Consider the following 115,343-nt stretch of genomic DNA (forward strand, 5'->3'; position numbering starts at 1 on the left):
GGTAGACATTCGTCTACCCAAACAAACAGATCGACGATATGATGTTTTTGTAAAGCACTCATGTTTGTTTCCTCTTTTAGCTAGCACTTCAAGAGTAGCAAAACGGGTGCTTTATGTGTTGGGGGTTTCGTGATTCACGGAATCAGCAGTTTACAATATTAATTATTTATTGTAAAAGAAATATCACACAGTACAACCACTTGCTGCCGGTGGTTAGCGAAAAATCTAGTTGTCAATGAAAAGTTCATGAGTATAAAACTGCCCTAGCAAAAGGCAGGAAAATTTTGGATTGTAAGGAGTTCGTGACTCTCGCGTGAGGTGATGTCCGTGTGGACACCCAAGCAGTTGTGCGAGGGTGTCCACTGGACCGGTCTACATCAGGTGTCGAGCTATCCTGCCGCTGTCTTTGCAAGCACAGCTTCTTCGTAGTCGTAGGTGCACTCCAGGGACGCATCGAGCATCCGCCAGGCGTTCTCGAAGTGCTCTCGGACGATTGCATCGCACACTGCGAAGATCTCGTCGCTCACATGGATTTTGTCGAGCAGGCGCTCGTGGCTTTCTTCGATCTCCAGATGGGTGGTACCGAAGTATCGGAGGTTGAGTCCACTGTGTGCCTGGTAGTCTTTCAGGGCAGGGTGATACCCCGAGATCATGGCGTAACTCGAGCCTTCGATGGCTTCTAGGAAGCACACCAGCAGCACAGGGTTGTCCATGACGCGGAAGCAGATCTGCATCATCTCGTAGGCGTAGGTCCGCATGAAAAGGTGCTCTTTGGCGAAGAGCACTTGCTCTACGTCGTCCAGCATGATGCTGTCGATCTTCATTCGTTCTTTGTAGTCGGAAATCAGCAGCCGGAAGTGGTGCATGTCGTCCTTGGCATGTTCCACGATGGCAGCACTCAGGTCATCCGGGTTTGATCCATACTGCCGTGCGATCAGGTCCATCATGTCCGAAAAGATCACGCTAAATACGACAAATTTGTTCAGTTGACTGAAACGCCGCTCTAGTGGCAGTCTGATTCCATCTCGGATGTATGTGAAGATGTCGTGCGCCCTGTGACGATCAGCCAGCTCCATGATAAGCCGGTGCAGCCGATCATTGTTGATTCCGCCCGTGGCCATTTGCATTCCCTCGCTCAGGCAACGATATTCTCGCCGCTGCTGTCGTAGAAAGACACGAACTCCTTATAGAGGTTACTCACAGACAAGCTGTAAGCCGTTCTATTATGCCGCTAGAGTGAATAAAGTCAAGATGCAGATCTACATTTTGCGCAGACAAAGCTACTAAAGGCTTGGTATACATCCCACGCTTCGAACCCCATCATTGCTGACTTTCTTCTTGTTGCGCGTAAGCTAGAGCAGCTTGGCTCCGTTTACCATAAAGACAAGGTCACTGTCATTGAAAGGCTAGAGGCGTAAAATGCCCAGCTCAAAATTGCGGGCTCTCGCCGCTCAAAAGCGCAAAACCCTTTTTCATCACAGTGAGCTCCGGATCGTTGGCTTCGCGACCGGCAGTAAACATAGATTCCAATTCGTTTTCAGCGATCCAGGCGTAGCTCGAATGATCTTCAGGAACCAGCTCAATGCTTTCATTGCCGTCCTCAAACTGGGCAAAGTAGATAATCTCAACCGAGTGCGTGCCTTTAATCTCATTCATATAGTCAAAGGTGGCGAATGGATCGCCAACAGTTACTTTCTTACCAAATTCCTCTTGAATCTCGCGCTTCAATGCGGTCACCAAATCTTCGCCATAGTCCACATGACCCCCTGGCACATTGTAGACGTTCGGCAGAAACTTTTTGGTCGCGGCCCTTTTTGGCAGAAAAACTTTAGTTACGCCATCAAATGTATGGTGGATAAAAGCACAAACTGTGATTACTTGTTGGCCATGCGCAGGTGTCTCGCTATCATGGGAAATTTTACTCATAATCTAACTATATCAAAGACTAGGTTCCAGAATCATACATATGGCCGTCATAAGGGATTCGAACCCCATTCTACAGAGGTGAGCTATGGCAAAATAAAAAGTGCTCTGAATTGTGGAGCACGTTCACCTCTGTTATCAAATCTGGCTGGGGATGAGGGATTCGACCTTGCCACGCAAAACAAATGTTTTGCTCATAGCAATTTTTGAACACAGTTCAAAAACCAAGGGCGGGCGACAGCCACAGGCTGTCCCCGTTCGAATCCCGCCTCGCTCAGCAGACTAAAAAAGCCAGACACATGGTCTGACTTCCTTAGTCTGGCTGGGAATAGTGAACTTATTCCAAACCTTTTATATCATGATTTGTGGAGTCTGCTATGGTCGAAATTAGCAACGAAATGTATGAGCGGCTCCGGCAGATTTTGGAAAAGCAAAACGGAAAAACATACACATTTGAAGAGGTAAAAGAAATTGGTGATGGGTTACTAGATCTCTACACTCTACTCATAAGTATATATACCGAGGCAGAAGAGCCTATGCTCGAGGACGGCATGACTAATGCTAAGTCTGGGACATTATGACTTCGGCTAGCTCCCAATGAGTATGACCACTAAAAACTAGCGAGTTGTTGCCCTTTGCCGGTTGCTTATTTCATTTATGCGCACATACTGCTTATGGTTGTTCCTGATTATCTGTTGAAGGTCTATACGGCCATCATCGTCACCGATATCTTCGATGGATATTACTACCGCAAATGGCTGCATAAAACTGTCGTCATCCGCATCGCCACGAGTTTGAAGCGTTAAACGTAACTCCCATTCACCACCGTCATACGATCTTGAGGAGTAGGTCCGCTCGAGGCATTTTATCGTATACCACTTTGGTTTATAGCTGTAGTCGGAGTCATCTGCTTTGCCAGAATTCCTCAACTTTTTCCGAGAGTTCACCTTGTAAAGCGTCATTGTAACGTCGCTCTGGGCCGTATCTACTTCGTCGTTCGGATCAATCGGCGCAGTGTATGCAAGTGTAGCACGTACATTCAACTGCCTTTTTAGATTTTTAAGTTCATCTGGAATGGTAAAACTAATTTTGCGTACAGCTTCACGAGTTTTGGATCGTGGTGGTACGCCACCAATTTCGCCGCTAATTACATAAACCACTCTAGTCTTATCGGCAAATAGCACGTTCTTAACATCAGGAACGCCATGGCCGACAATCTTATCTAGATCCGTCGAGTTGATTAGTGATGTTTCATTTGGGATATAACTCGCCGAGTGGATAGTTAGCGCTTTGGCAAGATCCACGGCATTATCGTAACCGGACTCTTCGACGACTGTTAGTGCTTGCGCAAGTTCGCCACTTACAACTGGAGTGGCAAAGCTTGTGCCAACATTCTCATACAATTCATTCTCCACTACGCTTAAGCCTTTCACGCCTTGATCGCGCCAAACTCCTGTTGCTCGCGCATTGCCGCCATAATGGACGAGATCTGGTTTTCGTATGCCATCAAAGCCTGTTCTTGTGAATGGAGACGGCTCATTAACTTGTGCCAAAGAGTCTTTGTTTGCCTTGTCTGCAAGCGCACCTACGGATATGCCGTTGATCGAGTCTCCCGGTGAGTTCAGTGAAGAGTCCGGTTCCGATAGTACGTCTGGATATTGCCGTGTATGAAAATCGTCACGGTTTCCTGCCGACACCACAAACACTACACCATAGTTATGCTGAAGGGCGTCAAGCTCGCGCGTTAGATATGACTTCTTATTATGTGCGCAAAGGTCTGTCATGCCTAGAGACATGCTGTATTCCTTAACATCTGGGAACGTCTTTATTGCGTCTTCAAGGTAGCCAATCAATTCGACTGGCGTGGGGCCGTCCTCGCCTTCCATGACCTTGACATCGACAACTTTGGCGTTAGCGGCTAGCTTGTTGTTATCAAATAACTGATCTTCAATGTCATTACCGAAGATAGTTCTGCTTGCCGCAAGTGTAGCATGATATTTATCGCTATCTGGGTCAGTGGTGTAGTCCTTGCGGTCTACAACTAGATCTTCAAGAACATCTAGCTCGGCAATGCCGCCGTCAACGATGCCTACGATTGTTTTAGCGTTGCTGAGGTCTATATCAGCTTTCGTGATAGGGTATGTGGTGTTGATACTTTTGGTCACCACCCCGATGTGATGCATAACCTCGAACTTGGCGAATGGGTTTTCGTAATCGTCATTTGTAATAAGATCGACATCATCCGCAGAAAATTCACCAGTTAAAATTTTGGCTCCTGACGGTGACACCATATATTCTGCTTTTATACCACGCGTTTTGATAAGTTCGTCGGCAATCTTTTTTGCGTTCAGTGCTGATATTGATTTATAGAAATACGCTACGCCAAGATTCTCTTCCTCGACTATTCCATCTAATTTTTGCTCTTTGCTGACTCGTGAGATCTTAGTGATTGCTGAGAGCAGCGCCGGTCCCTTGTTCTTAAAGTTACCGTCATCGTTTAATTGTGGAACGTACTCGAAATCCGCCAATGCCTGTTCAAATTTTTCCAGCGCCTCATCCGTACCTGAGATTACCAGCTCATTAGTATCAAGCCGCTTGTTCACGTCAAGCCCATAATCGTCAAATAACTCAACTGGTATGCTGCTTTTCGCTGTTGCTTTAGGGTCAAGCTCGATATCCAGAAACGAAAGCTGTTCAGGGTTTGATATCTTCGGCTTTTCAGCCTTAGCCTCACGAGTAACTTCTTGCAGATCCTTAATACGCTGCTGCTTATGCTCATTGAAGTTGATTGGGTCACCAAAAAATGTGTAGCCCTTGCCACCGCCCTTGGTGGCCTTTGCACTTTGCGTGCTTGGTATTACAAATGGTAAGTTCTCATTCATTTCGTTCCCCTCTTAGATACCAAGTAGTGAATGGTTGCGTGAGGTATGCCGGTCATACTTTCAAGCATTTCGTAAGTAAAGTACTTCTTATTGACAGCCCAGAGCGCCTTTACTACTTTTTTAAGTTCATTTACATCAGTAGTGTCCTTCGAGTTAAAACGTTTTTTACGGTATTTGGTTTCGGTCAGCTGCTTGAAGATCTGTTCTTCAAATGTAAGCTTGTCGAGGCTCAAGACTGAACGCCTCATAGTTTTTGTATAAATGCGCTGGATGTCGTGACCGGTAAATTCAGTGGCCAGTTCGCCTAGAGTATCAATTGCATCATCCTCTATATTCTTATGATCTTTGAGGTACAGATTAAACATCTTTCTTCGCGAGGCAAGATCGATATCATCCATATCAAGCTCATAGGTAAAACGCCTACGTATTGCTGAGTCAATCATTTCAATATGATTGGTGGCAGCTATTAGGAGTACATCATCATTTAGCGTGTCTATGTTTTGAAGGATGGCAGTTACGATACGCTTAGCCTCGCCAATGTCCATTTCATCGGCCCGGTTTTTTGCAAGCGACTCAAACTCATCCAGAAATAAAATTTGCTGCTCTTTACCGACAAACAGCTCACTAACATTTTTACCGGTTTCGCCCATGAATGAAGATATGAGCTTGCTCACATCTACATCTACTATCGGTAGGCCCAGGGTGCCGGCAAGCGCACTGGCTAAGTAAGTTTTACCGGTACCAGGTAAACCGTAAAATATTACCTTAGTACCATGGGATAGCCCTGCCGCCTTAAGCTTTTTACGGCTATTCCAAGTTTGGATTATTTCATCCACCACAAGTTGGTTGCGTTTCGATAACACCACATCATCAAGAGTTACGTCAGCCGACGTATCCATTGCGAAGGTAGGAGCCGCCGGCACCTGCTTAAGTGATGACTGCGTGACCTTTCTGTACATTTCATTGGGCTTAGAGTAAATATCACGCAAAGCCTTTGCTACACCTTTTTTGCCCTTTTGTTCGCTACTACGTACTAGCTTTTGAATTGTTTTATCAAAGAGCTCATCGCTACCCGACTTGTGCGCTTTTATTAGTTCAACTATTTCGGCTGTAGAAAACATAATCTTATTCTATCCAAAAAACGCGGATAATGAAAGTTTTGGATATAACAGATAAGAGATTATACGAATGATTGATTTTACGAGATAAGGGATTCGAACTTTTCCAAACTTTTCCAAGGTGTAACCATTGTCCGCTAAACAAAAAGATGCCCAAATTCGGACATCTTTCTTAATTGAATAATCTCATGGCTGGGGCGGCAGGGTGAAACGCACGCCTGCACCCGTCCTCGGAGCAAGCTCCTGTGGGCGGGCTTGCCGACCGAACCTGCGAATTGCGGCCTGCTGAAGCAGTCTGCTTCGCAGAACCGGACCCTACGATCAAGCAGTAAAAAAGCACCGACCAAGGCCGATGCTTTTTTACTGGCTGGGGATGAGGGATTCGAACCCCCGATCGCGGAACCAGAATCCGCTGCCTTACCACTTGGCCAATCCCCAGTATTATTTTATTTTACCCTATAACGGGTTCGAATTATTAATTTATAGGGATTCGACTCACCTTCGGCGACCACATTCTGCGGTCCCGACACTGACATTATTTGAAGCAAGCTTCAAATCAGTCAGGTGTCCTTGCGATGAGCCTTGGGACTTATCTCACCCGAAACTTCTGCCTTGGCACGTTCCGCGCCCCCGAACTTTTTATACTACAAACAAGTTTGTAATCTAAAAAGCTTCCTTGCGAACAGCCACAGGCTGTTCTCACACTTGGCCAATCCACAGTAACTTACTCTATTTTACCCTAGAGCAGGGCTTAGGCTACTAATGCGCGCGTCCGATGCCTATTAACTTCGGTGATTATACTAGAAACATGCCAGCATTTCCAGGAGGCAGCGTTGCGCGGGTATATTTTGTTATGGCATGGTGCTTACGTTGTTGTGCTTTTTTCAAACAACTTGTACAAGCGGGTCATGCGGAGTACTGTAAGGTTGTTACGGCAATTGGTCCGTAGCGTTTATTTTTTTAGCAAATATTATAAGCGGTATTTTGTCTTCCAGCGATGCTGGGAACATAGAAGACAAATGCCGTTTTTATTTTTTGCAAACGGGCATGCTAATAAGAGAGGGGATTACGATGAGTGTTATTGAAATCGAGCCTTTTGCCGCTGGCGATATGGAAGGCTTTGGCGGGATAGACCGTACTGAGGAGATTGAACTAGCTGGCTTTACAGCAGGATCTGTTGCGGAACACGCAGCCACTCTGGCCCGGGCGGTACTCGAGGCCGTCGCATCTACCAAGACAGTCAGATTGCCAGGCAACGAGACGCCAGTGGTTTACTGCACGCAGGAAGACGGATCGCTCGTCGCAGATGGCTAACGCATGAGAAAAGAGGCTGATTCTTATAAGAAAACAGTTCTGATTGCCTCGCATTCAGGAGATAACAATTGGCGCCCAGTGACAAATGAGCTTCGAGACCGCGGTTATAAGGTAGTGGTATACGAGGCTGATAGAGTTGCAAAAGGGACAAGTTCTTTGCGTATAGGCATTAACCTGCAGGATGGACTGCGCATAGAATACATGGGTCGTCAGCTTGAGCCTCATGATATAGCTGCTGCTTGGTACCGCAAGCCATTCGTCCACGGAAACAGCGCGACTTCTAGATCATCGCTTGAACAGCAGCAAAAACATATACAATATTCTCTCTGGCACGCCATCCCAGAAAAGGCCTGGCTTAATCCGCCGGGCCGTATTTTGCATGCCGAGCATAAGCTCACACAACTACTAGCAGCCAGGCAGATCGGGTTTACCATTCCAGAGACTGTGGTTGCAAATCAGTGGGAGCCAATTCAGCACAGTCTGCCACATTCGGTGATCTTCAAGCTTCCACGTGCCATGGTAGAAGTGGATGGCCGTGAGCAGATAGTGCCCACTACACCGTTTATAAATAGCCCGTCTAGCTTACCAAAGAACAGTAATCCTTTTCCTGGGCTCTGGCAGCCGCGGCTTATCAAGAAACGTGAATGGCGGGTAGTGGTTGTGGGCGATCGTTTATTTGCTGGCGCCATCTACACCAAAGCAGCTGCTAAAGAAGATTGGCGTATACACTTTTTTACAGATGCCGTGAAAATTCGCAAAGCTTCGTTTCCGGCCGACCAACAAGCCCTGTGTTTTTCATACTTAGAGAAACTGGGGCTCAAGTTCGGGGTGTTTGATTTTATAGAAGACACGGACGGAAAGATTATCTTTTTAGAATGCAACCATAATGGCGAATATGGCGAATTAGCGAACGACTTGAGGCTGCCAATTACTGAGGCAATTGTTGACGAGTTGGATCGTATTGCTACTGCGTAAGCCGAGGTTGGTCTAATTATGCAGGACGGTCTGCGAGAAGATAACCCAGCAAGCGGCCACGAACAGCAAGAAGCCAATGAGCAGAATCATATTGCTGACATGTCGCTTTTTCATACTCACGCAGTATACTATGCATGTGCCTCCGTTATTGTGAGGAAAATAACATCATACCTGTACATATTTATGAGTAATAAACAGACAGCTTTGCGGGGGGTTGGGATAGCCGGCGCATGCCTGAGCGTGCTGCTGTATGCCAGGCAGCCCAGTTTTCCTACGCCCGACAAATTGCTAGTTTTTCTGACGTTTGTGTTTATGGCCTTTGGCCAAGGCTGGCAGTTTTTTAAGCGACTGGCTCCATTTGTGTTGCTGCTGTTGGTGTATGAGTCTTTTCGTGGACTGGTGCCGTCACTGAACAGCAACGTTAACTACACCTTTATGGTGCATGCGGATCGTTTCCTGGGCTTTGGCATGTTGCCCACCCAAGCGCTGCAGGCCTGGCTATGGCATGGCTCTGTGCAGTGGTATGACTTCTATATCTACTTGGTTTACATGTTGCACTTTGTGTTGCCGTTTGGGTTGGCGCTGCTGATATGGAAATATCGCCCCAGGGTATATTGGAACTATATCAGCGCTTTTGTCACGCTGTCTTTTGCTGGCTTTTTGACCTTTCTGGCTTTTCCGGCAGCCCCACCATGGATGGCCAGCCAGCAGCAAATAATTCCACCGGTCACCCGGGTGTCCAGCCATGTGTGGGCGGCGCTAGGTATCCACGACTTTCCGTCGCTCTATAACCGGATATCGCCCAACCCGGTAGCTGCCATGCCGTCGCTGCATGCAGCCTACGCCACGCTGCTTGCCTTGTTTGTGTATAAGCTCTTTGGTAAAAGGTGGGGATTGGCCGCCAGCATATATCCGCTGACTATTTACTTTGGAACGGTCTATCAGGGCGAGCACTACCTAATAGACGCTGTTGTGGGTGCCTTGTATGCTGGCACGGCTTTTGCGTTGGCACCGGCTGTGCTGCGCAGCATGCAGCGTTTGTGGGAAAACATTTTGTTAGAGGAGTGGGTGGTCATACATACGGCTGAAGAACTTGCACTGCAAAATGCATATGCTACTATAGAAGACATTAACAATTAAAAGATATACAGAAGTAGCGAGAGTTCTAGCTTTACGACCTGCTAGCAACCTGTCCATAAGGATAAGGTGCTCCATCTAGACCCGGTTTCCGGGAAAGATATCGTTGCTCTAGCACGTCCTTTCTCTGGGAGACCAAGAAAGGATTTTTTAATGCCCAAAAGCATTCATATCAGAGACCGCATTCAACGGAAGCCCAGCCTGGTGGCACGCTGCGTCAGTTTTGCGCGTCGTCGTATCCTACAGATACGCCTCCTTGCAAGAACTAACACATCGCACTCACCAGTGCTGGCTTCCGCTCTCGAAAGGGGTCTCTAACATGAACGCTCCTAAGGGTGCAACACTATTTACCAGCGAGTCCGTCTGCGCCGGACATCCGGATAAGATCTGCGACGCTATTAGTGATGCTATCGTGGACGCGGCACTTGCACAGGACCCTCACTCACATACGGGCATAGAAACGGTAGCCGGGGCCAATCAAATATGTTTGTTTGGCGAGATCAAGACCAAGGCCAAGCTAGACTATGAAAAAATTGTCCGTGATGTCGTAAAGAAGCACGGCTACACCGAACCGGCCTGGGGCTTTAGCCAAGAGTCGAGCTTTAGCAATGATATACACGAGCAGTCTCCAGAGATTGCCTTGGGCGTAGACCAAGACGGCGCCGGCGACCAAGGTATGATGTTCGGCTATGCGTGTGACGAAACGCCAGAACTGATGCCGCTGCCTATTGCCATAGCTCATGCACTGACTCGTCGGATAGATGAAGTCCGCGAGAAAGGTATCCTGAAATGGCTGCGCCCAGATGGCAAGGCGCAGGTAACCGTTCGTTACGAAGACGGTGTGCCGGTGGCTATAGAAAAACTGGTGGCAGCTGTAGCGCATCATGAAAAAACGACAGCCGTACAAGTTCGCGCAGATATTATCGAGCATGTGTTCGAGCCTGTCCTGAAACAGTACAAGTTCAAGCTGCCAAAAGACACTGACATTGTGGTGAACGGCACTGGTCTGTGGCATATCCCAGGACCCGAGAGCGACGCCGGACTAACGGGTCGCAAAATAGTGGTGGATACGTATGGCGGCTACGCCCGTGTTGGTGGTGGTGCTTTTAGCGGCAAAGATCCCAGCAAGGTAGACCGCTCAGGCGCCTATGCAGCGCGCTACATTGCCAAGAACATTGTGGCTGCCGGATTGGCTCGTCGCTGTGAGGTTGGTCTGGCTTACGTCATTGGCAAACAAAAGCCCCTCATGCAGACCATAGACACTTTTGGCACAGCGACCGTGACAGAAGAAAAACTGTACGAATTCAAAGACAAGCTGATAGACACGTCGGTAAAGGGAATTATCGAAACCCTGGACCTGGCCCGTCCTATCTATAGCCAAACCAGCGCCTACGGTCACTTTGGCAAAGCTGGCCTGCCATGGGAGAAGGTCGTCTAGCTGACGACAGGGGCTGCGGTAGAGGAAGTGCCTGGCGGCCATGTGCTATTTAGGCCGCCAGGCTTTGACGATGGCCCGGTCTGGGCGCTGGATCTTAGCTGGCTGATGCTACACAACTTTTTCGGAACATCAGGCAGAAACTATAGCATTTTAATTTTTCTGTAATTATTCTCTCAAGATAGGCATAAGCGAGATGATAGAGTAGCTGATGTTACGAATTCTACGCGTAACATCCTAATTACTAAATCATACTATCAAGAGTGGGGTTCTATGGCGCAGGGTGAGCAGTTTGGCAACGAGGCAAATCAAGTATGGACAGCAGAGATAGGACAGGATGAATTACGGCACGAAGCCACGGCCGCCCGGCAGGCAAAATTTTTGCTAGAAGTTATAGCGACAGAGATAGAGCCAGAGCGCTTGCTGCAGGACTACAAGTCGATCCTTGTACAGAATGAAATGCGGGGCGTGTCACATTCTGGTGGTCTGTGCGCGCTCTCGTTGACGCACCGTCCCGAGGCTGACGAGCCGCTGTATGACGGAAACAACTCACAGTACAGCACACAAAACAATTCTCTGCGCGACGTCCAGACTCATCAGAAACGCTTCTATGAAAGAGATTTCTCTTTGTTCAACCCAAAGTTCGAGGGCACTGTTTTTCATGAAGTGTACGAGCGCATGCCATTTCGGATTGGCCGCATGCAGCTGAATGTGATTTCGCCACTGACTGTGTTTAGGATGCATGTAGATTCGACACCCACGGCCGACCTGGTGGTTAGTGCAGACCCTAACTGCTATATGATGTCGGCTGACACCGGAGCGTACCCATTACGCGCAGATGGCAACGTGTACGTCTTTGACACACAGCAGCCACATACTGCCGTTAACGCTTCGACGGCAGAGCTAGTGGAAGTTACTTTTACTCTGGCAGACCATGAGGTAGACCCCGCGCCCCGGCGTGAGCTGGTTTCCTCAAAGTAGCGTGAAGTCTTTGAGCTCGTCTGGCAGAAAGCCATTGCCGGGTTTGAAGTCGGCCTGCCATTTGTAGTCTTTGTTGTAGCCCAAATCTTTCATGAGTTTGGTGGGGGCATTACGCAGGTGTAGTGGCACGGGCAAGTCCGGATACTCACGGGCGGTGGCCAGTGCGCCGGCCATGGCATCTGCTACCACCCGAGATTTTTCGGTTTTTGCCAAGACGGCGGCGCAATGGAATAGGTTGTACTGACACTCTGGCATGCCGATGCGCTCTACAGCCAAAAAGGTCGAGATGGCCAGGTTAAGCGCAGCCGGAGCTGCCAACCCAACGTCTTCGCTGGCGAAAATGACCAAGCGCCGAGCCACAAACTTGGGGTCTTCACCTGCTTGCAGCATTCGTGCCAGATAATACAGGGTGGCTGTGGCGTCACTGCCACGCATGCTTTTTATAAAGGCGCTGATAATGTTGTAGTGCTGCTCGCCGGCTTTGTCGTAGCCGGGTACACGCTTTTGGGCTGCGGTTTTGACTATTTCTGGCGTAATCTTGCCTTTGCCCAACTGGCGGGCTAATTCTAGGTTGCCCAGGGCTACCCGGGCATCGCCACCAGACAGCTCGGCAAGCAGGTCGATACTCTTGGCGGGCAGTTGTTTGGCGCTGAGCTTTTCTGCCTTGGCTGCTTTTTTGATGATCTTGACGATATCGTTCTTGCTCAGAGATTCCAATACCAACACTCTGCTACGGCTGAGCAGCGGTGTAATGACTTCAAAGCTCGGGTTCTCTGTGGTGGCACCGATGAGTATGATGGTGCCATCTTCTACATGTGGCAAGAAAGCGTCTTGCTGGGCCTTGTTGAACCGATGGATCTCATCCACGAATAAAATGGTCTGCATGCCCAAGCGCTGATTGACTTCGGCATGCTCTATAACCTTCATGACATCAGCTTTGCCTGATTTGACCGCGCTCAGTTCGACAAACTCGGCCCCGGTCTCTCGGGCAATAATACGAGCCAAGGTGGTCTTGCCACTGCCAGGCGGACCCCACAGGATAAGACTGGTGGGTTGCTTTTGTCCTATGATTTCCCGAATGATCTTGCCGGATGCTATCAGGTGCTCTTGGCCAATGACGTCACTAAGAGTCTGGGGGCGCATGCGTTCGGCTAGGGGTGTTTCTGGCATGCTCCCAGTATAACCCCCCCTATGCCAACAGTTGGTGTTTGCCTGGGCTAGTAGCGGAAGTGGCGATTGCACACTGCCCAGGGCTTGCCTGTCTCGGCATTGTAGCAGTCGAGAGTTATCTTTGCCCAGGTTTTGTTATAGTTGCCAGCTTCTACTTTTCCGGTCACAGGCACCGCGGGATAGTTAGGTAGTCGTGTGGCTTGATAGACTTGCGTGACGGCCTCGGTATGCTGGCCAAATATGCCGTCTATGCTCATATTAACCCCGTACTTGTCGTGGTAAAAACCTTGGAGTGCTGCCACGCAGCCATCCTGGTTTCGTACGCCTTTGTATAAATATGGGCTAAACTTCTGGCATTCGAGTATAGACGGCGATTGTCTCAGGGCAAACGTTCTGCGCAAGCTGTACGTGCCGATGCCTGTCACCACCAATATTATGACCATCGCTATGGACATTTGTTTCATGTTTGGATAGCGGGAGAGTTTTTTTAATTTCTTTTTGGCGGGTTTATTTTTTGTAGAGGAGGTCTTGGCTGGCATGTTAAATCCTTATGCTTATGTGCCTATGGTAATTTCAACAACCAGTGGATGTCAATAGACATTAAAGAAGATGGCTAAAGAAACAACCCCAGCATGTGCTGGGGTTGTTTGCGTCCTGCGCTACGAGTGGCTATGTAATGCTACATGTGCGCGTCACGTCGTTGCGGTGTCGGGCTAAGCCGATCCAGGCGCATAGTTGCAGAAGTAGGCTGTGTTTGCAGTTGGGTTGGCATTGCAAATCCAGAATATAGCTTCCCATGTTCGTGTTCCCACTATTCCATCAGGGGATAGTTGGGGGACGTTAGTCTGAAAGCGCTTTATTGCAGTATCGGTAGCGGGTCCAATATTACCGTCCACGGCCAGGCCTGGACTGCCGCCAACACCCTTGAGGAAGGTCTGCAATGGCTTGACGCACTCGCCCGTATTTTCCCCGGGTCGCTTGGAGAGCTGTGGTCGCTTGCCTGGCGCTGCGCACCAATTAGCGCTGAGCTTCATTGCAGCCGATGCCTGTTGGGGTGCCGCAAAAGTTGCAACCGATGCCACAACAAATGCTAACGCAGCAAAAACCCCTACTATTCGTTTCGTTTTTGTCATTTCTACTCCTGATTATGTCGTCTGACCCACCTGCACTAAGGGCTAAAAAAATAACACTCTACTTTCCATAGAGCAGGGAGGTCACACGTATTTATATGTTTGTGCTCGAGCTTGTATATTTTTACGCAGCTGGCTCAGATTTCCTGTGATTTTTCTAATATTAAACGCTTATGTTTTTTGCATTGAACTTTAATTTGCCGTAATGCATGGCATGAAGTTCTGGTGAATCCAAAAACTAACCCCGACAATGCCGGGGTTAGAATACTACCTACATCCAAAGTTGCTGATCTCTAGAAGTAAGCCCAGCGGCTCGAGCACACATCCTCGTGGTTCCAGAACCAGAACGAATTGCAGTCAGCTTCGATCCGAGCCCATGTTTGTGGACCAATAATACCATCGGCAGGAAGACTGTTGGCCGCTTGGTAGAATGTCACAACATCTTTTGTCTGTTGGCCAAAAGTACCATCTATGCGTAGCCAGTTGATGTTATAAGCCTTTGGATCTTTAATGATTTATTCATATTTACCTGCAATATTTCTAACAATCTTCATATTTTCATGTATTCAGTGGCAATGGACTCCGCACTTTGATTTTGAGGAAGTACACGATAAGATGAGGCAGTATGATTAAAGCTCAAAACCTATCAAAGAAGTACCGCAAGAAAGTTGCGGTAGACGACATTTCATTCACCGTAGAAACTGGCAAGGTAACCGGCTTTTTAGGGCCAAACGGAGCAGGCAAGTCCACGACCATGCGGCTCATGCTGGGCCTGGACAATGGCGGTGGCAACACTACCTTTGACGGCAAACACCTTTCTGAATACCAGCAGCCCTCGAAGATCGTTGGCATTTTGCTAGAGGCCAAGGCCTTCCACCCCACCCGTTCGGCCCGCAGCCACCTAAAAGTACTGGCTGACGCCGGGGGTGTTCCGCACAAACGTGTAGACGAAGTGTTGGACATAGTGGGCTTGCACGACGTTGGTCGCAAAAAGCCTGGCAAATTCTCTTTGGGCATGAGCCAGCGCTTGGGTGTCGCCGCAGCATTACTGGGCGAGCCAAAATATCTTATTCTAGACGAACCAGCCAACGGCCTGGACCCAGAGGGTATTGCCTGGCTACGTGACTTTCTGAAGGACTATGCTGACGCCGGTAACGCGGTGTTTGTGTCTAGCCACCTACTGAGCGAAATGGCTCTGATGGCTGACAACGTAGTAGTTATAGGCAAGGGCAAGCTGATTGCTGACTCATCCATGAAAGACCTGGTGGCCGGCAATGGTCACTCTAGCGTGTTTGTACGCAGTAACAAGCAAAAAGTGCTAGAGACTAGCCTGACAAAAGCCGGCTGGACCACACAGCTATCTGATGGCGGCATAACTGTGCATGGTGCCAAGACCGATGATATTGGCAAGCTGGCCTTTAAAGAAGGTATTACTATATTAGAACTTGCGCCCCACATGGCTTCGCTAGAAGACACCTTCCTCGAGCTAACTGCCAACGCCCAAGAATATCAAACACAGAAAGGGGACAAATAATGCTGTCTTCGTTCAAGAGTGAGCTCCGCAAAATCCTGAGTATTCGCTCTACTTACATTATCCTTTTGTTCGCCGTGGCCATGAATCTGCTGTTTGCTTTTTATGTAACAGGGTGGCATACCGCACCAGAGGCTCTGGCAGATCCAAAGTTTTTGAGCGTTCAGGTTATATCTGCTATAAGTGCTCTGGGTTTGTTTGGTGGCTTGGTGGCAATATTGCTGGTTACGCACGAATACCGGTATAACACCATTGTCTTTACTCTGACGGCCAACAAAAGCCGTAGCCAAGTATTCCTGAGTAAGCTACTAACTATCACGTTATTTGCCGTAGTCTTTACTGCTGTTTTTGGAGCTTTGTCTCCGCTGCTGTCCCTGCTGGCCATTCATATTCGCGGTCTGGACATGGGGCATCAGACCATACAGGTGTGGCATCTTGTGTGGCATAGCCTGCTAGCGGGAATTGCCTATGTGGTTTATGCCTTTATCATTGCCATGATCATTCGTGTGCAGGTGGGCGCGATTGCGGCTATCTTCCTGATCCCGGCAACCATAGAACCCTTGCTGGGTCTAGTACTCAAGAAAAATGTGGCATATTTGCCATTCAACGCACTCAATATGTCACTTGGAACCGGCCCTCCTGATGCTATGGCTATTTCAGATAATCGTGCAGCACTAGTAGTGGTGACGTATATGGTGGTTGGATTGCTGGTTGCCTGGGTGTTGTTCCTTCGGCGAGACGCAAATTAGAGTCGCTTCTCCGGTATTGTAAAAAAGGGCTAATAATTGTATAATTATGCAGTTCTATTGGGGATTTCCCAGTAGCTCTTTCACATTTTGGCTGAATTTTTTAGTTATTTGTAGCAGCTTTGCATGTGGCAGAGACCAAGCAAGTGCATACCCGACCTCACGACCACACCTTAGGAGGTGTACCCGTGAAGCGATTCCTGAGCGTCAGCGTCCTGCTGGCGATCATGGCGGTGCTGGGCTTGCCCGGCGTTGCCAACGCCCAAGAGGGTTCCGAGTTCTGTCGAAGCATCTTCAACAACGTCGACGACACCGACGAGGGCAACATGGCCAGCGCCATGAACGACCTCGCCGGCCTCGGCGCCGAAGTCCACGTCGTCCTCATCGATGACATGGGCGTCGACGACGAAGGTCACAACATCAGCGACGCCCAGGCCTTCCAGACCGAGGTTTTGAAGCCCAACTGTCCCGAGCTCTTCCGTCCCGACGGAGAGGTCAAGGACGACCTGTTGCTGCTGTTGGCCGCCGATACCGTGGACGGCACGTCCGACCTCTACTACGGCATGATCTTCGGCCAGGACTGGATGTCGTACTTCGACGCCGATCGTCAGGCGCAGGTCAGCGAAGACCTGTACTTCGACCGTCACTACGTCGATGGCACGATCGCCTTCCTGGAGGACATCTACCAGCGCGACACCGGCGGTAGCCCCGAGCTGCCCAGTACTGGTGGCGGAGGCGCGACCCCGTCCAGCGACGACAACGATTCCTCGAGCGGCACCGCCGTCTTCGTGGTGTTCGGCGTCATCGTGGGAATCGTCCTGCTGGGCGGACTCATCTGGTTCGTCGTGATCAAGCTGGGTGCTTCCAAGCGTCGCAAGAACAGCCAGGCCAACCAGGCCAAGCGCTTTGGTGACGTGGAGAATGCCTACGTGGCTCTCGACAGCGGTCAGAAGGCGCTCCTCACGGATGTGGACTTCTGGATGCTCCAGCTGACCGCGTCCGACGAGGCCAAGCTGTCCGCGTTGCGGAAGCAGCTGGTTGGCGCCATGAACAGCATCTCCCAGACGCTTGCGCCCGATGGCCAGCTGGAGACAGACGTCAACCTCGAAGGCACGGACGAGTTCCGCACCGATGTCGAGGAGCGTCTGGTCGTGTTGGAGGCTCACGTCGCCGTGGCCAAGCAGACCAGCGATGAGTTGGCTGCCGAGTGTCGCAAGCTGGAAGAGCAGCGTGACAACTTCGACTCCAACAGGGCGAAGGCCGCTGGCCTGCTGCAGGATCTGCCCACCCAGGTGCAGGCCCAGCAGACGGCCGGCTTCAAGGTGGACACCTACAGCTCCCAGGTTTCGGGCTTTCAGAAGGCACTTACTGATGCCGACGAGGCCTACGCCAAGAGCGAGTTCGTGACCGCCCACAACCGTGCCCAGTCCGTCATCGACGGCTGTCAGCAAGCGGCGACCGAGCTGGCCGAACTGCCCAAGCGGGCAGCCAGGATCCGCGAGGAAGCCGCCACACAGACCAAGCTGGTCGGCGACACTCGAGCTGCGGCGAACAAGGCAGGGACAATCCTGCAGACGCTTCGCAGCGGTTTTGCCAGGACCAATTGGCAGGACATCGAGACCTGTGTCACCGATGCCTCAGCAGCCCTCCAGGCCGCCGAGGCGCACATCACCGCAGCCGGCACCGCAGCGCAGGATCAGGAGTTCGGCACCGCCGAGCAGCACCTGACCAACGCTGGTGAGCAGTTGCGGACGGCACAGGAGGCCACTGCGCGCGTCCAAGCTCGTCAGACGGAACTGGAGCGCTTGCGCACCAGCCTGCCGGCTGACGTGTCGGCACTCGTCACCAAGGCGACCAACCTGGTCAGCGCCATCGCTGGCTACGGCAACGACGTCCAATCGCCGACCCGCGGCCAGGCCACCGCCTGTGTCACCAAGGCCGGAGACATCCAGACCGCCCTGCGTGCAAGCCAGCCGGAACTCCTGGCCATCTCGCTTCAGGTGGGCTTGGTCGACAAGGAACTGGACGATGTGGCTCAGGCCGCAAAAGACCAGGCCGTCGAGGCCCGTACCCCCACCCCTACCTACACCACCGACTACGGCGGTAGTAGCTACAACGATGGCTACGGCGACTCCGGTCGTTCGCGTCGTCGCGGTGGTGGCTTCCTGCCGCGCATCCCGGGTGGGTTCGGTAGCACACCGTCGCGCTCGTCCTCACGGTCCAGCACGCCTTCGCGTTCCAGCAGCTCCTCCCGGAGTTCCTCGTCGCGTCGTTCAGGCGGAAGTGCCGGTGGTACCCGTGCAAGCCGTTCGAGCAGCAGTCGTCGTTCGGGTGGCAGTGCCGGCGGCACGCGACGGAAGCGGTAGCTTCAACATCTAGAAATTCAGCCAACGCGGCACCCGGCAATTACTATGCAACCAGCATAGTTTATTGACCGGGTGTCGCATTGGATCCAGGAATAGCAAAAAATCCTGCTGATGAGTCGTAAACGACGAAATCCAAGCGTAAGTTTGATACAATAGTTAGCATGTTAACTATCAATGATGATGAATTCGAGAAACTCATAGGCGAGGCCATGGACACCCTCCCAGAAAAATATGTCAAAGGGCTCAATAACGTCCTGGTAACCTACGAGGACGAACCTAGCCCAGAACAACGCGCCCAGCTAAAACTGCACTGCAACCAAACCCTTTTTGGCCTGTACCAGGGTATCCCGCGTACCCAGCGAAACAGTGCCTATAACCTGGTTGTCCCTGACAAAATAACTGTTTTTAAGCACCCCATTTTATATTCGGTAAGCACACTGGACGAACTCAAGGAACAGATCCGCCACACTTTGTGGCACGAGATAGCTCACCATTATGGCCTAGACCACGACCGTATCCACGCTCTCGAGTAAGAATGGCAAGTTGTAAATTTTATTGTATAATAAAAACTAGTTTCACTGTTTCTATACAAAGTGACACTGCGAACCTTAGTCCGCACCACACGCCCGCATTCCCGCCTCCAGGCAAGGAGTACTTGTGACCGCACGGAGTATAACCAACTACTATCAGCTGCTGTGCGTTGCGCCAACCGCTTCTGCCCAACAGATCCAGGGCGCTTACGATGTGCTGCTGCAGTTGAACAGCCTCAGTAGCCTGCTGGGTGGTACCACTCGGGAGGAGTTCGACCGTGTTACTCACGCTTACAACGTGCTGAGTGATCCACGGCAACGCCAGAGGTATGACCGCCTGAGTGGAGGCCTGCGTCTCGCACCACCAGGAGCACTGAGCCAGCACGTACGACAGAACTGCGCACTTGAACGCAAGCGAGCAGTTGCGCAGGGTTGGCTGCTGGGTGCACTAGGTATTGCCGTCATGGTGATTATCGGTGCTGGAATGGCCTTGATCCAGATAGGAACACCGTGAAGATCTGGCACAGCCAGATCATGGAGGGGTAGGGCCTGGCGCTGGCTATATGCCAAAACCTTGCCTACCCCTCCGTACTCGACTTCCATAGATGTGTATTGGGCAACTACAAAGTCTATGCTGATGAGTCCAAAAGGACGAAAAATCGATATAGTATAAAGCTATGCACCCTGATCTTACAGATAGTCTCCGCGCTGCCCGCAGTCTGTTGGGCTATGAGCTAGTGCATCAGACGCCAGAAAGTGTAACGGCGGGTATTATTGTCGAGACCGAGGCCTATGACATGCACGATCCGGCTAGCCACTCTTTTGGCGGCGTGCGCCGTCGCAACGCGCCCATGTACCAAGCAGCCGGTACTGTCTATGTCTATTTGATATATGGCATACATTACTGCGTGAACATTGTGACTGGCCCCGAGGGGCATGGTCAGGCCGTGCTGATTCGTGCACTGCAGCCTACCCAGGGGATCCCCCTCATGCAGGTGCGGCGACGGGCGCAGACTGCCCAAAATCTCACCAATGGTCCAGCCAAAGCAGCCCAGGCCCTAGGCATCACTGCAGCGTTAAACGGCAGTACGCTTGGCGGCGGCCCGCTTTCTATCCGACCGGGTGTGGCTGTGGATGAAATAGTTGAAACCACTCGTGTTGGTATTTCTAGAGCGGTTGATAAGCCATGGCGATTTTACATCAGAGACAACCCTTACGTTTCAAGATTTTAGAGCTATACTGTAGCTGATGTCTCAAACAAAAAAGTCTGCTTTTCCGTACAAGCCACTTGTGGTGGGATTGTCGGCGGCAGCCTTTTTGATACTGTGTGGCGTAGCCCTGCAAAGTGCTACCATGGGCCCCCTAGAGAAGTCTATCTTTACCACCCTCTACGACGCCTCGGATCAATTAGGCATATTTGCCCTGCTTATTACGCAGCTGGGTAACGCCTGGGTGCTGATCGCTATAGTAGGGCTGCTGTTTGTGTTGAAGTGGCGCCCCGAACCGGCCCTAACGGTGCTGCGTGCTGGGTTGCTGTCGTACATCTTGGCCACCGTAGCCAAAGTACTGGTTGGTCGACCGCGACCGCCATTGTTGTTAGAAGAGGTCATATCGCGCGAGATAGTCGTACGGGGGTTTGGGTTTCCGTCCGGACATGTCGCGTTGGCTACGGCTGTCAGCTTGGCCCTCTTGCCGTACCTGCCCAAGCGGTTGTGGTGGCTGCCAGTGCCGTGGATTATCTTGGTGGCATGGTCTCGGCTGTACCTTGGCGTTCATACGCCACTAGATGTATTGGCTGGTTTTTGTCTGGGTGTTTTCGTGGCTGCTGCCAGCACCTACATACCTGTGGAAAAGTTCGCCAAAAGATAGTGCTTATGCTCTTGTCAAAGGACAGAGCTGGGCGTACGCTAAATGAGGAAGTGTGAGGCTTCCACAGACCCTAGGCAGACGCCTGGGGTCTTATGAATTTAAGGAAGGGAAACCCAGGCCTGAAAGGCCTCCAGGGATTTCCCTTCCTTAGACTCGCTTCACTCGTGATCCATCCCTTCCATTGGGACACTATCTTAGGCGAGTAAATCGCCAAAGATAGTGAATAGTTGATTAATTGTCATCCTGATGGCAGGTAGGGCAGAGGCCGCGAAGTTCAAGGCTGTGGCTGGTCAGGCTAAAGCCAACTGTTTCTGCCAACTTATGTATATCGTTTTCTAGTTCCGGGCTTTCCTCGAAAGCAACCACTTTGCCGCACTGCATGCAGCTGGCATGGTGATGGTGCCCGGCAAAGATTTCGCTGAGTTCTAGTTTGTACTTCCAGCCAATCTGCAGCCGATTGACTATGCCAATTTTCTCGAACAGGTCGACCGTGCGATACACGCTAGCCCGGTCCATTTTGTGCTGCAGTTTGCGGATCAGCTGGTTCATGCTGAGGGCGTCGCTATCAGTCAGGGCGTTAAATACCAGCTGACGGGTTTTAGTCAGGCTGTACCCCTGTTGCTTCAGGGTGGTGGCCAAGGTTGGCAATTCGGCGTTCATGACCCAATTTTATCAAAAATTGCAACATATTTGCAGTATGCATTAAATTTGGCAATACTGGGATCATAAAATAGGAATACAAAATGAGTACTTATGTAGACGTTATCTTCTTCTCGCTTATCGGTGGCGTGTTTTCGCTGATAGGCGGAATACTATTACTCAGTCGAAAGAAAACCGCCACGGCATTAGCCCACTACGCTACGCCTTTTGCCGCCGGAGCACTGCTTGCAGCCGTGTTTTTGGACCTGATCAAAGAAGGGGTCGAGCAAGCTCCACCTGTCACCGTGCTAGAAGCCACACTGGCGGGAATTGTCGTGTTTTTCTTTGCCGAGCGCTTTCTGCGCTGGTTTCACCACCATCACGAGCACGAAAAAATTGGCAAGGACCCAGCACGCAGCCTGATTATCGTTGGTGATACTATTCACAATGCCATGGATGGTGTCGCTATTGCGGCCGCTTTTCTGATCAGCCCCTCAACCGGCATAGTTACCACCCTGGCCGTTGCTGCGCACGAGATCCCGCAAGAAATAGGCGATTTTGGCTTGTTGCTGAAGCGTGGTATGTCACGAAAAAATGTACTGCTCGTTAATATTGGCAGCGCCTTAGCCACGACAGCCGCGGCGGTACTGACGTTTGCACTAGGTAGTGCCGAAGCGCTGCCTACGGGCGTCCTGCTGGGTGTCAGCGCGGGCTTTCTACTATACATTGCCATGAGTGACGTTATTCCCGAGATTCACGAGAAGTCACCCAAGCGGTTATTCGACCTGCAACCACTGTTATTGGTCCTAGGAGTTGTGGTAGTGGGGCTAGCCATAAATATCTCGCATAGTTTCATAGAAGACGGCCGCAAACACACTCCCGGAGAAGTCATTGACGTACAAGAGTACGAGCCCTCGTATCACGACGACCTAGACGTGGAATAACCTGTTACAATAAGCGGGATGCAGATAGTATTAGTTTTACTGGGGGTACTAAATCTCGGCGCGCTGGCGTATCTGCTAACGCGCAAAAGTGGCGCCGGGTTAGACGGCCCTCTGCGCGATGAGTTTGCCCGTAACCGCAAAGAATTCTCTGACGCCAACAAAGACTTACGCCTAGAACTGACCGGACAGCTAGAGCGCTTGCGTGACAAGAATGACGAAAAACTAGAACATATTCGCAAAACTGTAGAGGTCCGTCTGGAATCTTTGCAAAAAGACAACGCCGACAAGCTCGAGAAAATGCGCGAAACAGTAGACGAAAAACTGCAAAGCACCCTAGAGAAGCGGCTGGGACAAAGCTTTAAAATTGTTAGCGAGCGCCTAGAGCTGGTGCACAAAGGCCTGGGCGAGATGCAAGGCCTGGCTACGGATGTTAGCGACTTCAAGCGAGTGCTTACCAATGTAAAGACTCGTGGTACGTGGGGTGAGGTGCAGCTAGAAAACCTCCTAGAGCAAATCTTTGTACGTGACCACTACGAAAAGCAGGTCATGCTAAAGGCCGGCAGCCAAGACCAGGTAGATTTTTGTATTAAGCTGCCAGACAAAAGTTCCAAGGACGGGTTTATCTTTCTACCCATTGACGCCAAGTTCCCGCTAGAAGACTACCAACGCTTGGCAGCCGCCCAAGAAAAGGGTGACGTAGCGGCGGTAGCACTGGCTACCAAGGGTCTGGTAACTCGGGTCAAGCTAGAGGCCAAATCCATAAAAGAAAAATACATACAACCGCCCAAGACAACCGACTTCGCAATCTTGTACGTACCCATAGAGGGCATGTACGCCGAGGTGCTTCGACAACCCGGCTTATTCGAGCATCTGCAGCATCACTATCGAGTGACCGTAGCCGGGCCGACTACCATCGCAGCCATCCTGAACAGCTACCAGCTAGGATTCCGTACGCTGGCCATTGCCGAACAGACCAGCCAGGTGTGGGAGCTGCTGACCACCATCAAGGGCGAGTTTGGCAAGTTTGGAGACCTCTTGGACAAGACCAGGGACAAGCTGGTACAAGCCACCAAAACCATAGACTCCGCCAGCACAAAAAGCCGCACAATAGAACGCAAATTAGGCACCGTACAAAAGCTGGCCGACAAAGCCACAGAAACTGCCGAAAACACTAAACTCATAGATGTCGCCGACGAATAAAATAGACGCCTAGCTTTTCAGCAGGTCAATTGTCAGAGCAGCCGTCCAGCCAAAGTTCTCGGCGCCGGCTGGTGAACCGTCTACCGGGCTGAAGTATTCCCAAAATCCAGCATTATGGACCATTTCTAGGGTAGCTTCTTTTAGCGCTTCGGCATGGTCGTTATAACCGTATCGCTTCAGTCCATCTATGATCAGCCAGTTGGTGTTTACCCAAGTGGGGCCTTGCCAGTAGCGGTGCGGGTTAAACCACTCACTGTTTAGGGGTGCCGTTGGGATGGGGTAATGAGCACCAAACAGATGCTCGTTCTCTATCATTTTGACCAGCTGCTTGGCTCGTTCCTTCGTAACGGTGCCGGCATACAGGGGCATGAGCGTGCCGATACTCGGTACTTTGAGCAGCCGATGTGACACAAACTCCCTGGAATAGTACTGCAATGAATATGGGTCCCACAGCGATTCCAGCGACTTCTCGGTCTTACGCATGTGGACCACCAGCTCTTCTGGCAGCTCTTTGCGAATATATTTAGCAATGGCTTCTAGGTTTTGGTTGGCACGTATCAAAATAGAATTAAAGGTTACATCCTCTATGGTGAACATAGAATGGGCCAGGATGCGCTTGGTATCATAATTTTTACGACGCAGCCGACGTTGTGTGCTGTACAAAGCCAGGGCATCAATGGTGCCGATACGCTGAGCAGCGTGAATAAAGTGCGTGTCGCGCCGTAGCAGATTTATGAGCGGCACCAGGTGCAGCTTGTCTATGGCTGTAATCCAAAAGGCCAGTTGGTGATCATGCAGTTCGGCCATCCAGGGCGGGGTGTTGTCTAGGCCGGTCTCCCAGGGGTGTACCAGCAGGGCCAGGCCTTCGCCGTGTGGATCACGGTCTGCATAAATCCATTCGTGGTAGGCCAACAACGCCGGAAAGACGGATTGATACCAACTGCGTTTCTCGGCCTTGGGGAGTTTCTGGCCTATACGCACCACAGCCTCGGCGACCATGGGGGGTTGGGTGATACCGCTAGTGCTGACGTCGTCCGGAGCATTGGGGTTGAGCCAGCTGCGCCAGATATTGCCGTCGCGGCCATGACGCCCTTGGCTATGAATAATGTTTGGGATCATGCCGTTAGCCCACTGTCCGCCAAGCAGGCTCAGTATTTCAGTCTGGGCACGCTCGACGTTGTAGTGGCTCAGCCCAATTGCAATAAAACAGCTGTCCCATAGCCACTGATGGGGGTACATACCACCACCGACCGGCACCGTGTGTGTCCCGTGATCGTTATGAGCCAACACAGTCTGAGCTGCCTCAAGAAAGTTTTCGCCGGTGGGCTGGTCGGAATTTGCCTGGCCCTGTTTTTCGTCCATTGCTATCAGTATAGCGCAGCCCGGTTATGCTTGCCCAGTAGTCCGCCCCAGAACCTATCCCAGATCTCCAATTCCGTCCCGGGAACTCACCCACTCCGGCGACAATCCGTCCCAGTTTCCGAGCCGTAACTACGGTTACGCCTCAAAAACTGGAACGAATTCTCACTCGAAATGGATCGATTTTGGGCTCGAAAGCGAGATCTGGGGTGGGTTCTAACGATAATTGGTGAAGTTTAGTGGAAAGTCGAATTCTTTGCCCTGTATGATCTGCATGACTGACTGCAAGTCGTCCTTGCTGCCACTGGTCACGCGGACTGCGTCACCTTGGATCTGAGATTTGACCTTGGGATATTCGTCGCGGATCAGCTTGGTGATCTGCTTGGCCTTGTCCTGGTCTAGGCCCTGTTTAAATGGCACCTCTTTGGTAGTTTTCAGGTTAGCCACCACTGCTTCTCGGGTGGTGTCCAGAACTTTCTGGCTTTGGCTACGGGCGGCCAGCTTTTTACGCACGATGTCTAGGATGGCGTCTATTTGCCAGTCACTGGTGCCGGTTACTTTAAATCCTGTTTTATCCCCATTCAGCCACTCGAGTTGTGCCGGCGTGCCCTTGAAGTCATAGCGGCCCGCAATCTCGCGCTGGGTTTGGTCAAAGACGTTGTTCATCTCGGCCTTGTCGTATTCACTCACTATGTCAAACGAGAACTGTGCCATACTTTTACCTGAGTTCTATAAAGAAATCCCTTCCTTCTTAGCTATTGTTTGTACTTGATGGACGATGCTTCGCAAAGTTGTCTCCAAATTGGCCGGCTTACCGCCCGACAACAGTTGAGTCTGGACCGCTGCAAGCTCATCCAAAATTTCCTTAGTATCAACATGTATAGCTACGATTTCATTTTGAACAGTTGTGAGCTGCTCTTGGTGTTTGCTGCTTTCAATTTCCAAGCGATAAATGGACTTTTTTAGATCGGAGGTGTCATGCCGCACGGAGTTCATCTCGGTGTGTAGTCCATCCATACGTTCATTGGTTTCGTCTATACGTCGGTCAAGCTTACCTAGGCCCTCACTAGTCATCTGCATACTTTCCTGCAGGAGTTCTAGGATATCTTCATTCGCAACAGATTTTGTCGGCATATCTGTATTATAGCGTGGCTGGTTGCTATAATGAACACCAAGATGAGTTACCAAAATCAGAAGATTGCCGAAACTGCTGAAGTGCTCAAAGCTCGGCTGAGCCAGCTCGATACCAAAGCCGATATTTTAAAGGCCACAGAGCTGAAGGCTTTGTATGCAGAAGTTCGCACATTGCCAGCTGATCAGCGGGCCAGTTTTGGCAAAGAAATAAATCAGCTCAAGACTGACCTAGAACATCTCATAGCCCAGCACAGTGATACCGCCGAACAGCTAGAACCCATAGATGTCACGGCACCATTCGATGTAAATGTAGGCGACCAAAAACCCGCACTTCTGCCCAGCCAAAATGGCACCAAGCATCCACTGATGACCGAGCTAGACACTATTCTGGATATTTTTTACCGCATGGGGTTCAACGCTATAGAGTCTCGGCAGCTCGATGACGACTACCACATGTTCGAGAGCCTCAACTTTCCGGCCGATCATCCTGCCCGTGACGACTACGACACCTTTATGACCACCGAAGGTTTGATTGCGCCGGCCCACACCAGCACCATGCAAAATAGGGTGTTGTCGGCCAACAAAGAGCGGTTAGAAAACGGCCAACCGATTTCGTACGTCATTCCTGGTCGCGTCTTTCGCAACGAAGACCTGGATGCTCGACACGAACATACCTTTTATCAGTTAGAAGGTGTTTATGTGGGCAAAGATATTCATGCTGGGCACCTGATTGCGGTACTCCAGACTTTTTTCGAGACCTACTACGGCAAAAAAATGGAGGTCAAAACCCAGCCCTTCTACTTCCCATTTACAGAACCTAGCTTTGAGTTCGCCATAGCCTGCCCATTTTGCGACAAGGCTGGCTGTAATATCTGCGGCGAAGGCTGGCTGGAATTGCTAGGCTGCGGCATGATCCACCCCAATGTGCTCAAGATGGCCGGCATAGATTCCAACGAATACACCGGCTTTGCGTGGGGTGGAGGTATCGAACGTCTGGTCATGATAAAGCACAACGTAGAAGACATCCGCCACTTCGAATCAGGCAAACTAGACTTCCTAAGGCAATTTTCATGAAAATTGTTGACAAGATTTCCGTTGCCGAGCTCACGCAAATGGCACAAAAAATGTTTGGTGAGCTCGTTAAGGCAGATGTCGACATAGCCAAAAAGATTGTCGTTATTGACATGCCTATGCATTATGACGGCGAGGCTCATTTACTGGAAAAAGGATCAAAGCAAAGCGACCTATGGGGCATCAACCTACACCCGGCAGACTATGGTACGGACGATTTCATCGAATTCGACTCTATGATTAATATTCGTCCGTCCCAGGGCAATGCCTCCAAGGATGTGCTTGATCCACTAGTGCGGCAAAAAATTATCCGCATTGTCAGTGAGGTTGTCCATGAGTAGCCATGAGTTTGATCGAGATGCGTGGGCAGAGTTGGATATTTTTAATCAGATGGGCAACATCGGCTCCGAGGTTGGTAGGGCGCTTGCGGCAAAAAGGCAGGGCAAAACAGAGCGTATGCAATCCGCCTTTTTCAGGGGGATGGACCTTATAAACGCTACTGTTGATGTCTGGTCTGCATCACACAAAACTGCAGTGCCCGAGCTACTTTGCGCCCGCGAATTATTTGCAGAATCCATCCTAACAGACAAAGTTGACGCTACCCTTGAAAAGTACTTTATGCAGTTTGCAATAGCAGCGAGGTTACAAAGATGAATACAGACGTAGAAAAAATAATCAGAGAATATATAGACAAGTCACTGCATATGTCGCTGGCTACGGTCAGTGGCGACCGACCATGGGTATGCGAGGTCCACTTTGCCTATGACGACAACTTAAATCTGTATTTCCGTTCGCTCAAGTCACGTCGGCACAGCCAAGAAATCAGCATAAATCCCCACGTTGCCGGCACTATTGTCAAACAGCACGGCCTGGACGATGCCCCCCATGGTATCTATTTTGAGGGCACAGCCGAACTGCAAGAAGACCAAAGTCGTTTCCCGGAATATTATGAATACTTCAAGCAGCGCCAAAAAGTAGACGAAGGCATCATAGAACAGGCCAAGCAAGAGGACGGCCACAAATTCTACAAAATCACCGTAGAAAAGTGGTACGCCTTTGGAAAGTTCGGCGAAGAAAAAGCGATCAAGCATACGCTTGACTGGAACGGTGGCCAAAAATGAAAGTTAGTCTGAATTGGATCAAGCAGTTTACAGACGTCAATATATCTATTGACGAGCTCGTAACCAAGATTGGTGCCCAGCTAGGTGCTGTAGAAGAAGTGACCGATCTGGGTAAAAAGTATCAAGGCATTTTGGTGGCCAAGGTGATGTCGTGCCAGAAGCATACCAACGCCGACAAACTAAACGTTTGTCTGATAGACGACGGCGGCAAGGCCGAAGGCGTCACTCGTAACCAAGACGGTCATGTGCAAGTGGTCTGTGGCGCACCAAATGTCCGCGCCGGGCTGACTGTTGCGTGGCTGCCGCCGGGTGCCACCGTGCCCAGCACGTATGACAAAGATCCATTTGTGTTAGAAGCGCGCGAAATACGCGGGACCGTTAGCAACGGCATGCTGGCTAGCGCCAAAGAGCTGGCGCTTGGTGACAACCACGACGGTATTGTCGAACTGGACACACCAGCAGAGCCTGGTACCTCGTTTGCCGAAGCCTACGAGCTGGACGATCATATTATCGAGATAGAGAACAAGATGTTCACCCACCGGCCCGATTGCTTTGGCATCTTGGGTGTGGCCCGCGAAATAGCCGGTATCCAGAACATTCCGTTCAAGAGCCCGGACTGGTACGTGCGCTCGCTAGACCGCATAAAGCCTGGTGCAAAAACACTGCCGCTAGAGGTCCGCAACGAGGCTGGCGCCTTGGTGCCACGCTTTATGGCTATTGCCCTAGCAGACGTGCAAATGGGCCCGAGCCCACTCATCATCCAGACCTACCTGAGCCGAGTGGGGCTGAAACCTATCAACAACATTGTTGACGTTACCAACTACCTGATGGTTCTCACCGGACAGCCGTTGCATGCCTACGACTACGACAAAGTTGTAGCCAAGAGCGGCACCGTTCCTACTCTTATCGCCCGGCAAGCCACCGGCGAGAAGATCAAGCTGCTCAACGGCAAAGAACCTGTCATCGAAGCCCCGACCGTGGTGATCGCAACCGACAAAGAAGCCATTGGCGTCGGTGGGGCCATGGGCGGAGCCGACACAGAAGTAGACGACGACACCAAGAACATCATTCTGGAGTGTGCCAACTTTGACATGTACGCGATTCGGCGGACAGCCATGAAATACGGCTTGTTTACCGACGCCGTAACACGATTCAACAAAGGCCAAAGCCCGCTGCAAAATGACATAGTACTGGAAGAAGCCGTTACAACTGTTGCCTATGTATCCAATGGTAGTGCCGCCAGCCAAGTCTTTGACGTTAAATCACAGCTGCAAAAACCAGCCCCCGTGCAGGTAACCAGCGACTTCATCAATGTGCGACTCGGCTTGCAGCTGCCCGCCGAGGATATGGCACGCCTGTTAGAGAACGTAGAACTAGTAGTAGAGGTGCACGGCGACGAATTGTCGGTCACGCCACCCTATTGGCGCACCGATATAGAGATTGCCGAGGACGTCGTAGAAGAAGTAGGGCGCCTGTACGGTTTTGACCACTTGCCGTTGGAGCTGCCCGTACAATCTATCAAGCCCGTCACCCAAGACGCTTTGTTTGACCTAAAGTCACAGATTCGTCAGAGTTTGGCAACTGCTGGTGCCAACGAACTACTCACCTACAGCTTTGTGCACGGTGATCTCTTGGCCAAAACAGGACAGAACAGAGAACAGGCTTTTCAACTGAGCAATGCCCTCAGCCCAGACCTGCAATATTTCCGCCTCAGCCTGACACCCAGTTTGCTCGACAAAGTGCACCCCAACATCAAGGCCGGCTACGGTCAGTTTGCACTGTTCGAGATTGGTAAGTCCCACATAAGAGGACAGCAGGATCGCGTCGAGCAGCAGGTACCCCTCGAACTAAATGCTCTCAGTCTGGTAATTACCGCCGATCCTAAGGCAGCAACAAACCTACAGGGCGCAGCCTTTTACCAGGCCAAACAATATCTGTCGGTTCTGCTGAAAAACCTTGGAGTGACAGACATATGCATCGAGCCAATTACCGACGAGCTGTCCGACCAGTCAGTCATGGGTATCGTAGCTGCGCCTTACAATCGGGCCCGAAGTGCAGTGATCAAGAATCACCAAGGCCACGCCATGGGGATCGTTGGCGAGTTCAAGCCGTCAGTTGCCAAGGCACTCAAACTGCCCGCACACACTGCCGGTTTCGAAGTAGGATTGCACGCCCTTAAGACGCAGCAGCAATCTTCTTATCATCCCTTGTCTAAGTTCCCTAGTGTTCAGCAAGACATTTCGCTCCGAATAACTGCTGACATCGACTATGCGCGTTTGCATGACGAGCTGCAGGCCGGGCTGGCCGAGCTAGACGATAGCCACCTGCAAACTAGGCTAGAGCCCTTAGACATCTACCAAAAAGATGACGTAAAACACATTACCTTCCGCCTGACAGCAACCCATCACCAAAAGACACTGAAAAGTACAGAGATCAACCACCTTCTAGACAATTTGGCCGAGCGCGTTAGCCAAAATCTCGGCGCCGAACGGCTATGAAAAAAGCCCTCTGGCTTATCCTGGCCTTTTTATGGGTAACGCTGGGCATGGCACCCATAGCACATGCCGGCGTAGACGATTTTGTTGTCAACGATTTCTATGGCCAGTATCGTCTGCATAACGACGTGCATGGGGGCCGTATGGAAGTAACAGAATCGATCGACCTGACGTTTTCGGACAACAACCACGGCATCCTGCGTGCCTTGCCGCAGATTAACAGGGGCCATTCACTCCACCTAGAAGTAAAGTCTGTCAGTCGTGATGGCCAGACCGAGCCCTATTCGTCGTATACCGAGAATGACAACACTGTGCTCAAGATTGGTGACGCTGGCAGAACCATCACCGACCACCATAGCTATCAAATTAGCTACGAAATGCAGAACCTCATGGATTTCTACGACGGATTTGACGAGTGGTATTGGAATATCAACGGTACCCAGTGGAGGCAGCCATTTACCCAGGTAAGGGGCGAGGTCATTTTGCCAGATGGCTGGAAGGCGACAGACAGAACTCCCTCGTGCTATACCGGTCCCCAAGGCAGTACTGCGCAAAACTGTACACTTGTACCTACCGGTCAAGGGTATACATTCGCCGCAACCCATCCACTTGGTGCGGGCGAAAACCTATCGGTTGCCGTGCCGATTCAGAAGAGTTTATTTGCTCCTACTACTACGGGTGACTGGGTGCGGCAAAATATTTTGCAGTTAGTGGGGATTGTCGTTGGGCTAGGCGGCGTCTTGTACGCTTTTAATTTATGGCGCAAACATGGCAAAGATTACAAGGGCAGGGGTGTTATTGTCCCAGAATACAAGCCGCCAAAGGGGCTCAGCCCAGCAGAAGTTGGATTGCTGATGGACTACAACCTAGACAACCGAGACCTGTCGGCAACCATCATAGACCTAGCCATCCGTGGTTACCTGAAAGTCCATGACGAGGAAAAGAAACGGCTTGGTCTTTTTACCAAGCATGTATTTAGTTTAGAGGTCGTCAAGGCCGACACCACTGGTCTGAAGCCACACGAGATTGACCTCCTGGGTGCACTGTTCAAGCCCTTCCAGGTCGGTACCATCCAAGATATTTCCAAGATAGACAAAACAAAAATGTACGCGGCCGTTACCAAAATTCGCAGCAAGCTCAAATCGAGCCTGACCAAAGAACACGGCCTGCTCGAGGAAAGCCCTTCTGGTGCCTACGCCAAACTAATTGGCCTGGCCCTGGTAGCATTTATGATACTTATATTTACTGGTGCGGGATGGGGATGGCTGATAGGCATGTTGGCAATCATCCTCAGTGCCATACTGGCCATGATTCTGATGCGTCGCCGCAGCCACGCGGGCGTAGAGGCCTATGAAAAGGTCAAAGGACTCGAGCTGTACATGAAAACAGCTGAAGAGGATCGGCTGAAGATGCTCCAGAGCGTAGATCGCCCATACGCCGCACCCTCCAAGACAGTCCACTTGTTCGAGAAACTCTTGCCGTTTGCCATAGCCTTGGGCGTCGAGAAATCCTGGGCTAATCAGTTTGATCATATATACAGTCAGCCACCCGGTTGGTACAGTGGCAACTTCAGTACATTTAGCACTGTCTACTTTGCGCATAGCCTGACCCAAGGCGTATCAGCCATGAACAGCAGCTTTAGCGCACCCACTAGTTCTGGCAGCTCCGGCAGCGGTGGCGGAGGTTTCTCTGGGGGCGGTGGAGGTGGTGGCGGGGGTGGGGGCTGGTAGCAAAAATAATTAGTATTGCATATTGTATTAATTGGTTATATAATATATGAACTTTTAGTCGAGCATTGCTCCTAAGGGTGCACATTGACAGATGTAATTCGAATAGTTTGATAACTTTTTAGGAATCCTTACTGCTGCAAGCGCTATTGGTTGGATGGTTTTGCTTCGCCATATATTTTATGACGAGCCAAAACTGTCCAACAAGACAATAGAACTTAGCCGCCGAGCGCCTGAGAAAGTATTAGAAGCGTAGGTTGAAATACGCTTCTTGTGCGTATTTCTCATGGCGATCCGCAGGAAGGGGTGAGCGCTTGAGCCGGTGTCTGCCGCCTGTGCCGCGATCTGGCCACGCTTGTCGTGACCATTGGTATGGACTTTGTCCATAACCACCCCTTTCTGTGTTTCGATAGAGCTGGACCTTCTAACGAAGCTCTGGTTCCATGTTCGGGTTCCTCTGGTTGAAGCGGTTGTTCCGCCACTTCCGGCTGACGCCAGAGGAACCCACAGGTCAAGATAGTCCTCTCCTCGAAGGAGACGAAAAAGTGGCCACATGCACCAATTGCGGTGGTTCTGGCAAAGTTGGTCTGACCAAGCTCAAATGCACTCCGTGCAAGGGCACCGGCAACATCAGGAAAGAGAACGCCTGCAGTCCATGCAGAGGTACCGGCAAAGTTGGGTTTCCCCAGCGGAACTGTACTCCTTGCAGAGGAACAGGTCGCCGGTAGGTAAAGGGGGACGTGTCAGTCAAGCGGACGACAGCCTTCTTGGCTGACACTCACCCCCCATTGTTTAAAAAACTACACCGAATTGCATCTGTCCATCTATCCAAGTCAAGCAAAATTCTGGTTGCTTTGGACAGATAGTTGTGGAAATGTTTTATAGCATGCTATAGTGAAAAAGCGACGATAGAGGTAGAGCAACTGCTCCCACCATCGTAGCACTTTGACAGATATATGGTTTGTCTCCCTGAGGCAGTAATGCTTGTCCGCAATAATTTGTGGCCAGCCATTCTGTCTCATACGAGACTTGATGATCGAGCACGGATACCGACACGTCCCCCAACGTCCTGTTGGTTCCATGCTCTGGAGAGGAGAGACTTCGGTCCGACAGCGCACTCCCCCTGCGCAGTTGAAGGGCTTTGCCCGCTCCTCTCCAATCTCGCTTGCTGCTCCAGTCATTGGAAGCAGTACACCTAGTCGAGGTAGACGATCTCGCCGCCGAGAACGTCTGGAACAACTTCGGTTGTTTTGCCGCTCCACGCCAAGGCACCTCGCTCGGCGAGAGAGATGCTTACATAGCTGTGCTTGCGATAGACGCTGTAGTCCACGCGCCTTCCCTGCATCCGGGCAACCGGGTCTCTCTCGTCGCTTTCTAAAAGGTCTGGGTTCCGTGACACCTCCGCCGACGCCAGTCCGCCCGCCCGCCGGCCAGAGTTCTTGTCACGGAACCTAGAGTTCTACCAAGAAGGTAACAAGATCTGGGTTCCGGAACATCGTGCTTGCTCAAGCGCCGCCCGCCCGCCCGTTTGGGTAACACGTCCGTTCCGGAACCCGGAGTTCTCTACAGTTGTAGTACGAGACCTGGGTCCCGCGGCTTACTTGCTGCTTGTGCGTCAGCTGCACCTCCGGCCGCCTCCACACAATCGGCGAGTGCCACACCAGTCGCGGGACCCATCCCTCTCCAAAAGCGAAATCCCCCACCCATATATCTGTCAGTTAATCAGAATGCAAGAGCCCAAACCTCTCGTGCATTGTGACTAGCACATAATCCACTCTATAACTCTCCTAGGCCTCATCCGGCAATAAGCTGTGCGGTTCAGGACAGATGGTTTCTAGCTGAACGTGCAGATTATTGTCGGATGGGCCTTAGTATTTGCTTACGTATGCTAAGCTTTTAGCAATAAGAGGGTCTTTAGCATGACAGGGCGCAAGAAAACTATCGTTACCAAAGAAAAAGACAAAATGTTGGCAAAATTTACGACGTTCTTCTTTGATCGTCCCCGAATAACAGCCATATTGTGGCTGGTTGTGGCAGTTTTTGGTGTTGCCAGCTACACCACGCTCCTCAAGCGCGAAGGTTTCCCGAGTGTGCAGATCCCCATCGCTATCGTAACCGGCACCTATGTGACTAATGACCCAGCAAAGGTAGACGCCGAGGCCGCCAAGCCTCTGGCCGAGATTGCCCTGAAACAGGCAAACGTCAACACCGTTACAACCCAGAGTTCTGGCAACTTCTTTAGTACCTCCATTCAGTACAAAGAAGGCACCGATACCGCAGCTGCGGCCAAAACCCTAGAGCAGGCTGTAAAAGACTCAGGCAAACTACCTGCGTCTGCTCGGCTGCAATACAATGTGCCGTACTTTGGCGCAACCGGGGGAGACATCCGGCAGATAGATATAGCAGTATCTTTTTACAGCAAGAAAACAGCTTCAGAGGCAGACCTAAATGCCAAAGCTACCCAGGCTGCTACTTGGCTACAAAACAAAAAGATCCCGCATGTTCATGAGGTCTTTGTAAAAAGTCCACTCGAGTCTGTTGCCGATCCCTCAACCGGGCAGGCGGTTACGATTCAGCGCAGCTTTGACCGCTATGGCAAGCGTGAGGGAGGCCAGGCCGCCTTCTATAATTCGGTCATCGTCGGCATGTCTGCCAACAAGGGCACCGATGTCATTAAGCTGGACCACGATGTGCGTCAAGCTTTGCAGGAACTTATGGGCCAGCCGGGTTTTCAGGACTATGGCGCAGATGTCAGCGCCAGCTTTGCGCCATCTATCGAAGAGAACTTGAGCGAATTGCAACGAGTGCTCCTAGAGGGACTGTTGGCAGTGCTTATCGTGGGCTCTATTGTTATCGCCATTCGGGCCTCGCTGATCACAGTCATCTCTATGATCACTGTGCTAGTGGCTAGCATTGCCTTTCTGTATGCGGTCGGGTATTCGCTGAACGTGATAACACTGTTTGCGCTCATACTAGGTCTGGCACTGATAGTCGACGATACCATTATTATGGTAGAAGCTATCGACGCCGCCCGAGCACGCGAGAAAGATCCACGCAAAGCCGTACAGATAGCTACCAGAAAGGTCAGCCGTGCCATGGTGGCAGCCACCCTGACCGCCAGCCTCAGTTTTGCGCCACTGTTATTTGTAGGGGGTATTCTGGGCAGCTTTATTCGAGCCATACCTATTACCATCATTGCCTCGCTCCTGATCAGCCTAGTGGTAGCACTGGTGTTTATTCCGTTCTTTGCTCGCTTCCTGCTACTTGGCAAAAAGCAAATGGGCAAGCAGGCCGTCAAAGAAGTTGCTGCCGGTTTCGAGGCCAAGCTGGCACAATTTATTGCCAAGCCCATGCTGTGGGCTAGGCATTCTAAACCCAAGTTGTTTGGGGTGGGCATTACGGCTGTTTTGATTGGTCTGGCATTTATCGGTGCCGGTGGAGCAATTGCTCGGCACGTGGTGTTCAATATCTTTCCGCCTACCAAGGACACCAACGGCCTCGTAATGGCTATTAACTTCCCGGCCGGTACAACCATTGGCCAAGCCGAGGCTATCGCCGGCAAGGCCGACGAGCTAACTAAGCAAATCGTTGGTGACAACTTTGTGCAGGCTTCTTACTACGGAACCGGCAGTGCCCAAACCGGCACCCTGTTTGTACAACTGACGCCGTACAACAAACGCGATATTCGTTCACCAGAAATCGTCAAGCAAGTGCAAGATCGCTTTACGGCCGATTTCAAAGAAGCCCAGGTGGCCGTGGGCCAACAAGACGTTGGGCCGCCGTCCGCGTCCTTTGTGGTGCAAATAGACACCGCCAATCGGGGGGCAGCCTTTCGGGCCGCCAAAGACCTGGCCGCCTACCTGTCCACTGTCGAACTAAAACGCCTAGATAACAGCACTGCGCGTATGAAAAACGTCACAGTTGCATCGGCAGATGAATACGTTCGGGTTGGCAACAAATCGGTTGTACAGGTTCAGGCCGGTTTTGACGGCACGGACACCACCACCCTGGTAAATTTGGCCCAAGAGGCCGTCAAAGACAAGTTTGGTGGCGCCACTCTGGCAAGCTATGGCCTGGCCAACGACGCCATCCATTTCGAACTAGGGCAAGAGGCAGAGAACCAAGAATCATTCAACGCCCTCCTGCTAGCATTTCCGGTTCTGTTGGCAGCCATGTACGTATTACTAGCGGTGCAATTCCGTTCGCTCTTGCAACCACTGCTGATTTTTTTGGCCATACCGTTTAGTTTCTTCGGCATTATGTTGGGCCTCAATCTCACCGATAACGCCATCAGTTTCTTTGCTATGCTGGGCTTCTTTGCGCTCATTGGTCTGAGCATCAAGAACACCATTCTGCTGACAGATTTTGCCAACCAGGCCAGACGTGCAGGAGCAGACCCTATCGATGCAGCCGTTGCTGCGCTGGAAGAACGCTTCCGGCCCTTGTTCGCAACCAGCATGACTGCCGTTGTGTCACTCGTACCCTTGGCTATCGCTAGTCCGTTTTGGGAGGGTTTGGCCGTGGTACTCATCTTTGGCCTACTGTCGAGCACGTTGTTGGTTGTGACCGTCTTTCCGTACTACTATCTGGGGTCGGAGTACTTGCGACTTAAATTTAAGCGACGCCATGTGGTGTTTTGGTTGATCGCCCTCATCGGTGGGGTGATTGCTTTGTCTGCCCTGGAAAAGCGCACACTTATTGGCCTGTGGCTGCTCATTTGTGCGCTGTATCCAATTGTGTATGTTGTTAACAAAAAGCATGTGCTTCCCCGGGTTTTGTAGTGCTATACTGGGGGGAGTCAACTTAGGAGGTATACGTGGCGAAAACGCACCAACGCGTATTTGCCTTGATCTTAGCAGTCCTGTTCTTAGCAACTTCTGTTGCTGCGGGTCTGGGCGTGATCTGGCAAATAAGAAAAGATAACCAGCAAACCAAAGCTGCAGGCGACAATAACAACACTCAAACCGCACAGGAGGGTACATTGGAAGGCACAAAACTAGCAAACTTTACAGCCGTAGAAAAAGTGAATGCTTTGCAAATTACTGACACCAAGCCGGGAGATGGCGAAGAAGTAAAAGCCGGCGCCACGGTAACCGCACACTACACCGGCGCCCTAGCCAAAGACGGTACTATTTTTCAGAGTTCACATGATACCGGGCAGCCCATCGAGTTTAGCCTGAGTGGTGTCATTGCTGGCTGGACAGAAGGCGTTCCAGGTATGAAAGTTGGTGGTACACGCCGCTTGACCATCCCGGCAGACAAGGCCTATGGCGCCAACTCTCCATCTCCCAATATTCCAGCCAATTCTGACCTGGTTTTTGACATAGAGATAACCGCTGTAAAAAATCAGTAGTTGTTGTAAACGCTACATATAGGGGTCTTGTCTAAAGCATGAGCACTATATATAATAGATGAGAGACTAAAAACAAAGTAAAGAGAGGGTAAAGTGGTCAAAAACATAACGATCTTCACAACCAACACGTGCGCATACTGCGTCATGGTCAAAAAGTGGTTGAACGCCAAGGGCTATCAGTACGAAGAAGTAAACCTAGACCAAAACCCAGACCGACAAAAAGAAGCTTTTGAAATGAGCGGCACGCTGTCTGTCCCGGTTACCATCGTGACCAAGCAAGACGACAGCAAAGAAGTAGTCGTTGGCTACAATCTGGCAAAGCTAGCACCCGCCGTTGGCTAAGGGAGAACTAATATATGGCAGACACAACAGACCACGATGTGGTTATGATTGGTGCTGGGCCGGCAGCCTTGGCCGCAGCAATCTACACTACCAGAGAAGACATAGATACCATTTTGTTTGAAAAAGGCGCCATTGGCGGCCTTGCGGCAATCACCGACTGGGTCGACAATTACCCGGGCTTTGCGCAGGGCATATCGGGCATGGACCTGGCCACCGGATTGCAAGAGCAAGCCGAACGGTTCGGCGCCGAGATTCGTCTGGGCGAAGTCCTCAAGATCGAGGACCAGGGTGCAAAGAAGAAACTGACGACAACCGACGGAGATATCTTTGCCAAGGCTGTCCTGATTGCCACTGGCAGCGACTACAAGCGTCTGGGTATCCCGGGCGAGGCCGAATACTACGCCCGCGGCGTACACTACTGTGCGACGTGCGACGGAGCCTTTTATCGCGACAAACGGCTGGTGGTGGTTGGCGGAGGTAACTCGGCTGTACAAGAGGCTATGTTTTTGACTCGCTTTGCTACACACATAGACCTGTTGGTTCGTGGCGACAAAATGCGAGCCTCTGAAATTCTGCAACAAGACCTAAAAGACCATACCGACAAGATCACCGTGCACATGAACACTACAACCGATGAAATTATTGGTGGTGCCGACAAAAAAGTGACCAATGTCAAAGGCACCGACAAGCTCACCGGCAAACCGGTCAATTTTGAGACTGACGGTGTGTTTGTATTCGTGGGACTCAAGCCCAATACCGAGTTTTTGCACGACAGTACTGTCCAATTAGACTCGATCGGCATGATAAAAACTGGTCCTGATTTGCAGACCAGCATGCCGGGCGTGTTCGCAGCCGGCGACGTTCGGAGTGGTGCCACTATGCAAATCGCCAGCGCCACCGGCGAAGGAGCTACGGCGGCCCTTATGATGCGCAAATATTTGGAGGACCACGGCAAGTCAACTATCGCTCCACCCACTCCCGCGACCGTAAGTATGTAAGATTTTTACTTTACAAAGTGTAGGTTTTGCGTAAAGCTGTTCAGTAAGAAAAGGGTGGAACCATGGAAGATACGAGTCCGATCACCATGTCTCAGGCCTGTCTGCTGCATTCCCGCGCTGACCGAGCCCTGAGGGTGGTAGTGTCCCGGCAGCTTGAACAGTTCGATGTAACAATGATGGAATGGCTCCTGATGAGCGTGGTCTGTAACGGGCCAAAAGAGGGTATGACTATGAGTGCCGTTGCCTCGGCACTAGACGTAACGCTGCCCCAGGTTACGGCGCTTACAGCCAGTTTGACCAAGTCAAAACTGGTCAAACAAAAAGTCAGTCGACAGGACCGACGAAGCCGGCGCCTGATATGTGCGCCGTCTGGCAAACGCCTTGTAGAGGAAACAGAAAGTGCCATAAACAAGGCCATGAAAGACTGGACGGCTGATATTCCGCCAGAGCAGCTAAAGATATACCTGGCTACCGTAGAGCTACTTGCTATGCGCAAGGTGGCTGATGCTGCAGACTAGGCTTAGCTGCTACAATGGATTGAGTTAAAGGGAGGTATTAGTATGAAAAAATCAACACTCGCCATTATTGTCGCGGTTATTGCCATTGTGGCAGTTGCCGGCGTGGTAGTAGCCAACAACATGTCTAACGAAAAGAACAAATCTAGCTCTGAAGCTTCGAGCGCCAACACCAACTCGTCAGAAGCCGACGAAATGGCCAACATGGATACTAGCCAGACACCAACGCCAAACGCTGGCTCATCGGACACCGCTCAAGCCAGCGCAGTCACCATCCAAGAGTTTTCGTTCAACCCAGCCAAGATCACCGTCAAAAAAGGCACTAAGGTAACCTGGACTAACAAAGATTCCACCAAGCACGACGTAACGCCTGACACCGAAGGGGCCTTTACAAAGAGTGAACTGCTTGGCCAAAACGAAAGCTACAGCGTCACTTTTGACACCGTTGGTAGCTTTAGCTACCACTGCTCACCGCACCCCTACATGAAAGGCATCGTAGAGGTCACGGAATAGGCCAATGTTTGCAATCTGGCTTCGTCCCTGTGAAGCCCTAAGTAGCAAATAAAATATTTCCGGATTTACTCCGGAAATATTTACCTGCATGAGGGGAGAGCAGCCGGAGAAAGATGAAGTTGCGGGCCCGCTGAAAGTGGGAAATCATCCCCTCTCAAATAGCGTCATAATTTGGGAAGTAGTCGGTTATGAGGCGCTTTTTGTCGACACCTTTGGCTTTTAGGTCATCAAACAATTTTTCTATCATGGGCTCGGGGCCGGACAGATAGACCATGGCAGTATCTGCTACACCTGGAACCTCTAGCACGGCATCGGCCGTCAACATGCCAGATTTGCCCTTCCAGTCCTTGGGTGGGTTGTTCAGAATAATCTGGAAGGTAATAGGAGCTTTCTCGAACAAGTCCCTAAAGGCCACATCCTCTAGCTTGTTTGCGGCGTACAGCAAGTGTATGTCGCGCTTTTCGCCGGTGTCCACCAGCCACTTGATCATGCTGTGCATGGGCGTCACGCCAATTCCGCCGGCCACAAACACAAGTGGTCGGTCAGTTTGCTTAGGCAGCACAAAATCACCCATGGGTTCTGCCAGCTGTACCTCGGTGCCCATTGGCAGAGAAAACAACGTCTTCTTGAAACTACTGGCTTTATCACCCGCCCATTTGGTGGTGATGCTCATCATAGCGTCAGTAGGTGAGGACGAAACTGTGAACCAGCGCTTGTCGCCACGGTCATCCGGCTTGTCATGCTTCAGTCTGATCTCTGTAAACTGGCCGGCCGTGTAGCGTGCCGGTTTTTCTGGCTTGAACCAAAAAGTTTTAATATTTTTAGCTTCGTCATGCGTGTGGTCGAGTATAGTTTTCATAGCCTCATTATATACCTGCAGGCTTATGCTATAGTTTTTACATATGGAGCCAAATACATCTGCTGACCGGATAGATTTTAGTCAATTATTCGCAACCACCAGGGCGCGCGTTTACTTTGTGTGGCTAGTGATTGTAGTGGTAGGCTTTGTGGCCACGCATTTTCACCAAGAAAAGAACATCAACGCCTTGTGGTTTTTCCTGTCTGTGTTTGGGCTTGGCTATATGTACAAAACAATGCCCATGCGTGTCAAACAAATGCGCAATATTTTCCTGGCGTGGTTGATACCTATAACTGTCGGCATGGTGGTGTCAGCTGCCGTTTTTTATGTCAATTCTCCAGCAGCTGGTGATATCCTGGCCAACCTTGGCGCATTCTGGATGATAGTGATGGCCGTCGGATTTGCAGCCAACGGTATGGTTGATCCACCTGGACGCCTGTACTGGATGGCGGTAGTCGCCAACCTGGCCGGCGGCATAGCCTGTTTTATGTTCGATTCTTTGGTACCGATGCAGTACGTGATCGCCGCGATTGTGAGCGGTTGGTCGATGCTCTCTTTATGGCTCTTTCGCGCTTCTTGATATCGGACAGAAATCCCAGCCTGTCCGGATTGTTGGTAGTAATGCTGATATGTGGATACAGAAACTTGAGAAAGCGGGCAATCCATACATGATTGACCGTATAGACAATGACCTTTAGGTTATGACGACGAGCCAAGTAGTAGGTGAGTGGATTCAGGGTCCAGAAGTTAATATCTATCCCGGTAAATCTACGTTCGTACGCCCCATGAACCACATCTAGCGGGCTGGTGTGCTCCAAGGCGTAGGTGTCAACGTGAGGACACAAGGCGCTGAAGCTCTCTAGCTCATCGTGATTGAACGAGATAACGCTAATAGAACGAGACTGGTGGGTATGCAGGATGCGCGCCAATGGCTGTGCCCAGCCGCTGTCTTTGGCATCTATGATAAGTGGAGTAGTGCCAACAGCTTTCAGGGCCTCTTGCAATGTCGCAATACGTTTGCCGTTATGCAGCTTTAGCCCGCGCAGTTCCTCCAGGAGTGTCTCGTGCACAACGGTGCTGTTGGGACTGACACGGCCGATATGTTTGTCATGGGACAACACCAGATGGTGGTCTTGGGTTAGCCGGACATCTACCTCGACTGCGTCTACCCCGGCCTTAATAGCAGAGCGAATGCTCTCCAGAGTGTTCTCGAGCGCCATACCTGCGGCGCCCCTATGGCCGATTATCTTCATAGCTGTATTACCTCTAGTGTACAATACCTCCAGTACATAAAGGAGATTCCATGCCTGATTTTAATGTTGTTTTAGACGCCGGTAACGTAAATGGCGGCATTATTAATACCATTATTGAAATTCCTAAGTGGTCTACCCTCAAGATAGAGTGGAACCGCAAACTGGCCTTGTTTGAGCTAGACCGCGTAGAACCCAGTATTTTTGCCAAACCTACCAACTATGGTTTTATCCCTCAAACGCTGGACGGTGACGGTGATGAACTAGACACCTTGGTCATTACAAATGATCCGATTCCTACAGGGGTATATCTGAAGGCTCGTGTCATTGGTGTCCTAAACTTCGAAGATGACGGCGAGATGGATCACAAAATTATCTGTGTGCCCGTAGACGACCGCAACACCGGCGACCAAATCCAGGGCCTAGACCAAATCCACGAACAGTGGAAACAAAAGATCGAACACCACTTCAACCACTACAAAGACCTCAAAAAGCCCGGCACTACCAAAGTCTTGGGTTGGGGCAACGCCGACGACGCGAAAAAGATCATAGTGGAGTGCGTCGAGCGCTTCAAAACAGATGCGTAAGGTCGTTCCAAAAGACGCCGTACTAGTACCGGACCAAGCGGAACGGGTCTTTCACGGTGTTATCTATGACGTATACCATTGGCAACAAAAGCTATTCGATGACTCAGACACAACCTTCGAGATGATCAAGCGAGTGGACACAATCGTGGTCATTGGTGTAACGGGTGACAAAATACTCGTCATCGACGAAGAGCAACCCCATGCGGGCTCAGGGGTGAGCTTTCCGGGCGGACGGGTAGACCCAGATGACGCCTCTATACTAGAAGCCTCTCAGCGTGAGATGCAAGAAGAGACAGGCTACGAGTTTAGCCAGTGGCGACTGATAGACGTCAGGCAACCTTTTGTAAAAATCGAGTGGTTTATTCATGTCTACATGGCTACAGATGTCAGAAAAAGGTCCACACCCCAGCAAGATGGGGGCGAGAAAATCACCATACGCCAGGAATCATTTGAGTCTCTAAAGAAGCTCATAGATGACAAAGTCGGCTCTATGGGCGAGGCCCGAGACCTCTTCGATAACTTGAAGTCTTTAGATGACTTGCTGGCGCTGCCAGAGTTCCAGGGCCAAGAAGTCGACCGCTAGATATAGATATTGCTTCATACCTCTTACGCTTATACAATAGGCACTAGCACGACAGAAAATCTAATCTAAGAGGTGGGCATGAAGACAAAAGTAGCTATAAACGGATTTGGCCGAATTGGCCGCAATGCTTTTAAAATAGCATTTGATCGAACAGACGCAGAGATTGTGGCTATCAACGATCTTACCGACACCAAGACGCTGGCGTATCTGCTCAAACACGACAGCAATTACGGCGCCTACAACAAAAAAGTAACATTTGACGACAAACATATCATCGTAGACGACCACAAGATAGTAGTCACGGCAGAAAAAGACCCAAGTACTTTGCCATGGAAAGACATGGAAATAGACGTAGTCATAGAATCCACTGGCCGCTTTACCAAAAAAGAAGACGCCGAGCTACACATCAAGGCAGGTGCCAAGCGTGTGGTCATATCTGGCCCCACCAAGAGTGATGGCGTAGACACCATTGTACTGGGTGCCAACGACGACAAGCTGGAAGGTGCAACAGAAGTACTGAGTAACGCCAGCTGTACCACCAACTCACTTGGTGCGGTGATGGCAATTCTAGACAGCCACTTTGGTGTCGAGAAGTCTATGCTAACCACCGTCCACAGCTATACCGCCAGCCAGGCCCTGCAGGACGCGCCCAACAAAGACTTACGTGAAGGCCGCAACGCCGCCGAAAACATGGTGCCAACTACCACTGGTGCAGCCATTGCCGTCACCCTGACCCTACCACAGCTCAAGGGCAAGTTTGATGGCCTGAGTATTCGCGTTCCAACGCCTGTTGTTTCTATCAGCGACATTACAGCGCTGCTCAAAAAAGATACCACTGTCGAAGAAATCAACGACGTTTTCCGAAAATCCGCTAAAGAACCGTTCTTCCAGGGCATCCTGGGAGTGAGCGATGAGCCACTGGTATCTAGTGACTATATCGGCAATAGCAACTCTGGCACCGTTGACCTACTATTGACCAAGGTCGTAGGCGGTAACCTCGTAAAAGTTATGGTGTGGTACGACAACGAATGGGGCTATAGCAACCGTTTGGTAGAGGTTGTTGCCGATACCGGACGCCTCTTGCACAAGAAAGCAGCGTAAATGAAAGTCTATATCGGGACGGATCACAACGGTTTTTACTTACGAAATATGCTGGTTGAGTATCTCAAAAAAGCCGGATATGACGTACAGGACGAAAGCCTGACCCAGCTGAACCCAGAGGACGACTTCCCGGTATTTGCCCAAAAGGTAGTAAAAGATGTGCTAACCAGTGACGACCCAGAGCCACGCGGCATCCTGCTATGTGGAAGCGGCCAGGGCATGTGTATGACTGCCAACCGGTTCAAGCACATTCGTGCTGCTATGATTTATGACCGCGAATCTGCGCGGGCCAGCCGCAATGACGACGACGCCAATATCATCTGTCTGCCAGCCAAAACACTCGAAAAAGACGATGCCAAAGTTATCGTAGAGACTTTCCTGAACACCTCCTTCGCGGGTGCCGATCGTTATAAGCGCCGTATCCGCGAAATGGACGAAGTAGGCCAGGGATAGCCCATGGCAGTTATATGTCCGACTATCACGGCCTACGAGCCGCATGAGTATCGCGAGCAAATGGAGCGAGTAACGCCCTTTGCCAAGCGCGTACATATAGACCTCATGGATGGCCAGTTTGCACCTACCACCTCGCCAGAGCTCGAACGCATTTGGTGGCCACATGATGTAACTGCCGACATACATCTGATGTACCAAAACCCTATGAACTACTTGAGCCAGCTTATCAAGCTCAAGCCAAACCTAGTGGTTATTCACAACGAAGCCCATGTCCACCACATGCACTTTGCGGCCGAGCTCCACAAGCATGATATACAGGTAGGTCTGGCCATTCTGCATGACACACCCATAGAACATGCTTTTCAAATTATGCATAGTTTTGACCACGTATTAATCTTCAGCGGAAATTTGGGTCACCATGGCGGCCAGGCCGACCTGGGTTGCCTGGACAAGGTGCAGAAGGTCAGAGCCCACCACCCAGACGCCGAAATCAGCTGGGACGGTGGTATCAACGACCAGAACATCAAGACACTGGCCGATGGCGGCGTCGACATTTTGAATGTTGGCGGATTCATTCAAAAGTCCCCCAATCCCAAGGACGCTTATGCTAAACTGAAAGCTATACTAGAGGACCGCCAGTGACACAGACAAAAAAGTTAACACTAGAACAGCTTGAGCAAAAAGCCTACGAGATTCGCGAGGATCTTATTCGCATGCTGGAGCATGCAGGGTCAGGTCACAGTGCCGGTCCGCTTGGTCTAGCTGATATTTTTACCGCCCTGTATTTTGATATCATGCGCTACGACCCCAAGCGACCAGACTGGGACGAACGCGATATAGTGCTCCTAAGCAACGGACATTGTGTGCCAATACAGTACGTCACCATGGCGCATGCCGGCTTTTTTGACAAGTCAGAGCTCAAAACCTTGCGTCAGTTCGGCTCGCGTTTGCAGGGCCACCCCGAAAGAACTCGCCTCCCCGGGCTAGAGAACACTAGTGGGCCACTGGGCTGCGGCCTGAGTCAAGCCGCCGGTATGGCCCTGGCTATGCGCATGAACAAACAGCTCCACCGCTGGATCTATGTCGTCATGGGAGACGGCGAACAAAACGAGGGCAATGTCTGGGAAGCAGCCATGCTGGCTGGCAAGTACAAGCTGAACAACATCATCGCCATCACCGACCGCAACAATATCCAGATAGACGGTCCAACTGAAAAAATCATGCCGCTAGAGCCCCTGAAAGATAAGTGGGAAGCCTTTGGCTGGCATGTCATAGAGATAGACGGCAACAATATAGAGTCCGTCATAGACGCCTGCGCTATGGGCCGTGCCATTGTCGAAAAACCCGTCATGATTATTGCCCACAACGTACCAGGCAAGGGCGTACCGTTCATGGAATACGACTACCACTGGCATGGATATTTTGTAGAAACACCCGGCTCGCCAAAACTAGACAAGGTCGCCAAAGAAGCACTGCATGATTTGCGGACCCTAAAGGGTAAAATCCGGAGCGAACATGAGTAAGCATTATTTAATCGAAGATATTTTGGCCGAAGATATAAAACAAGAAGCCACTCGCAAAGGGTTTGGCCGCGGCCTCAAAAAGGCCGGCGAAATTGACGAAGCTATTGTAGCCGCTTGTGCCGATCTGACAGATTCGACCAATATGGCTGCTTTTAGAGATGCCTTTCCTGACCGTTTTATAGAAATAGGCGTGGCAGAGCAAAACCTGGTAACTGTTGGTTCGGGTATGGCCGCCATGGGCAAGATACCATTTGTCAGTAGCTATGCCGCTTTTAGCCCTGGGCGTAACTGGGAGCAGATTCGCACTACTATTTGCCTCAACGAGCGACCAGTCAAAATCGTTGGTTCACATGCCGGTGTGTCGGTCGGGCTGGACGGAGCCACTCACCAAATGCTAGAAGATATCGCCCTCATGCGAGTGTTACCCCGCATGGTGGTCATAGCACCAGGCGACAGCGTAGAGGCCGAAAAGGCCACACTAGCCCTGGCACGCGACAAGATCAACCCCGGCTACTTACGTCTGGCCCGGGCCGATAGCCCGGTGTTTACCACTGACAAAACTCCGTTCGAAATCGGCAAAGCCTATGTTTTCTCAGAAGGCAAAGACGTAACGATTATTTCTACTGGCAATCTGACCTATCAGGCTTTAGTGGCAGCCGAAAAATTGTACAAAGATGGCATCGACGCAGAAGTTGTGCACTGTCCCACCATCAAGCCCCTCGACGCAGCCACTATTCTAGCCAGCGTAGGCAAGACCAAGGCCGTTATCACTATCGAGGAAGCTCAAATAAACGGCGGCCTGGGAGGCGTAATTGCCGAGCTGCTGGGTGAAAACCTGCCCACACCAATGGTGCGCATGGGCATGAAAGATCGCTTTGGTGAATCTGGCAAGCCAGATGAGCTTTTGGAGCACTTTGGGCTGACCGCCAAGCATATTGCCCTGGCGGCCCATCATATTGTTGATAAAAAATAGGGTATCTAGCCAACGGTTGTGTCGGTAGAAGAACTGTCGTCAAAATCACTGGCACTGAGTACGTGATCTACACAGGCAGTGTGGCCAACTGAACGAATTTCGCTTGGCTCACGAAACCCGAGGCTGGCCTCTACGAGATCCGGTCCCTCGCAGTAAGCGACGACCGTTGAGTGGTCGACGTTTTCTGCATCACCTATTTCTGTAACCCTCTGGTTCTTATAGTAAGTGTGCGTCACCGGATAGGCAGCATCTGGATCCGACACGGTGCTCTCGGGTGTAGTAGGCGTGCCAGGCTCGCCGCCACAAGCTGCCAGGGACAGTGTTGCTGCGGCTCCGAATGCTAATAATTTTCCAGGTATTTCCATGAAGTCGCTCCTTTGTCATGTATGCGATGTGATTATCAATATTTTTCAGGCCCAGTGCAAGCACGAGCGGAATGCTATACTGGGGGCATGTCATTATCTCTTACTCAAATGCGGGCCAACTGTAGCAAAGCCCGGGCTGCTATGGAGCGTGCCCAGCACGAACATTTCGCCTTGGGCGCCTTCAACCTAGACAACCAAGACATCCTGAAGGCAGTCATGCACGCTGCCAAAAACAAAAATGCACCGCTGATGGTAGAAGTCAGCCATGGCGAGGTAGAGGCTTTGGGTCTCGATAATATTCGCGATATGGTGGACAACTACAAGGAAGAATTTGGCACTGAGGTTTATGTCAATCTAGATCACAGCCCTTCAGTCGCCGCTGCCATCGCCGGCATAGAGGCTGGCTATGAGTTCATCCATATAGACATCAGCCAGGCCCGTAAGGATGCCACCGTAGAAGAGATCATCACCGAAACCCGGCAGATCGTAGATTACGCCCGCCTTACCGGGGCGATGATAGAGAGCGAACCGCACTACTTTGGCGGCGGTTCCAACCTATTCACCAAAGCCTTTGACTACGAAGAGGTCAAGAAGACATTCAGTACCCCGGACAGTGCACGTGATTTTGTAGATGCTACTGGCATAGACACCTTTGCTGCGGCTATAGGCAACCTACACGGCAAGTATCCAGTACCCAAGAAACTCGATATCGACTTACTGCGTGAGATTCGGGCAGCCATAGACTGCAATATTTCGCTGCATGGTGGCAGCGGTACACCCGGGCACTATTTTATAGAGGCCGTGAAAGTAGGCGTCACCAAGGTCAACATCAATTCCGACATGCGCGTGGCTTATCGCAAGACACTAGAGCAAGTACTAGACGACAACCCGCACGAGTTTGCCATCGTGAAGCTCATGGACGAAGTTATAGAATCTGTGCGGCTGGTGGTAGAAAGCAAAATAGATATGTTTAATGCGGCTGGCAAAGCCCAGCCATAGTTGATAGACTAAACATAAGCATGATAAAAGAGGTGGGACACTGCTATGAGTCATAATCAAATAGACGTCTTGAGCGTGGGCGACATTGTTACCGATGCGTTTATTCGTTTATACGAAGACCAGGGTGTTACCTATGAGAACGAAGACGGTAAATGGCTGGCCATTCCTTTTGGCCAGAAAGTACCATTTGACCATGTGGAAGTACTAGAAGCCGTTGGCAATGCGGCCAATGCAGCAGTCAGCTTTTCGCGCCTGGGCCTCAACAGTGGCTTTATTACCAACGTCGGTGGCGACCAAGCTGGCCGCGATATGATTAGCAGCTTACACCAAGACAAGGTAGACACTCGCTTTGTGCGGGTCAATCCCGACAAAAAAAGCAACTATCACTATGTCCTATGGTACCGAGAAGAACGTACCATACTCATCAAACACGAAGAGTACGACTACCACTGGCCCAAACTGGCGCCAAAGGAAATTCCCAAGTGGATCTATTTTAGCTCGGTCAGTAAAAATTCTCTGGACTATCATGATGATATTGCAGACTGGCTCCGGGATAACCCAGAGGTAAAATTTGCTTTTCAGCCGGGCACCTTCCAAATAGACGAGGGCCTTGAGCGGCTTGGCCATCTATATTCACGGGCCGACGTCTTAGTCCTCAACCGCGAAGAAGCTGTAGAAGTAACAAAAGGCAATTATGATGACGTCCACAGCCTGCTAAACAAACTCCACGAAATTGGGGTAAAGATTGCTGTGATAACCGATGGACCAGCCGGAGCATACGCCAGTGATGGCGTATCGCGCTTCAAGATGCCACCATATCCAGATCCAGCTCCACCATACGAACGTACGGGCGCGGGTGACTCTTTTGCTTCAACCTTTGTGGCTGCTATTATGCTGGGCAACAATATTGAGGGTGCATTGCAGTGGGCGCCTATCAACTCTATGAGCGTCGTACAACAAGTTGGTGCCCAAAAGGGCCTCCTGACACAAGACAAACTGAACGAATACTTGCAACACGCACCCGACTGGTATCGAGCCGAAAAGTTCTAGTAAACTCTTAGCAATCTTCCAATTCTACACCAGACTAACAGCGCGTTTTCGTTAGACGGCCGACCCCAATAAATGGTATGCTTATGCTAACTATGACCAAGGTTTTATCTGATCTATTAGCCGCGGACGAACCTCTGTTTTCGATTGCCATGCAACAGCTGGAAAGAGCCAGTGGACAACAAAGTATAGACGTACGTCTGACAGCCGAGATCATTGGCAAGGTACACCAAAAGTCACGCGAACTCGGCCTGGACCCCAAAGACACCCGCCCCGAAGAGTTGTATCTGGCGCTTATTGAACTAGTCAAACGCCATGATAGTTTCCTGGCGCGCCGCATTGGTGTCATCGACCCAGAAGACGTACAGGGTGTTTTGCCCAAAATCGCCAGCTACATTAACGAGCTAGACGTGCCAAAATCTGCCTGGGTACTCAAGCCCAGCACAGCCAAGCGTCTACTGAAAGCCACCCCGCCCAAAAAAGTCATGAAGCAACTCGGGTATCGCTCAGTAGATTCCATGCTCAAACGAGAGCCTATTGGCAAGCTATACGCCGCCCTGCGTTTTGCCGAAACACCCGCTTGGCTAACAGCCTTTACTCGCAAGTACAAACACCTTCAGCCCCACGACTTCGAGACACGCGACATAGAATTTTACTTCTTTGACGCCAAACAGTGGGGCACCATAAGTGACACGTTCACCAAGAGGAATCGTCACAACATTACACACATGAAAGAAATGGGTGTTATTGCTATTTTGCCGCTACCGCTCAAGCGTCTACCCGGTGTGACTATCGCCGTATTGCCGCTGGTATTGCACTATATTAATGAGATCCGTCTATATAGCACCTACTTCAAGCTGCAACAGGTTCGGCCCAACTTTGCCCACGAAGTAATAGACACCATACTAGAAGACCCCGGCAAGCACGCCTCTATGTCTGGTCACCAGGTGCATTGGCGAATTATTCATCGGTATTTTGGCAGCAACGCTGACACCAACCACCACCCAGAGATCTTTCAACCGCACGTCCAGCCAGAAGACCTCTTGTGGCGCAAGACCGAGGCTACTTTGTATCGCATAGAACCAGCACTGCACTTTTGGTATGACATGGATTTTGTGGCCCTGCAAAGTGATAAGGGCCCAATTAGCCTGAACCTCATGGACGTAGCGATCAACTTCATCAACAAACTGCCATACGGCAGCCACGCGGTCTATCACTTTCGGGATAGTCTGTGGAACGAGATATTTATGCGCTACATGGGGCAAAAGAGCCTAGAGCAACAGATTTTGCGACAGCTAGATGATGGAGTGATCTCCCCTATGGACATGGAACAAAGTTTTACCATACAGGAGATTTTTTAATGTATCAGATCTGTGTATCCGGCGCAGCCAAAGGCAGAAGCGTAGAAGAAGGCAAGATGCTAGCCCGCGCAGCTGGCGCAGCCATAGCCAAAGCCGGACATGCCCTCATGACCGGTGCCACAGTGGGACTGCCAAACTATGCAGCCGAGGCCTACAAAGAGGCTGGCGGCAAGATGAGTGTAGGCATCAGCCCTGCCTCTAGCAAGATCGAGCATGTCCTAAAATACCGGCTGCCAATCGCTGCCTACGACACAATTATTTATACCGGACTGCACTACATTGGCCGGGATAGCCTGCTCATCAACTCTAGCGATGCCGTTATCAGTATTGGGGGCCGACTGGGCACACTGCATGAATTTACCATTGCCATGGAGACCGACACGCCTATTGGCTTCCTGGAAGGCGCCGGCGGAATTGGCACCGAGATCATGGATATCCTCCACGCTGCTGGGGCTGACCGCGACAAAGACGTGGTATTCGACAAAGACCCAACCACACTGTTAGCACTCTTAACCGCCATGCTCGACAAGGATCGAGTCAAATATAAAGCACTCTATGCGTAAATACCTCCGTAAAATACGAAACCCATACCAGGCACGCCCGCTGCCACCCAAAGTAATAATCGGACTGATCACGGCCGTCGCAGTCGCGGCACTGATGTGGCTCGGCTACAGCCTGGCTACCAAAGACCCAGTCGTCAATAGTTACGACACCTGCATAGCAGCCGGCAACCCAGTCCTAGAGTCATATCCAGAACAGTGCGTCCACGAAGGCCAAAGCTACATAAATCCAGCCCAGAACGTACCGCATCCGTTTCAGTAAAATAGCTGCTACAATATTAGGATGCCTGCATTCGAACTTCAGTCCAATTACAAGCCCATGGGCGATCAGCCCTCGGCTATTGCCCAATTGACAGAGGGGCTCAATAAAGGCGTCAAAGAACAGACATTGCTGGGTGTTACCGGTTCGGGCAAGACTTTTACCATGGCCAACGTGGTTCAGAATATCCAAAAGCCTACGCTGGTCCTCAGCCACAACAAAACTTTGGCTGCGCAGCTGTATGGCGAATTCAAGAAGTTCTTTCCCAACAACGCTGTCCATTATTTTGTCAGCTATTTCGACTACTACCAGCCAGAGGCCTATATAGCACGCAGCGACACCTATATAGAAAAAGACTCTCAGATAAATGAAGAAATAGATCGGTTACGGCACGCTGCTACCAGTTCATTGCTGTCCCGCCGCGATGTATTAATTGTAGCCAGCGTCAGCTGTATATATGGCATTGGTTCGCGCGACGACTACGGTGCTATGGCTGTCGAAGTCAAACGGGGCGAGCGCCGAGTACGTGATAAATTCCTGCGCCAGCTGACCGACATTCAGTACAGTCGCAACGACATAGACTTTCACCGTGGTACCTTCCGGGTGCGAGGCGATGTAGTAGACATCTTTCCAGCTGGCGAAGAAGTAGCTTACCGCACCGAATTCTTTGGCGACGAGCTAGAGCGCATCACCAAGATTGATCCGCTTACCGGCGAGATCCTAGCCAACCTAGAAGACTACAAAATCTTCCCAGGCTCTCACTACGTCACACCGCAAGACAAACTCAAGGTCGCCATTGGCAACATAGAGACCGAGCTGGAACAGCGCCTGCAACAGTTCAAGAAAAACGGTCAACTGCTCGAAGCCCAGCGCCTGCTGCAACGCACCCGTTTTGACATAGAAATGCTGCAAGAGACAGGCTTTGTGAAAGGCATCGAAAATTACAGTCGTTACCTCACCAACCGTGAACCAGGCGAGCAGCCGGCTACGCTCATGGATTACTTCCCAGACGACTTCCTGCTGCTGATAGACGAATCCCATATGTCCATCCCGCAAGTCCGCGGCATGTACAACGGCGACCGTGCGCGCAAAGAGGTGTTGGTAGAGCACGGCTTTCGGCTGCCAAGCGCCCTGGACAATAGGCCGCTGACCTTTACCGAGTTCGAAAAGCATGTCAACAAAGTAGTCTACGTCAGCGCCACACCTGCACAATACGAGCTATCACGCAGCCCCGAACCCGCTCAGCAGGTCATTCGCCCTACTGGACTTATCGATCCACCCATAGAGGTCCGGCCCATCGAGGGCCAGGTGGACGACCTGATTGCCGAGATCAGGGCCACCATAGCCAAGCGACAGCGTGTGCTGGTGACCACTCTGACAAAGCGCATGTCCGAAGATCTGACCGATTACCTAAAAGACATAAACATTAAAGTGACCTACTTGCATAGCGACGTAGACACCCTCGACCGCACTGACATTCTTCGTGATCTCCGCCTAGGCACTTACGATGTTGTGGTGGGTATCAACCTGCTACGCGAGGGGCTGGACTTGCCCGAAGTATCCCTGGTAGCAATCCTGGACGCCGACAAAGAAGGCTTTTTGCGTAGCGAACAAGCCCTCATTCAGACCGTCGGCCGCGCCGCCAGACACGTCGAAGGCCGGGTCATTATGTATGCCGACCGCGTAACTGGCAGCATGCAACGCACACTAGACGAGACCGATCGCCGTCGGACCATTCAAGAGGCTTATAACAAACAACACGGCATCACTCCTACCGGCATAGCCAAAGAAATCGAAAAAGGCATGCGGCCAGACCTGCCAGAAGAAGCTCAGCGAGCCAAACTAGACCTAAAGAAAATACCAAAAGACGAGTACAAACACCTCATTCGTGATCTGTCCGCCCAAATGGACATGGCCAGTGCCAACCTAGAGTTCGAAAAAGCTGCCGAACTTCGAGACATCATTGCCGATGTTAAGAGCAAACTGTAAATTTTTATAACACCACAAGGCTCAAATAATTTAAGCATTCTGGTGATATGACAGAGCAGAGAAAGGGCGGTAGTGGCGGGGAGGCGGGGACGCAAATAGCGTCTGCCTTGGGTTTCCCCGCCACCTGCAAGATGTTGCAACTACTCCGCGACTTTGCGTGGAGTGACTCTGATCTGGGGGGAAAGGGTGGTGAACATGCCCATGATGAGGTTGACATCTTCCAGGGCCTGGACAAACCTCTCTTCTGTCGACGTACGACCCCTGTCGGAGGGACGAGCGCGAAAGCACAAGGTCGTTGTCTGGCAGTCTGCTGTGGTTCTCAGTGGAATCAGGCGGAAGCCACCTGAGTCACGCGGGACCGTGGGGTCAACCTCCCACAACTCGATGATCCAGCCAGACCGGGGACCGACCTTCGAAGGGCGCACGCCAGGCTCGTCCCAGTGAGCGAGCCGACGGTCAGTGAAGGCTCTCTCCGTCATGTCAACGATGTCAACACGCCGGGCTTTGATCGTGAGGGTGCAGATGATGGGGTAGTCTTGTTCGGGCAAGGCATTCTCCTACTCTGTCGAGGGGCTTACGGCAAAGAACTGTAGTTGCTTACAATACAATTTTTATACTGAATTGTAAATATTTACCTCAGTTCAACCATAAGCTGTGAGATATCTTACTTCCTTCTTATATATTTTCTGATAAGAACTTTAGTCAGCACAATCACAAAACCTTTGTTATACTGATACGAAATGGCAAAACTCACACGTGATGATGTATTAAAGCTTGCTCGACTCGCACGCCTACACCTGTCAGACAAAGAGATAGCGCAGTTTCAGACCGAAATCAGCGCCATTTTAGGCTATATTGACCAGTTACAGGGCATCGACGTCAGCAACCTTGAACCCACAAATCAAGTTACCGGGCTCAAGAATGTCACCCGGCCCGATGTGGTCAAAGACTATGGGCCTACTCCAGCAGAACTGCTTAAAAACGCACCCGCTACCGAAAAAGATCACTTCAAAGTAAGGAGAGTCCTATGAGTCAGTGGGACCCTATCGCAACCCTAGCGGGCAAAGTACGGTCCGGCGAGACTAAAGCTACTGATCTAGTCGAGCGAGCGCTCAAGACTATCGAAGAAAAGAAAGACTTCAACGCGGTGCTAGCCACAGTCGCCGACCGCGCTCGCGCTCGCGCAAAACAGATTGACGAAAAAGTAAGCAAGGGCGAACAAGCCGGACGCCTGGCAGGCGTACCCTTTATAGCCAAAGACAATTTTTTGACCTTTGGGTCAGAAACAACAGCCGCCAGCAACATCCTCAAGGGCTTCAATGCACCTTACCAGGCGACAGCTATAGAAAGGCTCGAGACCGAAGGCGCCATAGTAGTTGCAAAAGCCAACCTAGATGCCTTTGCCCATGGCACCAGCACCGAAAACAGTGATTTTATGACTACCAAAAATCCCCACGACCCAGAGCGCGTACCAGGCGGTTCGTCCGGTGGTTCGGCGGCAGCAGTCATCTTGGATATGGTCCCCTTTGCACTGGGTACTGACACCGGTGGTTCTATTCGCCAGCCCGCTAGCTTCTGTGGCGCTGTGGGCTTCAAGCCTACCTACGGACTCGTATCCCGCAGCGGTGTCGTAGCTATGGCTAGCAGTACTGATGTCGTTGGGCCTCTTACGCGAACAGTCCAAGATGCAGCCCAGGTACTAGAGGTACTAGCCGGCAAAGACGAACTAGATGGTACCGCCATTGACCGCGACAAGAATTCTTACACTGACTTAGACATCGGTATAAAGGGCAAAAAGATTGGTCTGATCAAAGAATATTTTGGCGAAGGCCTAGACCCAGATGTCAAAAAGCAAATCCTAGCCACCACAGACCGTCTCAAACAAGCCGGTGCCAATGTAGTAGAAGTCAGCCTGCCTTCGCTTCCGCTCGCCTTGGCTTGTTATTACATCATTGTGCCAGCCGAAGTCAGCAGTAACTTGAGCCGTTACGATGGCCAACGTTATGGCTTCTCGTCCAAGGAGGCCAAGAGCCTGGACGACAGCTATAACTGGTCACGCAGCGAAGGCTTTGGCAACGAAGCCAAGCGCCGTATTATGATTGGCACCTACGTGCTGAGCAGCGGCTACTACGACGCTTACTACCGTAAAGCTCAACAGCTGCGCACAAAGCTCATCCAAGAATTTGAAGCCGCTTTTGAAGCAGTAGATTTTCTGGCAGGACCAGTAGCACCAACAACTGCTTTTAAAATTGGCGAAAACATCAATGATCCATTGGCTATGTATTTGCAAGATATTTACTCTGTAGCCGTGAACCTTGTGGGGATTCCCGCTGTCAGCGTACCGGCTGGCATGGTACAAAATATGCCAGTGGGATTGCAGCTGATGGCACCGCAGAAACAAGACCGAGCATTACTGGCAATCGCACATACAACAGAGGAGTTAATCAAATGAGAATAGAAATGCTGGGCATTATTGTCGTTGGTATTATGATCGCGCTCTTGAGCGTACTAGTGATCGCCCTGAAGATACCCAAAAGGCTCAAAGCCAATTATTTTGTAGTCGGCTGGAAAGAACTACAGAACTTCTGCAAAGAGAAACACACCTGGCCCCAGGCAATCGAAAGCGCCGACCACCTGCTAGACAAAGCCCTAAAAAAGCGCAAGTTCAAGGGCAAAACTATGGGCGAACGCATGGTGTCAGCACAACACACTTTTAGCGACAACGACGGCGCCTGGTTTGCGCACAACTTACACAAAAAAGTCATAGCCGACCCCACTTTTAAACTGAAAGAATCCGACGTCAAAGACGCACTCATGGGCTTTCGGCAAGCACTTAGGGACATAGGAGCACTACCTCATGGTGAGTCCAGAGACACGTAAAAAATACACGGTCACTATTGGCCTGGAAACGCATGTCCAGCTAAAAACCAAGACCAAGCTTTTTTCGGCCGTAGACAACGACGCCCGTGAGGCGCCGCCAAACACGCTCATTAGCCACATCGACCTGGGTATGCCAGGGGCTTTGCCCGTCCTGAACCAGGGGGCGGTCGACCTAGCTATCAAGGCAGCCTTTGCATTGGGCACGCCGCCACAAAAGCTTAGTACCTTTGACCGCAAGCATTACTTTTACCCAGACCTGCCCAACGGCTACCAGATAACACAGTTTTATAACCCCATCATCAAAGATGGTGCCGTGACATTTTGGCTAGACGGCCAGGAGCACCGCGTGCGCATCCACGAAGCACATCTAGAAGCCGACGCCGGCAAGAGCACTCACCCCACCGGCAAAGACTACAGCTTGGTCGATCTCAACCGGGCCGGCACACCACTACTCGAAATAGTTTCCGAACCAGACATACACAGCCCAGCCGAAGCTAAAGCCTACGCCCGCGAGCTGTACCTACTGGTCCGCTACGCCGGCATATCAGAAGCCAGCTTGTACTATGGCAACATGCGATTTGACGTCAATGTCAGTGTCAGCACCACCGATCAACTGGGCACCCGCAGCGAAACCAAGAACCTGAACAGCTTCAAGAGTGTCGAGAAAGCAGCCGAGTACGAGATCGACCGCCAGATAGAACTACTGGAAAAGGGCGAGAAAATCGTCCAGGAAACTCGTGGCTGGGACGAGGCAAAGCAAAAGACCATTAGCCAGCGCGGCAAAGAAGAAGCCCACGACTACCGCTACATGCCAGACCCAGACCTGCCCCCCTTAGAACTCACCGACGCTATGCTAGAGCAAACCAAAAACAGCATGCCACTCATGCCCCACGACTACCGAGAGGTTTTCAAGCAACTTGGGTTAGATGAAGCAGTTACCGAATCCCTCATAGATACCTCTCAGCACGCCGCAGTTGTAAAAGAAGTCTTTGACCAACATGGACCAGCTCATGCCAAGCGCATAGCCAACTGGTTTGTTAACGTTATCACTGACATCGCAGAAGAGGCCCAACAACGATACAAATCAGACACGTCGGCAGTAGTACAGCTATCACAAATGGTAGAAGACAAAAAACTCAGCTCTACAGCCGCCAAAGACATATGGATAGAATTGTTCAACAATGGCGGTGATCCCGAAAAAATTGCCCAGGCCAAGAATCTGCTGCAGGTATCAGACAAAGATGAGATTGCTAAAATAGTCCAACAAGTACTTTCCGAAAACCCTCAAGCTGCCCAAGACATCAAGGAAGGCCAGATGAAAGCCATCGGCTTCTTGGTTGGCCAGGTCATGAAAGCCTCACAGGGCAAAGCCAATCCTGGGCTTGCGCAAGAACTCATAAAAAAACAGCTCGAATCCTAGAAGGGCAGTAGTTGTTATGTCCCAATCAGAATTAGTATGTGAATTTAGAGAGGTCGTAGATGCCGTCATTGCGACTCAAGTAGAAGAAGCTCACGAAAGCGGGCGAACCTGGCCGGGGTATACTGTTGGCGCAATGGCGGCAGGGCTACTTTTTGCATCGGCCGAATCAGCGTCCAGCCGGCAAGAGTTTTTTGGGCACGAAGGCGAACGCATATGGGGTGTTGCCACCCAAGAAGAGTGGCATCCTCAGGCAAAAATGTACGGCCGGCTTATTATTGTTTCGGTCGCCGATGATCCGGAGCAGTTGCACCGAAAGGTCAACCTCAGATTGCCGCCAGCCATTCAGGCCGAGGCTACTTCAGTACACAGTACGCTATCCACCGACACACAAATACGTCACGCCGTTCAGTGGATAAAGTCCCCTCATTTAGCACGTGCTGCCTATGCACAGCTTAATACGCTCGACGAAGACCAGGCAGAAACAGCGATCCTAGAGACGCGGCTACTTGCCAAAGAGTCTGCGCGGTAACACCGCCAAAACCCGTCTGCTATACTCATTCTATGCCTCAGTACAAACCAGTCAGAAAAGCAGTCATCGCCGCAGCTGGCTTTGGCACTCGATTCTTGCCACAAACCAAGGCCATGCCCAAGGAAATGCTGCCAATCATTGATAAACCAGTCATTCAATTAGTTGTAGAAGATTTGGTTGCAGCAGGGGTGACGGATATTATCATAGTCACTGGGCCTACCAAACGAGCCATCGAGGACCATTTTGATCGTGCCCTCGAGCTCGAAGACGAGCTACGAGGCAAGGGCAAGGATGCGGTCGCCGACACCCTCAAAGATATCGCTGAGATGGCCAACTTTATTTACCTCCGACAAAAAGGCCTTCCAAAAGGAAATGGCCGTCCCGCCCTGAATGCAGCCCATCTTATTGGCGACGAACCGTTCTTTATGTTTTTTGGTGACGACTTTTTTACAGGACACATTACCCGTGCCCAACAGCTACTAGAAACCTACAGCCAGACTGGCAAGTCAGTTATTTCGCTCATAGAAGTAGACCGCAAAGACGCCGACAAGTACGGTATGGTAGCAATCAGCGAGAAACTCGACGACAAGAGCTTTAGGCTAGATAGCCTTGTCGAAAAACCAGGAGCCAAGGATGCACCGTCAGAATTTGCTTCTATTGGAGGGTATCTTCTGACACCAGAAATTTTGCCCATATTAGCAGATGAGCACACCAGCTCACGGGGAGAGCTAGAACTGCCCGGGGCAATCAACAGGCTGGCTCAGCAAGATACCGTATACGGTCGCTTCATCGAAGGTGATTACCATGACACCGGCAGTCCAGAACTATACTTGCGCGCCCTGATAGATACCGCCCTAGACGACGACAGGCTCGGGCCGGATCTTCGGGACTACCTGCAGCAAAAATTGCAGTAGTAATATATAATGAGGTAACAAATGGAAAATGCTCAGACTATCCTCGTAATTTGTCTTTCTGCAGCACTTGCAGTCTTCCTTATCTTAGGGATTATCTTGCTGTCGATTTGCATCAAAATTGCCAACCACATAAAACACATCTCTGAAAAGGCCGAACAAATCACCGATAAAGCAGAAAACATTGCCGACTTTTTTAGCAAAGCGGCCACCCCTATGGCGATTGGTCGCATCATCTCACAGGTAAGCGAAGCAGTGCTTAATCGAAAAGGCAAAAAAAGGAAGGACTAACCCCTATGGCAAAAGAAGAAAAGAAAGAACACGCTGGACGTAACATGGCTATTGGCGCAGCACTGGCCGCTGGCGCAGGCTACGTCGCTGGCATCTTAACAGCTCCAAAGAGCGGCAAAGATACTCGCAAAGACATAAAAGACACCGCCGTAAAGACCAAGACAGAAGCCGAGAAACGACTCAAGGTCATGCACAGTGAAGCCACAGACCTCATTGGCAAGGCAAAAACTCTCGCTAAAAATGTTGGCAGTGGTTCAAAAGACGAGCTCAACCAAGCTATCGAGTCAGCTGTCAGCGCCCGCGAGAAAGCTCGCAATCTACTGAGCGCCCTCCACGAAGGTGACGCAGACGACAAAGACCTCGAAGAGGCTATCGCAGAAGTAAACAGCGCCGTCGAGCATCTAAAAAAATACGTCAGCAAAAATGTCCAGCAGTCCAAAAAAGCCTAAGGACAAACAATACGAAGATCTCGGGCGAATGCTCGAGACTCTTTATGAAACCGGATATGCCAGGCATCGTGACGTCTACAAGATGAGCTTTATAAAAGGCGTCGTGGCCGGCTTCGGCGGTGTGCTAGGCGCTACCATCTTGGTGGCATTACTGCTCTGGATTATCTCCCTGTTTGATTCAGCACCACTCATAGGCCCCGTGCTTGACGGCCTCAGAGACACCGTTAAAAGCAAACCCCAATAACACCTCGTAGAACGGTGCTAGCGCCGAGTTCGAACCCCTCACCCCAGCCACAATAAAAGGTCTCTTTTAGGGTGACCTGCAAGAAATCCTAGGATTATTATTGAGTACGTCGGGTTCGAATCCTGCTGCCACAGCCAAAGTATTATCAACAGATAAGAGAGCGTCACATCATGGCGTTTTCTTTGTATTCTGGCCACTATCTCCAAAAGTTTGGTTTGGTTTAATTTGATTCCTTTTCTATCTGCTTTAATCCGAATAGACTACAATATTGAGATGAAAATACTATTCGTCTGCAGAGGCAACAACTGCCGCAGTCAGATGGCGGAGACGCTATATAATCATATGACCAATTCAACCAATGCAAGTTCTGCAGGCACACGGGTTGAAGGAGCAGGAGACACTCTAGCTGAATTCGGCAAGCGTCCCGGTATTAAGTCCTTCACTGTAGATGTTATGCGTGACGCTGGGTTTAATATCCAGGATAAGGTGCAGACTCAGCTCACGAAAGACATGCTCACCAAATATGATGTAGTCGTTAGTATGGCCGCGAAACAGTTCACGCCCACCTGGCTGTCATCAGCTCCAAACTACATATATTGGAAAATACCTGATCCAAAAGGTCGGAGCTATGAAATTACAAAACATGCCAAGGATGCGGTTGAACAGAAAATTCATGAGTTGATTAAGACCAAGGGCTAAACACAGCCACCTTCGCCCAGTAGTTCACGTATATCTTTCTCACCCCGAAAAAGCCATATTTTTTATTTTGTTACACTTCAGGCACGAATCAACAGCCTCTACGATGACCGGCCATAACAAAAGTCAGACGATGCACGCATTAGGATCTCTGTGTTGTAATTAAAAGCATCGCCAAAACAGCCCTGAGTCCAGTAAACTAGCAAGAGTACTGGAGGGTAACCAGCTCGTGTCGGCAGTTCAGAAAAAGGCTGCAGATTTGCGTAGTTCAGACTACGTGCATCTGCATAATCACACCCAATTTAGTTTATTGGACGGTCTCACACGCGTTGGGCCTTTGATGGATTTTGTCAAAGAGCAGGGTATGAAAGCCGTGGCCATGACCGACCACGGTACTTTATCTGGGGCTATCGAATTTTATAAAGAGGCCAAAGCTCGAGACATCAAACCCATCATTGGTATAGAGACTTATGTGGCCGCCCGCCGACATACCGACAAAGACCCCCAGAAGGACAAAAACCGCTTTCACCTGATCCTGCTGGCCATGAATAACACAGGCTACCAGAACCTCATGCAGCTGAGCACCAAGGCTAACCTGGACGGGTTTTACTATTTCCCCCGCATAGACCACGAACTACTAGAGAAATACCACGAAGGCATCATTGCCCTTAGCGCCTGCATGGGTGGCGAGATAGGCAACGCCCTCAAGCAAGACCAGTATGCTCAGGCAGTCGAGATAGCTACCTGGTACAAGAAGCTTTTTGGGGATAGGTATTATCTAGAGATTCAAGATCATGGACACCCCGAAAACCAGCTGCACAGCAGCGAACAAGGGGCTATCAACCAGCAGGTCCTACAGCTTGGCAAAGAACTAGACATCCCGGTAGTCGTAACCTGCGACGCCCACTACCTGCACCATGAAGACCAGGATGCTCACGAGATCTTGCTGTGCGTGGGAACAGGCTCATTCCTCAGCGACGAAAAGCGCATGTCGCTTAAAGACTACCCACTACACGTCGAAACACCGGCAGAGATCATCAAACGTTGGGGCGCAGAGTATCCCGACGTTATCACCACTACGGCAGCCATTGCAGACCGCTGCAATGTCGAACTAGAGCTAGGCAAGATCCTGATTCCAAAATTTCCAGTGCCAGAAGGCGAGACAGAGAAAACTTATCTAGACAAACTGGTCTACCGCGGACTAGCCTGGCGCTACGGCGGCACAGCAGAAGAAGCGGCAGCCAAAGTCAGCATTGCGGCAGCCAAAAAGACACTGCCCAAAAACATTGCCGAGCGAGCAACCTACGAACTCGGGGTGATAGACAAAATGGGCTTTAACGGCTATTTCCTTATCATTCAGGATTTTATTAACTGGGGTAAGGACAATGGCATTGTGTTTGGCCCGGGCCGCGGTTCGGCCGCTGGTTCTATCATTTCATATGCGTTAAAAGTGACCGAGCTAGACCCCATGCAGTACGACTTGCTGTTCGAGCGCTTCCTAAACCCGGACCGCATCAGCATGCCCGACGTCGATATCGACATCCAGGACACCAGGCGTAACGAGGTTATTCAGTACTGTGTAGAAAAGTATGGCACCGAGCGGGTAGCAAATATCGTTACCTTTGGCCGCATGTTTGCTCGTAACGCCGTGCGCGACGTAGCCCGGGTGCTGCAAGTGCCCTATGCCGATGCCGACCGCCTGGCCAAGATGATACCCGCGCCAGTACAAGGCCGTCACATACCACTGCCAACGTCACTCAAGGATGATGCCGACCTGAAGCGTGAGTACGAGACAAACGAAGTATCACGCCAGGTCCTGGACCAAGCGGTGCGCCTAGAGGGTACGGTGCGCAGTCATGGTGTGCACGCAGCCGGAGTAGTTATCGCGCCTGATGATATCGTCAAATTTGTGCCGCTTGAAATGGCCCAAAAAGGGGTGGTAGCCACCCAGTACCCTATGGGTCCGGTTGAAGAGCTCGGGCTCCTAAAGATGGACTTCTTAGGACTGAGCAACCTGACCATCATCAAGAACGCATTGCGTATTGTTAAAAGGGTGTATGGCAACGACCTCGACATCAACACTATTCCGCTAAACGACGACAAAACATTTGAATTGTTCCAGCGTGGCGACACCACTGGCGTGTTCCAGCTGGAATCCGCCGGCATGAAACGCTACCTGAAAGAGCTGCGACCTACCGCCTTTGAAGATATCGTCGCGATGGTGGCGCTGTACCGGCCTGGCCCTATGCAGTTTATTGACAGTTTCATTAAGCGCAAGCACGGCCAAGAGGACATAACCTACCTGCACCCCGGCCTAGAGAACTCGCTCAAGAATACTTACGGCATCTTGGTCTATCAGGAACAGTTCATGCAGATATCCAAGGAATGGTGTGGCTTTAGCGGCGGACAGGCCGACACACTGCGCAAGGCAGTAGGCAAGAAAAAGATCGACCTTATGCGCAAGGTAAAAGTCGAATTTGTCGAAGGAGCCGTCAAGCACGGTGGCGCCACCGAGGCAATGGCCGAAAAGTTCTGGGACCAACTGGAAGAATTTGCCAATTACTGTTTTAACAAATCACACGCTGCCTGTTACGCCCTGATAGCCTACCAAACGGCCTATCTAAAGGCCCACTATCCGGCCGCCTTCATGGCCGCCCTTATGACGAGTGACTTCGACGACACCGACCGCCTGGCTATCGAGATTACCGAATGCAAACATATGGGTATCGAGGTACTGCCGCCAGACGTCAACGAATCATACCTAGAATTTGCCGTAGTGCCCAAGACCAATCAGATCCGATTTGGTATGGCGGCCATCAAAAACGTAGGTACGGGTGCAGCCGACGAGATCATACACACTCGGGATGCCAATGGCCAATTTGAAACCCTAGAGGATTTCTTTACCAGAGTGAACACCCGTGTAGCCAACCGCAAAACACTGGAAAGTTTGGTCAAGTCTGGCGCCTTTGATCGTTATGGCGAACGCAGTTTTCTGCTCCACAATATGGATGTTTTGCTAGCCTATGCCTCTCGCCTGCAAAAAGAAAAGGCCAGTGGCCAGACAGACCTCTTTGGCAATATTATTGACGACGCCATGGCTCACAAACCCACACTCAAGTTAGACAACCCCACTGAAGTGTTTAACCAGCAAGAGCAACTGATCTGGGAGCGCGAGCTGCTTGGTCTGTATCTGAGCCAACACCCCCTGGAGGCCTACGAACTCTTTCTTGCAGAACGAACCACACCGATCAAAAGCCTCAAGCCAGAACACGATGGCAAGCCCGTGACCATCGGCGGGGCTATCCAGGATGTCCGCGAGATCACTACAAAAAATGGTCAAAAAATGGCATTTGTAAAACTAGCCGACCAATTCAGCGAGCTAGAACTCATACTGTTTCCCAGCATGTACCAGCAAACCGTCGGCATCTGGGAGCGCGACAAAGTTATCTTGGTAAAAGGCAAAATAAACGCCAAAGACCGTGACGGCAACATGTCCCAGGAGTTGAAAGTACTGGTAGATGACGCCCGTGAGATAACCCACGCCCAAGCGGTGGCCTATCAGGCAACTGGCAAAAAGCCCAAGGTGGTAAAACCATCCAAAAAACCACGCACTAGTGCAGCCGCCGTGGTCACGTCCAAAGAGGCCGTTCCGCAACGCATATATATCCGGCTGGAACGCAGTGATGACCATAAAACCCTGCTGGAGCTCCGCCAGGCTATCGACGCCAACAAGGGCGATGCCGAAGTAGTGCTGGTGGTGGGACCAGAGGCAACCAAACAAGTCATTCGATTGCCCATACGGGTACAGGCCGACGCTTCCATCCTGGCCTCGTTCGGCAGCCTCGTAGGTGCCGATAACGTCAAAGTTCAATAATCATGAAATACGATACATTATTTATCGATTGGGATGGCACGCTCAGCCAATCACGTCTGTGGGGGCATTGGAAGGATGATCCCAAACGCGCCGATGACTACCAATCTATCCAAGAGTGCGTTTTTCAATCCAGCGACCCTGATGACACTTTTCAGCGCTGGATGCTCGGCAAACTCACGACCGAACAAGCACTTGCCGTTGCCGCGGCCAAAACGGGAATAGACTATGCCCAACTGCTAGAACATATGCGACACAGCTGCCAAAATATGAGCTTTATCGACGAGCGCCTGCCACACCTGCTGCGAGCAGTCCAGGAGCGTGGCGTACGCATAGTAATTGCTACAGATAATATGGATTGCTTTACTAGGTGGACCGTTCCGGCTCTGCGGGTAAACACTTTCAGCGACGACATACTCAGCTCTCACCTAGTGGGTGCATTCAAACGAGAAACAGCAACAGATGGCTCTAGCCTGTTCTTTGGAGACTATTTGCGCCGTCATACTATGCAGCCCGGGCAAGTAGCCCTGCTGGACGACGGAGCCAAAAATGAAGCAGTTGCTGCCTTTGGCATAGACTTTATACACGTCAGCCTAGAGCAGCCAGCGACGACCCTCTTGGACAAACTTCTCCTATAAGATAGTACCGACAGTCCGCAGTAGCGTCATACCTAGTATGGCGAGACCCAACAATGTGCTGTCTAGCAAGGGGTGGTGCAAAATAAGTCGCTCGCCATCCTTCAGCAAGTGACGGAACTTCAGACTATGATGCAGCAGCTTGAACACCGCCAAGCCGATCAGTAACATACCGAGCGCAGTAGCTGCCCACGGCAACCGCCCGCCAGTCAGGGCCTCTATGCGTGATATCTTCTTGGGCTGAGTGGTAACAGCAGCAGCCGGCTGATCGGTCGCAACTGGTGCTGATTCTTTTGGTTGCTCGACCGGTGCAGCCGGCTGCTCTGCGGGAGCAGTAGGCGATGGCGTGGGGACAGGGGCTGGTGCCGCAGGCGGCTTGGGGGTAGCAGTAGGAGCGGTGGTACTAGGGGCCGGTGGCGTCGTGGCAGCCTGGACTTGTGGCTTGGCATACATGGCGACCACCACGGTCTGCTCGCCGTCGCCATTGAAATCGGCGCTGTTGGCATACCCAAAGCCAACCTGAGTAAAAGAGGTATCTAGCATATTGGCCTTGTGTGCCGGGCTATTCATCCAGCCAGAAACCGTCTCGCTGCTGGTGGCAAATCCATAGGCCAGGTTTTCGCCAGCCTTACTATATTTATAGCCGGTAGAATCAATGAATACCCACGGTTGCTGACCGTCGGGCGTGGTATGTGACCAATAATCGCGCGCTACCATGTCATTTGCCTTAGCCTGAGCGGCCGAGTTGAGCTGGCCGCTCAAAGACAGCGACCCCGCTCCGTTGGCAGTCCGCTGACTGTTAGTGGTCGACAGCAAACCACCAGCGCTTATTTCGGTGGCGTAGGCCAGGGTATTGCCCGGCGCTGGGCGCCAAAAACTCAGGAAAATACTGGCAATAATAGATATAACCAGCGGCAAATAGGGTGCGTACACCTTGGCGTACTTGGGGCTTTGCTTGTGGTGTCGGCCGTGCCGTTTGGTGTGGTCTTTTGTGTGCGTTCTTCTGGATATTTTGGGCATATCGGTACTCGTTAACCATAAGTATATCAAACCGGGCACGCACCAGACAGCCTACTGTGTTTCTTGGAAGAATGCACAATGATAAAGCGCCATTCCGGCAGCTTGTACGACATTGAATGATTCTTTGGATCCAGCCATGGGTATCTCTAGGGCTGCTTTGCAGCGGGCCAGCACTTCTGGCTCCACCCCCTCGACTTCTCGACCCACCAGCAGCGCCAGCCTGTCCGGTGGCTGAAAGCCGGGCAAAGTTATCGACCCCTTCGCCTGTTCAACAGCATATACGGGTGTATTTTGCTGCCCCAACAAGTCAAACAGATCAGCTATATTCTTATATACCTGCCAATCAACCAGCCTTTCAGCCCCCAGCGCTGTTTTTTGTATCTGCTTATGTAGTTTTTGACGAATATGGGGCAATCTATCATCGTCTGGCATTTCGGGATAAGGCGTGTAGCCAGACAAGTAGACCGTTCGTACACCCAAACCCTCGGCCGTCCGCAGTAATGACCCCACATTGTGGCAACTCCGCAAATTGTGGGCGATTACTATTAGCTCACGCTGTTTCATCATGACCACATCTTATCAAAGTACTCTTCTTATGCTTAAATAAGGGTATATGAAAGCCCCGCGAAAACGTGTTCAGATTTTGCATGCACTCTTAGAGTTAGGGAGTTTGGCATGAGCCAAGACGCCAGACGTGACGAAGAGCTAACTACCCAGCGACGAGCTATTATATTGGGGCTAAACTATATAGATACTTCGCGTATTGCTAAAAAGACGCTCTACAAAGACTATCTAACCACCCAAGAGCTCTATAATTTGCGGCTTATCCCTATCCAGGCAGACGAGCACAATGTTACATTTGGCGTCACCAACACGACGTCCCAGCAAACCATGGTAGATATGCGTCATAAGTTTTTGGACCAGCGTATAGCTTTTGGACTCATTTCCGAGACCGGCTTCAGGGAGTACATGAAACTGTACGACCCGCCCAAACAAGTGGTCTACCAAGACATCTCTATTACCAACGCCGGCCAGGAAGAGCTCATCCGCTCGGTGTCCTCCACCCTCGAGCAAGTGCGAGCAGCCGACATGTTAGCCTATCTAGTGCAACAGGCGCACAAATTGGCCACTTCAGATATCCACCTAGAGATCCAGCGCGAATACGTCCGCGTTCGGTTCCGTATAGACGGCGTTTTGCATCCCGTTGCTCGTCTGAGTATCGAAAAGTACCGTGTGCTGATTTCTGCCATTGCCAGCGCTGGCAATGTATCTACTTCCTCCGGGGAAGCACAGCAGGGCCACATCGCCCAGCACCTGCGAATGCAGGATGGCGCCGAGGTAGACATAAATCTCCGCCTGGAAACCGTACCCACCATAAACGGCATGGATGTTGTCATGCGTTTGTTCAACCTGGACGAAAACATGTACAACCTAGACAAACTGGGCCTATCAGCAGATGAGCGCAAAGTAGTAGACGATATCATTGCCAAGCCAAGCGGCCTGGTACTGGTTGTCGGCCCAACTGGTTCGGGCAAGACCACCACATTGTATTCCATGCTCAATACCCTCAACTCCGAAGAGCGCAAGGTCATTACCATCGAGGACCCAGTAGAATATCAGTTTACCGGCATCACCCAAATCTCCGTCACCACCAAATCGGCTACAGAACTGAGCTTTGCCAACAAACTGCGCGCTGTCTTACGCCTTGACCCAGATATCGTCATGGTTGGTGAGATCCGCGATATAGACACCGCCAAGACATCCCTGCAGGCCTCGCTCACCGGACACCTCGTGCTTTCGACTTTCCACGCTTCTTCTGCTGCCGCCGCTCTGACCAGAATGGGCGACATCATTGGCGAAAATCCTCTGTTTGTGTCAGCTATCCGCTTAGTCATGGCTCAGCGACTTGTTCGCCGTCTGGACGACTCATCCAAGCAGGCCTATACGCCAGACGAGCCCACCAAGAAGAAGTTAGCCGAAATCATATCCACTCTTCCCGAGGGTATCGAGCGCCCAGACGTCAATAATCTGCAGCTATACAAGGCTGGTGCGAGTGCAGACAATCCCTACGGCTATCGTGGGCAAGTAGCCTTGCGCGAGCAGTTCCTCATGCAGGGCGAAGTAAGCAAGCTCCTAGAAAACACGCATCCGACCGCCCAGCAAATTGAAGCAGCCGCCATAAAAAGTGGTATGCGCACCATGATACAAGATGGCATACTCAAGGCCATTGCCGGCGAGACTACCCTAGAAGAAGTGTTCCGGGTCGTCGGCTAGCCACAGCCCTGATCTATCTGATTTCTCGACTAATACTGGACACCAGTCTGTCATCTAACACGCTTGGAATAATTTCTTCGGCAGTCGGATGCTCAACTAGCCCAGCAATAGCCTTGGCAGCCTTGATTTTATGATCATCCGTAATCGTGCGAACCTTATTATCCAGCGCTCCACGAAAAATACCCGGGAATGCCAGAGCGTTGTTGACTTGATTTGGGAAGTCACTGCGACCAGTAGCCATGACCGCTACCCCAGCCGCCTTAGCTTCATCTGGCATGATTTCGGGTGTCGGGTTAGCCATAGCAAAGATAATCGGCTTCTTGGCCATAGTCTTCACAAGCGCAGGTGTCAGCAATTCAGCTTTTGACACCCCGATGAAGATATCGGCATCTTTCAGAGCGTCCTCCAGGGAACCGTGGACATCATGTTTATTTGTAAACGCCAGGAGTTTTTGCTTCTCGGTGTTCAGATCCGTGCGCTTCGAGCTAATAATGCCCACGCTATCAACTGCTAGTATTTCGGGCTTGGCATACAGGTCCAACAATTTCATGATGGCCGTTCCGGCTGCACCAGCGCCCACGCACACAATCCGACAATCCTCCAAGCGACGTCCAGTAACTTTCATGGCGTTAATAAGACCCGCCAGCACGACTACCGCAGTACCGTGTTGGTCGTCGTGAAACACCGGTATGTCCAGTTCGGCTTTCAGCCGTTCTTCTACCTCAAAGCAAAGCGGGGCGGCAATATCCTCTAGGTTGATACCGCCGAAACTGGGCGCGATAGCCTTTACGGCTGCCACTATTTCGTCTGCCGTATGCACGTCTAGAATGATCGGCACCGAGTCAATGCCCGCAAAATGCTTGAACAGCATGGCCTTACCCTCCATGACTGGCAGCGAGGCTTTGGGCCCAATGTTGCCCAGGCCCAGCACGGCCGAGCCATCAGAGATCACGGCAACGATGTTGTTCAGCCATGTATAATCACGCCCCTCTTCGGGATGCTCATATATATAACTAGAGACGGCTGCCACTCCAGGCGTGTAATAAGTGCTTAGCTTGTCACGGCTATCTAACGGGTCCTTGAGTTCAACCGATATTTTGCCTTTAAGTTCTTTGTGCTTTTTTAACGCCTCTTTTGCATAGTCCATATCTTTACTATAGCGGTGCATAAAATAAATTCCTAAACTTTTATATTTCAGGGTTAAGTTGTTGCATTAAAGAGGTGAATAGTGTAATATCTATTGGATATGCAATCTGTTATTCAGAAAATTGAGGAAAAATACAAAAAGTCTCAGGTCGTCGACATTCGACCTGGCGACACCGTTAAAGTGCACCAAAAAATCCGCGAAGGAAGCAAAGAGCGTGTACAGATTTTTCAGGGCCTGGTTATCCGCGTAGACCGCAAGGGTAGCCACACCAGCCGTATCCTGGTACGCAAGATTGCCAGCGGCGTTGGCGTAGAGAAGAGCTTTTTGCTGCACAGCCCCCTCGTACTAAAGGTCGAGGTGACCAAGCGTAGCAAAGTTCGCCGCAACTACTTAACTTACATGCGTGCTCGCACCGGTAAGTCTGCTCGTCTAACCGGCATGGACTTTGACCGCGAAGCCGTTAACACCATCCACGACACCAAGGCCGAAGCTGAAGAAGAAAAACTGCACGACGAAGTCAAAGCCGCCGCAGAAGCAGACGCCGCCAAAAAGGCTGAAGGAGACGCAAAACTAGAAGCCAAGGCCGAAGCAGCACTGAAAGCTCGCGAAGAAGAAGAGTAAAAATCCGTTATATGACAATAAAACCCTGGCACGTCCAGGGTTTTTTGTTACCATGAAAGCATGAATGTAGTAGGGGTAGACGAAGTAGGGCGCGGCTGCTGGGCTGGTCCGTTGGTGGTGGCAGCGGTTGTACTGCACAAACGCTTGCGAGGCCTCAAGGACTCAAAGCTCCTCACTCGTACTCAAAGAGAAATACTGGCTGTCCGCATCCATAAACATGCCAGTATCGGAATCAGCTGGATCCAACCCGCCGATGTCGATCGGCTGGGGTTGACCGAGGCCACCCGCCAGGCCGCCGCTGAAGCCGTTGCGCAACTGACCTGCGGCTACGATCAGATCATCATGGACGGCAACTACAATTACCTCAGCTCCAACCCAAAGGCAATCACCCTGATCAAGGCCGACAACCTGGTGCCAGCCGTCAGTGCCGCAAGTATTGTTGCCAAAGTAGCTAGGGACAACTACATGCGCGATATCGCCCAGCAATTCCCCCAGTATCAGTTTGACAAACATGTTGGCTATGGCACGCGTTTGCACCGCGACATGCTAGCACTCCACGGTGCCTGTGAGCTACACCGCCTAAGCTGGCAGCCGCTAAAAAACCTACAGAATGTCTAGAACCCATCTTAAAAGTCTTTTCAAGTGCTCGTCAAGATGGCTTGCAGCCGAAAGAGACTTTTAGGGATGGGTTCTAACTACGCAGCGGGCCATAATGCCGAAAAACGTGCCGCAGTTTACTTAGAATCACAGGGCTTTGCCGTGCTGCAGCTGAACTGGAAGACACGGTACTGCGAGATTGATATAGTCGCCAAAAAAGATAAGGTACTCTACCTGGTAGAAGTAAAGTATCGCCGCAACACAAAGCACGGCGGCGGCCTGGACTACATAACGCCAAAGAAACTCCACAGCATGCAGTTTGCGGCAGAAATGTGGGTACAAAACCACGACTGGCCTGGGGACTACCAGCTCGCGGCAGTGGCTATCGATGCCAACCACATAGAATTTATTGACTCGATTATTACCTAAAAATATAAAGACCATAGTATATGAGAAACAACACCGAGCGGGCTCGGCACATATACTATGGCTCTGGTTTCTAGGGGAGGCGTCAGCAATACTGACGTGAACCTGCTTCTGCTCCGGGTACGACCCAGTAGCATACTTAACCCTAGATGTCCTCGGGAGGAATTCGGTGGCTCATAGCTTGTTTTTGCTCGCCACAGCGAAAGGCATCGCCAATACAGCCCCCGTGAAAGCGAGGATGTTAGTTGAACTCGGTGGACCAAAGTAGGTACCGATCTGTACTCCGATAAGCAAGTTCGTACCCGCGATCAGGGCTGGCCCAGTGACCGAGAGACTGCACACAAAGTACAAAGTAGAGACAAAAATGGCGGGGAATAGTAGCGAGATGCTGCCCGAACTGGCCCACGGCAAAACCGTGACATAGGCCAACGAACCTAAAATGACAAGTAAGCTCCTCATGGAAAGACTTCTTTCTTCCAACGACAGGACGCATACAATATACAATATCTTTACGGCAGCGCACTAGCGACTACCCCTCAATCGTATAGTCTTAGCAGTAATCAGGACATCGAAGCGCTATTTTTGCGCCAAGACTTTGGCAAACAATAGCACATCGATTCCTGGCGCAGTAGAATGCGGAATTTAAGCTAGTAAAAACTAACTTTGGGCCTGGAAGAAGTTTTTGACTTCTTTTAAGTCTCTTTCTTTCCAGGCAGATTGCCAGGTAATCACCTCGATACCTTGCCGAATAGATCTTTCAAACGACGGTTCTATGCGGGGCAAAAAGAAATCTTTATAGTCTTTCAGAAATTCCCGGTTAGAAAAGGCATGTGCGGCGTACATGGGGAACCGGTTAAAGCTAAGATCTGTTCCCATTTTCTTGGCCAGCCAGTGCCAGTTATCAGTCATCCACTTCCAGGTCTTTTGGCGAGCGAAACGATTAACAAAGCTATAGGCCACCCAGTAGCTAATATCCTGGGTGCGCACCGACTTGGACTTGATTATATCCAGCGCTTTATCAATCAGCTCGGGCTGTTCAAAGTGTGTGAGGGCGGCTGTTAACGTCAACCGTTCGTCACTGTTGGCGGTCGATTCATGCATGGCAAACAACTTGTCAAAAGTCTTGGCATCGCCATGCCGGACTGCAGTACTATACACTACACCCCTCAGGTCGGGATTGATATCTTGGGCTGACTTCATGGCCTGGAACTGACGCAGCGCCTCTTTGACTACACTAGGTTCGTCCGCTCCGGCAGCAAGTCCGATGATGGTAGGTCGCAGCAGGGTATCAAAGTGCAGTTCATCCTCGGCTGGCTTCCAGCCCAGGCGTGCCAGCTGCTTGGCAACCAGCCGCCTGATAAAGGGTTTCATGAGTTCGCGCAGCTCTTCGTCGTTGAATATATTGCGCACGGCCATGATCCCCCCGGCAATCACATCCCAGACGGCGTTGTCGTTTTCGTTTTCGAATACTTCCAGGAAATGAATGGCGTCCAATGTGTCAGCCTCGCCGGCTTTGGCCGCTTCGAATAGATCGCTCAAAATTCCCAGACGATCGAGCGGAGACATACGGCCCTTCTTGATAAGTTCGCCAAGATGCTTTAAATGGCTGGCATTATAGGTGGTACGATAAAAGCCACTCTGGCCCTGGTTCAGCTTAAATGAATGGCTATCAGGCAGATCAATGGCGGTAATCTTTTGGGTCATCAGCTCTGGCTCGATACCGCTGCCAGCCAGTAGAGCTATGGGCCACGTCTTGGTGGTCTTGTCAGATATTTCCGGATTTACATAGAAGCGTTCCTGAGTCAGCGTGACCGCGCCATCTTCGACGTTGGCGTGCACAACAGGAAAGCCGGGCTGCGACGTCCAGGCATGCATAAAGTCTTTTACTGGTTTACCCGAAATTTGCTCGAGTGCTGCCCACAGGTCTACGGTGTCAGTATTGGCATATTTATGCAGGTCTAAGTAGTGACGCAAACCGTCGCGGAACAGCTCTGGCGTCAGGTAGTCATGCAACATATGAATAACACTGGCACCCTTGCTATAGCTAATAGTGTCAAAGATAGTACGGATCTCATCCGGATGGTGCACTGGCACCTCAATGGGGTGAGTGTGCTCCAGGGCGTCCAGTTTAAAGGCCCGCTGTTGCTCATCGACAGCAAACTGAATCCACATTTGCCACTCCGGGAACAAGTGATCAACCGCCAGATATTCGATCCAGCTGGCAAAGCCCTCGTTCAGCCACAAGTCCGTCCACCAACGCATAGTCACCAAATTACCAAACCACTGGTGGGCAAACTCGTGACAGACCACCATGGCTACATACTGCTTGGTGTTGAGCGAAGTATTGACGGGATCCACCAGCATGCACTGTTCGCGGTAAGTAATCAGCCCCCAGTTTTCCATGGCGCCAGAGGCAAAATCGGGCAAGGCCACCATATCAGCCTTGGGCAATGGATAGGGTATACCAAAATAATCGTTATAAAATTCCAGGGTCTTGACTGCGACATCCAGGGCAAAATCAGTGAGCTTAACATTGTCCGGTGTCGCATAAGCGCGCACCACGACACCATCTTTAGTTTTGGCTTCTTTATATCCTAGCTCGCCATAAAGAAAAGCCAGCAGATAAGTACTCATCTTGGGTGTTGTCTCGAAGGTGGTGTGCTGCACCCCGTTCTCTACTACTTGGGTCTTCACGGGCGTATTAGCCAAGACCGTTTCGCCTACGGGAGTACTGAGGCTGAGATCAAAGGTCGCCTTGGCAGCCGGCTCATCAACACTTGGGAAGACTTCGCGGGCGTGGTGGCTTTCGAACTGTGTGGCAATCAGTTGTTTCTGTACGCCATCCTGCTCAAATACGCTGGGGTATATGCCATTCATGTTTTCGGTAATCTTGCCCTTAAAATCCATGCGAATGGTGTAGCGGCCAGGATATGCCATAGTCTTGGCATGCAATCGTACCTCGTCATAGGTGGCGTGATGGTTAATACGGTCAACGACGATCTCTTGATCGCCTTTTTTGTCATGGCGCGTTATGTGTGCGGCTGTTATCTTCAGTCCACTCTGGTGAAAAGTCACACGTTGACTTGGTCGCCCAGACTTGGTGCCAGTGATAACAACCGTGCCGCTAAACGTCATGTTGTCGCGGTCTGGCTTTAGATCTAATGCATAATGGATCGGCTGAAATTCATCAAACAGCCTTTTGACAGTATTTTTACCCATTACACTAATAGTACCATTTTTGACAGCGAAGAGAGGCCTGATGTGCATTTGACGCTTACTGGGTTTTGCTGTACTATTACGACTGTAGTGAGTCGGCCGGCAGGTCGACTTTTTTCATGAAATAAGGAGTCCACCTATGGATCTAGATATCAAACAACTGGCTATGGCCGTCAAATCCATTGCCGAAGAAAAGAATTTGCCCACTGAAGTCGTTCAGGAAGTCGTCGAACAAGCGCTGGCTGCAGCCTATCGCCGCGACTACGGAGAACGCGAGCAAGAAGTGCGCGTTAGCATGAACCTAAACAATGGTGACGTCGATGCTTACGTGAGCAAAGAAGTAGTAGACAACGTAGAAGACGACCACTTCGAAATCCCCCTAACAGAAGCCCAAGCCATCCGCAAAGATGCCAAAGTAGGCGAAACCGTAGAGATCCACGAAAAAGTCAACAACTTTGGTCGCGTAGCCGCCCAGACCGCCAAGCAAGTTATTTTGCAACGCCTGCGCGAAGCCGAGCGCGAAATCATTATGAACGAATACGAAGATAAGATCGGCGCCGTTATCAACGGCATCGTCGCTCGGGTTGAAGGCCGCATTGTACGAGTAGACTTGGGCAAAGCCCAGGGGATCATGCCCATGAGCGAACAGATCCAGGGTGAGCGATACTATCCCGGCCAGCGGCTCAAGGTCTTTTTGAAAGACGTCGAGCGTGGTCCTCGCGGTCCACAATTGGTAGTATCACGTGGCAACACGCAGTTTATAGAGTGGCTGTTCCGAGCCGAAGTGCCAGAAATGGAAAACGGCGCAGTAGAGATCAAAGGTATTGCCCGTGAAGCTGGTGTCCGCAGCAAGATTGCCGTAGCCAGTACCGTCCAAGGTGTCGACCCAGTCGGTACGTTTGTAGGCGGCCATGGTACTCGCGTAAACGCTGTTATGAGCGAGATTGGCGAGCAAGAAAAGATTGATATCGTTGTCTTCAGCGAAGATCTGAACGACTACATCACCAATGCCCTCAGTCCTACCAAAGTCACAAAAGTTGAAATAGACCAAAAGAACAACAAAGCCAAAGTGACCGTACCTGAAGATCAGCTGAGTATTGCCATTGGTAAAAGTGGACAGAACGTCCGTCTGGCCAGCAAACTAACCGGCCTAGACATAGACATCGCTGCAGAGCAGCAAAAAGCCCCAGAACCACCAGCCGTCGCCGAAGGCACAACCACGGCCCGACCGGTAGCAGCAACTAAGCTTAAGAAAAAAGAACAGCTGGAAAGCTCCCTGCTGGAAGCCATCGAACAACACGGCACAGACGAAAAATAACTCAGGATCACCATGGACTCAGGCCCAGAAAAGGAACCGCTCCTTATCACCAACGATGAGCTGGAACATTTTCGGGTCAGAGCCAAAACGCTACGCATCACCGTTTCCGAGCTCATAAGACGAGCCGTGTCTTTAGAGATGGTCGCTTTTGAACTACCAGAAAACTATGTCGCCTACCGGAATCGTATCACCGACGAAAGGCAGGTGCTGGACAGCCTGCCCGAACGCCCCAACCGCTCCGCGCCATGGCGAAAGGTTTCCATTGCTATGCCACAGTTCTTATCCATTACTCTCAATATACGCAGCGAATTTAGCGGTAGCGCAACGACGGGTGAATATGCAGCCCGATGCGTGTACCTCGTAGACCCTCTCATCGAAGACCCAGACATCGGCCTAGAGGTCGAGGGCGTAGGCGAACCCAGATTATTTCATATGGAGATTCCAGAGTAAAATTAATTTTTCTGGCACTCTTGCATGCTGAGTGCTAAATGGTAAAATAGAAGCAGCGAACAACGATATAAGATCTCGCTTGAAAGGGTAGAACATAATGATGCCAAGCAGCCCTGATTTCCAAGAATTTTTGAACCATCTGACTGATAATGCCTTGCAAAGCCTAAAGCACGCCGATGCTATTGCTCGTAGTTTCGGCAGTGCCTACGTTGGTACCGAGCACTTACTACTGGGTGTACTGGCCCAGGACACCAGCATAGGATCTAAGATTCTCGAAGAAAATGGGGTAACACTCGATCGTGCCCGACTCGCCCTGAACCTGACACCAAAAACTCTCGTTATTAACATGGGAGCCAAAGGCTTGAGCGAAACCGCCAAGCTGACTCTGAAGATGGCTTACGACGTAGCCCAGGATTTCAACCAAGAGTTTTGCGGCACCGAGCATATTCTGTACAGCGTGCTCAGCCAAAAGAACGCTCGGGCAACCATTCTACTCCGCGACATGAACGTCAACGTCGACTCACTTGTCAACGAACTCGAACAATTCCTGAATCGCCAACAATACGAAGAAGAAAGCGAAGCAGCAACCGAAGGCCGGCGCCGTTCCAAAAAACAGAAAAAGACTGCCCTAGACTTCTTTGGCACCGACATGACAGCCCAGGCCCGCCAGGGCAAACTAGACCCAGTCGTAGGACGCGAGCCCCAGATTCGCCGCGTCATTACTATCCTGAACCGCCGCACCAAAAATAACCCAGTACTTATTGGCGAACCCGGGGTTGGCAAGACGGCTATCGTAGAGGGCCTGGCCCAACGCATCATAGCCGAAGACGTACCTGACAGCCTGCTAGACAAGCGCTTGGTCATGCTAGATCTCGCCGGGATGATCGCCGGCACTAAGTATCGTGGCGAATTCGAAGAGCGCCTCAAGAAAGTCATGTCCGAACTAGAGAACGATCACAAAACCATCGTCTTTATAGACGAGCTCCACCTTATTGTGGGCGCCGGCGCCGCCGAAGGCGCCATGGACGCTGGCAATATCCTCAAACCCGCCCTGGCTCGCGGCAAAGTCCAAGTCATTGGCGCCACCACTACAGCCGAATACACCAAGCACATAGAAAAAGACGCTGCGCTCGAGCGACGTTTCCAGCCCATCCAGGTACCAGAGACTACTGTTCCGGAGACGCTAGCCATCCTCAAAGGCCTTCGCCGCCATTACGAAGATTTTCATGGCGTAAAGGTGAGTGACAAAGTGCTAGAAGACACGGTGACACTCGCCAAGCGCTATATCAACGACCGCTACATGCCAGACAAGGCTATCGACCTATTAGACGAAGCCTCCGCTCACTTGCGCGTGGACAAGGGCAAGACACCGCCCGAAGTCCGTAAACTGCAAAAAGAGCTAAAACTCGTCAGCATGCGCATCGAAGACGCAGTGGACAGCGAAGATTACGAAAAGGCAGCCAAAGAAAAACAGCGTGCCTCGCAAATCAACGAAGAGCTCAAAGCGCTCGAGCAGGCCGGCAAGACGGCTAATCAACTCACCGTTACTAGCGAAGACATCGCTGACGTCGTAGCGCGCATGACCGGTGTGCCAGTTAACAAAGTTATCCGATCAGAAGCCAAATATCTGCTGAACCTAGAAAAAACGCTGAGCAAATACGTCATTGGTCAGAACGAAGCTGTCGAGGCTGTCGCCAAGGCCGTCCGGCGCAACCGGGTAGGTATTGGCAGTGGCAAACGCCCCATTGGCTCGTTTGTCTTTCTGGGCCCTACCGGTGTTGGCAAGACCGAGCTGGCTCGCGTCCTCGCCAGAGAGTTCTTTGGCAGCGAAAACAACCTGGTCAAGATCGACATGAGCGAATTTGGCGAACACCATACCGTTTCGCGACTAGTTGGTGCCCCAGCCGGCTATGTTGGGTACGACGAGGGTGGTCAGCTAACCGACAAAATCCGGCGACAACCCTACAGCCTGGTGCTGTTTGACGAGATCGAGAAAGCCCACCCAGAAGTCTTTAACATGCTGCTGCAGATACTCGAAGACGGCGTCTTGACCGATGCAAAAGGCCGCAAGATCGACTTCACCAACACCATTGTCATCATGACGAGCAATATTGGCGCTGATAAACTGCAAAAAGAAGCTTCTCTGGGGTTCCAGGCCACCGACCGATCTGACCTAAGTAACCTAGACGCCCTGCACGCCAGCAACAAAGACAAGGTACATGACGAGCTCAAGAAGATGATGCGCCCCGAGCTCTTAAACCGCATAGACAAGATCATTGTCTTCCGGGCGCTAACCAAAAAAGACGTCATGCAAATCCTGGACTTACAAATTGGCGAACTGCGCGAACGATTAGTACGGCATGGCATTGGCCTGCAGCTGGACAAAGCCGCCAAGAAACATCTGCTCCAGCACGGCTATGACTCCCGTAACGGCGTGCGGCCCATGAGACGACTCATTGCCGATACCATAGAGGATCATCTAGCGCTTGCTCTCCTGGGAAATGACTACCACAAGGGCGAGATTATCCATATTGGCGCTGGCAAAGACGATCTGACCTACCAAGCTCAGGCTGAAGTGCCTGCGTCTATGGTGTAAACTAGGGGATATGAATCGACGTCCGCGCGTATGGCCGCTGGTAGTATTACTTGTACTACTGGCAACAGTGGCTACTGCCTATTGGCAGCGACTAGCCATTTACGATTGGCAACGGCTGCGTGGATATGAAGCACCAGCAGAAATAGCCACGCTAGCTACAGAGACGACCATGAACGAATCGGCACGTCGGCTGTTCTATGTCCACCGTCCGCTCCTAAACGATCGCACCCAGTTTACCCAAAACTGTAGTGACTTTGGCGAACACACCATTGTACTGGGATGCTACGTATCACAAACCGGTATCTATATATTCGACGTCCAGGACGAGCGCCTGCAGGGAGTAGAGCAAGTCACCGCCGCACACGAGCTGCTACACGCCGCCTACGATCGCCTGGATACTTCAGAGCGCACCCGAATAGACGAACTAACCGAACAGGTGCTGACTAGCCTCAAAGATCAGCGCATCAAAGATACTATCGAGAACTATCGCAAACGAGACCCCATGGTGGTGTCCAACGAGCTCCATTCTATTATTGGCACAGAGGTGCGCGAACTCCCCGAAGACTTAGAAACCTACTATAAAAAGTACTTTAACGATCGGCACGTGGTAGTAACCTATTCAGAAAAATACGAATCAGTCTTTACAGAACGCAAAAACAAGGCTGAAGCAATAGAACAAGAACTACAAGGCCTCAAGACCGAAATAGAACAGCGTCAAAACACGCTAGAGGCTGATCGCAAAGGACTAGATCGCGACCGCAGTGGTGCCCGAACAGAACCCCAGATAGACGCCTTCAACGCCCGCGTAACCGCCTATAACGCGGACATCCGCGAGCTGAACAGCATGATCAATCACTACAATCAGTTGGTCGAGCAGTACAAAGCTGTGTCACTGGAGACGCAGGAGCTGTTCAAGGCGCTCGACAGCCGTCCCACCTTATAAGTCATCACCTAAAATTGTGAGATTTTCTGCAGTCACCCCATAACAAGTGTCATAACTCATGACCCAGATCTGGTACACTAGTACCATATGGCAAAAAGGGAACAGGTACAGTATGTGTGCTCCAACTGTGGGGCCGAAAGTTCAACGTGGAGCGGCAAGTGCTACGCCTGTGGTGAATGGAATACCCTACAAGAACAGCTGATTGCCGCGGCCACTCCGGGCGCCTCGGCTGGACGATCCCTGACTACCCAGTCGGTCAGTAAGGCCCTGGCCAAAGACCATGCCCGCCTGATAACTGGCATAAAAGAAATTGACACCGTACTGGGCGGCGGCCTGGTGGCGGGCAGTGTCAATTTGATCGCCGGACAGCCGGGCATTGGCAAGAGTACTTTGCTTTTGCAGTTGGCGCACAGTCTCAGCGCCACACAATCTGTCCTGTATGTCAGTGCCGAAGAATCGGCTCACCAGGTTGGCCTGCGCGCTGAGCGGCTGGGCACTACCGGCAAGAAGCTACAGCTGTCTACCAGCACCTCCACTGACGACATTGCCGCGACCATAAGTCAGGGTACCTACAAAGTCATAATTGTCGATTCTATACAAACCGTTTCGTGCAGTGCCATTTCTTCCGCTGCCGGCACTGTCAGCCAGATCACCAACAGTACCCACCTGCTCACCACTGCTGCCAAGCAGTCCGGCACCGCTATTATTTTGGTTGGCCATGTCACCAAAGAAGGCACCATAGCCGGCCCCAAGGTCCTAGAGCACGTGGTAGACGTTGTCATGCAGCTGGAAGGCGATTCGCCAGGTTCGCAGGGGTTCAAAGTTCTGCGTGCTATCAAAAACCGGTACGGATCAACCAACGAGGCAGGCATATTCGAGATGTCGGACAATGGCCTCCAGCCCGTAGATAATCCCTCGGCAGCCCTCTTGGCTGAGCGCCAAATAAGTGACGGCTCGGTTGTTCTGGCTACCCTAGAAGGGACCCGCCCACTGTTGGTAGAAGTCCAGGCCTTGGTAAACAAAACCAGCTACGGCTATCCCAAACGAGCCGCCAGTGGCATAGACCTAAACCGGCTCAACCTGCTAGTAGCCATGCTAGAGAAACGTACCAAACTGAGCCTGGCCGACCAAGACATTTATATCAATATCGTTGGTGGTATTCGCCTCACCGAACCAGCCGCTGATCTGGCTATCATCATGGCCATTGCCTCAGCGGCTCGTGGCATGCAGCTCAAAGCCAACGCCGTAGTATTTGGCGAGGTAGGCCTGAGCGGCGAGATCCGTCACGTGCCTCAGCTAGAAAAACGGCTAGCGGAGGCCAAGAAACTTGGGTTCGAAACTGCCATTGGCCCGGTAGTGCGCTCTGGCAAAAAACCAACCAACTACCATGGCATGCCCAACGTACGAACAGCACTCAATACATTTCTGGAGAAAGACTAGTGCTGCTGGACGGTATTCAGATTCTGTTACTAGGATATGTGGCCTTTTTATTGGTAGGCAAGCAAAAGCCATCTATGCCTGCTGTGCGCAAACGAACCGCCCGCAAGCTTATTATAGACACCTGCGCCCTTATAGACGGCCGCATTGTTGAGCTGGCTCGGGCTGGCTTTGTGCCCGAGCAACTGATAATACCCGAATTTATCATCCATGAGCTCCAACTGTTAGCCGACGGCACAGACTCGCACAAACGAGATCGCGCCCGCTACGGGCTGGACATTGTCCAAGAGCTACAGGACAACAAAAATTGTGACGTCATCATAGACCGCTCTGCTTTTCCAGAAAAGCACGCCACAGACGACAAGCTCGTGGCTCTGGCCAAGAAATTGCATGTGTCATTGTATACAACCGACTTCAACCTGAATAAAGTTGCCGAGATAGAAGGAGTCAAGGTGCTAAACGTCAACGAGCTCGCCGGAGCCCTCAGGCCATCGGCCCTGCCCGGAGAGAAAAAGACAGTCAAGATACTGCAAAAGGGCAGCAATCCTCGCCAAGGCGTAGGCTATCTAGAGGACGGCACTATGTTAGTGGTCGAAGATGCCGCCGCGCAGGTAGGCAAAACGGTGCAGGTAGAAATCACCCGTATGCACCAAACAGTGTCAGGCAAGATGCTGTTTTCTGAATTGATCCGCCCATCGGCAGCCTTACGGACTAAGACTGCGTCAGGACCACGATTGGCCGCACGAAAGCCGTCACATTCACTTGCTTCACGCATGAAGCACTAAAATAGTTAGTATGCGTAAGGTTCTATTGAACCGTGGCGAAAGCCGGCGATCCTGTACCATTTTTGTCTTTAGCGTAGACTGGCACGCCCGTCAGATCGCTCCCATAAGGACAGCCGGTCCCGCTCGATTTACACAACTCGGCATTATTCGACTGACGATAGACGATTACCATTCCGCTCCCACCCGTCCAACTAAAGTTAGTTGCTCCGGCGTTTCCGTTGCCGGAGAGCGTTAAAGACCCCGTATTACTCCCAAGTGTAGCAGTGACTGTGCTGGTATCGGATGCATCATACAACAGGCTGTCCACCACTTCGACCGACACCGTTTTATCGCCCGCGGAATCAGCCGTGTAAGTGTAGGTGACTGTTCCAGCCGTCGTGATAGTAGCCGTATGAACCGCGTTGCCATTTACCTTGAAGACGATGCTACCTGGGAATTGGGCACTAGATAGCGGGTGGGTACCTTGCGTCACATCAGCGACCAGCTGATAGGTTCCATCGCCAGTCGGATTAACACTGATCCTCACGCCCGGCTTTACGTCGTCACATTTATGCACATCGTCTCTCTCGCTTGTGTTGGCTCCACCGCCACCCGGGACAAACCGGTCGCCAGAGAAGCTAGCTGCGTCACCGCCAGTAGTATCTTTTTTGGCACGAGCTGGGGTACATTCGGTAGCCAGCTTGTTAGACACGATATCTATAGTTTGCTTCTGGGTGTTGACCTGCTTTTTCTGGAACCATTGGGGAAAGAGGTCGTTGGCGGGGCTGGGCTCGACAGAACCGATGCCAACATGACTACGGACAACGTAGGCAGGCAATGACTGCAGAGTAGCTGGCTTGGGCCAATCTTCTGGCTTGGCATCTTTGTGGGCAGCTTTCATCCAGCCTTCCCAGATAGGTTGCGTCATGCCTTCCATGGTGCCAGACATGACACGCTGACGATCGTGGTAACCCACCCATACACCGGCAGCATACTTGCTAGAGTAGCCCATCATCCAGCCGTCTTTGGCATCGTTGGTGGTACCGGTCTTCATAGCAAACTTCCAGGTGCCCTGGCCATTGTTATAGCGATGTGGCTTGCGGCCAGCAGGGAAGTAGCTAGCATTTGGATCACTCATCATGTCGCTGACAATGTAAGCAGCATCGGGGCGAATAGCTTGCTCGCCTTGTTCGGCCTTCCATTCGTCAACGGTTTTACCGCCAGCATCCTCAATCTTCAGAATGTAGGTTTGGGGGATTGCCCTACCATTGCGTGACAAGGTGCCGTAGGCGTGCACGTGCTCGTCCTGTCTTAGGTAGGCACCATCTCCGATAGCCGACGAGGCATAACAGGGGCCTTCTTTGGACAGCTTTTCATCAGCGTAGCATTTGTAGCCACTCTTTAGTCCAAGTTTGTTGGCTACTTCAATAGTTTGCTCGACGCCAACAGTCAGCATGGCTTTTACCGCTGGGATGTTGCGCGAGCCACCCAGGGCGTAGCGGAGTGTCATCGGTCCTGGGTAACGGAAGTCATAGTCCCATAGGCAATTAGCTTTTTTGTCAGTCTTGGGATTGGTTTTGACAGTACATGGATAACCCGGGATAGGTCCCTGCGTATCGTACAGGACAGAGCCAGCACCAAAGTTATTAGTCTTTTCTATAAGCGCAGCATAGTCATAGGGCTTAAAGCTCGAGCCCGGGGGAAGGCGCGTGCGTGCATAGTTGAGCTCTCCATGCACCGGATTGTTAAAGTCCGCTCCACCTACCAAGGCTACGATCTGACCCGTCTTTACATCTTCTGCGGTAAAGGCTGCAACATCACCGCCTTGGCGTCGCACCTGGGCCAAGCCCTTGTTTACCTGGTCTTCTGCTGTCCGTTGCAATCCGAGGTCCAGGGTTGTAGTTACTTTCCATCCACCACGCTTGACGGTGTCAGCAGTGAACTTTTCTTCTAGGAAATCTTTGGCAGCCAGCACAAACCATGGGGCCGTGATGCCGTTGTATTTCGCTTTGGGCTGTTTAACTTTGGCAAGAATCTCCACCTGCTTAGCTGTATCGCGCTCCTGAGAGCTGATCATGCCTTGCTCTTCCATCAGCTGCAAGACGTAGTGTTGGCGACCTATTAAGGCCTCGGGGTTATATTCGGAGCCATAGGGCGAATAATAAGACGGCGACTGTGGCATAGCGGCCAAAAAGGCTGCCTCGTCTAGGGTTAGGTCTTTGGCAGATTTCTCAAAGTAATCACGAGAGGCCGACTCAACCCCATATTGCACGTCACCATACGGAGCTGTATTGAGGTAACCTACCAGGATCTCCTGTTTGGAATAGCTACGCTCTAGTTCGACAGACAGAATAACTTCTTTTATCTTGCGCTTATATGTCTGTTCTCTACCTACACTGGACTGTGTCAGGCGAACCAGCTGCTGGGTGATGGTCGAGCCACCTTGGGTGCTACCCCCCGTAAAGTTGTTATAAGCAGCGCGAACAATACCACGAGTATCAAAGCCGCCATGCTTGAAGAAGTCCTTATCCTCAATGGCTACAGTGGCTTTCTTTATATAGTCGGACATTTCTTCGTCCTTGACCGGGATACGCTTGACGGCGTCAAAATCTTCCCATAGCAAGGTCTGTCCGGTGCGGTCATAGTATCGAATACTACCGCCCAGGTTATTTCCAGAGATATCACGCAAGTTAGGCAGATCTTTGCGGAAGTAAGCAAACAGGCCTACCAACAGCAAAAAACCTGCGATCAGGCCAATGCCGGTGAGCTTGAGGGCCATGATACCGCCCTCACGACTGAACCAGTACTTATACATGCGCTTGGGGTGCAACCTGAAGAAGAACCGCTTTATGCGTGACTTAGGCATGCCAGCAAGCCGCTGGGCGCGGGCACGAGCATAGGCGTCCTTGCGAGCCTTGATTTTGTCGGTCAAGCTCCGGTTCACCTTGATAGTTTGACCACTTTTTGTCGTAAAGGTATTTTTGCTTTTACGGCCAAGTTTTCGACCGCGTCCAGACAACCCCTTATTTGTGCTCATCAGATTTAGATAGCTCCTTGAATAATCCGTCTAATTGATACTGATTATAACAGAATTAGTGTCCGTACAATGCCATTTCATGCTGAGAGAAAGCTGATACTTTCTAGCTAGTTTTTGCATATCAAATCAAGATCGCAATTTACTTGCGCTTGGACTGGTCGCTGGAAGGGTAGATTACGAGGATTTAATGAAGGGAAAGCCTGGGTTATACCTGGGTTTCTCATCATTAAGTGGCTACGCTATACTGGTGGGCATGAGTATGACCCTATCCGAAGAGCTCGCTTGGCGCGGGTTCGTAAACCAAACCACTTATAAAGACCCCGCCGAGCTCGACAAAGATCCTATTACTTTTTACTGGGGCGTAGATCCCAGTGCTGACTCTATGCAAATCGGCAACCTCGCCGCTGCCATGATGGTTCGACGCTTCATAGACCATGGCCACAAGGCCATCCTGCTCGTCGGTGGCGCCACAGGATTCATTGGCGATCCGGATGGCAAAAAACAAGAACGCGGCCTCAAGACACTTGACGAAATCAGCAAAAACAAAGCCGCTATCGCCGAGCAGTACAAGACTATATTTGCCGGTAAAGATTTTGAAATCGTTGACAATTATGACTGGTTCAAGGGCATAAACTACCTTGACTTCTTGCGTGACGTCGGCAAGCACATGCCTATGCGCCTCATGCTGGGGCGTGAGTTCGTGCAATCTCGTTTAAACGATGATGGTGCCGGTATCTCATACGCCGAATTCAGCTACTCACTCATTCAGGGGTACGACTTTTTGCACCTACACCGAGAAAAAGGAGCTACCCTGCAACTATCCGGTGCTGACCAGTGGGGAAACTGTATCGCAGGCGTAGAACTTATCCGACGTATCGACGCCAAAGAAGCACATGTCTGGACCACGCCACTTATCGTCAACAAAGCTACCGGTGTTAAGTTTGGTAAAACAGAACAAGGTGCCATCTGGCTAGACCCCAAGAAAACCAGCATCTACAAGTTTTACCAGTTCTGGCTAAATGTCGATGATGAAGGCGTCATAGACTATATGAAAATCTACACCTTACTTTCAAAAGAACAGATAGACGAGATCGCTGCACAGTTTAATGACAACCGGGCTACCCGCATTGCCCAAAAAACCTTGGCATACGAAGTCACCAAGCTTGTCCACGGCCAAGAAGCAGCCGACACTCAGGTAAAAATCGCCCAGGCACTGTTTGGCGGCGATACCCTAGACCTAGGCCAAGCCGAATTCCAGAGTCTCAGCGGCGAGTTCCCCGTGGGCACCGTTCCTAAACGCATGACACCAGAGGATTTATTTGAGGCAGTTGTCCAGACACGCTTGGCATCATCAAAATCAGAGGCTCGGCGATTCCTAGAAGCTGGCGCTCTTTATATAAACAACAACCAGATAAAACCCAATGAAAGCTTTTTATACGATCAGGGCGCGCAACATGCGGTTGTTCGGCGGGGCAAGAACACAATAGCAATCTTAAAAATTACATAAGGTGTATACTGACTGACGATATGGCTACTACAACTAAAAACTCAGCAAAAACTAAAGTAAAAAAGGCAGACCAGTACAACGACCCCTCGCACAACTACCTGCGCTACTGGGATGGTCGTGATTACGAGCATGCTGCCGAGGAAATGGCCCTGAAGCGCCTCCTGCATGGCAAACACTTCAGGCATGCCGCTGATATTGGCGGCGGGTACGGCCGACTTTGTTTATTCCTAGAAAATTACGCAGACAAAGTCACCCTGGCGGAGCCTTCGCAGCAACAACTAGACATTGCCAAAGATTTCCTAAAAGGACATCCGGAGATTGATCGTGTCCTAACCCAGACAGAAGACCTCCAGCTAAAAGACAAATCGGTCGACCTCATCACCGTTATCCGGGTCATGCACCATTTGCCCGAGCCAGCCGACAGCTTTGCAGAGCTAGCCCGTGTACTCAGTGACGACGGCTACCTGATACTAGAAGTCGCCAACTACGCTCACGGCCGCAATCGCCTAAAGCACATACTAAAAGGCAAGAAGCTCCCAATAGAGCCAGTAGATATCCGTTCGGCTCAGAACAAAAAGCAGGACGAGATTCCTTTTGTGAACCACAACCCTAAAACGGTCGTAAAACAGCTGGCCCATGCCGGCCTCAAGGTAGAAAAGGTGCTGTCTGTATCTAACCTACGCAGCCCTGGCCTCAAAAAGCTGATACCTAAAGGTGTCATGCTGTCTGCCGAGAAGGTCATGCAGACCACATTGGCTCGGACCTACTTTGGCCCTAGCGTCTTTTTCTTGATCAAAAAAGCTAAATAGTTTTCGCTCTTTTCAGAGCTCATCAGCGTGACTGGGATGGGTTCTTAAATATTCACGGAACTATTTTGCACCAGGAGGATACCCATCTGGGGATGCGCCGTATGCGCAGAGCCCCAGTGGACAGCAAGCTTCAGAAGAGCGCATCAACAATAAATCGGATGCGATCGTACGCCGACTCATCATCGATGATCTCAGAAGTGCCCAGCAGCGTGGCAGTCATGACGTTCTGGTAATTGTAACCGAGGATCAGGACGAAGCCACTCAAGGGCGCGTCGAGCATAGACCTACGGATACCGCGTACACCACCAGCGAGCACAAGGGAGTCCTTGATAAAAACTACATCCTTGATCTCCAAGTAGTAGACGCTCTCTCCAATCTCTAACAAGAGCGTAGGCCTCTCGTCGATATCAACCTTGCGATGCACAAGGAACATTTCAACGCGATACCTGAGCAGTAGCTCTAATTTAGATACCACCTCATCAAGATTCTGTGGCACCCGCCTGTCCTCAAGTAACAGGAAGGGCAACGACGGACTCTTAGGAGAGAGGGAAATGGCTGTACCTCCTGGTGCGTACTCTACCTTCTCAGGCGAGCAATTGATCTGACATTGCAGAACATGCATATTATATCATATATATACAGATCCAGCAATGTAACCTTATACTGGTGACTGATGAAACTAACAAGTCCGCTAACTGATGTAAAAGGTGTGGGGCCGGAGGTGGCGAAGAAGTACGCCAGCGCTGGCATTGCCACTGTCGCCCAACTGATTGACTACTATCCACGGGCTTACGAAGATTATTCGCATATACAATCCATTGGCCATATCAAACCCGGCACCGTCACCATTAAAGCCACTATCAAACAAGCAACCGGGCGATATGTTCGCAGAGGCATGCATATCACCGAGGCTATCGCCAACGACGGGACTGGCGACGTGCGCCTGGTCTGGTTTAATCAGCCGTACCGGGCCGGCGCCATAAAGCCAGGGGCCGACTATTTTATATCTGGTGATTTCGGACTCCGCCGTCAGCACCTGAACATCCTGAACCCTTCGGCCGAGCTGGTGAGCGACTTTCCGGTGAATACGGCGCGGATTATACCCGTGTACCGCGAGGCCAAGGGCCTGAAGTCTTTGCAAATCAGGAAGTTCTTGCGCGAATGCATGCCCATGATCCGATCGTTGCCAGAGACTCTACCAGGCTGGGTCGTGCAAGAACAGCAGCTTTTATCCCGGGCTCAGGCGCTCGAGGCACTGCATTTTCCGCAATCATCTGCAGAGCTCGAGAAAGCGCGGCGGCGACTGGGGTTCGAGGAAGTGTTCGAGCTTTCTTTAGCGGCCTTACTCAATAAGTATGATCTGCTGAAAGAAACATCGCTCGAGATTCCGTTTCACGAGCAGTTGGCCAAAGACTTTGTAGGGCACTTGCCATTTACTCTGACGCCCGCTCAAAAGAAGGCCGTGTGGCAGATTTATCTAGATATGCAAAAGAGCCACCCCATGAATCGACTGTTAGAGGGCGATGTCGGCTCTGGCAAGACCGTCGTTGCGGCCATGGCTGCCGTGATGGTCATGCAGCAGGGGTTCCAGGTGGCCCTCATGGCCCCCACCGAGATATTGGCCCGGCAACATGCCGAGACGCTATATGACCTCCTAGCCCCTTTGGGCACGGCAGACAAACTGACACTATTAGTCGGCGGGCTAAAGCCGGCACAGAAAAAAGCCGCTCAGGAACGCATCAGGCAAGGCGATGTCAGTTTTATTGTGGGCACCCATGCGCTTATTCAGGAGAAGGTGGACATGCACAAACTAGGGCTGATAGTTGTAGATGAGCAACATCGTTTTGGCGTAGACCAACGCAAAACACTGCAGACAAAGGCCGGTCACATGCCGCACGTACTCAATATGACCGCCACACCCATACCCCGCAGCCTAGCACTGACACTGTACGGAGAACTGGATGTCACCGTTATAGATGCCAAACCAATGGGCCGCAAACCAATAATGACCAAAATTATATCGCCAAATTCCCGCGCCCAACTGTATGAACGGGCCACCAAGCAGCTCGAACAAGGTCGCCAAATGTTTGTAGTCACCCCGCTGGTGAATGACTCTGACGCCCTGGCAGCCCGGTCCGCCGACAGCGTACACAAAGAGCTGGTTAGAACCTTCAAGAAGTGGCGGATCGGCCTGCTGCACGGCAAGATGAAGCCAGCAGACAAGGATCAGGTCATGCAGCAATTCATGCGACATGAGCTTGATGTGCTGGTGGCCACTACGGTGATCGAAGTAGGCGTGAATGTCCCCAATGCTACGGTTATGATTCTTGAAAATGCCGACCGCTTTGGCCTGGCCCAAATACACCAGTTGCGGGGGAGGGTAGGGCGCAGCGAACACCAGGGTTACTGCTTTTTGGTTATGAGCGATAGCAAAGCGCCCAGTCGTCGCCTACGGGCGCTCGAACAAACCACCGACGGCTTTGCGCTAGCTGAACTAGACCTAGAACTCCGTGGTCCAGGCGCCATCTACGGCACGCTGCAAAGTGGCGAGCTGGATCTGCGCATTGCTAAGCTGAGTGACACCAAGCTAATCGCTGCCGCGCGTCACACCGCCCAGACCTTCATAGACAAACAAGAAAACCTGAAAAAATATAAAGAGCTGTACGCTCGAGTCACACGAGCACGGGCAGTGACAAACCTCAATTGAGGACCTAGACCTGAATCACGAAACTCAATTTAACAGAGGTGGTTGCAACTCAAGTTCATTTTTGATCAACAGAGGTAAAGTTTTGAGCGAAACTACCGCTAACGGAGGTAGAGAACCTAGATATTGACTCTGTGTTGTTTTCGTGGCATAGTATAGACTGTTATCAATGGACGGTAACACTGACGTCCTCTGTTAAAGCGTTTTTGCCAGATCACATCCGTCGGATCCTCGGATCCTAATGAGGAGGTACCCTATGTCTCACGACATCGCCGCCACGGCCTCTGAACATCACTACATCCTGGGTATCGACCTGTACCTGGGCTCGAATCCCCATGACACTCGCGATTTCCCGGGCCTTCGGTCCCCAGACGCCCTCGGCCAGCTCGACAGCAGTCTCAAGCTGCTTCCCAAGATCGACGATGGCCAAGGTGTGCCGCGCACCCAGCTGACCCCGAGCGCCTTCAGGGCCGTCGCCCGATGGGCCGAGAGACACTGTGCGCCAGATGCTCTTCAGAACCTGACAATCTGGCTGGGAGATCACGTCAACCAAGGATTTGCCTTCGGCTACGCCAGCGAGATTCCACTTCAATAACGCAAGAGGCAGTAGCTTCAATAAGAACAGAGGGCTGTCCAGGGCGGGAGAAAAGGTGTGGTCAAACCACAACACGAGCCTTTTTCTCCCGCTGACAGCACCCATTTTCATGACCTTTACTCGTGGACATAGGCACTGTCAGCACCTATAACCCCTGCGAAACAAAACTTGTGAACTTAGGCTGATGATCCGAGTGAGCCGGAATCACCCGGACCGAGTGAAACATATCCGTAGATACGGTGAGTGAGGGCCGAGTGATTCCGGCCGCTCGGGCGCGGCATAAGACACAGGTTTTGCTTCGCGGGGGTTATACTATAGGAGTAGCTTAGTGGCGTATGTAATGGTCGCCTCTGTAGTAGCCCATAAACTATGTATTCTGGAACAACACTTACAAAATATTCTGGTCGTGTGCTTGGGGCACACCAAAAGATTGATCGGGTGGCACGCAAGCACCTGTCGAAGCTTCTGAAAGACGATGCAGTTTTTCCCAGTAGCCGCAATTTGCTGCACTTCGAGGGCAAGAACGGTCCAGATGGCATAAAGGTCAAAAGCCCCGCAAAGGACGAACCCTGGCACTATTTCAACCCTTTTGACGACAGCGATACCCAAATCATTGACCTTATCGAGGGCCACTACAAGCAACTAGTCAAAGAGCTCAAAGCCAACAACCGTGAACGCATAGCCTTTGAGGCCGCCTGGCTGTCTCACGCCATCGTCGACGGCCTGACGCCCGCTCACCACTACCCCTACGAAGAAAAGCTGGTCGAGCTCCGCAAGGGCGAAGGCATAGAAACCCGCACCACCTACAAAGAAAAACTGATCATGCATGGCGACACCCGCCGCGAAAAAGTCAAAAACAACTGGAAGATGTGGGGTGCCCGCGGCCTGTTCATGACCCATACGCTGTTCGAGATGGGCGTGGCCACTATTATCAAGCCCCTCAATTTTACCGAAGCCATTCCCAAGCCCAAAGAAGTCGCCCACATGCTAGATATTGGGCCAGCCGAATGGTTCAAGCGCACCGCCCGTGAGATTGCCGTGCTGGACATGTACACCCGGTACTACGAAAAAGGCTGGACCCCCAAACTGGCTTATGATGTCCGGCACAAACTGGGCCCACTTATCATTAAGAACGTCGCGCTCACGTGGTACGCCGCGTTAGCCGAAGCAAAGGTTATAGATCCAAAGAGTCTACCTGTCAAATCTCGTTTGTTAAGCAAAAGGCGCAGATCGTCGAGCTATAAAACAGTAAAAAATGAGGAGGCGTAACCATGATTACGGCTACGAGTTTTTGGCTGTTTTTAGCCGACGAGGTGTGCACTGCCACCCCATGAAACAGGTTTCATGGGGACCCCGACTTTTGGCTGAACAGGATTTGACAGGTAGATTCTTAGCATGAGAGTCATCGCCGGAAATTTAGGCGGAAGAACATTCCACAGTCCTAAGACCCATAACACCCACCCCACAAGCGAGAAAATCCGTGGAGCAGTTTTTAATATGCTCGGCGATATTCACGGGCTGACCGTTTTAGACGCTTTTGCCGGCAGTGGCGCGATGAGCTACGAAGCCATCAGCCGGGGCGCACAACACGCCATGCTTATCGAACTAGACAAGGGTGCTTTTACAACAATCAAAGAAAACGTCGAGCTACTTGGGCTAGAAGACCACATAACAGCCGTACGCGGCAATATAAAAGGCTGGTCCAACAACAACCTGGACAAGCAGTACGACATAGTAATATGTGACCCACCCTACGATGCTGTGCTAGAAATGCTTATTCACAAGATCTCGCGGCATGTAGCCAGGGGTGGCACACTTCTCGTATCTTGGCCCACTAGCGAACCCACGCCGGTCATTCCCGACATGGAGCTAACTAGGCACAAAGTCTATGGCAACGCCCAGGTTGTTGCCTACAAAAAACCTAGTTCTTAGAGGCTTTTTTGATCTGCTCGTATCGAACAGCAGGGGCGCAGTAGTACACCACTTGCAAGATAGCAGTAGCCACAGCCAACAAAGGTATGACACCCAGTAGACCTATTAGGACAGACACGCCAACGACCCCCCACAGGGCGTTCGCAAAGGGCTTGGAATCAGCCTGACTTTGGCGCATGGCTTCTCGTACAGTGAGCTTGCGATCATACAGATAAAACGGCGCTAGCAGATAGCGCTTAATCATAAAGAAGCCTGGCACAATCAGCAGGATAAAACCACCAATGACTAGCAGCGTCGTCAAAATAGACAGGCCGTAAAAGCGCCAGAAGTACTTTCTGCCTCCCCGGAGTGCCTCGCCAATAGTTACTTCCTGGCCTCGCACGCTCTTGAGCTGCAAGAACGGAATCGCCGGAGCAACCAATAGCCCAGCAATCCCGCCCACCAAGCCAGCCAGCAGGGCAACTGTGTTTGTGTCGGTACCTCCGCGGTTACCGAAGGCACCGCTTACTACAAATCCGGCAATCGGCAAGAGTAACAGGGCCAGAAACGTCCAGATATTGACCATGATGGCCTCGTAGCTAGGTTTGAAAAGCGCAAAGGCGCTGGGTAGATTTGCTGCCTGCGGATGCTTGTGAGCCATAAAGGGTTCTCCTGATTGTTTCTATAATCATTCGCTAAATAGATGTGCCTGTCAATCAAGCCTGTACAAACACCCTGTTAACCTCGTATAATTGCATCCGTCACAACCTTAACCTGCGCGCGAGTGGTGGAATTGGTAGACACGCTAGCCTTAGGAGCTAGTGCCGATAAGGCGTGGAGGTTCAAGTCCTCTCTCGCGCACCAGACAGGACTACAGGGGTGGTTATGTATTTTTCATGGTATTTTGTTAGGCTGATATATTACTACCTCTGTAATTTTGAGTTCAAGTTCCTTCATGTTCTTGACCAATTTATAATTCTTCCAATGGCATAGCTATACTTCTTCGCTGCTTGAGCACGAGAAGCCCTTATCAATCGTTGCTCAAGGCTTTGTTGCAAGAAGAATCTGTCCTTCGCGGCCCGGTAGTGATACATCTATTGGAGGGCGATCGGCTGTGTCTCCCCATTGATCCCCGGTTTGCTGCGACCTGGCAGTCGCGATCGTGCCGATGAACAATGTCCGTTGTTCTTCAGGCTCCCCGATAAGCCCACGATGTAAGGTACCTTCTCTGGAGATAAGGAACGCACGACCTGGCTCGGGGCTAATAGTATGGATGGCACCACGTTCTTTTAGTTCTCCTTCATTTTCTGCGATGTATCGCCGCATTGCCTTGAGCAGCCCTTCGTACGACAGGCCGGTCTTCCCGTCACAAATGTCATAACACCTTACTCCTCCATCAAATAGTAGGGCAGATTCACCACTAAAAGAGTTACGGCCTAGAAGCGGCAAACTGACTGGAGGAAATGGGTCCGTACGTTCCACTTCCTGAATGTACAGATCAATACTGGCTAGTGTATCGGGGTCGGCCGTAGCGCGAATTGGGAGCAGGATATCATTTATAAATGTACTATAGTCACCATCAAACATGCTGACTGCATCTTGTAGGCCTGCCTCCCTAAGACCGTGCAGAGCGAAAAACTCGTCTGTTTGCATTGCTTCGTACAGTCCAGCAGTATCAAGAACCTGCATTTTTCCGGCATCCGAAGAGGCTTCGTGCCAGTATCCAACAGTTACAAGTTTTCCCTCTTGCTCCACGCGGTCCATGTGCCACAGCCCATCAGGGGCCCAAGCGACGTAAGGCTGCCCTGGATTACGGACCAATTCTTGATGATCTTTTGGAACCAGCAATTCTGGATGTGTATCGTCGGTGTCAAATAAGCATGGCGGCCCGTCTGCTAGTAATTCCATCCATTCTTCTGACGAGCTAATAGGCTCACTCACCGGCCAAGTGACGATTCCTGGCCCATGTTCGATAGCGTCTGGTGGGAGTTCCATGCGCAACATATCTACATAGTGAACCTCATGCGTTCACTAGTCAATTACGGTTATGCTATCGATTGCCCAAGCAGGTACATTAATTAATTTTTCGCACATCAATGATAACCAAGGTTCATCAGACTGGACGATCGGAGTTGTTTTTACTCAAACGTTCTCATAAGTTGGTCAAGCCAGCCCAAAAGATGTTCGAAAGAAACTGCTTCAAGCGCACCACGGTTTGGCAAACATCTCTACAGAGAAGAAAGTTCCACATTTATTTTGTGGAACTCTTTCTTTTTGAAGCTGTCTCTGTTAATTGGGGTTCAAGTCATCTCGCGCTAACAAGATCTCCTTAACATGTTTGACAGTGACGATGGATTGACCATTAATAAGCTCCATGTCCGAGGTGCACGAGGTAGTCCAAGACCCTATGGCACGGCCGATGCCTGGCGAAAGCCTTGGCCTGACTACGGTTAACATCATCCAACGACTTGCGTCAGGGGAGAGATTTACCGACATAGCTAACCAAGTTAACTTGATGTCGGTTGAGGAGATTGAGGGATTGAGGCCAGATGAGTCTAGGGACATAACGGTGGCCAATGTTTTGGCACGGCTGAATGCAGTGCGCGTAAGGGCAGGCACACTACATAATGCGGTTTTGGGTTCTTTCCAGAAGGTTGCCAACGAAGTGGCCATCCTGGAAAGTGCTCGAGTTACAGAGTGGTCAGGCCTCAACGGGTTTAAACATCTGGCAGGTTATGATCATCTGCTCAGGACGAGGGTTGAACTGGTTAACTACCCGCCCACGGCTCATGAGTTTATGTGCGTTACGGGTAGTTTGAGACACTTTGGTACAGAAGCAGCCTGCGCAGACTTGAAGGAAAGAGATCCGGGGTGGCGGGTTCGTGCTAGGGATGTTAAAAAGTGTAAAATTGCGGCTCATGCGCAAATGAGACGCGTGCTAGATGAAATTCAGATAGGCCCTGGCCCAGACGACACCGTAGCAAATGCAATCGAGATTATTGAGCAATCCATGCGAACTGGCGTTGTGTCCGCAAGGGAAGGAAAGATGTCTATACTTGCGCTAGTTCGGGAAGCAAGCGGTTTTCGTGTTCCTCAGAGGGTTATGCAGTTGGCTTCACACAAAGACGCTGAAGCTCGCAAATGGCTCGAACGCCCCGTTTCTTACTCAGAAAGTGGCCTAGCTGGTCTGGCAAATCGAATTGATAACGCAACCTCCATGTTCCAAGTGATCTTTGGTTTTACTACCTTGCGTCGCATATTAGGAGAAGAGCGGGAGGAGGTAGTGCCCAACATGCTTGCGCACGATCTTAGCACACTCACAAGTTATATAACTGGTACGGCACCTGACATGCCTTTCGATCCTTCCAATGGTGCTACGTCGGATTTTATGACTTGGATGAATGGGATTGCGGGAACTGCGCAGGCTGGAGCATCTATCGAGGAAGGGACGCTTGTTCTGCCGCATGTGGATCGGATTGGAAGTGGCAGATGCCCCGTACAGCATGTAGTGATAGCAAACAGCCCCTCGGCTGTAGAATTGCCCGAGCACATGCAAGTACTACAAACAGAGGTCAAAGATAGATTTGGCGTTGATCTGGGCTTTGACCAAGAATTACCCTCTATAGGCAAGGTTGCACTGGCGAATGCAATTGAGACTGCCGCTAAGCCCGGCGGACCATTGCATCCCGACTCGGTTGGCCTAGACGCTATGGTGAGGCATATCCAAGAGAGAGTACCCAAGTCGTCTATGCAACGACTCGTGCAATTGGCTCGCTTTTTACTAAAGCCGGGTATGCATACGCCCGTGGCATATACTTCTAAATACTACACTGAACCTGGCTTAATTTTTGAGCCCTAGGTAGAGAGAGCATGGTCGCACTGGTACACCAAGATAAGAAGATCAGCTATTGTCGGTCTTTTTATATGTTCTGCGCTTTTTGACCGTAGCTTAGTCTTCGGCAGGCACAGGATCGCGCGTGGTGAAGCGAATGATATCGTCACCCAAATCTTCTCTTTCAAGCTGGCCTTCGTCTAGGATCAAGTAAGCAAACGTGTCTTTATTCAGGTCGTTAACATCTATTATCTTAAACCGGGGACGGTAGACATACTTTGTTGTTATCTCGGTAGCAGCGTAGCTATCACCCGTACCGATGCGATCCACAATCCGGCGAGTCTCGTCTTGTCGCCTTACCTCAGCGGTCAACATTTTGTCACCAAAGTTTATAAGGACAATCTGCTGAGGATCGGAGTTGATAATCATATAAGACCGTAACCCCCGGGTAGCACGAGTGCCCATAGCATATGCAACCGCAATAATAAGTATAGCCAATACCGGCAGCACAACCCGGACCTTATCTATAAAATACGCAGTAGGTGTCCGATACACTTCCAGGTCGGACTCCTGACCAAACTTTGCCCGCAGTCCCTTGAGTTTGCGGTGTCGAATGAGAGGCAGAATAAAGTCACCCATAAGCAGATAGATGATAATGGGAGCCAGCAGTAGATGTATGATCAGAAAATACTGAAGGGGAGATACCTCGCCACTGGAAACAAGCAGGGCAATAGTGCCAAATAGAAACTCAGGCACAAACATAATCCCCACGAACCGCCTAAGGCGGATCAGTAACGGATGCCTCCCTGGAATAAACTTAGCTACTAGTTGCCCGATCACATAAGTAAGCACAAAGAAGATGGCTATGCTGGCACCAAACAGCAACGCCTGCATAGAGTTTGGCCGGAAAAGTCCTATCGGGACATTGTAGTGTTCGAACTGAGGCTGATAGTAAAACCACAGCAGCAAATAAGAAAAAGAAGGAATGGCTGCAATAATAGCAACCTCAGTAATACGTACCTTGGCAAGTGCAGATGGCTGGCTCATGGGTTGCCACTAAGTATACTGGCTCCTTTATCTTATGGATACTATATAAGTCCGTAGACATTTGCTGGGACCTTATTCATATTTGTTATGATGAGCGGGTGAAATTCATCCACAGAGCTCGCAAGTTTGTTGTCACTCACCGAAAGCTGGTCATTGGCTTGGCCTGCCTGGTTGCGGTGGGGCTTGTCGCTATCGTACTCAATTACCTTATGACTGGTCGGAATGGACGGTATGTGCTGACCAGCCAAGATCAGGTATCGCACATCTTTGGCAACGAAAAGCCGGTTGGCGTGGTGCTGGGAGGCGGTATTGTAGACGGTAAGCCAATGCTCCTCTTGCAGGACCGGCTGGATACAGCCGCCGCACTGCTCGGCTCGGGAAAGATCCGCAAAGTCATCGTGTCAGGGGACAACAGATACAAAAATTATGACGAGCCGACAGTCATGCGTAATTACCTAATCCGCGAGAAAGCTATAGATCCCAGCTTTATACAGCCAGACTACGCGGGGCGTAGCACCTACGAGACATGCGAACGGGCTAGAAAGATATTCGATCTTAACAAAGCACTTCTCATATCCGAATCGACCCACTTGCCCCGGGCTATCTATTTGTGCCGATCCTTCGGGATCGAAGCCTATGGCTACACCAGCGACGGCCAGTCTTCGGCCGGCCTGAAGGTCGGGCAGCGGTGGCGTGAAGTTTTTGCTCGCACCAAGGCAACGCTCAATATATACATCTTGGGCGAAAAGACTGTTCTGGGGGATAAAATCCGGCAAACCGCCATAGACAACAATCCATTCATACCCCCCGAATCACCCCAACCATACATCAAGCAGGTACTGTCTTCCATGTCGCTACGCGATAAAGTGGCTAGTTTGTTTATTGTTCATGTCCGCGGCACGGACCCCAGCGCCTTGGCAGCCTATATGTCTGCGCACAAACCGAGTGGCCTCATTTTCATGGGAGACAACATTTCTTCCACGTCTGATGTGCTGCGAGCACAAACAAGCGACCTGGTTACCGACAAACAGCTCACGCCATTCACCGCAATCGACCAAGAAGGCGACACGGTCAAGCGACTACAGTCCGACACCTTTCCAGGTGCCCAGACGCTGCGTGACCAGCATCCAGACGCAACGCGTAGTGCCTTTGCGGGACGCTCAGAGCTACTCAAGAACGCCGGGCTAAACCTCAACTTTGGCATTGTTGCCGATGTGACAGCCGACAAAGATTCTTTTATGTACGATCGTGTCCTAGGCACAACGCCCCAGGCAGCCAGCGTACGTGTTATCCAGGCCGTCGTTGGGTCACGCGGCAAAACGCTAGCCACCCTCAAACACTTTCCAGGTCATGGCGAAGCCAGCGAGGACTCACACGGCACCATTCCGACCGCCCCTACCAACTATGACGATTGGAAAAAGCGGGTAGCCCCACCATTCCAGGCAGGCATAGCCGCTCAGGCGGACATGGTGATGTTCGGTCACTTGCGCTATTCGGCTGTTGATACAGCACCAGCTACGCTATCAAAAAAGTGGCATGATATTCTACGCCGCGACCTTGGCTTTACTGGTATTACTATCACTGATGACATGATTATGCTGCAAGATTCAGGCGATACCGCCTACAAAGACCCTGTCAACAATGCCGTGGCCGCTCTGACTGCCGGGAATGATCTCTTGCTGTATGTGCTGGACCACAATAGCGCGTCATCAAATGTGGATGCCGGCGCTCTCATAAATGGCGTCGTAGAGGCCGTGAACAACGGGCGCCTAGACAGTCGCCTGATCGACGAGCGTGCTCAAAAAGTCCTAACCCTGCGCCACCACCTAGCCAACGTATATTAGCCTCGGAGACGTTGGCGGGGATAGTAGTCTCCAGGAATCCCACCGGCCTTGTTCCTGGCACTCCCACAAAATGATCCCGTCATAGACCGCGCTACGTACTGTGCGGGGCGAGGCAAGCGGCCAAACCACTGGCGTGCCTGGAGCCAGTGGTCAAAATACAGCCCCATGTATGCAGCTCGCTGCACACCGTACCATCTCCGCTCCCTTCACCCTGGCTCTTGCGAAGTTACTTTATCACCAGGCCCTGTGGGCAAAGTAGCAGCAGGGAACTGCAACAATGCCTGTACCGCCAGATGGTCCGAAGCCACACAGAAGGTCTCGATCTCGTACCCATACTGCTGCTCTGTGTCGACTGAACCGTTAACAAGCTTTGTGTCGTCAGGAATGCGGATATCGATGCCATCCAGCTGCAGGTTAGACAAAAGCCTCAGCCAGCCCATCCACCTATGCTTGCCTGCACCTACTATATAAGTGGGCTCATTCTCGGGCAGCAGAGCCTGCGCTCCCCACGCTTTCTGAAGCTGTCGATACTGTTGCGCCTGGCGTTGCCGGACAAAATTGCGGTCACCCGTACTAATAATGACGCTATTCGTATTCTCAATAGCCAGCCTGCCAAAAGCCAGAGCGTCTTGGCGAGCAACAGCCTGCCAGCGGGGCGAGCTAAACACCGGGACGTGACCGTTCCCCAGTAATACCTCATGGTCACCAACGGCCGTCCTTACCACTTGCAGGCCATACTTTCTGCTAGTTCGCCCACCCTGGTAGGTCAACGTCTGCATGTCTCGCACCTCCAGATCCGGGCTCATGGCCAGCGCCAGCCCGTGGGACGCTAGCAGGATAGGTTGATACCCTCGCTGCCGAATGAGCGCCTCGGCCTGATCATGCCGATGCGCTACTTCCTGGAATGCAACTATAGTCGGAGTGTCATCGTCAGGCAGCAATTGCTCTAGGCTGGCCGGGTTGTTTAGCGCCCTATTCCTATAAGTATTCGAACTGATAACTCGCAGTGTTTCACCTGGCATGGCACTCCTTAAGAAACCTCTTGGATCCCCAAGAGATGGTTAGGTTGCAAATAGACAAGTCGAGAAGTATAATAATACTACGAATTAAGTAGTACTACACATATCGTAGCACTGCGAAATGGATGAATCAAATGGTTTCTTTACACACCACCGCCCACGACAAAGATGAGTTTAGTCAAAGAATTAAAGTCTTTGGTGATATTTGGATGGTACGCATTATTAGCATGCTTGCCGATGTAACCCAGCGATTTAACGAGCTACACCGCAGCCTGGGACCCGTCAGTCCTACCGTACTGGCCGACCGGCTCAAAAAGCTAGAAGACTACGGTCTGATTGCCCGTGAAAGACAAACAATGGACCAGCTGTCGGTAACTTACGCCCTTACGGACAAGGGCCGAGCAATCCTGCCGCTCCTGAAATCCATCGAATCATTCACCAAAAAGTATCTGTAGCACCCGTTTTCGTCTTTAACGTCTGTCGGATAAGACAGATAGACTCGTCAGCACTACCGCGTAGCAGTGGAACGGGTTGGTAAGAGAAAAAATAGAGAGGGTGCAGCGGGCAGGGGCGGTGTCATAAAGTGCAGTCTTTACAGACCAACCTTTAGCACACACCCCTGCCGGACTGCATCAGGGCCTAGGCGACCATGTCGTCGAACTCGCCAGCCTTGGCTCCCTGGAGGAATGCCAGCATCTCGTCACGGGTGAAGTGGGTCATCCCACCCTCCGGGTTGTTCGAGTTGCGCACGGCGATGCCACCGCTGTCGGTCTGCGCCATCTCGACACAGTTGTCCATGCCCTTCGTGGCACTGAAGGAGCTCTTCCGCCAGTTCAGCTGATCCATGGGTCCTCTTCTCTCAAGGTTCTCTTACCTAAAAAAGTATCGTCCGGCTGGACGATCCTTATGCACAGTCAAGACTGCACGCAAACTAGATTACCAAGCTGGAGGGCGGGACGATGCAAGATTTTCGACAAACAGATGGCTTGTCTTTTCAGAAAAATATGACATTATGTAACGGTATGAGATACATCCAGACCAACCAGCATCATCTGCATATTCTGCCGGAGCGCATCGGTTAGTTTCTCTTTGTCTTAAAACATTCAGAACGCCGGATCCGCTCCGGCGTTTTTATATGCAAATCATAAGGAGAAAATACTGATGACTGGTAAAATACTGGAAATGGCTTTATCTACACAACCCTATAAAGGTGCTCGGGATTTTTATCCCGAGGACAAACGCATCCAGAAGTACATGTTCAAAACGATTCGTAGAGTCGTCGAGAAATTTGGATACGAAGAATATGACGCTCCATTTTTGGAGCCCACAGAACTCTACGCCAGCAAGACCAGCGACGAAATCGTCAACGAACAAACCTATAGCTTCACCGACCGTGGCGACAGGGCGGTGACCATTCGCACAGAAATGACACCCAGCGTCAGCCGTATGGTAGCTGGTCGTCGCCAAGAACTGGCATATCCGGTCCGCTGGTACTCAATCCCCAATCTGTGGCGGTACGAACGCCCACAGCGCGGCCGCATGCGTGAGTTTTTTCAGCCCAACGTTGATATCTTTGGTGTCAACGGTATCGAGGGCGACCACGAGATCATCCTGGTAGCCGACACCATCATGCAAGCCTTCAAGGCCAAGCGCGACATGTACACCATCAAGATTAATAGTCGCAAGCTCATGGACAGCCTATTCCAGGACTATCTCAAACTCAGCCAAACCCAGGCCGTCACCATGGGCCGGCTCATCGACCGCATGCACAAAATGGACTATGCAGAATTCGTCGGCAACGTCGACGCCATATTCCAGCCAGCTCAGCGTGAGAATGGCGAGACCGACATGCTGCTGGCATTCCTGCAGGTCAAAAACCTCGGCGAGCTACCCGCCCAGCTCAAAGACCACCCCTCTATTGGTGAACTCACCAAGCTCCTCGATATGCTACACGCCTCTGGCATTACCAACATAGAATTCGACCCCACGCTTATGCGCGGCTTCGACTACTACACCGATGTAGTGTTCGAGGTATTCGACAACCACCCCGACAATAACCGGTCTATGTATGGTGGCGGACGGTACGAAGGGCTCGTCACCCTGTTTGGCGTAGAATCCGTATCTGCTGTCGGTTTTGCCCTGGGTGATGTGACCCTGCAAAACTTTCTAGAGAGCCACAAGCTCATGCCCAATCTTCAGCCAGAGACAGATCTATACGTCATTCTGATAGGTGACGTCTACAGCCGGTCCCAGAAAGTCTTCAAGGAGTTGCGCGATTCAGGCGTCAAGGTAGCCGTCGACAGCACCGGACGCAAACCAGACAAACAAATCAAGACTGCCGTCAAAAAGGGCATTCACTACGCCTTGTTTATTGGCGAAAAAGAACTCGAAGATGACCAGTATGTCCTAAAAAATCTGTCAGCCGGCACCGACGAACGCCGGGGCATCACCCGAATTGTCAGCATTGTTAAAGATTACCGCCAGAAAAAGAAGTAAGTGAGGGCAATCAATCACGCCATGACCGGTGCCCTTATCGGGTTGACCGTAAGCAGTCCGGTCATAGCGTTGCCCCTGGCAGTGGCTTCACACTTTGTCCTCGATAGTATTCCGCACTATGCTGACGACGAGCGAGTACCCATCAATTCTAAAATCTTTGCAATCGAACTTGCTGTAGACGCCTTGCTTTGCGGGCTTTTGGTATTGGCTCTCATGGCAAGAACACCTGATAACTGGTTTGTACCCAGCCTTGCCGCTCTAGCTGCCGCCTCGCCAGATTTTATGTCTATCGCCAGATACCTCCGTGGCATACGCCGCGGTGACACCAGCAAGGACAGCAAATATACCATCAGACAATTTCATACCCGCATTCAAAACGAATCACCCAAGGCCTGGCCGGTAGAGGTTATATGGGCGTTGGGTTGTATCGTGCTGCTTGCGCGGGCGACATAAGGGGTAGAAAAACGTAATCATATCTGTTAGGATAAAAAACTATGCAAGTAAAAAAGACTCAACCATCAGAGACAGAAGCCGTTCTAGCTGTTGTAGCTGACGCCAAAGAGCTCGCTCCCATAAAAGAACATGTCCTCACTCATTTCCAAAAAAACACCAAAATACCCGGCTTTCGTGCCGGCAAAATCCCAGGCGATCTACTAGAAAAGAGTGTTGACCAAAACGCGCTCCAAACCCAATTCCTAGAAGAAGCAGTCGAGCAACTCTATGTTGCTGCTGCCCGCGAAGTAAACCTGCGCCCCGTAGACAATCCTCAAATTTCTATCAAGAAATTCGTGCCATTCACCACCCTCGAATTCGAAGCCACTGTAGCTGTAGTAGGCGTCGTTACACTGCCTGACTACACCAAAATCAAAAAGACCAAGCCAGAGGTCAAGCTGACCGATGCAGATGTCAAAGAAGTTATCAAAAGCCTGCAAATGCGCGCCGCTGAAAAAAAAGACGTCAGCCGAGCCGCCAAAGATAGCGACCAAGTATGGATCGACTATACCGGCGTAGATGCCGACACCAAAGAATCTATCAATGGTGCTGACGGCAAAGATTATCCACTCGTCTTGGGCAGCAATACTTTTATTCCAGGATTCGAGCCAGAGCTCATTGGCCTAAAGGCTGGTGATGAAAAAACCTTCACCCTGACTTTCCCTAAAGACTACGGCGTGGCCATGCTACAAGGTCGCAAAGTGACCTTTACCGTAACGGTCACCAAAGTCCAAGAAGTCGTCGAGCCAAAAGTAGACGACGCCTTTGCGGCTAAAGTGGGACCATTCAAGACCCTCGCCGAGCTCAAAGCTGATATCAAAAAGCAGCTTGCCATCGAACGACAGCGGGAAGCCGATCGGAATTTTGAGTCACTCCTCATCAAAGAGATCAGCGACAAAAGCGCAGTAGCCATCCCCGACGTTCTAATAGCCGACCAAATCGAACGCCTCATGCAGGAGGTGCAGCAGAACCTCGTGTACCGAGGCCAGACCATCCAGGAATTCCTGGCAGCAGAAGGCAAAACCGAAGAGACATACAAATCCGATGTACTCAAACCACAAGCTCATGACCGCGTAAAAGCCAGTTTGGTTCTGGCTGAAATTGCCGAAAAAGAAAAGCTAGACGTTACACCCGAAGAACTCGAGATCCGCATGCAGGTCCTAAAAGGCCAGTACAAAGACGAAGCCATGCAGGCAGAGCTAGAAAAGCCCGAAACTCGTCGGGACATCGCCTCTCGTATCCTTACCGAGAAGACCGTCAGCAAACTCGTCGCCTACACCGCATAAGTTAGGGGCCCATGAAAGAGAGCGGACCAGACCCCGAAGAAACCGAGCGGTTCGTAACAGTGGTTGAGTATATTGACGGAGCGTTGGCAGTGGGAGGTATGGTGCTGATTGAAGTTTCAGACAACCCAGAAACTATCGAAGATGGTGCTCAAGAATTTACTTTTTGGTTTGGTGCTGCATCTATAGTCATAGCAGCTACTGTGGCCGTTGCCACTGGTCGCTACCGATTCCGAGAATACCGAAACAGCAAGAGACAAGACAACTAGCACTCTTGACTTGAGAGTGCTAGTTTCGGTAATATAGTGGTACATAAGGAGAAAGTTTTATGCCCTTAGTCCCGACCGTTATCGAACAAGAAGGCCGCATGGAGCGCGCCTATGACATATATTCTCGGCTGCTCAAAGATCGCATTATCTTTTTGGGTGAAGACGTCAATTCGCACACCGCCAACCTGATAACCGCGCAGCTGCTTTTCTTGGACAACGAAGATTCCAAAAAAGACATCTACTTTTATATAAACAGTCCGGGCGGCAGCGTCTATGACGCACTGGCCATCTACGACACCATGCAATTCGTAAAAGCCGACGTACAGACCTTTGGCATTGGTGTCCAGGCCAGCGCGGCAGCTTTCCTGCTGAGTTCCGGTGCCAAGGGCAAGCGCTTTATTCTGCCGCATGCCACTGTCATGATCCACCAACCCTCTAGTGGCACCCGCGGAAAAGTAACCGACCAAGAGATCGACCTACGCGAGTCTCTGCGTGTAAAGAAGCTGCTTGAACAAATCATGGCCAGGAACACCGGCCAAAAACCAGAAAGAATCCATGAAGACATGGAGCGCGACAAGTGGCTGAACGCCGAAGAGGCCAAAAAGTACGGCCTAGTAGACAAAGTGATCCAGACTACTTCCAAGTCGTAACTATTTTCGAAATATCTCACACCCTAAAGCATCCCTAAAATGCTATCCTAGACATAGTAAACAAGGCTACCGATATGGTTGAGTCAGCACGTGGCGTAGATGATCTCCACTTCGAGCGTATGGATCCTTCAGCTCTATCAAAGGAACGATGGGATGAGGTTGTGCAGTTGCGCCATGACTACTATAGTCGCACGCTTCGGGGTCGACCTACGGGTCACGTCGAAATGTTCGTTAGTCATACCACTCAAGATTCCTGGGATAATCCTAACACCTCAGATCTTCGGGGTAGCTATGCCAGGGCCATGGTAGTGGCAGCTTTCGACAAGCACGATGACCTTGTCGGTTTCAGCTATACGGCCGACAACGCCTCTAGCGATCGACCCCAACCCCAAAACAGTGCCGAACGGCTTGCCAAGCTCTATCTGCCTCGGTATATCGAAGGCCGTTACCACTGGCAACGCGAGCTAGTAGACAACGGAGATGGCCGGCCGGGCCTGCGCGAAGCGTTAGCCGCACTCAGCATCAAAGGTAGGCTCAAGAATAAACAACACCTCCAACCTATGTCTGTCTGGATCATGGGCGAAGAATATGACCTCCAGGAAGAAGCATCGGCCTGGGGCTTTACTGCCCACACCAAGCCCGAAGAACGTGGTATGTTTGGCGAGGGCACCATGCCTACGCACCTAACCATGTACAAGGCAAACTCTAAACTCGAGGTATTTGACCGGTTACTTGATCGGCCCAACGGGCAATCTGCCGTCTCTTTTGCAATGCAGCACGTCAAATAAGCATCGAATATCTTGACATTAGAATCCTTATAACTCATACTTTTATCCTAAGAAGTAGTGTACGTGGGCGTGCTATGCACCAAAAATACCCAAGGTAGTAATCTTCATGGCCCCTCAAAAACCAAAACCATAAAACATCCGACCGGATCCTTGGATGTTTTTTGCATAGGAGTTTCGCACTTTCCCATCGTTGCCAGCTTGCATCCTGAGTACATCAGGAGCTTTTATCTCCGAGGGAGGCATAACTTTGTTACGTTGACCGAGGAATGGAAGCTTCTGTGTGCTCAGGTGTGAGCTGGGGCGATGCGGAAAGTGGGAAACTCCTATATGTACCAAATCATTTATAACAGCGGGAGTATCAACGCGTATGGCAAAAAGCTCACTCAGCGCAAAGGCAGCGCTCAAGAAGCGAACGTTTTTTACCAAAACTGACGATGTACTCGACATGCCGAATCTTGTCGACCATCAAAACCGATCATTCCAGTGGTTTATAGACGAAGGACTTGGCGAACTGTTGGCCGAGATCAGCCCTATAGACGACTACACAGGCACCAAACTTTCTTTGCGGTTCAAAGATTACCGTTTTGAAGACCCCAAAACGTCCGAGCTGGAAGCTCGCGAAAACAACGTTTCGTACGAGGCACCCCTGAAAGCTACCGTCGAGCTGACCAACAAAGTCACTGGCGAAATCAAAGACCAAGAGATCTACCTGGGTGACTACCCATGGATGACTGCTCGTGGTACTTTTGTCATTAATGGCGCCGAGCGCGTTGTCGTAAGCCAGCTGATTCGCTCAGCCGGTGTTTTCTTTACTGCCGATCCACACGGTACGCACAATCTGTACGGCGCAAAGGTTATTCCTGGCCGTGGTGCTTGGCTAGAGTTCGAAACCGCTGCATCTGGTGCTCTCTACGTCAAGATCGACCGCAAGCGCAAGATTGCCGTTACCACCCTCCTGCGTGCTCTGGGTATGAGCGAAGCGCAGATCAAAGACGCCTTCAAACACGTTGACCAAGGCAAGCTGAACTACATCGATGTCACCATCGACAAAGACCCAGCTCGCGGCAACAACGACGCCCTCATCGAGGTCTACCGTCGTCTGCGTCCTGGCGACCTGGCAACCGTAGACAACGCCCGCAGCTTGCTAGAGAACATGTTCTACAACTTCAAGCGATTCGACTTCTCCCGCGTAGGTCGCTACAAAATCAACAAGCGCCTGAACCTAGATATTGCTAATACCACCGAAAATCGCGTGATGCGCATCGAAGACCTAGTGGCCATCATTGCCGAGATTATTCGCCTCAATAACTCGCAGGAACCAGCTGACGATATCGACAGCTTGGCCAATCGCCGCGTTAAATTGGTAGGCGAACTGGTTCAACGTCAATTCCGTATCGGTCTGCTGCGCATGGAGCGTAACACCAAAGACCGTATGAGTATGAGCGAAATCGAAACCGTCACGCCCGCCCAACTCATTAACGCTCGTCCTATTGTGGCTGCCGTTCGTGAGTTCTTTGCCAGTTCTCAGCTGTCACAGTTCATGGACCAGATCAATCCGCTTTCAGAGCTGGCCCACAAGCGCCGCCTGAGTTCTATGGGTCCTGGTGGCCTCAGCCGTGAACGTGCTGGCTTTGAAGTCCGCGACGCCCATGCTACTCACTATGGTCGTATCTGTGCCGTAGAAACTCCAGAAGGCGCCAACATTGGTTTGGTACTCAACCTGGCTACTTACGCACGTATTAATGAATACGGTTTCATCGAAACACCTTACCGCAAGGTCATCAACGCCCTTACAGCCAAAGATGCCGTCGGTTACATCGCCGCCATCAACCTAGATGTCGATGGCAAAGTGGTTGTCAAAAAAGGCGACAAAATCACTGCCGAAGCAGCCAAGAAGCTCGCTACTGTCAAAGGTCAAATAACATGGCCGGTTAAATCTAAGGTTACCGACAAGGTTCTCTACTTGGACGCTTCCGAAGAAGAGCAAGCAGTTATTGCCAGCGCCGGCGAAGAAGTCGATGCCGACGGTTACTTTGTGAACGACCGTATTTCTGCCCGGGCACGCCTAAAGGCTGGAGAAGTTGACTCAGACGACGTTACCCACATGGATGCTTCACGCAAGCAGATCATTGGTTCCAGCGCCGGCCTGATTCCTTTCATCGAAAAGAACTATGTGTACCGTTCGCTCATGGGTAGTAACCAGCAGCGCCAAGCAGTGCCACTAGTGACGCCACAGGCCCCAATTGTCGGTACCGGCCTAGAGTCAACAGCCGCTCATAACAGTGGTCAGTTGATTGCCGCCGAATCTGACGGCGAGGTCGTCAAGGCCTACGGCGACGAAGTCATTGTGAAGTACAAAGACCAGACCGTTACCTATAACCCGCTGCACTTTGTTCGTTCCAACGAAGGTAGCTCTATCAACCAAAAGGTTGTGGTGAACACCGGCGACAAATTAAAGGCTGGTGATCCTATCATCGAAGGCATGTCAATTGCCGACGGCGAACTCGCCCTTGGTAAAGACCTCGTTGTAGCCTTCATGCCCTGGAATGGTTACAACTTCGAAGACGCTATTATCCTCAGCCGCAAATTGGTCGAGGACGACACTCTTACTTCAGTCCATATTGTTGACTTCATGGTAGAAGTCCGCGAGACCAAGCTCGGTCCAGAAATTGTTACCCGCGATATTCCAAACGTTTCAGAAGACGCCCTGCGTCATCTGGACGAAGACGGCATTGTCCGCATTGGAGCAGAAGTCCATCCTGGTGACATCCTGGTTGGCAAGATTACTCCAAAGGGCGAGCAAGAACTCAGTTCTGAAGAGCGTCTGCTGCGCGCCATCTTTGGTGAAAAAGCCAAGGAAGTCCGCGACACCTCACAGCGTATGCCAAACGGCAAGCACGGTAAGGTTGTAGGCGTAAAAGTCTTCTCTCGCGCTAACGGCCATGAGTTAAAAGCCGGTGTCATCATGCAAATCCAGGTCTTTGTGGCCCAGATGCGCAAGATTTCTGTTGGCGACAAGCTTGGTGGACGTCATGGTAACAAGGGTGTTATCGCTCGTATCCTACCCGTAGAAGACATGCCCTTCATGGAAGACGGTACTCCTGTAGACATCATCCTGAATCCCCTCGGCGTACCATCACGTATGAACGTTGGTCAGTTATTCGAGACTCATCTAGGTATGGCCGCCCGTGCCTTGGGCATGAAAGTTGCCAGCCCCTCATTTAACGGCGTGCCAACTTCTAAGATTCACGAGCTTTTGACAGAAGCTGGCCTACCCGAAGATGGCAAACAACGTTTGTTCGACGGCCGCACCGGTGACGCCTACAAAGAGCGCACTACTGTTGGCTCTATGTACATGATCAAGCTCAACCACATGATTTCAGACAAGATCCACGCCCGCAGCACCGGACCATACACCATGGTTACGCAGCAGCCGCTTGGTGGTAAGGCACAAAACGGTGGACAGCGATTTGGAGAGATGGAAGTCTGGGCCCTCGAAGCTTACGGCGCATCCCACACTCTTCAAGAAATGCTGACTATCAAGTCAGACGATGTCTACGGACGCTCCAAAGCCTACGAATCCATCATCAAGGGTACCGAGATTGTCGGTCCAAAAGTTCCCGAAAGCTTTAACGTACTCGTGAAAGAACTCCAGGGCCTAGGCCTCAAGGTCGACCTGATGAGCAGTAGCAAGGTCATCGACGCCGAGGACGTACTGGCCGAGAACATCAAGGACGAAGCCAGCAATCTGCCTCAGGTAGAAGTCCCCGCACCAAGCATTTCCGATGTTGATGTCACACAAGATGTCTCCGCCGACGAATTTGTCGTCATGGAATTAGAAGACGATATTCCTGCCACAACAGTCATTACCGCAGATGATTCTGCGAACGATGACGACGATACCGCCATGATTGGAACAGACGATACCGACGATAAAGAGAAGGAGGCTTAACATGAGACGCTATTCGTACGGTACTAACATTGCCGACTTCGACGCCGTTCGCCTAGCAGTTGCCAGCCCAGAAGATATTCTGGACTGGAGCTATGGCGAGGTAACAAAACCAGAAACCATCAACTACCGTACCCAAAAGCCAGAACGCGACGGCTTGTTCTGCGAGCGCATCTTTGGACCGGTCAAAGACATTAATCCGCACGACGCAAAATACAAGGGCGTCCGCTCCCGCGAGGCTGCCGTAGACAAGAACGGCGAGATCGTTACCAAGAGCATTGTCCGCCGCGAGCGCATGGGCCATATCAACCTAGCCGCACCGGTTGCGCACATCTGGTTCCTTCGTGGCACCCCAAGTGCCATCGGCCTGCTCCTAGGTATGACCGTCAAGAATCTCGAACGCATCGTGTACTTTGCCAGCTACGTCATTAAGTCTGTCGACATCGCCAAACGTGACCAATACCTGGTAGACAAAGAAGCTGAATTCTCAGCCGCCAAAGAAGCCATCAAGGTACGTTACGAAAAAGAAGCTGAAAAAGAAGACGCCAACGTCAAAGCCTTGGCAGAGATGCAAACTAAAGAGCTCGACGAAGTCACCACCGAGTTTGAACAGCTCAAGACGCAACTCACTGGACTCGAGAAGTACAGCCTCATCAACGAGACCGATTACCGCTCACTGCCAGACGAACTCCAAGATATGATCACCGTCGGCATGGGTGGCGCTTCGCTACGCGACCTGCTGGTAGAGATCGAGCTTACCAAGCTCATCCAAGAGCTCACCGCCGAAGCCGAAGACGCCAAGGGCCAACGCAAGAAGAAGCTTATGAAGCGCTTGCGCCTCCTAGAGAGCATGGAACGTGCTGGTATCAAACCCAGCAGCATGTGCGTATCAGTTCTGCCAGTCATTCCTCCAGACCTGCGCCCTATGGTGCAGCTAACTGGTGGCCGCTTTGCAACATCTGACCTGAACGACCTGTACCGCCGCGTCATCAACCGCAACAATCGCCTGAAGAAGCTGATCGAGCTCAATGCTCCAGAAGTCATCCGCCGCAACGAACAGCGCATGCTTCAGGAAGCCGTTGACGCCCTGATAGACAATAACAACGCCCGCAGTGGCCGCGCCGTGGCCGCAACCGGTCAACGTCGTCGCCTGAAATCTTTGAGCGACATGCTCAAGGGTAAGCAGGGACGTTTCCGCCAGAACTTGTTGGGTAAGCGCGTGGACTACTCTGGTCGTTCGGTCATCGTGGCCGGTCCAGAGCTCAAGATTTTTGAGTGTGGTCTGCCAAAGATGATGGCCCTCGAACTCTTTAAGCCATTCGTTATTGGCTATCTCATCCAGAACGAGCACGCCCACAACATCCGCTCTGCCACTCGTATGATCGAGACAGGCGAGATCGAAGTATGGGACGCCCTAGACGAAGTCATTAAGGGCAAGTATGTGCTACTCAACCGCGCACCATCCTTGCACCGGCTATCTATCCAGGCCTTCCAACCTCGTTTGATCGAAGGTAAAGCTATCCAGTTGCACCCCCTCGTCTGTAAAGGCTTTAACGCCGACTTCGACGGTGACCAGATGGCTGTGCACTTGCCACTGTCTGATGGTGCCCAAGAAGAAGCTCGCACTATCATGGCCAGCAACATGAACCTATTGAAACCTGCCGATGGTTCGCCAATCCTGCACATCGAACAAGATATCGTGCTTGGTTGTTACTACCTCACCTACGACCGTCCAGGTACCAGCAAGAAAGTTGCCAACTTTACCGGTATAGAAGAAGCCATCATGGCCCGCGACGCCGGCGTCATTACGCTCCAAAGCCGGGTCCACGTGTCTTTCCGTGGTGAAATGCGTGACACAACACTGGGACGCCTCTTCTTCAACGAGATTTTCCCCGACGACTTCCCGTTCCAAGACGAAGCCATGACCAAGAAGAAGCTCAACAACGTCCTAGCATTGGCTTACCAGAAGTACGGCCAAGCCAAGACTGCGGCTATTGCCGACGACCTAAAAGACCTAGGCTTTGAATTTGCTACCATGTCAGGTCTGTCTATGGGTATGAGTGACTTTAGCGACCTCAAAGGACTAGATGAACTGCTTGCCCAGGGCGAAAAGACCGCTGCTAAAGTTAGCGAACAGTACGAACAAGGCTTCATCACTGACGAAGAGCGTTACCGCCTGACCGTCGAAACCTGGACAGAAACTGACGCCAAGGTGCAAAAAGCTCTGACCGAGCAGTTTGCTACCGAGGACAGTTCTATGTCCATCGCCGTCGTATCTGGCGCCCGTGGTAACATCGGCCAGGTCAAGACCGCTGTCGGTATGCTTGGTCTTATGGTAGACGCTACTGGCCGTGCTATCGAGCTGCCGATTCGCTCCAACTATAAGGGTGGACTGACACCACTCGAATACTTTACCGCCACCCGTGGTGCCCGTAAGGGTATGATCGACACCGCCCTCAAGACCGCTGACTCTGGTTATCTGACTCGTCGCTTGGTAGATGTATCGCAAGATGTCTTTACTATCGACGAAGCCACCAGCGACGACGATCCCGGCTTTGCCCAATTCCGCTCAGACGCTGCCGAGATTGGCGTGAACTATGCCGTTCGCCTCGAGGGCCGATTTGCTGCCGAGAAAATCCCCAAACTGCTGAAGCGTGGCGACCTCATTACCACCGAACTTGCTAAGACTATTGATGAAGACGAGTCTATTGACGGCGTCAAGATCATGAGCGCCCTGTCCAGCACATCAGTCCTGGGCGTCCCCCAAAAGTCTTACGGTCTCGACCCCGCAACCGGCGAACTAGTAGCCAACCACCATCCTGTTGGTGTCATCGCTGCCCAGTCTATCGGTGAGCCTGGTACCCAGCTGACGCTGCGTACCTTCCACTCCGGTGGTTCAGCTGTCGCAGACGACATTACCCAAGGCTTGCCTCGCGTCGAAGAGCTGTTCGAAGTTCGCGCACCAAAGGGTCAGGCCTATCTGGCTGACATTGGTGGCATCACCAACACCTGGGAAGAGGGCGACCACTACGTTGTTCAGCTGACCGCCGACGATGCCGAACGTGTCGAGCTCCGCCTAGGCGAACGTAAAGCCCGTGTGGGCAGCGGAACCGATGTTGCTATCGGCGATGTCATTGCCTCACTCGAAGACAGCTCAGAGCCCATTACTGCACCAATCGCCGGCAAGGCAGAAGTTGCCAAGACCAAGATTGTAATTGTTCCAAGCAACCAAAGCGTCATGCGCTATGAAATCCCCGGCTTCAAGCAGCTAGTTGTCAAAGACGGCGACAAAGTAGTAGCCGGCCAGCGCCTGACCAACGGTTCAATCAATCTGCACGAGCTCATGCGCCTGCAAGGTGTAGAAGCGACTCAGCGCTACATCATGAACGAAATCCTGCGCATCTTTGCCTCACAGGGCCAGAACATTGCTGACAAGCACCTAGAAATCATCGTGCGCCAGATGTTCAGCCGTGTACAGATCGAAGAAGCTGGTGACACCGAATTCGTAACTGGTGACGTCGTATCCAAGCTCGCTGCCGTACAAGCCAACGAAAGGCTCGTTAAGAAAAAGAAGCAGCCCGCCAAGTTCATCCAACTGCTCTTGGGTATCACCAAGGCCAGCCTGTCCACCGACTCATTCCTGAGCGCCGCTTCCTTCCAAGACACCACACGCGTCCTCATCGCTGCTGCTACCAGCGGCAAAATCGACCGCCTGTATGGCCTGAAGGAGAACGTTATCCTAGGTCGCCGCATCCCTGTGGGTACCGGCTACAACGCCGAGAAGCGAACCCGAGCCACCCAAGACGATGATCTCTAGGCCTTGAAAGTACCGAGTAAATCTGTTAAAATTACATTACAAACCTAAGTGATCCGAGCTGTACGCGGCATACGTATACTGCGGTAGATCACATCTCTAAGGAGAGATATGCCAACAATTAATCAGTTAGTG

Annotated in this window: 109 protein-coding genes, 2 tRNA genes and 1 pseudogene (1 of these 112 running past the window's edge); 83 read left to right on the plus strand and 29 right to left on the minus strand. The window is 51.2% G+C overall.

The window, feature by feature from the left end:
• Window positions 1-389 precede the first annotated feature (389 nt).
• Window positions 390-1,127, minus strand: coding sequence for a hypothetical protein (locus VK694_04515; GenBank protein ID HTE57981.1), 738 nt, complete (start codon window positions 1,125-1,127; stop codon window positions 390-392).
• Between the two features lie 301 nt (window positions 1,128-1,428).
• A complete protein-coding gene (locus VK694_04520) occupies window positions 1,429-1,926 on the minus strand; it encodes an NUDIX hydrolase (protein HTE57982.1) in 498 nt (165 codons plus the stop codon).
• A gap of 374 nt (window positions 1,927-2,300) precedes the next feature.
• Between VK694_04520 and VK694_04525 the strand changes: the two genes are divergently transcribed.
• On the plus strand, window positions 2,301-2,504 hold the full coding sequence (locus VK694_04525; protein ID HTE57983.1) for a hypothetical protein: 204 nt from the start codon (window positions 2,301-2,303) through the stop codon (window positions 2,502-2,504).
• 36 nt (window positions 2,505-2,540) lie between these two features.
• On the opposite strand, the gene VK694_04530 is transcribed toward VK694_04525, so the two are convergent.
• From VK694_04530 to VK694_04540, 3 genes are all read right to left on the minus strand, one after another.
• Entirely contained in the window at window positions 2,541-4,805 is a 2,265-nt protein-coding gene (locus tag VK694_04530; protein ID HTE57984.1) for a S8 family peptidase, read from the minus strand.
• Window positions 4,802-5,926 carry an ATP-binding protein gene (locus VK694_04535; GenBank protein ID HTE57985.1) on the minus strand — a complete coding sequence of 375 codons (1,125 nt, stop codon included), beginning with the start codon at window positions 5,924-5,926 and terminating at the stop codon, window positions 4,802-4,804. The genes VK694_04530 and VK694_04535 overlap by 4 nt, the downstream gene beginning before the upstream one ends.
• Window positions 5,927-6,287: 361 nt before the next feature.
• Window positions 6,288-6,361, minus strand: a tRNA-Gln gene (locus VK694_04540).
• A gap of 633 nt (window positions 6,362-6,994) precedes the next feature.
• Between VK694_04540 and VK694_04545 the strand changes: the two genes are divergently transcribed.
• The 5 genes from VK694_04545 to VK694_04565 all read left to right on the plus strand — a co-directional run bounded on the left by VK694_04545 (window position 6,995) and on the right by VK694_04565 (window position 11,765).
• A complete protein-coding gene (locus VK694_04545) occupies window positions 6,995-7,237 on the plus strand; it encodes a hypothetical protein (protein ID HTE57986.1) in 243 nt (80 codons plus the stop codon).
• A 156-nt stretch (window positions 7,238-7,393) separates the two neighbouring features.
• Window positions 7,394-8,212 carry a hypothetical protein gene (locus VK694_04550; protein ID HTE57987.1) on the plus strand — a complete coding sequence of 273 codons (819 nt, stop codon included), beginning with the start codon at window positions 7,394-7,396 and terminating at the stop codon, window positions 8,210-8,212.
• 183 nt (window positions 8,213-8,395) lie between these two features.
• Window positions 8,396-9,352, plus strand: a complete 957-nt coding sequence (locus tag VK694_04555; GenBank protein HTE57988.1) for a phosphatase PAP2 family protein — start codon at window positions 8,396-8,398, stop codon at window positions 9,350-9,352.
• A gap of 316 nt (window positions 9,353-9,668) precedes the next feature.
• Window positions 9,669-10,787, plus strand: coding sequence for a methionine adenosyltransferase (metK, locus tag VK694_04560; GenBank protein HTE57989.1), 1,119 nt, complete (start codon window positions 9,669-9,671; stop codon window positions 10,785-10,787).
• Between the two features lie 270 nt (window positions 10,788-11,057).
• On the plus strand, window positions 11,058-11,765 hold the full coding sequence (locus VK694_04565) for a hypothetical protein (GenBank protein ID HTE57990.1): 708 nt from the start codon (window positions 11,058-11,060) through the stop codon (window positions 11,763-11,765).
• On the opposite strand, the gene VK694_04570 is transcribed toward VK694_04565, so the two are convergent.
• The 4 genes from VK694_04570 to VK694_04585 all read right to left on the minus strand — a co-directional run bounded on the left by VK694_04570 (window position 11,757) and on the right by VK694_04585 (window position 14,580).
• Window positions 11,757-12,935: a replication-associated recombination protein A gene (locus VK694_04570; protein HTE57991.1), complete on the minus strand. Its 1,179-nt coding sequence runs from the start codon at window positions 12,933-12,935 to the stop codon at window positions 11,757-11,759. The genes VK694_04565 and VK694_04570 overlap by 9 nt on opposite strands.
• Before the next feature lie 47 nt (window positions 12,936-12,982).
• On the minus strand, window positions 12,983-13,474 hold the full coding sequence (locus VK694_04575; GenBank protein ID HTE57992.1) for a hypothetical protein: 492 nt from the start codon (window positions 13,472-13,474) through the stop codon (window positions 12,983-12,985).
• A 174-nt stretch (window positions 13,475-13,648) separates the two neighbouring features.
• Window positions 13,649-14,068, minus strand: a complete 420-nt coding sequence (locus tag VK694_04580; GenBank protein HTE57993.1) for a peptidoglycan-binding domain-containing protein — start codon at window positions 14,066-14,068, stop codon at window positions 13,649-13,651.
• Between the two features lie 290 nt (window positions 14,069-14,358).
• Entirely contained in the window at window positions 14,359-14,580 is a 222-nt protein-coding gene (locus VK694_04585) for a peptidoglycan-binding domain-containing protein (GenBank protein ID HTE57994.1), read from the minus strand.
• A gap of 110 nt (window positions 14,581-14,690) precedes the next feature.
• Between VK694_04585 and VK694_04590 the strand changes: the two genes are divergently transcribed.
• The 7 genes from VK694_04590 to VK694_04620 all read left to right on the plus strand — a co-directional run bounded on the left by VK694_04590 (window position 14,691) and on the right by VK694_04620 (window position 21,107).
• Window positions 14,691-15,599, plus strand: coding sequence for an ATP-binding cassette domain-containing protein (locus VK694_04590; GenBank protein HTE57995.1), 909 nt, complete (start codon window positions 14,691-14,693; stop codon window positions 15,597-15,599).
• Complete coding sequence (locus VK694_04595) at window positions 15,599-16,345, plus strand: ABC transporter permease (protein ID HTE57996.1); 747 nt, start codon at window positions 15,599-15,601, stop codon at window positions 16,343-16,345. Before VK694_04590 ends, VK694_04595 begins: the two co-directional genes overlap by 1 nt.
• Before the next feature lie 185 nt (window positions 16,346-16,530).
• Entirely contained in the window at window positions 16,531-18,708 is a 2,178-nt protein-coding gene (locus VK694_04600; GenBank protein ID HTE57997.1) for a hypothetical protein, read from the plus strand.
• A 161-nt stretch (window positions 18,709-18,869) separates the two neighbouring features.
• Window positions 18,870-19,241, plus strand: a complete 372-nt coding sequence (locus VK694_04605; protein HTE57998.1) for a metallopeptidase family protein — start codon at window positions 18,870-18,872, stop codon at window positions 19,239-19,241.
• A gap of 124 nt (window positions 19,242-19,365) precedes the next feature.
• Window positions 19,366-19,752: a DnaJ domain-containing protein gene (locus tag VK694_04610; protein ID HTE57999.1), complete on the plus strand. Its 387-nt coding sequence runs from the start codon at window positions 19,366-19,368 to the stop codon at window positions 19,750-19,752.
• A gap of 163 nt (window positions 19,753-19,915) precedes the next feature.
• Window positions 19,916-20,470, plus strand: coding sequence for a DNA-3-methyladenine glycosylase (locus VK694_04615; GenBank protein ID HTE58000.1), 555 nt, complete (start codon window positions 19,916-19,918; stop codon window positions 20,468-20,470).
• A 16-nt stretch (window positions 20,471-20,486) separates the two neighbouring features.
• Window positions 20,487-21,107 (plus strand): phosphatase PAP2 family protein, encoded by a 621-nt coding sequence (locus tag VK694_04620; GenBank protein ID HTE58001.1) that lies wholly within the window; start codon window positions 20,487-20,489, stop codon window positions 21,105-21,107.
• A gap of 231 nt (window positions 21,108-21,338) precedes the next feature.
• Here the strand turns inward: VK694_04620 and VK694_04625 are convergent, their stop codons facing one another.
• On the minus strand, window positions 21,339-21,767 hold the full coding sequence (locus VK694_04625; GenBank protein HTE58002.1) for a Fur family transcriptional regulator: 429 nt from the start codon (window positions 21,765-21,767) through the stop codon (window positions 21,339-21,341).
• Window positions 21,768-21,850: 83 nt separating this feature from the next.
• Between VK694_04625 and VK694_04630 the strand changes: the two genes are divergently transcribed.
• Together VK694_04630 and rmuC are read left to right on the plus strand one after the other, a co-directional pair.
• The gene (locus tag VK694_04630; protein HTE58003.1) at window positions 21,851-22,690 is read left to right on the plus strand and encodes a ZIP family metal transporter; all 840 of its coding nucleotides are present in this window, start codon (window positions 21,851-21,853) and stop codon (window positions 22,688-22,690) included.
• 18 nt (window positions 22,691-22,708) lie between these two features.
• A complete protein-coding gene (rmuC, locus tag VK694_04635; protein HTE58004.1) occupies window positions 22,709-23,890 on the plus strand; it encodes a DNA recombination protein RmuC in 1,182 nt (393 codons plus the stop codon).
• 9 nt (window positions 23,891-23,899) lie between these two features.
• On the opposite strand, the gene VK694_04640 is transcribed toward rmuC, so the two are convergent.
• The 3 genes from VK694_04640 to VK694_04650 form a co-directional block, all read right to left on the minus strand.
• A complete protein-coding gene (locus tag VK694_04640) occupies window positions 23,900-25,252 on the minus strand; it encodes a trehalase family glycosidase (GenBank protein HTE58005.1) in 1,353 nt (450 codons plus the stop codon).
• A gap of 213 nt (window positions 25,253-25,465) precedes the next feature.
• A complete protein-coding gene (locus VK694_04645; protein HTE58006.1) occupies window positions 25,466-25,963 on the minus strand; it encodes a YajQ family cyclic di-GMP-binding protein in 498 nt (165 codons plus the stop codon).
• Between the two features lie 15 nt (window positions 25,964-25,978).
• Window positions 25,979-26,383, minus strand: coding sequence for a hypothetical protein (locus VK694_04650; GenBank protein ID HTE58007.1), 405 nt, complete (start codon window positions 26,381-26,383; stop codon window positions 25,979-25,981).
• Window positions 26,384-26,425: 42 nt separating this feature from the next.
• Here VK694_04650 and VK694_04655 point away from each other — a divergent pair, with 42 nt between their 5' ends.
• The 6 genes from VK694_04655 to VK694_04680 are packed head-to-tail and all read left to right on the plus strand — an operon-like array spanning window position 26,426 to window position 32,800.
• Window positions 26,426-27,457: a phenylalanine--tRNA ligase subunit alpha gene (locus tag VK694_04655; GenBank protein ID HTE58008.1), complete on the plus strand. Its 1,032-nt coding sequence runs from the start codon at window positions 26,426-26,428 to the stop codon at window positions 27,455-27,457.
• Window positions 27,454-27,795, plus strand: a complete 342-nt coding sequence (locus VK694_04660; GenBank protein HTE58009.1) for a DUF5674 family protein — start codon at window positions 27,454-27,456, stop codon at window positions 27,793-27,795. Before VK694_04655 ends, VK694_04660 begins: the two co-directional genes overlap by 4 nt.
• The gene (locus VK694_04665) at window positions 27,788-28,108 is read left to right on the plus strand and encodes a hypothetical protein (GenBank protein ID HTE58010.1); all 321 of its coding nucleotides are present in this window, start codon (window positions 27,788-27,790) and stop codon (window positions 28,106-28,108) included. The genes VK694_04660 and VK694_04665 overlap by 8 nt, the downstream gene beginning before the upstream one ends.
• Window positions 28,105-28,575 carry a pyridoxamine 5'-phosphate oxidase family protein gene (locus VK694_04670; GenBank protein HTE58011.1) on the plus strand — a complete coding sequence of 157 codons (471 nt, stop codon included), beginning with the start codon at window positions 28,105-28,107 and terminating at the stop codon, window positions 28,573-28,575. Before VK694_04665 ends, VK694_04670 begins: the two co-directional genes overlap by 4 nt.
• The gene (gene pheT, locus VK694_04675; GenBank protein HTE58012.1) at window positions 28,572-31,073 is read left to right on the plus strand and encodes a phenylalanine--tRNA ligase subunit beta; all 2,502 of its coding nucleotides are present in this window, start codon (window positions 28,572-28,574) and stop codon (window positions 31,071-31,073) included. Before VK694_04670 ends, pheT begins: the two co-directional genes overlap by 4 nt.
• Entirely contained in the window at window positions 31,070-32,800 is a 1,731-nt protein-coding gene (locus tag VK694_04680) for a DUF2207 domain-containing protein (protein ID HTE58013.1), read from the plus strand. The genes pheT and VK694_04680 overlap by 4 nt, the downstream gene beginning before the upstream one ends.
• 177 nt (window positions 32,801-32,977) lie before the next feature.
• Here the strand turns inward: VK694_04680 and VK694_04685 are convergent, their stop codons facing one another.
• On the minus strand, window positions 32,978-33,184 hold the full coding sequence (locus tag VK694_04685) for a hypothetical protein (GenBank protein ID HTE58014.1): 207 nt from the start codon (window positions 33,182-33,184) through the stop codon (window positions 32,978-32,980).
• Window positions 33,185-33,938: 754 nt separating this feature from the next.
• Between VK694_04685 and VK694_04690 the strand changes: the two genes are divergently transcribed.
• The 7 genes from VK694_04690 (at window position 33,939) to VK694_04720 (ending at window position 40,518) form a co-directional block, all read left to right on the plus strand.
• Window positions 33,939-34,175 (plus strand): hypothetical protein, encoded by a 237-nt coding sequence (locus tag VK694_04690; GenBank protein HTE58015.1) that lies wholly within the window; start codon window positions 33,939-33,941, stop codon window positions 34,173-34,175.
• 541 nt (window positions 34,176-34,716) lie between these two features.
• On the plus strand, window positions 34,717-37,578 hold the full coding sequence (locus VK694_04695; protein ID HTE58016.1) for an efflux RND transporter permease subunit: 2,862 nt from the start codon (window positions 34,717-34,719) through the stop codon (window positions 37,576-37,578).
• 35 nt (window positions 37,579-37,613) lie between these two features.
• Entirely contained in the window at window positions 37,614-38,150 is a 537-nt protein-coding gene (locus VK694_04700) for an FKBP-type peptidyl-prolyl cis-trans isomerase (GenBank protein HTE58017.1), read from the plus strand.
• A gap of 93 nt (window positions 38,151-38,243) precedes the next feature.
• Complete coding sequence (locus VK694_04705; protein HTE58018.1) at window positions 38,244-38,492, plus strand: glutaredoxin family protein; 249 nt, start codon at window positions 38,244-38,246, stop codon at window positions 38,490-38,492.
• 14 nt (window positions 38,493-38,506) lie between these two features.
• Window positions 38,507-39,490 carry an FAD-dependent oxidoreductase gene (locus tag VK694_04710; GenBank protein ID HTE58019.1) on the plus strand — a complete coding sequence of 328 codons (984 nt, stop codon included), beginning with the start codon at window positions 38,507-38,509 and terminating at the stop codon, window positions 39,488-39,490.
• A 62-nt stretch (window positions 39,491-39,552) separates the two neighbouring features.
• Window positions 39,553-40,008 (plus strand): MarR family transcriptional regulator, encoded by a 456-nt coding sequence (locus tag VK694_04715; GenBank protein ID HTE58020.1) that lies wholly within the window; start codon window positions 39,553-39,555, stop codon window positions 40,006-40,008.
• Window positions 40,009-40,050: 42 nt separating this feature from the next.
• Complete coding sequence (locus VK694_04720) at window positions 40,051-40,518, plus strand: cupredoxin family copper-binding protein (protein ID HTE58021.1); 468 nt, start codon at window positions 40,051-40,053, stop codon at window positions 40,516-40,518.
• 154 nt (window positions 40,519-40,672) lie between these two features.
• Here the strand turns inward: VK694_04720 and VK694_04725 are convergent, their stop codons facing one another.
• A complete protein-coding gene (locus tag VK694_04725; GenBank protein HTE58022.1) occupies window positions 40,673-41,377 on the minus strand; it encodes an FAD-dependent oxidoreductase in 705 nt (234 codons plus the stop codon).
• 43 nt (window positions 41,378-41,420) lie between these two features.
• Between VK694_04725 and VK694_04730 the strand changes: the two genes are divergently transcribed.
• Window positions 41,421-41,957, plus strand: a complete 537-nt coding sequence (locus tag VK694_04730) for a hypothetical protein (GenBank protein HTE58023.1) — start codon at window positions 41,421-41,423, stop codon at window positions 41,955-41,957.
• On the opposite strand, the gene VK694_04735 is transcribed toward VK694_04730, so the two are convergent.
• Window positions 41,863-42,630: a glycerophosphodiester phosphodiesterase gene (locus VK694_04735; GenBank protein HTE58024.1), complete on the minus strand. Its 768-nt coding sequence runs from the start codon at window positions 42,628-42,630 to the stop codon at window positions 41,863-41,865. The genes VK694_04730 and VK694_04735 overlap by 95 nt on opposite strands.
• Window positions 42,631-42,680: 50 nt before the next feature.
• On the opposite strand from VK694_04735, the gene VK694_04740 reads away from it, so the two are divergent.
• From VK694_04740 to VK694_04770, 7 genes are all read left to right on the plus strand, one after another.
• Complete coding sequence (locus VK694_04740; protein ID HTE58025.1) at window positions 42,681-43,214, plus strand: inorganic diphosphatase; 534 nt, start codon at window positions 42,681-42,683, stop codon at window positions 43,212-43,214.
• A complete protein-coding gene (locus VK694_04745; GenBank protein HTE58026.1) occupies window positions 43,207-43,797 on the plus strand; it encodes an NUDIX domain-containing protein in 591 nt (196 codons plus the stop codon). Before VK694_04740 ends, VK694_04745 begins: the two co-directional genes overlap by 8 nt.
• Window positions 43,798-43,875: 78 nt before the next feature.
• Window positions 43,876-44,898 carry a type I glyceraldehyde-3-phosphate dehydrogenase gene (gap, locus tag VK694_04750; GenBank protein ID HTE58027.1) on the plus strand — a complete coding sequence of 341 codons (1,023 nt, stop codon included), beginning with the start codon at window positions 43,876-43,878 and terminating at the stop codon, window positions 44,896-44,898.
• A complete protein-coding gene (locus VK694_04755) occupies window positions 44,899-45,351 on the plus strand; it encodes an RpiB/LacA/LacB family sugar-phosphate isomerase (protein ID HTE58028.1) in 453 nt (150 codons plus the stop codon).
• A gap of 3 nt (window positions 45,352-45,354) precedes the next feature.
• Window positions 45,355-45,993 carry a hypothetical protein gene (locus VK694_04760; GenBank protein HTE58029.1) on the plus strand — a complete coding sequence of 213 codons (639 nt, stop codon included), beginning with the start codon at window positions 45,355-45,357 and terminating at the stop codon, window positions 45,991-45,993.
• Window positions 45,990-46,874, plus strand: a complete 885-nt coding sequence (locus VK694_04765; GenBank protein HTE58030.1) for a transketolase — start codon at window positions 45,990-45,992, stop codon at window positions 46,872-46,874. The genes VK694_04760 and VK694_04765 overlap by 4 nt, the downstream gene beginning before the upstream one ends.
• Window positions 46,867-47,847: a transketolase C-terminal domain-containing protein gene (locus VK694_04770; protein HTE58031.1), complete on the plus strand. Its 981-nt coding sequence runs from the start codon at window positions 46,867-46,869 to the stop codon at window positions 47,845-47,847. The genes VK694_04765 and VK694_04770 overlap by 8 nt, the downstream gene beginning before the upstream one ends.
• Before the next feature lie 5 nt (window positions 47,848-47,852).
• Here the strand turns inward: VK694_04770 and VK694_04775 are convergent, their stop codons facing one another.
• Window positions 47,853-48,212 (minus strand): hypothetical protein, encoded by a 360-nt coding sequence (locus VK694_04775; protein ID HTE58032.1) that lies wholly within the window; start codon window positions 48,210-48,212, stop codon window positions 47,853-47,855.
• A gap of 87 nt (window positions 48,213-48,299) precedes the next feature.
• On the opposite strand from VK694_04775, the gene VK694_04780 reads away from it, so the two are divergent.
• The 6 genes from VK694_04780 to uvrB all read left to right on the plus strand — a co-directional run bounded on the left by VK694_04780 (window position 48,300) and on the right by uvrB (window position 54,427).
• Window positions 48,300-49,211, plus strand: a complete 912-nt coding sequence (locus VK694_04780) for a class II fructose-bisphosphate aldolase (GenBank protein HTE58033.1) — start codon at window positions 48,300-48,302, stop codon at window positions 49,209-49,211.
• A 45-nt stretch (window positions 49,212-49,256) separates the two neighbouring features.
• Window positions 49,257-50,261, plus strand: a complete 1,005-nt coding sequence (locus VK694_04785; protein HTE58034.1) for a carbohydrate kinase family protein — start codon at window positions 49,257-49,259, stop codon at window positions 50,259-50,261.
• 92 nt (window positions 50,262-50,353) lie between these two features.
• Window positions 50,354-51,619 (plus strand): hypothetical protein, encoded by a 1,266-nt coding sequence (locus VK694_04790; protein HTE58035.1) that lies wholly within the window; start codon window positions 50,354-50,356, stop codon window positions 51,617-51,619.
• Window positions 51,619-52,182, plus strand: a complete 564-nt coding sequence (locus tag VK694_04795) for a hypothetical protein (protein ID HTE58036.1) — start codon at window positions 51,619-51,621, stop codon at window positions 52,180-52,182. The genes VK694_04790 and VK694_04795 overlap by 1 nt, the downstream gene beginning before the upstream one ends.
• Complete coding sequence (locus VK694_04800; protein ID HTE58037.1) at window positions 52,175-52,441, plus strand: hypothetical protein; 267 nt, start codon at window positions 52,175-52,177, stop codon at window positions 52,439-52,441. Before VK694_04795 ends, VK694_04800 begins: the two co-directional genes overlap by 8 nt.
• A 21-nt stretch (window positions 52,442-52,462) precedes the next feature.
• Window positions 52,463-54,427 carry an excinuclease ABC subunit UvrB gene (gene uvrB, locus VK694_04805; protein ID HTE58038.1) on the plus strand — a complete coding sequence of 655 codons (1,965 nt, stop codon included), beginning with the start codon at window positions 52,463-52,465 and terminating at the stop codon, window positions 54,425-54,427.
• A gap of 140 nt (window positions 54,428-54,567) precedes the next feature.
• On the opposite strand, the gene VK694_04810 is transcribed toward uvrB, so the two are convergent.
• Window positions 54,568-54,975 (minus strand): hypothetical protein, encoded by a 408-nt coding sequence (locus tag VK694_04810; GenBank protein ID HTE58039.1) that lies wholly within the window; start codon window positions 54,973-54,975, stop codon window positions 54,568-54,570.
• A 192-nt stretch (window positions 54,976-55,167) separates the two neighbouring features.
• On the opposite strand from VK694_04810, the gene gatC reads away from it, so the two are divergent.
• The 12 genes from gatC (at window position 55,168) to VK694_04870 (ending at window position 66,356) form a co-directional block, all read left to right on the plus strand.
• On the plus strand, window positions 55,168-55,458 hold the full coding sequence (gene gatC, locus VK694_04815) for an Asp-tRNA(Asn)/Glu-tRNA(Gln) amidotransferase subunit GatC (protein ID HTE58040.1): 291 nt from the start codon (window positions 55,168-55,170) through the stop codon (window positions 55,456-55,458).
• Window positions 55,455-56,879: an Asp-tRNA(Asn)/Glu-tRNA(Gln) amidotransferase subunit GatA gene (gene gatA / locus VK694_04820; GenBank protein ID HTE58041.1), complete on the plus strand. Its 1,425-nt coding sequence runs from the start codon at window positions 55,455-55,457 to the stop codon at window positions 56,877-56,879. Before gatC ends, gatA begins: the two co-directional genes overlap by 4 nt.
• The gene (locus VK694_04825) at window positions 56,876-57,307 is read left to right on the plus strand and encodes a hypothetical protein (GenBank protein ID HTE58042.1); all 432 of its coding nucleotides are present in this window, start codon (window positions 56,876-56,878) and stop codon (window positions 57,305-57,307) included. The genes gatA and VK694_04825 overlap by 4 nt, the downstream gene beginning before the upstream one ends.
• On the plus strand, window positions 57,285-58,727 hold the full coding sequence (gene gatB / locus VK694_04830; GenBank protein ID HTE58043.1) for an Asp-tRNA(Asn)/Glu-tRNA(Gln) amidotransferase subunit GatB: 1,443 nt from the start codon (window positions 57,285-57,287) through the stop codon (window positions 58,725-58,727). Before VK694_04825 ends, gatB begins: the two co-directional genes overlap by 23 nt.
• Before the next feature lie 16 nt (window positions 58,728-58,743).
• Window positions 58,744-59,256: a hypothetical protein gene (locus VK694_04835; protein HTE58044.1), complete on the plus strand. Its 513-nt coding sequence runs from the start codon at window positions 58,744-58,746 to the stop codon at window positions 59,254-59,256.
• A gap of 32 nt (window positions 59,257-59,288) precedes the next feature.
• Window positions 59,289-60,170 (plus strand): sugar phosphate nucleotidyltransferase, encoded by an 882-nt coding sequence (locus VK694_04840; GenBank protein ID HTE58045.1) that lies wholly within the window; start codon window positions 59,289-59,291, stop codon window positions 60,168-60,170.
• Between the two features lie 21 nt (window positions 60,171-60,191).
• Window positions 60,192-60,458 (plus strand): hypothetical protein, encoded by a 267-nt coding sequence (locus VK694_04845; protein ID HTE58046.1) that lies wholly within the window; start codon window positions 60,192-60,194, stop codon window positions 60,456-60,458.
• Window positions 60,459-60,463: 5 nt separating this feature from the next.
• Window positions 60,464-60,907, plus strand: a complete 444-nt coding sequence (locus VK694_04850; GenBank protein HTE58047.1) for a YtxH domain-containing protein — start codon at window positions 60,464-60,466, stop codon at window positions 60,905-60,907.
• Between the two features lie 28 nt (window positions 60,908-60,935).
• Entirely contained in the window at window positions 60,936-61,151 is a 216-nt protein-coding gene (locus VK694_04855) for a DUF5665 domain-containing protein (protein ID HTE58048.1), read from the plus strand.
• Between the two features lie 273 nt (window positions 61,152-61,424).
• On the plus strand, window positions 61,425-61,850 hold the full coding sequence (locus VK694_04860) for a low molecular weight phosphatase family protein (protein ID HTE58049.1): 426 nt from the start codon (window positions 61,425-61,427) through the stop codon (window positions 61,848-61,850).
• 274 nt (window positions 61,851-62,124) lie between these two features.
• Window positions 62,125-65,721, plus strand: a complete 3,597-nt coding sequence (locus VK694_04865) for a DNA polymerase III subunit alpha (GenBank protein ID HTE58050.1) — start codon at window positions 62,125-62,127, stop codon at window positions 65,719-65,721.
• 2 nt (window positions 65,722-65,723) lie between these two features.
• Complete coding sequence (locus tag VK694_04870; GenBank protein ID HTE58051.1) at window positions 65,724-66,356, plus strand: hypothetical protein; 633 nt, start codon at window positions 65,724-65,726, stop codon at window positions 66,354-66,356.
• Here the strand turns inward: VK694_04870 and VK694_04875 are convergent.
• Window positions 66,351-67,373, minus strand: coding sequence for a CAP domain-containing protein (locus VK694_04875; protein ID HTE58052.1), 1,023 nt, complete (start codon window positions 67,371-67,373; stop codon window positions 66,351-66,353). The genes VK694_04870 and VK694_04875 overlap by 6 nt on opposite strands.
• Before the next feature lie 51 nt (window positions 67,374-67,424).
• Window positions 67,425-67,940, minus strand: coding sequence for a TrmH family RNA methyltransferase (locus VK694_04880; GenBank protein ID HTE58053.1), 516 nt, complete (start codon window positions 67,938-67,940; stop codon window positions 67,425-67,427).
• 108 nt (window positions 67,941-68,048) lie between these two features.
• Here VK694_04880 and VK694_04885 point away from each other — a divergent pair, with 108 nt between their 5' ends.
• Window positions 68,049-69,647, plus strand: a complete 1,599-nt coding sequence (locus VK694_04885; GenBank protein HTE58054.1) for an ATPase, T2SS/T4P/T4SS family — start codon at window positions 68,049-68,051, stop codon at window positions 69,645-69,647.
• A 13-nt stretch (window positions 69,648-69,660) separates the two neighbouring features.
• Here VK694_04885 and VK694_04890 read toward each other — a convergent pair whose 3' ends face one another.
• Complete coding sequence (locus VK694_04890) at window positions 69,661-70,794, minus strand: NADP-dependent malic enzyme (GenBank protein HTE58055.1); 1,134 nt, start codon at window positions 70,792-70,794, stop codon at window positions 69,661-69,663.
• Window positions 70,795-70,893: 99 nt separating this feature from the next.
• On the opposite strand from VK694_04890, the pseudogene rplS reads away from it, so the two are divergent.
• From rplS to VK694_04905, 3 genes and pseudogenes are all read left to right on the plus strand, one after another.
• Window positions 70,894-71,226: pseudogene (gene rplS / locus VK694_04895) on the plus strand (50S ribosomal protein L19).
• A 249-nt stretch (window positions 71,227-71,475) separates the two neighbouring features.
• A complete protein-coding gene (locus tag VK694_04900; protein HTE58056.1) occupies window positions 71,476-72,033 on the plus strand; it encodes a ribonuclease HII in 558 nt (185 codons plus the stop codon).
• A 66-nt stretch (window positions 72,034-72,099) separates the two neighbouring features.
• A complete protein-coding gene (locus VK694_04905) occupies window positions 72,100-72,441 on the plus strand; it encodes a YraN family protein (GenBank protein HTE58057.1) in 342 nt (113 codons plus the stop codon).
• A 654-nt stretch (window positions 72,442-73,095) separates the two neighbouring features.
• On the opposite strand, the gene VK694_04910 is transcribed toward VK694_04905, so the two are convergent.
• Complete coding sequence (locus tag VK694_04910) at window positions 73,096-75,657, minus strand: M1 family metallopeptidase (protein ID HTE58058.1); 2,562 nt, start codon at window positions 75,655-75,657, stop codon at window positions 73,096-73,098.
• A gap of 136 nt (window positions 75,658-75,793) precedes the next feature.
• Between VK694_04910 and nusA the strand changes: the two genes are divergently transcribed.
• From nusA to VK694_04940, 6 genes are all read left to right on the plus strand, one after another.
• A complete protein-coding gene (gene nusA / locus VK694_04915; GenBank protein ID HTE58059.1) occupies window positions 75,794-76,972 on the plus strand; it encodes a transcription termination factor NusA in 1,179 nt (392 codons plus the stop codon).
• A gap of 12 nt (window positions 76,973-76,984) precedes the next feature.
• A complete protein-coding gene (locus VK694_04920; protein HTE58060.1) occupies window positions 76,985-77,422 on the plus strand; it encodes a hypothetical protein in 438 nt (145 codons plus the stop codon).
• Window positions 77,423-77,519: 97 nt separating this feature from the next.
• A complete protein-coding gene (locus tag VK694_04925) occupies window positions 77,520-80,018 on the plus strand; it encodes an ATP-dependent Clp protease ATP-binding subunit (protein ID HTE58061.1) in 2,499 nt (832 codons plus the stop codon).
• Between the two features lie 10 nt (window positions 80,019-80,028).
• Window positions 80,029-80,961 (plus strand): hypothetical protein, encoded by a 933-nt coding sequence (locus VK694_04930; protein HTE58062.1) that lies wholly within the window; start codon window positions 80,029-80,031, stop codon window positions 80,959-80,961.
• A gap of 87 nt (window positions 80,962-81,048) precedes the next feature.
• A complete protein-coding gene (gene radA / locus VK694_04935; GenBank protein HTE58063.1) occupies window positions 81,049-82,401 on the plus strand; it encodes a DNA repair protein RadA in 1,353 nt (450 codons plus the stop codon).
• A complete protein-coding gene (locus VK694_04940; GenBank protein HTE58064.1) occupies window positions 82,401-83,183 on the plus strand; it encodes a TRAM domain-containing protein in 783 nt (260 codons plus the stop codon). The genes radA and VK694_04940 overlap by 1 nt, the downstream gene beginning before the upstream one ends.
• A 22-nt stretch (window positions 83,184-83,205) precedes the next feature.
• Here the strand turns inward: VK694_04940 and VK694_04945 are convergent, their stop codons facing one another.
• Entirely contained in the window at window positions 83,206-86,199 is a 2,994-nt protein-coding gene (locus VK694_04945) for a transglycosylase domain-containing protein (GenBank protein ID HTE58065.1), read from the minus strand.
• Window positions 86,200-86,452: 253 nt separating this feature from the next.
• On the opposite strand from VK694_04945, the gene tyrS reads away from it, so the two are divergent.
• Entirely contained in the window at window positions 86,453-87,706 is a 1,254-nt protein-coding gene (gene tyrS / locus VK694_04950) for a tyrosine--tRNA ligase (GenBank protein ID HTE58066.1), read from the plus strand.
• 20 nt (window positions 87,707-87,726) lie between these two features.
• A complete protein-coding gene (locus VK694_04955; GenBank protein ID HTE58067.1) occupies window positions 87,727-88,515 on the plus strand; it encodes a class I SAM-dependent methyltransferase in 789 nt (262 codons plus the stop codon).
• A gap of 130 nt (window positions 88,516-88,645) precedes the next feature.
• Here VK694_04955 and VK694_04960 read toward each other — a convergent pair whose 3' ends face one another.
• Window positions 88,646-88,948, minus strand: coding sequence for a hypothetical protein (locus tag VK694_04960; protein HTE58068.1), 303 nt, complete (start codon window positions 88,946-88,948; stop codon window positions 88,646-88,648).
• A gap of 240 nt (window positions 88,949-89,188) precedes the next feature.
• On the opposite strand from VK694_04960, the gene recG reads away from it, so the two are divergent.
• The 4 genes from recG to VK694_04980 all read left to right on the plus strand — a co-directional run bounded on the left by recG (window position 89,189) and on the right by VK694_04980 (window position 93,746).
• Complete coding sequence (gene recG, locus VK694_04965; GenBank protein HTE58069.1) at window positions 89,189-91,222, plus strand: ATP-dependent DNA helicase RecG; 2,034 nt, start codon at window positions 89,189-89,191, stop codon at window positions 91,220-91,222.
• 253 nt (window positions 91,223-91,475) lie between these two features.
• Window positions 91,476-91,814, plus strand: coding sequence for a hypothetical protein (locus tag VK694_04970; protein HTE58070.1), 339 nt, complete (start codon window positions 91,476-91,478; stop codon window positions 91,812-91,814).
• Window positions 91,815-92,183: 369 nt separating this feature from the next.
• A complete protein-coding gene (locus tag VK694_04975; GenBank protein ID HTE58071.1) occupies window positions 92,184-93,083 on the plus strand; it encodes a hypothetical protein in 900 nt (299 codons plus the stop codon).
• Between the two features lie 126 nt (window positions 93,084-93,209).
• Window positions 93,210-93,746 carry an RsmD family RNA methyltransferase gene (locus VK694_04980; protein HTE58072.1) on the plus strand — a complete coding sequence of 179 codons (537 nt, stop codon included), beginning with the start codon at window positions 93,210-93,212 and terminating at the stop codon, window positions 93,744-93,746.
• Here VK694_04980 and VK694_04985 read toward each other — a convergent pair.
• Window positions 93,736-94,386: a YciC family protein gene (locus VK694_04985; GenBank protein ID HTE58073.1), complete on the minus strand. Its 651-nt coding sequence runs from the start codon at window positions 94,384-94,386 to the stop codon at window positions 93,736-93,738. The two genes, VK694_04980 and VK694_04985, sit on opposite strands and share 11 nt — an antisense overlap.
• Before the next feature lie 117 nt (window positions 94,387-94,503).
• Here VK694_04985 and VK694_04990 point away from each other — a divergent pair.
• Window positions 94,504-94,589: transfer RNA gene (locus VK694_04990), tRNA-Leu, on the plus strand.
• Between the two features lie 177 nt (window positions 94,590-94,766).
• On the opposite strand, the gene VK694_04995 is transcribed toward VK694_04990, so the two are convergent.
• Complete coding sequence (locus VK694_04995; GenBank protein HTE58074.1) at window positions 94,767-95,720, minus strand: hypothetical protein; 954 nt, start codon at window positions 95,718-95,720, stop codon at window positions 94,767-94,769.
• 379 nt (window positions 95,721-96,099) lie between these two features.
• Here VK694_04995 and VK694_05000 point away from each other — a divergent pair, with 379 nt between their 5' ends.
• Window positions 96,100-97,584, plus strand: coding sequence for a hypothetical protein (locus VK694_05000; GenBank protein ID HTE58075.1), 1,485 nt, complete (start codon window positions 96,100-96,102; stop codon window positions 97,582-97,584).
• A 90-nt stretch (window positions 97,585-97,674) separates the two neighbouring features.
• Here VK694_05000 and VK694_05005 read toward each other — a convergent pair whose 3' ends face one another.
• Window positions 97,675-98,604, minus strand: coding sequence for a hypothetical protein (locus tag VK694_05005; GenBank protein ID HTE58076.1), 930 nt, complete (start codon window positions 98,602-98,604; stop codon window positions 97,675-97,677).
• A 98-nt stretch (window positions 98,605-98,702) separates the two neighbouring features.
• Between VK694_05005 and VK694_05010 the strand changes: the two genes are divergently transcribed.
• Window positions 98,703-100,448 (plus strand): glycoside hydrolase family 3 N-terminal domain-containing protein, encoded by a 1,746-nt coding sequence (locus VK694_05010; protein HTE58077.1) that lies wholly within the window; start codon window positions 98,703-98,705, stop codon window positions 100,446-100,448.
• Window positions 100,449-100,654: 206 nt separating this feature from the next.
• On the opposite strand, the gene VK694_05015 is transcribed toward VK694_05010, so the two are convergent.
• On the minus strand, window positions 100,655-101,470 hold the full coding sequence (locus VK694_05015; protein HTE58078.1) for a hypothetical protein: 816 nt from the start codon (window positions 101,468-101,470) through the stop codon (window positions 100,655-100,657).
• A gap of 131 nt (window positions 101,471-101,601) precedes the next feature.
• Here VK694_05015 and VK694_05020 point away from each other — a divergent pair, with 131 nt between their 5' ends.
• Complete coding sequence (locus tag VK694_05020; protein HTE58079.1) at window positions 101,602-101,922, plus strand: helix-turn-helix domain-containing protein; 321 nt, start codon at window positions 101,602-101,604, stop codon at window positions 101,920-101,922.
• Between the two features lie 184 nt (window positions 101,923-102,106).
• Here VK694_05020 and VK694_05025 read toward each other — a convergent pair whose 3' ends face one another.
• Window positions 102,107-102,313 carry a DUF397 domain-containing protein gene (locus VK694_05025; protein ID HTE58080.1) on the minus strand — a complete coding sequence of 69 codons (207 nt, stop codon included), beginning with the start codon at window positions 102,311-102,313 and terminating at the stop codon, window positions 102,107-102,109.
• A 336-nt stretch (window positions 102,314-102,649) separates the two neighbouring features.
• On the opposite strand from VK694_05025, the gene hisS reads away from it, so the two are divergent.
• From hisS to rpsL, 9 genes are all read left to right on the plus strand, one after another.
• Entirely contained in the window at window positions 102,650-103,963 is a 1,314-nt protein-coding gene (gene hisS, locus VK694_05030; protein ID HTE58081.1) for a histidine--tRNA ligase, read from the plus strand.
• Window positions 103,964-104,416 carry a hypothetical protein gene (locus VK694_05035; protein ID HTE58082.1) on the plus strand — a complete coding sequence of 151 codons (453 nt, stop codon included), beginning with the start codon at window positions 103,964-103,966 and terminating at the stop codon, window positions 104,414-104,416. It abuts the gene before it with no gap.
• Window positions 104,417-104,457: 41 nt separating this feature from the next.
• The gene (gene tig, locus VK694_05040) at window positions 104,458-105,741 is read left to right on the plus strand and encodes a trigger factor (protein ID HTE58083.1); all 1,284 of its coding nucleotides are present in this window, start codon (window positions 104,458-104,460) and stop codon (window positions 105,739-105,741) included.
• Between the two features lie 11 nt (window positions 105,742-105,752).
• Window positions 105,753-106,007: a hypothetical protein gene (locus VK694_05045; GenBank protein ID HTE58084.1), complete on the plus strand. Its 255-nt coding sequence runs from the start codon at window positions 105,753-105,755 to the stop codon at window positions 106,005-106,007.
• Window positions 106,008-106,066: 59 nt separating this feature from the next.
• Window positions 106,067-106,657, plus strand: coding sequence for an ATP-dependent Clp protease proteolytic subunit (locus VK694_05050; GenBank protein ID HTE58085.1), 591 nt, complete (start codon window positions 106,067-106,069; stop codon window positions 106,655-106,657).
• 74 nt (window positions 106,658-106,731) lie between these two features.
• A complete protein-coding gene (locus VK694_05055) occupies window positions 106,732-107,445 on the plus strand; it encodes a hypothetical protein (GenBank protein ID HTE58086.1) in 714 nt (237 codons plus the stop codon).
• 367 nt (window positions 107,446-107,812) lie between these two features.
• Entirely contained in the window at window positions 107,813-111,397 is a 3,585-nt protein-coding gene (locus tag VK694_05060) for a DNA-directed RNA polymerase subunit beta (GenBank protein HTE58087.1), read from the plus strand.
• 1 nt (window position 111,398) lies between these two features.
• A complete protein-coding gene (rpoC, locus tag VK694_05065; protein ID HTE58088.1) occupies window positions 111,399-115,211 on the plus strand; it encodes a DNA-directed RNA polymerase subunit beta' in 3,813 nt (1,270 codons plus the stop codon).
• Window positions 115,212-115,319: 108 nt separating this feature from the next.
• Window positions 115,320-115,343, plus strand: partial view of a 30S ribosomal protein S12 gene (rpsL, locus tag VK694_05070; protein ID HTE58089.1) — the 5' end (the start) only. 390 nt of this gene lie beyond the right edge of the window; only the first 24 of its 414 coding nucleotides appear in the window; the start codon lies at window positions 115,320-115,322; the stop codon falls past the right edge of the window.

Source organism: Verrucomicrobiia bacterium (genome assembly GCA_035489575.1).
Lineage (GTDB): Bacteria > Patescibacteriota > Saccharimonadia > Saccharimonadales > JAGQNK01 > DATHJY01.

Excerpts from the sequence above, each read along its gene's own strand:
- VK694_04515 (HTE57981.1), bottom strand. The coding sequence starts at position 1,127 with ATGCAAATGGCCACGGGCGGAATCAACAATGATCGGCTGCACCGGCTT.
- VK694_04520 (HTE57982.1), bottom strand. The coding sequence starts at position 1,926 with ATGAGTAAAATTTCCCATGATAGCGAGACACCTGCGCATGGCCAACAA.
- VK694_04525 (HTE57983.1), top strand. The coding sequence starts at position 2,301 with ATGGTCGAAATTAGCAACGAAATGTATGAGCGGCTCCGGCAGATTTTG.
- VK694_04530 (HTE57984.1), bottom strand. The coding sequence starts at position 4,805 with ATGAATGAGAACTTACCATTTGTAATACCAAGCACGCAAAGTGCAAAG.
- VK694_04535 (HTE57985.1), bottom strand. The coding sequence starts at position 5,926 with ATGTTTTCTACAGCCGAAATAGTTGAACTAATAAAAGCGCACAAGTCG.
- VK694_04545 (HTE57986.1), top strand. The coding sequence starts at position 6,995 with ATGAGTGTTATTGAAATCGAGCCTTTTGCCGCTGGCGATATGGAAGGC.
- VK694_04555 (HTE57988.1), top strand. The coding sequence starts at position 8,396 with ATGAGTAATAAACAGACAGCTTTGCGGGGGGTTGGGATAGCCGGCGCA.
- metK (HTE57989.1), top strand. The coding sequence starts at position 9,669 with ATGAACGCTCCTAAGGGTGCAACACTATTTACCAGCGAGTCCGTCTGC.
- VK694_04565 (HTE57990.1), top strand. The coding sequence starts at position 11,058 with ATGGCGCAGGGTGAGCAGTTTGGCAACGAGGCAAATCAAGTATGGACA.
- VK694_04570 (HTE57991.1), bottom strand. The coding sequence starts at position 12,935 with ATGCCAGAAACACCCCTAGCCGAACGCATGCGCCCCCAGACTCTTAGT.
- VK694_04575 (HTE57992.1), bottom strand. The coding sequence starts at position 13,474 with ATGCCAGCCAAGACCTCCTCTACAAAAAATAAACCCGCCAAAAAGAAA.
- VK694_04580 (HTE57993.1), bottom strand. The coding sequence starts at position 14,068 with ATGACAAAAACGAAACGAATAGTAGGGGTTTTTGCTGCGTTAGCATTT.
- VK694_04590 (HTE57995.1), top strand. The coding sequence starts at position 14,691 with ATGATTAAAGCTCAAAACCTATCAAAGAAGTACCGCAAGAAAGTTGCG.
- VK694_04595 (HTE57996.1), top strand. The coding sequence starts at position 15,599 with ATGCTGTCTTCGTTCAAGAGTGAGCTCCGCAAAATCCTGAGTATTCGC.
- VK694_04605 (HTE57998.1), top strand. The coding sequence starts at position 18,870 with ATGTTAACTATCAATGATGATGAATTCGAGAAACTCATAGGCGAGGCC.
- VK694_04615 (HTE58000.1), top strand. The coding sequence starts at position 19,916 with ATGCACCCTGATCTTACAGATAGTCTCCGCGCTGCCCGCAGTCTGTTG.
- VK694_04620 (HTE58001.1), top strand. The coding sequence starts at position 20,487 with ATGTCTCAAACAAAAAAGTCTGCTTTTCCGTACAAGCCACTTGTGGTG.
- VK694_04625 (HTE58002.1), bottom strand. The coding sequence starts at position 21,767 with ATGAACGCCGAATTGCCAACCTTGGCCACCACCCTGAAGCAACAGGGG.
- VK694_04630 (HTE58003.1), top strand. The coding sequence starts at position 21,851 with ATGAGTACTTATGTAGACGTTATCTTCTTCTCGCTTATCGGTGGCGTG.
- rmuC (HTE58004.1), top strand. The coding sequence starts at position 22,709 with ATGCAGATAGTATTAGTTTTACTGGGGGTACTAAATCTCGGCGCGCTG.
- VK694_04640 (HTE58005.1), bottom strand. The coding sequence starts at position 25,252 with ATGGACGAAAAACAGGGCCAGGCAAATTCCGACCAGCCCACCGGCGAA.
- VK694_04645 (HTE58006.1), bottom strand. The coding sequence starts at position 25,963 with ATGGCACAGTTCTCGTTTGACATAGTGAGTGAATACGACAAGGCCGAG.
- VK694_04650 (HTE58007.1), bottom strand. The coding sequence starts at position 26,383 with ATGCCGACAAAATCTGTTGCGAATGAAGATATCCTAGAACTCCTGCAG.
- VK694_04655 (HTE58008.1), top strand. The coding sequence starts at position 26,426 with ATGAGTTACCAAAATCAGAAGATTGCCGAAACTGCTGAAGTGCTCAAA.
- VK694_04660 (HTE58009.1), top strand. The coding sequence starts at position 27,454 with ATGAAAATTGTTGACAAGATTTCCGTTGCCGAGCTCACGCAAATGGCA.
- VK694_04665 (HTE58010.1), top strand. The coding sequence starts at position 27,788 with ATGAGTAGCCATGAGTTTGATCGAGATGCGTGGGCAGAGTTGGATATT.
- VK694_04670 (HTE58011.1), top strand. The coding sequence starts at position 28,105 with ATGAATACAGACGTAGAAAAAATAATCAGAGAATATATAGACAAGTCA.
- pheT (HTE58012.1), top strand. The coding sequence starts at position 28,572 with ATGAAAGTTAGTCTGAATTGGATCAAGCAGTTTACAGACGTCAATATA.
- VK694_04680 (HTE58013.1), top strand. The coding sequence starts at position 31,070 with ATGAAAAAAGCCCTCTGGCTTATCCTGGCCTTTTTATGGGTAACGCTG.
- VK694_04685 (HTE58014.1), bottom strand. The coding sequence starts at position 33,184 with ATGGACAAAGTCCATACCAATGGTCACGACAAGCGTGGCCAGATCGCG.
- VK694_04695 (HTE58016.1), top strand. The coding sequence starts at position 34,717 with ATGACAGGGCGCAAGAAAACTATCGTTACCAAAGAAAAAGACAAAATG.
- VK694_04710 (HTE58019.1), top strand. The coding sequence starts at position 38,507 with ATGGCAGACACAACAGACCACGATGTGGTTATGATTGGTGCTGGGCCG.
- VK694_04715 (HTE58020.1), top strand. The coding sequence starts at position 39,553 with ATGGAAGATACGAGTCCGATCACCATGTCTCAGGCCTGTCTGCTGCAT.
- VK694_04720 (HTE58021.1), top strand. The coding sequence starts at position 40,051 with ATGAAAAAATCAACACTCGCCATTATTGTCGCGGTTATTGCCATTGTG.
- VK694_04725 (HTE58022.1), bottom strand. The coding sequence starts at position 41,377 with ATGAAAACTATACTCGACCACACGCATGACGAAGCTAAAAATATTAAA.
- VK694_04730 (HTE58023.1), top strand. The coding sequence starts at position 41,421 with ATGGAGCCAAATACATCTGCTGACCGGATAGATTTTAGTCAATTATTC.
- VK694_04735 (HTE58024.1), bottom strand. The coding sequence starts at position 42,630 with ATGAAGATAATCGGCCATAGGGGCGCCGCAGGTATGGCGCTCGAGAAC.
- VK694_04740 (HTE58025.1), top strand. The coding sequence starts at position 42,681 with ATGCCTGATTTTAATGTTGTTTTAGACGCCGGTAACGTAAATGGCGGC.
- VK694_04745 (HTE58026.1), top strand. The coding sequence starts at position 43,207 with ATGCGTAAGGTCGTTCCAAAAGACGCCGTACTAGTACCGGACCAAGCG.
- gap (HTE58027.1), top strand. The coding sequence starts at position 43,876 with ATGAAGACAAAAGTAGCTATAAACGGATTTGGCCGAATTGGCCGCAAT.
- VK694_04755 (HTE58028.1), top strand. The coding sequence starts at position 44,899 with ATGAAAGTCTATATCGGGACGGATCACAACGGTTTTTACTTACGAAAT.
- VK694_04760 (HTE58029.1), top strand. The coding sequence starts at position 45,355 with ATGGCAGTTATATGTCCGACTATCACGGCCTACGAGCCGCATGAGTAT.
- VK694_04770 (HTE58031.1), top strand. The coding sequence starts at position 46,867 with ATGAGTAAGCATTATTTAATCGAAGATATTTTGGCCGAAGATATAAAA.
- VK694_04775 (HTE58032.1), bottom strand. The coding sequence starts at position 48,212 with ATGGAAATACCTGGAAAATTATTAGCATTCGGAGCCGCAGCAACACTG.
- VK694_04780 (HTE58033.1), top strand. The coding sequence starts at position 48,300 with ATGTCATTATCTCTTACTCAAATGCGGGCCAACTGTAGCAAAGCCCGG.
- VK694_04785 (HTE58034.1), top strand. The coding sequence starts at position 49,257 with ATGAGTCATAATCAAATAGACGTCTTGAGCGTGGGCGACATTGTTACC.
- VK694_04790 (HTE58035.1), top strand. The coding sequence starts at position 50,354 with ATGACCAAGGTTTTATCTGATCTATTAGCCGCGGACGAACCTCTGTTT.
- VK694_04795 (HTE58036.1), top strand. The coding sequence starts at position 51,619 with ATGTATCAGATCTGTGTATCCGGCGCAGCCAAAGGCAGAAGCGTAGAA.
- VK694_04800 (HTE58037.1), top strand. The coding sequence starts at position 52,175 with ATGCGTAAATACCTCCGTAAAATACGAAACCCATACCAGGCACGCCCG.
- uvrB (HTE58038.1), top strand. The coding sequence starts at position 52,463 with ATGCCTGCATTCGAACTTCAGTCCAATTACAAGCCCATGGGCGATCAG.
- gatC (HTE58040.1), top strand. The coding sequence starts at position 55,168 with ATGGCAAAACTCACACGTGATGATGTATTAAAGCTTGCTCGACTCGCA.
- gatA (HTE58041.1), top strand. The coding sequence starts at position 55,455 with ATGAGTCAGTGGGACCCTATCGCAACCCTAGCGGGCAAAGTACGGTCC.
- VK694_04825 (HTE58042.1), top strand. The coding sequence starts at position 56,876 with ATGAGAATAGAAATGCTGGGCATTATTGTCGTTGGTATTATGATCGCG.
- gatB (HTE58043.1), top strand. The coding sequence starts at position 57,285 with ATGGTGAGTCCAGAGACACGTAAAAAATACACGGTCACTATTGGCCTG.
- VK694_04835 (HTE58044.1), top strand. The coding sequence starts at position 58,744 with ATGTCCCAATCAGAATTAGTATGTGAATTTAGAGAGGTCGTAGATGCC.
- VK694_04840 (HTE58045.1), top strand. The coding sequence starts at position 59,289 with ATGCCTCAGTACAAACCAGTCAGAAAAGCAGTCATCGCCGCAGCTGGC.
- VK694_04845 (HTE58046.1), top strand. The coding sequence starts at position 60,192 with ATGGAAAATGCTCAGACTATCCTCGTAATTTGTCTTTCTGCAGCACTT.
- VK694_04850 (HTE58047.1), top strand. The coding sequence starts at position 60,464 with ATGGCAAAAGAAGAAAAGAAAGAACACGCTGGACGTAACATGGCTATT.
- VK694_04855 (HTE58048.1), top strand. The coding sequence starts at position 60,936 with ATGCTCGAGACTCTTTATGAAACCGGATATGCCAGGCATCGTGACGTC.
- VK694_04860 (HTE58049.1), top strand. The coding sequence starts at position 61,425 with ATGAAAATACTATTCGTCTGCAGAGGCAACAACTGCCGCAGTCAGATG.
- VK694_04870 (HTE58051.1), top strand. The coding sequence starts at position 65,724 with ATGAAATACGATACATTATTTATCGATTGGGATGGCACGCTCAGCCAA.
- VK694_04875 (HTE58052.1), bottom strand. The coding sequence starts at position 67,373 with ATGCCCAAAATATCCAGAAGAACGCACACAAAAGACCACACCAAACGG.
- VK694_04880 (HTE58053.1), bottom strand. The coding sequence starts at position 67,940 with ATGATGAAACAGCGTGAGCTAATAGTAATCGCCCACAATTTGCGGAGT.
- VK694_04885 (HTE58054.1), top strand. The coding sequence starts at position 68,049 with ATGAGCCAAGACGCCAGACGTGACGAAGAGCTAACTACCCAGCGACGA.
- VK694_04890 (HTE58055.1), bottom strand. The coding sequence starts at position 70,794 with ATGGACTATGCAAAAGAGGCGTTAAAAAAGCACAAAGAACTTAAAGGC.
- VK694_04900 (HTE58056.1), top strand. The coding sequence starts at position 71,476 with ATGAATGTAGTAGGGGTAGACGAAGTAGGGCGCGGCTGCTGGGCTGGT.
- VK694_04905 (HTE58057.1), top strand. The coding sequence starts at position 72,100 with ATGGGTTCTAACTACGCAGCGGGCCATAATGCCGAAAAACGTGCCGCA.
- VK694_04910 (HTE58058.1), bottom strand. The coding sequence starts at position 75,657 with ATGGGTAAAAATACTGTCAAAAGGCTGTTTGATGAATTTCAGCCGATC.
- nusA (HTE58059.1), top strand. The coding sequence starts at position 75,794 with ATGGATCTAGATATCAAACAACTGGCTATGGCCGTCAAATCCATTGCC.
- VK694_04920 (HTE58060.1), top strand. The coding sequence starts at position 76,985 with ATGGACTCAGGCCCAGAAAAGGAACCGCTCCTTATCACCAACGATGAG.
- VK694_04925 (HTE58061.1), top strand. The coding sequence starts at position 77,520 with ATGATGCCAAGCAGCCCTGATTTCCAAGAATTTTTGAACCATCTGACT.
- VK694_04930 (HTE58062.1), top strand. The coding sequence starts at position 80,029 with ATGAATCGACGTCCGCGCGTATGGCCGCTGGTAGTATTACTTGTACTA.
- radA (HTE58063.1), top strand. The coding sequence starts at position 81,049 with ATGGCAAAAAGGGAACAGGTACAGTATGTGTGCTCCAACTGTGGGGCC.
- VK694_04945 (HTE58065.1), bottom strand. The coding sequence starts at position 86,199 with ATGAGCACAAATAAGGGGTTGTCTGGACGCGGTCGAAAACTTGGCCGT.
- tyrS (HTE58066.1), top strand. The coding sequence starts at position 86,453 with ATGAGTATGACCCTATCCGAAGAGCTCGCTTGGCGCGGGTTCGTAAAC.
- VK694_04955 (HTE58067.1), top strand. The coding sequence starts at position 87,727 with ATGGCTACTACAACTAAAAACTCAGCAAAAACTAAAGTAAAAAAGGCA.
- VK694_04960 (HTE58068.1), bottom strand. The coding sequence starts at position 88,948 with ATGTTCCTTGTGCATCGCAAGGTTGATATCGACGAGAGGCCTACGCTC.
- recG (HTE58069.1), top strand. The coding sequence starts at position 89,189 with ATGAAACTAACAAGTCCGCTAACTGATGTAAAAGGTGTGGGGCCGGAG.
- VK694_04970 (HTE58070.1), top strand. The coding sequence starts at position 91,476 with ATGTCTCACGACATCGCCGCCACGGCCTCTGAACATCACTACATCCTG.
- VK694_04975 (HTE58071.1), top strand. The coding sequence starts at position 92,184 with ATGTATTCTGGAACAACACTTACAAAATATTCTGGTCGTGTGCTTGGG.
- VK694_04980 (HTE58072.1), top strand. The coding sequence starts at position 93,210 with ATGAGAGTCATCGCCGGAAATTTAGGCGGAAGAACATTCCACAGTCCT.
- VK694_04985 (HTE58073.1), bottom strand. The coding sequence starts at position 94,386 with ATGGCTCACAAGCATCCGCAGGCAGCAAATCTACCCAGCGCCTTTGCG.
- VK694_04995 (HTE58074.1), bottom strand. The coding sequence starts at position 95,720 with ATGGAACTCCCACCAGACGCTATCGAACATGGGCCAGGAATCGTCACT.
- VK694_05000 (HTE58075.1), top strand. The coding sequence starts at position 96,100 with ATGTCCGAGGTGCACGAGGTAGTCCAAGACCCTATGGCACGGCCGATG.
- VK694_05005 (HTE58076.1), bottom strand. The coding sequence starts at position 98,604 with ATGAGCCAGCCATCTGCACTTGCCAAGGTACGTATTACTGAGGTTGCT.
- VK694_05015 (HTE58078.1), bottom strand. The coding sequence starts at position 101,470 with ATGCCAGGTGAAACACTGCGAGTTATCAGTTCGAATACTTATAGGAAT.
- VK694_05020 (HTE58079.1), top strand. The coding sequence starts at position 101,602 with ATGGTTTCTTTACACACCACCGCCCACGACAAAGATGAGTTTAGTCAA.
- VK694_05025 (HTE58080.1), bottom strand. The coding sequence starts at position 102,313 with ATGGATCAGCTGAACTGGCGGAAGAGCTCCTTCAGTGCCACGAAGGGC.
- hisS (HTE58081.1), top strand. The coding sequence starts at position 102,650 with ATGGCTTTATCTACACAACCCTATAAAGGTGCTCGGGATTTTTATCCC.
- tig (HTE58083.1), top strand. The coding sequence starts at position 104,458 with ATGCAAGTAAAAAAGACTCAACCATCAGAGACAGAAGCCGTTCTAGCT.
- VK694_05045 (HTE58084.1), top strand. The coding sequence starts at position 105,753 with ATGAAAGAGAGCGGACCAGACCCCGAAGAAACCGAGCGGTTCGTAACA.
- VK694_05050 (HTE58085.1), top strand. The coding sequence starts at position 106,067 with ATGCCCTTAGTCCCGACCGTTATCGAACAAGAAGGCCGCATGGAGCGC.
- VK694_05055 (HTE58086.1), top strand. The coding sequence starts at position 106,732 with ATGGTTGAGTCAGCACGTGGCGTAGATGATCTCCACTTCGAGCGTATG.
- VK694_05060 (HTE58087.1), top strand. The coding sequence starts at position 107,813 with ATGGCAAAAAGCTCACTCAGCGCAAAGGCAGCGCTCAAGAAGCGAACG.
- rpoC (HTE58088.1), top strand. The coding sequence starts at position 111,399 with ATGAGACGCTATTCGTACGGTACTAACATTGCCGACTTCGACGCCGTT.